114 protein-coding genes and 4 pseudogenes (2 of these 118 only partly in view) are annotated in these 111,320 nt (G+C 63.4%); 37 read left to right on the plus strand and 81 right to left on the minus strand.

The genetic code is table 11. The features are described 5' to 3' along the window. Positions 1–15, plus strand: partial view of an ATP-binding protein gene (locus PVA39_RS17125; RefSeq protein ID WP_274125097.1) — the 3' portion only. 1,053 nt of this gene lie to the left of the window's left edge; 15 of the gene's 1,068 nt are visible here — the last part of the coding sequence; the start codon falls outside the window, past its left edge; its stop codon occupies positions 13–15. Here PVA39_RS17125 and PVA39_RS17130 read toward each other — a convergent pair. After that, positions 12–1,232 carry an HD-GYP domain-containing protein gene (locus PVA39_RS17130; protein ID WP_274125098.1) on the minus strand — a complete coding sequence of 407 codons (1,221 nt, stop codon included), beginning with the start codon at positions 1,230–1,232 and terminating at the stop codon, positions 12–14. The two genes, PVA39_RS17125 and PVA39_RS17130, sit on opposite strands and share 4 nt — an antisense overlap. Before the next feature lie 137 nt (positions 1,233–1,369). Here PVA39_RS17130 and PVA39_RS17135 point away from each other — a divergent pair, with 137 nt between their 5' ends. After that, a complete protein-coding gene (locus tag PVA39_RS17135; RefSeq protein WP_093505302.1) occupies positions 1,370–1,594 on the plus strand; it encodes a hypothetical protein in 225 nt (74 codons plus the stop codon). Between the two features lie 262 nt (positions 1,595–1,856). On the opposite strand, the gene amn is transcribed toward PVA39_RS17135, so the two are convergent. Next, positions 1,857–3,332, minus strand: a complete 1,476-nt coding sequence (amn, locus tag PVA39_RS17140; protein ID WP_274125099.1) for an AMP nucleosidase — start codon at positions 3,330–3,332, stop codon at positions 1,857–1,859. Positions 3,333–3,402: 70 nt separating this feature from the next. Next, positions 3,403–4,743, minus strand: coding sequence for an aminotransferase-like domain-containing protein (locus PVA39_RS17145; protein WP_274125100.1), 1,341 nt, complete (start codon positions 4,741–4,743; stop codon positions 3,403–3,405). An 82-nt stretch (positions 4,744–4,825) separates the two neighbouring features. Between PVA39_RS17145 and PVA39_RS17150 the strand changes: the two genes are divergently transcribed. Next, a complete protein-coding gene (locus PVA39_RS17150; protein WP_274125101.1) occupies positions 4,826–5,776 on the plus strand; it encodes a threonine dehydratase in 951 nt (316 codons plus the stop codon). Between the two features lie 21 nt (positions 5,777–5,797). On the opposite strand, the gene PVA39_RS17155 is transcribed toward PVA39_RS17150, so the two are convergent. The 10 genes from PVA39_RS17155 to rplM form a co-directional block, all read right to left on the minus strand. Then, on the minus strand, positions 5,798–6,697 hold the full coding sequence (locus PVA39_RS17155; RefSeq protein WP_274125102.1) for a hypothetical protein: 900 nt from the start codon (positions 6,695–6,697) through the stop codon (positions 5,798–5,800). Between the two features lie 149 nt (positions 6,698–6,846). Then, entirely contained in the window at positions 6,847–7,044 is a 198-nt protein-coding gene (locus PVA39_RS17160) for a CsbD family protein (protein WP_093505313.1), read from the minus strand. A gap of 53 nt (positions 7,045–7,097) precedes the next feature. Then, positions 7,098–7,463 carry a BON domain-containing protein gene (locus tag PVA39_RS17165; protein WP_147176890.1) on the minus strand — a complete coding sequence of 122 codons (366 nt, stop codon included), beginning with the start codon at positions 7,461–7,463 and terminating at the stop codon, positions 7,098–7,100. 296 nt (positions 7,464–7,759) lie between these two features. Further along, positions 7,760–8,173: a ClpXP protease specificity-enhancing factor gene (locus PVA39_RS17170; protein WP_274125103.1), complete on the minus strand. Its 414-nt coding sequence runs from the start codon at positions 8,171–8,173 to the stop codon at positions 7,760–7,762. A 48-nt stretch (positions 8,174–8,221) separates the two neighbouring features. Then, the gene (locus PVA39_RS17175; protein WP_093505317.1) at positions 8,222–8,839 is read right to left on the minus strand and encodes a glutathione S-transferase N-terminal domain-containing protein; all 618 of its coding nucleotides are present in this window, start codon (positions 8,837–8,839) and stop codon (positions 8,222–8,224) included. Between the two features lie 190 nt (positions 8,840–9,029). Further along, complete coding sequence (locus PVA39_RS17180) at positions 9,030–9,812, minus strand: cytochrome c1 (protein WP_093505319.1); 783 nt, start codon at positions 9,810–9,812, stop codon at positions 9,030–9,032. Then, a complete protein-coding gene (locus PVA39_RS17185; protein WP_013789892.1) occupies positions 9,812–11,038 on the minus strand; it encodes a cytochrome b in 1,227 nt (408 codons plus the stop codon). The genes PVA39_RS17180 and PVA39_RS17185 overlap by 1 nt, the downstream gene beginning before the upstream one ends. Further along, complete coding sequence (gene petA, locus PVA39_RS17190) at positions 11,038–11,631, minus strand: ubiquinol-cytochrome c reductase iron-sulfur subunit (RefSeq protein ID WP_274125104.1); 594 nt, start codon at positions 11,629–11,631, stop codon at positions 11,038–11,040. Before petA ends, PVA39_RS17185 begins: the two co-directional genes overlap by 1 nt. A 477-nt stretch (positions 11,632–12,108) precedes the next feature. Further along, the gene (gene rpsI, locus PVA39_RS17195; protein ID WP_013789890.1) at positions 12,109–12,501 is read right to left on the minus strand and encodes a 30S ribosomal protein S9; all 393 of its coding nucleotides are present in this window, start codon (positions 12,499–12,501) and stop codon (positions 12,109–12,111) included. Between the two features lie 14 nt (positions 12,502–12,515). Next, on the minus strand, positions 12,516–12,944 hold the full coding sequence (gene rplM / locus PVA39_RS17200; RefSeq protein WP_013789889.1) for a 50S ribosomal protein L13: 429 nt from the start codon (positions 12,942–12,944) through the stop codon (positions 12,516–12,518). 246 nt (positions 12,945–13,190) lie between these two features. Between rplM and PVA39_RS17205 the strand changes: the two genes are divergently transcribed. Beyond that, the gene (locus PVA39_RS17205) at positions 13,191–14,228 is read left to right on the plus strand and encodes an NADP(H)-dependent aldo-keto reductase (RefSeq protein ID WP_274125105.1); all 1,038 of its coding nucleotides are present in this window, start codon (positions 13,191–13,193) and stop codon (positions 14,226–14,228) included. 205 nt (positions 14,229–14,433) lie between these two features. Here PVA39_RS17205 and nfi read toward each other — a convergent pair whose 3' ends face one another. After that, complete coding sequence (gene nfi / locus PVA39_RS17210; RefSeq protein WP_274125106.1) at positions 14,434–15,141, minus strand: deoxyribonuclease V; 708 nt, start codon at positions 15,139–15,141, stop codon at positions 14,434–14,436. A 221-nt stretch (positions 15,142–15,362) separates the two neighbouring features. Between nfi and PVA39_RS17215 the strand changes: the two genes are divergently transcribed. After that, positions 15,363–16,274 carry a GlxA family transcriptional regulator gene (locus PVA39_RS17215; protein WP_274125181.1) on the plus strand — a complete coding sequence of 304 codons (912 nt, stop codon included), beginning with the start codon at positions 15,363–15,365 and terminating at the stop codon, positions 16,272–16,274. 72 nt (positions 16,275–16,346) lie between these two features. On the opposite strand, the gene zapE is transcribed toward PVA39_RS17215, so the two are convergent. The 3 genes from zapE to PVA39_RS17230 all read right to left on the minus strand — a co-directional run bounded on the left by zapE (position 16,347) and on the right by PVA39_RS17230 (position 19,659). Beyond that, a complete protein-coding gene (zapE, locus tag PVA39_RS17220) occupies positions 16,347–17,441 on the minus strand; it encodes a cell division protein ZapE (RefSeq protein ID WP_274125107.1) in 1,095 nt (364 codons plus the stop codon). A gap of 175 nt (positions 17,442–17,616) precedes the next feature. Beyond that, positions 17,617–18,966 carry a tryptophan--tRNA ligase gene (locus PVA39_RS17225; protein WP_274125108.1) on the minus strand — a complete coding sequence of 450 codons (1,350 nt, stop codon included), beginning with the start codon at positions 18,964–18,966 and terminating at the stop codon, positions 17,617–17,619. A 63-nt stretch (positions 18,967–19,029) separates the two neighbouring features. Beyond that, positions 19,030–19,659, minus strand: coding sequence for an alpha/beta hydrolase (locus PVA39_RS17230; protein WP_274125109.1), 630 nt, complete (start codon positions 19,657–19,659; stop codon positions 19,030–19,032). Between the two features lie 173 nt (positions 19,660–19,832). Here PVA39_RS17230 and PVA39_RS17235 point away from each other — a divergent pair, with 173 nt between their 5' ends. Together PVA39_RS17235 and PVA39_RS17240 are read left to right on the plus strand one after the other, a co-directional pair. Next, positions 19,833–20,273, plus strand: coding sequence for a YhcB family protein (locus tag PVA39_RS17235; protein ID WP_147176898.1), 441 nt, complete (start codon positions 19,833–19,835; stop codon positions 20,271–20,273). An 86-nt stretch (positions 20,274–20,359) separates the two neighbouring features. Further along, a complete protein-coding gene (locus PVA39_RS17240; RefSeq protein WP_093505339.1) occupies positions 20,360–20,995 on the plus strand; it encodes a TetR family transcriptional regulator in 636 nt (211 codons plus the stop codon). A 525-nt stretch (positions 20,996–21,520) separates the two neighbouring features. Here PVA39_RS17240 and azu read toward each other — a convergent pair. The 7 genes from azu to PVA39_RS17275 all read right to left on the minus strand — a co-directional run bounded on the left by azu (position 21,521) and on the right by PVA39_RS17275 (position 28,779). Continuing rightward, positions 21,521–21,970, minus strand: coding sequence for an azurin (gene azu, locus PVA39_RS17245; protein ID WP_274125110.1), 450 nt, complete (start codon positions 21,968–21,970; stop codon positions 21,521–21,523). A 354-nt stretch (positions 21,971–22,324) separates the two neighbouring features. Continuing rightward, positions 22,325–23,053, minus strand: a complete 729-nt coding sequence (locus tag PVA39_RS17250; protein WP_013789879.1) for an ABC transporter ATP-binding protein — start codon at positions 23,051–23,053, stop codon at positions 22,325–22,327. Next, positions 23,050–23,922 (minus strand): ABC transporter ATP-binding protein, encoded by an 873-nt coding sequence (locus PVA39_RS17255; protein WP_093505343.1) that lies wholly within the window; start codon positions 23,920–23,922, stop codon positions 23,050–23,052. The genes PVA39_RS17250 and PVA39_RS17255 overlap by 4 nt, the downstream gene beginning before the upstream one ends. Further along, positions 23,919–25,193, minus strand: coding sequence for a high-affinity branched-chain amino acid ABC transporter permease LivM (gene livM, locus PVA39_RS17260; protein ID WP_274125111.1), 1,275 nt, complete (start codon positions 25,191–25,193; stop codon positions 23,919–23,921). Before livM ends, PVA39_RS17255 begins: the two co-directional genes overlap by 4 nt. A 4-nt stretch (positions 25,194–25,197) precedes the next feature. Beyond that, the gene (locus PVA39_RS17265; protein ID WP_070887221.1) at positions 25,198–26,112 is read right to left on the minus strand and encodes an ABC transporter permease subunit; all 915 of its coding nucleotides are present in this window, start codon (positions 26,110–26,112) and stop codon (positions 25,198–25,200) included. 236 nt (positions 26,113–26,348) lie between these two features. Further along, positions 26,349–27,470, minus strand: a complete 1,122-nt coding sequence (locus PVA39_RS17270) for a branched-chain amino acid ABC transporter substrate-binding protein (protein ID WP_192294582.1) — start codon at positions 27,468–27,470, stop codon at positions 26,349–26,351. Between the two features lie 418 nt (positions 27,471–27,888). Then, positions 27,889–28,779, minus strand: coding sequence for an MBL fold metallo-hydrolase (locus PVA39_RS17275; RefSeq protein ID WP_274125112.1), 891 nt, complete (start codon positions 28,777–28,779; stop codon positions 27,889–27,891). 214 nt (positions 28,780–28,993) lie between these two features. Here PVA39_RS17275 and PVA39_RS17280 point away from each other — a divergent pair. The 4 genes and pseudogenes from PVA39_RS17280 to PVA39_RS17295 all read left to right on the plus strand — a co-directional run. Then, a pseudogene (locus PVA39_RS17280) lies at positions 28,994–29,134 on the plus strand (NYN domain-containing protein); the annotation flags it as partial. A gap of 148 nt (positions 29,135–29,282) precedes the next feature. Beyond that, positions 29,283–29,867, plus strand: a complete 585-nt coding sequence (locus PVA39_RS17285) for a hypothetical protein (protein ID WP_274125113.1) — start codon at positions 29,283–29,285, stop codon at positions 29,865–29,867. Positions 29,868–29,878: 11 nt separating this feature from the next. After that, positions 29,879–30,949: a DUF262 domain-containing protein gene (locus tag PVA39_RS17290; protein WP_274125114.1), complete on the plus strand. Its 1,071-nt coding sequence runs from the start codon at positions 29,879–29,881 to the stop codon at positions 30,947–30,949. Positions 30,950–31,507: 558 nt separating this feature from the next. Next, positions 31,508–32,041 carry an REP-associated tyrosine transposase gene (locus PVA39_RS17295; protein ID WP_274125115.1) on the plus strand — a complete coding sequence of 178 codons (534 nt, stop codon included), beginning with the start codon at positions 31,508–31,510 and terminating at the stop codon, positions 32,039–32,041. Between the two features lie 163 nt (positions 32,042–32,204). On the opposite strand, the gene PVA39_RS17300 is transcribed toward PVA39_RS17295, so the two are convergent. The 3 genes from PVA39_RS17300 to PVA39_RS17310 all read right to left on the minus strand — a co-directional run bounded on the left by PVA39_RS17300 (position 32,205) and on the right by PVA39_RS17310 (position 35,406). After that, positions 32,205–33,704 carry a CoA-acylating methylmalonate-semialdehyde dehydrogenase gene (locus PVA39_RS17300; protein ID WP_274125116.1) on the minus strand — a complete coding sequence of 500 codons (1,500 nt, stop codon included), beginning with the start codon at positions 33,702–33,704 and terminating at the stop codon, positions 32,205–32,207. 68 nt (positions 33,705–33,772) lie between these two features. Next, a complete protein-coding gene (locus PVA39_RS17305; protein WP_274125117.1) occupies positions 33,773–34,060 on the minus strand; it encodes a cupin domain-containing protein in 288 nt (95 codons plus the stop codon). Further along, positions 34,060–35,406, minus strand: a complete 1,347-nt coding sequence (locus tag PVA39_RS17310; protein ID WP_274125118.1) for an aspartate aminotransferase family protein — start codon at positions 35,404–35,406, stop codon at positions 34,060–34,062. The genes PVA39_RS17305 and PVA39_RS17310 overlap by 1 nt, the downstream gene beginning before the upstream one ends. 188 nt (positions 35,407–35,594) lie before the next feature. Between PVA39_RS17310 and PVA39_RS17315 the strand changes: the two genes are divergently transcribed. Beyond that, positions 35,595–36,515, plus strand: coding sequence for a LysR family transcriptional regulator (locus PVA39_RS17315; protein WP_147176908.1), 921 nt, complete (start codon positions 35,595–35,597; stop codon positions 36,513–36,515). Between the two features lie 179 nt (positions 36,516–36,694). Here the strand turns inward: PVA39_RS17315 and PVA39_RS17320 are convergent, their stop codons facing one another. Further along, the gene (locus tag PVA39_RS17320) at positions 36,695–37,054 is read right to left on the minus strand and encodes a hypothetical protein (RefSeq protein WP_274125120.1); all 360 of its coding nucleotides are present in this window, start codon (positions 37,052–37,054) and stop codon (positions 36,695–36,697) included. Positions 37,055–37,282: 228 nt separating this feature from the next. Between PVA39_RS17320 and PVA39_RS17325 the strand changes: the two genes are divergently transcribed. The 4 genes from PVA39_RS17325 to PVA39_RS17340 all read left to right on the plus strand — a co-directional run bounded on the left by PVA39_RS17325 (position 37,283) and on the right by PVA39_RS17340 (position 40,521). Next, entirely contained in the window at positions 37,283–38,206 is a 924-nt protein-coding gene (locus PVA39_RS17325; RefSeq protein ID WP_274125121.1) for an aldo/keto reductase, read from the plus strand. A 108-nt stretch (positions 38,207–38,314) separates the two neighbouring features. Then, positions 38,315–38,974: a TetR/AcrR family transcriptional regulator gene (locus tag PVA39_RS17330; RefSeq protein WP_274125122.1), complete on the plus strand. Its 660-nt coding sequence runs from the start codon at positions 38,315–38,317 to the stop codon at positions 38,972–38,974. Continuing rightward, entirely contained in the window at positions 38,974–39,561 is a 588-nt protein-coding gene (locus PVA39_RS17335; RefSeq protein ID WP_274125123.1) for an IMPACT family protein, read from the plus strand. Before PVA39_RS17330 ends, PVA39_RS17335 begins: the two co-directional genes overlap by 1 nt. 27 nt (positions 39,562–39,588) lie before the next feature. Beyond that, a complete protein-coding gene (locus tag PVA39_RS17340; protein WP_274125124.1) occupies positions 39,589–40,521 on the plus strand; it encodes a 2-hydroxyacid dehydrogenase in 933 nt (310 codons plus the stop codon). A gap of 218 nt (positions 40,522–40,739) precedes the next feature. On the opposite strand, the gene PVA39_RS17345 is transcribed toward PVA39_RS17340, so the two are convergent. From PVA39_RS17345 to mpl, 4 genes are read right to left on the minus strand one after another with little or no spacing between them, the layout of a single operon-like run. Next, positions 40,740–41,033, minus strand: coding sequence for a YceK/YidQ family lipoprotein (locus PVA39_RS17345; protein ID WP_274125125.1), 294 nt, complete (start codon positions 41,031–41,033; stop codon positions 40,740–40,742). Then, a complete protein-coding gene (gene ubiX, locus PVA39_RS17350; RefSeq protein ID WP_274125126.1) occupies positions 41,026–41,658 on the minus strand; it encodes a flavin prenyltransferase UbiX in 633 nt (210 codons plus the stop codon). The genes PVA39_RS17345 and ubiX overlap by 8 nt, the downstream gene beginning before the upstream one ends. Beyond that, the gene (locus PVA39_RS17355; RefSeq protein ID WP_274125127.1) at positions 41,645–42,094 is read right to left on the minus strand and encodes a hypothetical protein; all 450 of its coding nucleotides are present in this window, start codon (positions 42,092–42,094) and stop codon (positions 41,645–41,647) included. The genes ubiX and PVA39_RS17355 overlap by 14 nt, the downstream gene beginning before the upstream one ends. A 5-nt stretch (positions 42,095–42,099) precedes the next feature. Next, entirely contained in the window at positions 42,100–43,461 is a 1,362-nt protein-coding gene (mpl, locus tag PVA39_RS17360; RefSeq protein ID WP_274125128.1) for a UDP-N-acetylmuramate:L-alanyl-gamma-D-glutamyl-meso-diaminopimelate ligase, read from the minus strand. Between the two features lie 229 nt (positions 43,462–43,690). Between mpl and PVA39_RS17365 the strand changes: the two genes are divergently transcribed. The 3 genes from PVA39_RS17365 to ppa all read left to right on the plus strand — a co-directional run bounded on the left by PVA39_RS17365 (position 43,691) and on the right by ppa (position 45,648). After that, on the plus strand, positions 43,691–44,146 hold the full coding sequence (locus PVA39_RS17365) for a GNAT family N-acetyltransferase (protein ID WP_075931613.1): 456 nt from the start codon (positions 43,691–43,693) through the stop codon (positions 44,144–44,146). Between the two features lie 66 nt (positions 44,147–44,212). Continuing rightward, positions 44,213–45,082 (plus strand): zinc-dependent peptidase, encoded by an 870-nt coding sequence (locus PVA39_RS17370; protein ID WP_274125129.1) that lies wholly within the window; start codon positions 44,213–44,215, stop codon positions 45,080–45,082. Positions 45,083–45,120: 38 nt separating this feature from the next. Further along, positions 45,121–45,648, plus strand: a complete 528-nt coding sequence (gene ppa / locus PVA39_RS17375) for an inorganic diphosphatase (RefSeq protein ID WP_070887203.1) — start codon at positions 45,121–45,123, stop codon at positions 45,646–45,648. Between the two features lie 61 nt (positions 45,649–45,709). On the opposite strand, the gene PVA39_RS17380 is transcribed toward ppa, so the two are convergent. The 8 genes from PVA39_RS17380 to murJ all read right to left on the minus strand — a co-directional run bounded on the left by PVA39_RS17380 (position 45,710) and on the right by murJ (position 55,074). Continuing rightward, a complete protein-coding gene (locus PVA39_RS17380; protein WP_274125130.1) occupies positions 45,710–46,471 on the minus strand; it encodes an SDR family NAD(P)-dependent oxidoreductase in 762 nt (253 codons plus the stop codon). A gap of 250 nt (positions 46,472–46,721) precedes the next feature. After that, positions 46,722–47,468: a dienelactone hydrolase family protein gene (locus tag PVA39_RS17385; protein WP_147176916.1), complete on the minus strand. Its 747-nt coding sequence runs from the start codon at positions 47,466–47,468 to the stop codon at positions 46,722–46,724. Positions 47,469–47,617: 149 nt separating this feature from the next. Continuing rightward, on the minus strand, positions 47,618–48,562 hold the full coding sequence (gene ispH, locus PVA39_RS17390) for a 4-hydroxy-3-methylbut-2-enyl diphosphate reductase (protein WP_274125131.1): 945 nt from the start codon (positions 48,560–48,562) through the stop codon (positions 47,618–47,620). A 111-nt stretch (positions 48,563–48,673) separates the two neighbouring features. After that, positions 48,674–49,111: an FKBP-type peptidyl-prolyl cis-trans isomerase gene (locus PVA39_RS17395; RefSeq protein ID WP_093505438.1), complete on the minus strand. Its 438-nt coding sequence runs from the start codon at positions 49,109–49,111 to the stop codon at positions 48,674–48,676. Next, a complete protein-coding gene (gene lspA, locus PVA39_RS17400) occupies positions 49,104–49,610 on the minus strand; it encodes a signal peptidase II (RefSeq protein WP_093505440.1) in 507 nt (168 codons plus the stop codon). The genes PVA39_RS17395 and lspA overlap by 8 nt, the downstream gene beginning before the upstream one ends. A gap of 30 nt (positions 49,611–49,640) precedes the next feature. After that, on the minus strand, positions 49,641–52,475 hold the full coding sequence (gene ileS, locus PVA39_RS17405; RefSeq protein ID WP_274125132.1) for an isoleucine--tRNA ligase: 2,835 nt from the start codon (positions 52,473–52,475) through the stop codon (positions 49,641–49,643). Beyond that, entirely contained in the window at positions 52,472–53,422 is a 951-nt protein-coding gene (gene ribF, locus PVA39_RS17410; protein ID WP_274125133.1) for a bifunctional riboflavin kinase/FAD synthetase, read from the minus strand. The genes ileS and ribF overlap by 4 nt, the downstream gene beginning before the upstream one ends. Positions 53,423–53,529: 107 nt before the next feature. Next, positions 53,530–55,074, minus strand: coding sequence for a murein biosynthesis integral membrane protein MurJ (murJ, locus tag PVA39_RS17415; RefSeq protein WP_274125134.1), 1,545 nt, complete (start codon positions 55,072–55,074; stop codon positions 53,530–53,532). Positions 55,075–55,333: 259 nt separating this feature from the next. On the opposite strand from murJ, the gene rpsT reads away from it, so the two are divergent. The 3 genes and pseudogenes from rpsT to PVA39_RS23520 all read left to right on the plus strand — a co-directional run bounded on the left by rpsT (position 55,334) and on the right by PVA39_RS23520 (position 57,409). Beyond that, the gene (gene rpsT, locus PVA39_RS17420; protein ID WP_070882692.1) at positions 55,334–55,612 is read left to right on the plus strand and encodes a 30S ribosomal protein S20; all 279 of its coding nucleotides are present in this window, start codon (positions 55,334–55,336) and stop codon (positions 55,610–55,612) included. Between the two features lie 171 nt (positions 55,613–55,783). Beyond that, positions 55,784–56,323, plus strand: a pseudogene (locus tag PVA39_RS23515) (MCP four helix bundle domain-containing protein); the annotation flags it as partial. Positions 56,324–56,353: 30 nt separating this feature from the next. Further along, positions 56,354–57,409: a methyl-accepting chemotaxis protein gene (locus tag PVA39_RS23520; RefSeq protein WP_443200978.1), complete on the plus strand. Its 1,056-nt coding sequence runs from the start codon at positions 56,354–56,356 to the stop codon at positions 57,407–57,409. Positions 57,410–57,433: 24 nt separating this feature from the next. On the opposite strand, the gene PVA39_RS17430 is transcribed toward PVA39_RS23520, so the two are convergent. From PVA39_RS17430 to rplU, 5 genes are all read right to left on the minus strand, one after another. Then, entirely contained in the window at positions 57,434–57,898 is a 465-nt protein-coding gene (locus tag PVA39_RS17430) for a CreA family protein (protein ID WP_147176936.1), read from the minus strand. A 17-nt stretch (positions 57,899–57,915) separates the two neighbouring features. Continuing rightward, positions 57,916–59,034 carry a glutamate 5-kinase gene (gene proB / locus PVA39_RS17435; protein WP_027909435.1) on the minus strand — a complete coding sequence of 373 codons (1,119 nt, stop codon included), beginning with the start codon at positions 59,032–59,034 and terminating at the stop codon, positions 57,916–57,918. A 99-nt stretch (positions 59,035–59,133) separates the two neighbouring features. After that, entirely contained in the window at positions 59,134–60,357 is a 1,224-nt protein-coding gene (gene cgtA, locus PVA39_RS17440; protein WP_274125136.1) for an Obg family GTPase CgtA, read from the minus strand. Positions 60,358–60,582: 225 nt separating this feature from the next. Continuing rightward, complete coding sequence (gene rpmA / locus PVA39_RS17445; protein ID WP_013789841.1) at positions 60,583–60,840, minus strand: 50S ribosomal protein L27; 258 nt, start codon at positions 60,838–60,840, stop codon at positions 60,583–60,585. Positions 60,841–60,878: 38 nt separating this feature from the next. Then, positions 60,879–61,190: a 50S ribosomal protein L21 gene (gene rplU, locus PVA39_RS17450; protein ID WP_013789840.1), complete on the minus strand. Its 312-nt coding sequence runs from the start codon at positions 61,188–61,190 to the stop codon at positions 60,879–60,881. A 273-nt stretch (positions 61,191–61,463) separates the two neighbouring features. Between rplU and PVA39_RS17455 the strand changes: the two genes are divergently transcribed. Together PVA39_RS17455 and PVA39_RS17460 are read left to right on the plus strand one after the other, a co-directional pair. Further along, entirely contained in the window at positions 61,464–62,432 is a 969-nt protein-coding gene (locus PVA39_RS17455) for a polyprenyl synthetase family protein (protein WP_093505583.1), read from the plus strand. Between the two features lie 166 nt (positions 62,433–62,598). After that, the gene (locus PVA39_RS17460) at positions 62,599–62,826 is read left to right on the plus strand and encodes a PA4570 family protein (protein WP_274125137.1); all 228 of its coding nucleotides are present in this window, start codon (positions 62,599–62,601) and stop codon (positions 62,824–62,826) included. 165 nt (positions 62,827–62,991) lie between these two features. Here the strand turns inward: PVA39_RS17460 and PVA39_RS17465 are convergent, their stop codons facing one another. The 9 genes and pseudogenes from PVA39_RS17465 to PVA39_RS17500 form a co-directional block, all read right to left on the minus strand. Then, entirely contained in the window at positions 62,992–63,609 is a 618-nt protein-coding gene (locus PVA39_RS17465; RefSeq protein ID WP_274125138.1) for an FKBP-type peptidyl-prolyl cis-trans isomerase, read from the minus strand. Between the two features lie 66 nt (positions 63,610–63,675). After that, the gene (locus PVA39_RS17470) at positions 63,676–63,981 is read right to left on the minus strand and encodes a DUF6482 family protein (RefSeq protein ID WP_274125139.1); all 306 of its coding nucleotides are present in this window, start codon (positions 63,979–63,981) and stop codon (positions 63,676–63,678) included. A gap of 105 nt (positions 63,982–64,086) precedes the next feature. After that, positions 64,087–64,575, minus strand: a complete 489-nt coding sequence (locus PVA39_RS17475; RefSeq protein ID WP_013789835.1) for a TIGR00645 family protein — start codon at positions 64,573–64,575, stop codon at positions 64,087–64,089. 182 nt (positions 64,576–64,757) lie between these two features. Next, positions 64,758–65,099: a PA4575 family protein gene (locus tag PVA39_RS17480; protein ID WP_093505456.1), complete on the minus strand. Its 342-nt coding sequence runs from the start codon at positions 65,097–65,099 to the stop codon at positions 64,758–64,760. 179 nt (positions 65,100–65,278) lie between these two features. Continuing rightward, positions 65,279–67,747, minus strand: coding sequence for a Lon protease family protein (locus tag PVA39_RS17485; protein ID WP_274125141.1), 2,469 nt, complete (start codon positions 67,745–67,747; stop codon positions 65,279–65,281). 133 nt (positions 67,748–67,880) lie between these two features. Continuing rightward, positions 67,881–69,044, minus strand: coding sequence for a type III PLP-dependent enzyme (locus PVA39_RS17490; RefSeq protein ID WP_093505460.1), 1,164 nt, complete (start codon positions 69,042–69,044; stop codon positions 67,881–67,883). Between the two features lie 522 nt (positions 69,045–69,566). Continuing rightward, positions 69,567–70,427 (minus strand): methyl-accepting chemotaxis protein, encoded by an 861-nt coding sequence (locus PVA39_RS23525; protein ID WP_443200979.1) that lies wholly within the window; start codon positions 70,425–70,427, stop codon positions 69,567–69,569. After that, positions 70,422–71,543, minus strand: a pseudogene (locus PVA39_RS23530) (Cache 3/Cache 2 fusion domain-containing protein); the annotation flags it as partial. The pseudogene PVA39_RS23530 and the gene PVA39_RS23525, both read right to left, overlap by 6 nt. A gap of 184 nt (positions 71,544–71,727) precedes the next feature. Beyond that, the gene (locus PVA39_RS17500; RefSeq protein WP_274125143.1) at positions 71,728–72,648 is read right to left on the minus strand and encodes a LysR substrate-binding domain-containing protein; all 921 of its coding nucleotides are present in this window, start codon (positions 72,646–72,648) and stop codon (positions 71,728–71,730) included. A 139-nt stretch (positions 72,649–72,787) separates the two neighbouring features. Between PVA39_RS17500 and PVA39_RS17505 the strand changes: the two genes are divergently transcribed. Then, complete coding sequence (locus tag PVA39_RS17505; protein ID WP_274125144.1) at positions 72,788–74,164, plus strand: NorM family multidrug efflux MATE transporter; 1,377 nt, start codon at positions 72,788–72,790, stop codon at positions 74,162–74,164. 18 nt (positions 74,165–74,182) lie between these two features. Here the strand turns inward: PVA39_RS17505 and PVA39_RS17510 are convergent, their stop codons facing one another. After that, on the minus strand, positions 74,183–75,853 hold the full coding sequence (locus PVA39_RS17510) for a putative bifunctional diguanylate cyclase/phosphodiesterase (RefSeq protein WP_274125145.1): 1,671 nt from the start codon (positions 75,851–75,853) through the stop codon (positions 74,183–74,185). Positions 75,854–76,109: 256 nt separating this feature from the next. Here PVA39_RS17510 and rep point away from each other — a divergent pair, with 256 nt between their 5' ends. From rep to PVA39_RS17525, 3 genes are all read left to right on the plus strand, one after another. Continuing rightward, positions 76,110–78,119 carry a DNA helicase Rep gene (gene rep, locus PVA39_RS17515; protein ID WP_274125146.1) on the plus strand — a complete coding sequence of 670 codons (2,010 nt, stop codon included), beginning with the start codon at positions 76,110–76,112 and terminating at the stop codon, positions 78,117–78,119. Positions 78,120–78,319: 200 nt separating this feature from the next. After that, entirely contained in the window at positions 78,320–78,802 is a 483-nt protein-coding gene (locus tag PVA39_RS17520) for a UPF0158 family protein (protein WP_274125147.1), read from the plus strand. 117 nt (positions 78,803–78,919) lie between these two features. Next, positions 78,920–79,492, plus strand: a complete 573-nt coding sequence (locus PVA39_RS17525) for a xanthine phosphoribosyltransferase (RefSeq protein ID WP_274125148.1) — start codon at positions 78,920–78,922, stop codon at positions 79,490–79,492. Here PVA39_RS17525 and PVA39_RS17530 read toward each other — a convergent pair. The 6 genes from PVA39_RS17530 to dadA all read right to left on the minus strand — a co-directional run bounded on the left by PVA39_RS17530 (position 79,476) and on the right by dadA (position 85,776). After that, the gene (locus tag PVA39_RS17530) at positions 79,476–81,608 is read right to left on the minus strand and encodes an acetyl-CoA hydrolase/transferase C-terminal domain-containing protein (protein ID WP_274125149.1); all 2,133 of its coding nucleotides are present in this window, start codon (positions 81,606–81,608) and stop codon (positions 79,476–79,478) included. The genes PVA39_RS17525 and PVA39_RS17530 overlap by 17 nt on opposite strands. Before the next feature lie 130 nt (positions 81,609–81,738). Then, positions 81,739–82,161, minus strand: coding sequence for a c-type cytochrome (locus PVA39_RS17535; protein WP_147176942.1), 423 nt, complete (start codon positions 82,159–82,161; stop codon positions 81,739–81,741). Positions 82,162–82,298: 137 nt separating this feature from the next. Next, entirely contained in the window at positions 82,299–82,847 is a 549-nt protein-coding gene (locus tag PVA39_RS17540; RefSeq protein ID WP_013789822.1) for a cupin domain-containing protein, read from the minus strand. A gap of 97 nt (positions 82,848–82,944) precedes the next feature. Then, positions 82,945–84,018 (minus strand): alanine racemase, encoded by a 1,074-nt coding sequence (gene alr, locus PVA39_RS17545; protein WP_274125150.1) that lies wholly within the window; start codon positions 84,016–84,018, stop codon positions 82,945–82,947. Positions 84,019–84,152: 134 nt separating this feature from the next. Then, complete coding sequence (locus PVA39_RS17550; RefSeq protein WP_075931558.1) at positions 84,153–84,503, minus strand: RidA family protein; 351 nt, start codon at positions 84,501–84,503, stop codon at positions 84,153–84,155. Beyond that, complete coding sequence (gene dadA / locus PVA39_RS17555) at positions 84,478–85,776, minus strand: D-amino acid dehydrogenase (protein WP_274125151.1); 1,299 nt, start codon at positions 85,774–85,776, stop codon at positions 84,478–84,480. Before dadA ends, PVA39_RS17550 begins: the two co-directional genes overlap by 26 nt. Positions 85,777–85,932: 156 nt before the next feature. Here dadA and dadR point away from each other — a divergent pair, with 156 nt between their 5' ends. Then, complete coding sequence (gene dadR, locus PVA39_RS17560) at positions 85,933–86,421, plus strand: transcriptional regulator DadR (RefSeq protein WP_013789818.1); 489 nt, start codon at positions 85,933–85,935, stop codon at positions 86,419–86,421. Between the two features lies 1 nt (position 86,422). Here the strand turns inward: dadR and PVA39_RS17565 are convergent, their stop codons facing one another. After that, positions 86,423–86,776: a YkgJ family cysteine cluster protein gene (locus tag PVA39_RS17565; protein ID WP_093505486.1), complete on the minus strand. Its 354-nt coding sequence runs from the start codon at positions 86,774–86,776 to the stop codon at positions 86,423–86,425. A 143-nt stretch (positions 86,777–86,919) separates the two neighbouring features. Between PVA39_RS17565 and PVA39_RS17570 the strand changes: the two genes are divergently transcribed. Next, complete coding sequence (locus PVA39_RS17570; protein WP_274125152.1) at positions 86,920–88,233, plus strand: NAD(P)/FAD-dependent oxidoreductase; 1,314 nt, start codon at positions 86,920–86,922, stop codon at positions 88,231–88,233. 99 nt (positions 88,234–88,332) lie between these two features. Here PVA39_RS17570 and PVA39_RS17575 read toward each other — a convergent pair whose 3' ends face one another. Next, positions 88,333–88,572, minus strand: a complete 240-nt coding sequence (locus PVA39_RS17575; RefSeq protein WP_147176946.1) for a DUF1127 domain-containing protein — start codon at positions 88,570–88,572, stop codon at positions 88,333–88,335. Between the two features lie 178 nt (positions 88,573–88,750). On the opposite strand from PVA39_RS17575, the gene PVA39_RS17580 reads away from it, so the two are divergent. Next, complete coding sequence (locus PVA39_RS17580; protein ID WP_274125153.1) at positions 88,751–90,184, plus strand: aminotransferase-like domain-containing protein; 1,434 nt, start codon at positions 88,751–88,753, stop codon at positions 90,182–90,184. Between the two features lie 47 nt (positions 90,185–90,231). Further along, positions 90,232–91,800: a phospholipase D family protein gene (locus PVA39_RS17585; protein ID WP_425272692.1), complete on the plus strand. Its 1,569-nt coding sequence runs from the start codon at positions 90,232–90,234 to the stop codon at positions 91,798–91,800. Here the strand turns inward: PVA39_RS17585 and PVA39_RS17590 are convergent. Together PVA39_RS17590 and PVA39_RS17595 are read right to left on the minus strand one after the other, a co-directional pair. Then, complete coding sequence (locus tag PVA39_RS17590) at positions 91,795–92,937, minus strand: MFS transporter (protein WP_274125154.1); 1,143 nt, start codon at positions 92,935–92,937, stop codon at positions 91,795–91,797. The two genes, PVA39_RS17585 and PVA39_RS17590, sit on opposite strands and share 6 nt — an antisense overlap. Before the next feature lie 93 nt (positions 92,938–93,030). Further along, positions 93,031–94,524, minus strand: a complete 1,494-nt coding sequence (locus PVA39_RS17595) for an aldehyde dehydrogenase (RefSeq protein ID WP_274125156.1) — start codon at positions 94,522–94,524, stop codon at positions 93,031–93,033. 248 nt (positions 94,525–94,772) lie between these two features. Between PVA39_RS17595 and PVA39_RS17600 the strand changes: the two are divergent. After that, positions 94,773–95,133 (plus strand): annotated as a pseudogene (locus tag PVA39_RS17600) (cupin domain-containing protein). A 45-nt stretch (positions 95,134–95,178) separates the two neighbouring features. On the opposite strand, the gene PVA39_RS17605 reads toward PVA39_RS17600, so the two are convergent. From PVA39_RS17605 to PVA39_RS17620, 4 genes are read right to left on the minus strand one after another with little or no spacing between them, the layout of a single operon-like run. Next, positions 95,179–96,333, minus strand: a complete 1,155-nt coding sequence (locus PVA39_RS17605; RefSeq protein WP_274125157.1) for an ABC transporter ATP-binding protein — start codon at positions 96,331–96,333, stop codon at positions 95,179–95,181. A 10-nt stretch (positions 96,334–96,343) separates the two neighbouring features. Next, the gene (locus PVA39_RS17610) at positions 96,344–97,003 is read right to left on the minus strand and encodes an ABC transporter permease (RefSeq protein WP_093505504.1); all 660 of its coding nucleotides are present in this window, start codon (positions 97,001–97,003) and stop codon (positions 96,344–96,346) included. Position 97,004: 1 nt separating this feature from the next. Next, entirely contained in the window at positions 97,005–97,895 is an 891-nt protein-coding gene (locus PVA39_RS17615) for a glycine betaine ABC transporter substrate-binding protein (protein ID WP_274125158.1), read from the minus strand. A gap of 11 nt (positions 97,896–97,906) precedes the next feature. Continuing rightward, positions 97,907–98,620 (minus strand): ABC transporter permease, encoded by a 714-nt coding sequence (locus PVA39_RS17620; protein ID WP_274125159.1) that lies wholly within the window; start codon positions 98,618–98,620, stop codon positions 97,907–97,909. A 307-nt stretch (positions 98,621–98,927) separates the two neighbouring features. Here PVA39_RS17620 and PVA39_RS17625 point away from each other — a divergent pair, with 307 nt between their 5' ends. Then, positions 98,928–100,202: a cation:proton antiporter gene (locus tag PVA39_RS17625; RefSeq protein WP_274125160.1), complete on the plus strand. Its 1,275-nt coding sequence runs from the start codon at positions 98,928–98,930 to the stop codon at positions 100,200–100,202. A 31-nt stretch (positions 100,203–100,233) separates the two neighbouring features. On the opposite strand, the gene PVA39_RS17630 is transcribed toward PVA39_RS17625, so the two are convergent. From PVA39_RS17630 to nrdR, 11 genes are all read right to left on the minus strand, one after another. After that, positions 100,234–100,878 (minus strand): retropepsin-like aspartic protease family protein, encoded by a 645-nt coding sequence (locus PVA39_RS17630; RefSeq protein ID WP_274125161.1) that lies wholly within the window; start codon positions 100,876–100,878, stop codon positions 100,234–100,236. Positions 100,879–100,893: 15 nt separating this feature from the next. After that, a complete protein-coding gene (locus PVA39_RS17635) occupies positions 100,894–101,616 on the minus strand; it encodes a substrate-binding periplasmic protein (RefSeq protein WP_274125182.1) in 723 nt (240 codons plus the stop codon). Between the two features lie 15 nt (positions 101,617–101,631). Next, positions 101,632–102,165, minus strand: coding sequence for a phosphatidylglycerophosphatase A family protein (locus PVA39_RS17640; RefSeq protein ID WP_274125162.1), 534 nt, complete (start codon positions 102,163–102,165; stop codon positions 101,632–101,634). Beyond that, complete coding sequence (gene thiL, locus PVA39_RS17645; protein ID WP_274125164.1) at positions 102,158–103,123, minus strand: thiamine-phosphate kinase; 966 nt, start codon at positions 103,121–103,123, stop codon at positions 102,158–102,160. Before thiL ends, PVA39_RS17640 begins: the two co-directional genes overlap by 8 nt. Before the next feature lie 5 nt (positions 103,124–103,128). Next, positions 103,129–103,608 carry a transcription antitermination factor NusB gene (gene nusB, locus PVA39_RS17650; protein ID WP_013789800.1) on the minus strand — a complete coding sequence of 160 codons (480 nt, stop codon included), beginning with the start codon at positions 103,606–103,608 and terminating at the stop codon, positions 103,129–103,131. Beyond that, the gene (gene ribH / locus PVA39_RS17655; protein WP_013789799.1) at positions 103,605–104,081 is read right to left on the minus strand and encodes a 6,7-dimethyl-8-ribityllumazine synthase; all 477 of its coding nucleotides are present in this window, start codon (positions 104,079–104,081) and stop codon (positions 103,605–103,607) included. Before ribH ends, nusB begins: the two co-directional genes overlap by 4 nt. A 98-nt stretch (positions 104,082–104,179) precedes the next feature. Continuing rightward, on the minus strand, positions 104,180–105,271 hold the full coding sequence (gene ribBA, locus PVA39_RS17660; RefSeq protein WP_274125165.1) for a bifunctional 3,4-dihydroxy-2-butanone-4-phosphate synthase/GTP cyclohydrolase II: 1,092 nt from the start codon (positions 105,269–105,271) through the stop codon (positions 104,180–104,182). A gap of 13 nt (positions 105,272–105,284) precedes the next feature. Then, positions 105,285–105,947 (minus strand): riboflavin synthase, encoded by a 663-nt coding sequence (locus tag PVA39_RS17665; protein ID WP_147176954.1) that lies wholly within the window; start codon positions 105,945–105,947, stop codon positions 105,285–105,287. A 12-nt stretch (positions 105,948–105,959) separates the two neighbouring features. After that, positions 105,960–106,421, minus strand: a complete 462-nt coding sequence (locus PVA39_RS17670; RefSeq protein WP_027909461.1) for a 6,7-dimethyl-8-ribityllumazine synthase — start codon at positions 106,419–106,421, stop codon at positions 105,960–105,962. Between the two features lie 667 nt (positions 106,422–107,088). Continuing rightward, entirely contained in the window at positions 107,089–108,207 is a 1,119-nt protein-coding gene (gene ribD / locus PVA39_RS17675) for a bifunctional diaminohydroxyphosphoribosylaminopyrimidine deaminase/5-amino-6-(5-phosphoribosylamino)uracil reductase RibD (protein ID WP_274125166.1), read from the minus strand. A gap of 1 nt (position 108,208) precedes the next feature. Continuing rightward, positions 108,209–108,673 carry a transcriptional regulator NrdR gene (gene nrdR, locus PVA39_RS17680; RefSeq protein WP_013789794.1) on the minus strand — a complete coding sequence of 155 codons (465 nt, stop codon included), beginning with the start codon at positions 108,671–108,673 and terminating at the stop codon, positions 108,209–108,211. Positions 108,674–108,821: 148 nt separating this feature from the next. On the opposite strand from nrdR, the gene PVA39_RS17685 reads away from it, so the two are divergent. The 3 genes from PVA39_RS17685 to trxA are packed head-to-tail and all read left to right on the plus strand — an operon-like array spanning position 108,822 to position 110,853. Next, complete coding sequence (locus PVA39_RS17685; protein ID WP_093505528.1) at positions 108,822–109,262, plus strand: YbaY family lipoprotein; 441 nt, start codon at positions 108,822–108,824, stop codon at positions 109,260–109,262. Beyond that, the gene (locus tag PVA39_RS17690) at positions 109,259–109,921 is read left to right on the plus strand and encodes a 50S ribosomal protein L11 methyltransferase (RefSeq protein ID WP_274125167.1); all 663 of its coding nucleotides are present in this window, start codon (positions 109,259–109,261) and stop codon (positions 109,919–109,921) included. The genes PVA39_RS17685 and PVA39_RS17690 overlap by 4 nt, the downstream gene beginning before the upstream one ends. Positions 109,922–109,980: 59 nt before the next feature. Continuing rightward, positions 109,981–110,853, plus strand: coding sequence for a thioredoxin (gene trxA, locus PVA39_RS17695; protein ID WP_274125168.1), 873 nt, complete (start codon positions 109,981–109,983; stop codon positions 110,851–110,853). Between the two features lie 203 nt (positions 110,854–111,056). Here the strand turns inward: trxA and PVA39_RS17700 are convergent, their stop codons facing one another. Next, on the minus strand, positions 111,057–111,320 hold the 3' portion of the coding sequence (locus PVA39_RS17700; RefSeq protein WP_274125169.1) for a hypothetical protein. The gene runs 90 nt beyond the window's last position; 264 of the gene's 354 nt are visible here — the last part of the coding sequence; its start codon lies beyond the right edge, outside the window; the stop codon is at positions 111,057–111,059.

Below are 111,320 nucleotides of genomic sequence, written 5' to 3' on the forward strand. Positions count from 1 at the left end.
GCTCAAGAGCGCTAACGCCAGAAGTCGTCGAGATTGCTGAATCCCCACTCGGCTGGATCTTCACGGCTGACGATGCGGTCGTTGGCGCCAGACCTCGACAGATCGACCTCCTGCTGGGTAATCGCCACCTTGCTCTTCGCCGAGAAGAACACCCGCACAACAGGCGTGGTCAGCTTGCCGGGCAGCAAGTCGACCACCACACCAAGTCGCCCGGACTCCAGGCGCACCAGCGAGCCCAGCGGATAGATGCCGACCGTGCGCACCAGAGCATGAAACACATGGGTATCGAAATGACCGGTCCACTGTGCCATCCGAGCCAGCGACTCGGCCGGGTTCCAGGCGTGCTTGTAAGGCCGGTTGGAGGTAATGGCGTCGTACACATCGCAGACCGCGCCCATGCGCGCCAGCAGGCTGATCGCCTCACCAGCCAGACGGCCGGGATAACCGCTGCCGTCATATTTCTCGTGGTGCCGCAGGCAAACGTCCAGCGCCGACTCGGGTAGCGAACCGGCCGCCTGCAGCATGGCGTGGCCGCGCTCCGGATGGCTGCGCATGATGGCGAACTCGACCTCCGTCAGGCTGCCGGGCTTGTTGAGTACTTCCAGCGGCATGGCCATCTTGCCGACATCGTGCAGCAGTCCGGCGAGACCGGCTTCCCGGGCACGCGCCTCGTCCAGACCCAGTTGCCGGGCCAGCGACAGCATCAGCGCGCACACAGCCACCGAGTGCATGTAAGTGTATTCATCCTTGCTCTTCAGGCGCGCCAGGCCGAGCAACGCCGAACTGTTGCGCGCCAGCGACTCGCCGATATCAGCGACCAGCGGCAGGCAGCTTTCGACATTGATGGCATTGCCCAGGCGCGCCTCCTGGAACAGCTCGGTGACGGCTTTCTTGGAACGATTGATCAGCTTGGCGGCGCGTTGCAGTTCGTCACGCACACTGCAGCTGGGCACGGTCGCAGGTGGCGAGACAGCTGGGGCGATGATCTCGGCGGGTACGACAATTTGAGCGGTCGAAGGCGCAGGCGCCTGAGCGGCCTGGACGGCGACATCCAGCCCCTTGCTGGTGTCGATCCACACACCGGACACACCGCTCTGGCGCACTCGGGCCAGGTCTTCGGCATCCTCGATGACGAAACGACTTTTCCAGAATGGATGCGACAGCCAGTTGCCATCGAAGCCCTGGATGAACATGCCGATACGCACGGCCTGGGTGGGGATTTTTTTCAGCATGGGCGCCTCGATAGAACTCAGCGAACGCGTTGATGCCTGCTCACTAATCTAGCGCGTTTCAAGGCGATAAGGTGGCTGGCGCCGTCACCAATTACGGGTTAGTTTGACGCCCCTTTTTTCCCGGACGATGTGCTGCCATGCTGCCACGCAAGCTTCACCGCCTGACCATCCTCGGCCTGGTGTTTTTCATCCTCGGTCTGATCGGCGTCGTGTATGCCCTGTACCAGATCTACACCGGCCCGCGCCCGGCCAACCCGGACCTGACCCGCAGCCTGGTGATAGCCGCCGGCATGCAGTTGACCGGCTACGTACTGCTCAACCGCAACCGCTGGAAGATGATGACAGGTAAGAACGGCAAATAAACGCCGCGCCGGATTGCCCGGCGCGGTTATCTCTTCGAGCCTGTTCACGATCTTTGTGCGCATGAAACGGCAGCTGCAGCTACAAAGCAGAAGCGGTCGGTGAGCATGTAGGAGGGGCTTTAGCCCCGAGCTTTACTAGGCTGCAAAAAGCTCGGGGCTAAAGCCCCTCCCACCAGATCGCGAAAGGCCGCTCCCACCACTTAGCTGCCAAAATCGACGAACCTGGCTGAAACATCATGAGCAGGTTCGTAGCGTAATTACCTCAGCGGAACGGCGGCTCGTCGAAGCTGCGCAGCTTGCGCGAGTGCAGCGAGTTGAGCTGGCCGCGCAAAAGATCCAGCGCGGCAATGCCGATATGCAGGTGCTGAGTCACCGCCCGCTCGTAGAACGCACCGGCCGCGCCCGGCAGCTTGATCTCGCTGTGCAGCGGTTTGTCCGACACGCACAGCAAGGTGCCGTACGGCACGCGCAGGCGATAGCCCTGGGCTGCGATGGTGCCGCTTTCCATGTCCACCGCCACGGCCCGCGACAGGTTGATCAGCGGCCGTTCCTGAGCCCAACGCAGCTCCCAGTTGCGGTCGTCGTAGGTCAGCACGGTGCCGGTACGCAGTCGGCGCTTGAGGTCGTCACCGCGCTCGCCGGTCACTTGTGCGGCGGCGTCCTGCAGCGCCTGCTGCACCTCGGCCAGGGCCGGCAGCGGAATGTGTGGCGGCAGCACGCGGTCGAGAATGCCGTCGCGGCGCATGTAGGCGTGGGCCAGCACGTAGTCGCCGATGGTTTGCGACTGCCGCAGGCCGCCGCAGTGGCCGATCATCAGCCAGCAGTGCGGGCGCAGCACGGCCAGGTGGTCGGTGATGTTCTTGGCGTTAGACGGGCCGACGCCGATGTTGACCAGGGTGATGCCGTCGCCATCGGTGGCCTGCAGGTGGTAAGCCGGCATCTGGTAACGGTGCCAGACCACGCTCTCGATGATTGCCTGCATCTCGCCTTCGGCCATGCCACGTTCGACCACCACGTTGCCCGGCAGCACCATGCGGGTGAAGCGCGAGTCGCTCTGCAGCATGTCCAGGCCATGGCGGATGAACTGATCGACGTAGCGGTGGTAGTTGGTCAGCAGGATCCATGGCTGCACATGGCGCCAGTCACTGCCGGTGTAATGCTGGATGCGCTTGAGCGAGAAGTCGGTGCGCGCCGCGTCGAACAGCGCCAGGGGCAGCGGGTCGATGTTCTCCCAGTCGTACAGGCCGTCGGCGGTGCCATCGGTGGCGGCAGAGAGGTCGGTGCTGGGGAACACCCGCGCCAGCTCGGCGGCGGTCACGCCACTGCCGGCCAACTCGTCACCGCCCTCGACCACGTAAGGGTAAGGAATGTATTGCTCGCTGACCCCGACTTCGACGGTCAGGGTGAAGTCGGCCATCAACGGCTGCAGTTGCTCAAGCAGGTACTTACGAAAGGCCGCAGGGTGGGTGATGGTCACGCTGTAGGTGCCGGGCACCTGCACCTTGGCGTAGGCGCGCACGGTGGTCGGCACTTCGCCCTGGCAATCGTAGGTCAGGCGCAGCTCGGGGTAGCGGAACAGCTCCTGCTCGTCGGCATCGGGCCGCACGCGATCCTTGAGGTAGCGCTTAAGTGCCTGGCTCAGGCCTTCGGTGGCGCGCTGGTGCAGCGCGGCCAGGCGGTCAACGGCTTCTTCGGCAGTGTTGACGACGATAAAAGCGCCGTCTGTAGGAAGGGACATGCACGGTTCCTTATCGTGGATTCATGGTTCATAGCTGACACGCATTACAACGCCGGTGCAAGTGGCTCGATCAAACAGGCCAGGCGGCGACGATGTGCTCCAGCGCCTGCTTGAGTTCGGCGCGGCTGCGCGCCGCGGCCAGGCTGATACGAACAGCACTGGCCTGGGCCGGGCCGACGGCGAACACGTCCGCCGGCACCACCTCGACGCCCGCGGCGCGACAGGCCGCCACCAATGCGGCGCTGTCCGGCGGCTGCAGCCACAGATGCGGCGCCACCTCACGTCCCGGCGGCATGCGCGAGCCCAATACGCGGCTCGCCAGGCGCCAACGCTGCTGCAGCTCTTCACGCTGCCAGGCCAGCTTGCGGGCGGCGGTGCCGTCCTCGATCCATTCGCAGGCCAGTGCCAGGCACAACGGCGACACCGCCCAGCTGGTAGCGTGGCCTTGCGGGTCGATGCGTTTGAGCAGCGCCTGGGACCCGTGCATGAAGCCCAGGCGCAGGCCCGGCGCCACGGTCTTCGACAGGCTGCTGACCAGCAGGCTGCGCGCCGGCACCGCCGCGGCCAATGGCGCCTGGCTGCCAAGGGCGCCATAGACGTCATCCTCGATCAGCCACAGGCCATGGCGCTCCACCAGCTCGGCGATGCGCTGGCGCCGCTCGCCATCCATGCTGCTGCCGGTGGGGTTCTGCAGACATGGCGTGAGCACCAGCACCCGCGCGCCGGTGGCGCGTATCTGACGGTCGAGGTCCTGAGGAAGAATGCCGCGCTCGTCCATGGCCACGCCGTGCAGCGGCAGCCGCAACTGGCGGGCAGCGGCCTTGATGCCAGGCGCGGTGAAGGCTTCGGCGAGCACCGGGTCACCCGCCTCACACAGCGCCAGCAACGCCGCCGACACGCCCTGCTGGGCACCCGCGCACAGCGCCACCTGAGACGGCGGTGTATGCACGCCGCGCTGCTGCAGCCACAGGCTGACGGCCACCCGCCCGCGCTGCTCGAGCTCGGCCGGCGCGTAAGCCTGCAGGGCATCCAGGCGGCCCTCGGCGATCAGCCGCTGCAGGGTGCGCGACAGATCGTCACTGCCGCCATCGTGCACCGGCACGTTGGTCGACAGGTCGATGCCATCGGCCGGCAGCCGTGGCTGCTTGAGGTGAAACAGGCTGGCTTCGTGGCTATCGGCCAACACGTAGGTACCGCGGCCGACCTCCCCGGACACCAGATGACGACGCGCCGCCTCGCGGTACGCCTGCATCACAGTGCTCGGGTTGATGCCCAGCGTCCAGGCCAGTCGCCGCTGGGGCGGCAGCCGTTCGCCGGGCTTGAGTTCACCCTTGCCGATGGCCACGGAGATCGCTTCGACCAGCGCCAGGTAAGTGGGCAGCGTGCTGCCCTGAAGGTCAGGTAACCACATTGCTTGCCATGCAATATAAAGATTTACCCATACAATGCCCGAGCCGTAGCATCTGGTCAAAGCCCGCCCGGAGCACTACCCGATGTTCGACCTCGCCGCCCTGCGCCAAGCCGTTACCCTGATCCGCCCGAGCATTCCGGCGACGCCGCAGTTCGCCTGGCCGCTGCTGGCCGAGCGCCTGGGTTGCGAAGTGTGGGTCAAGCACGAGAACCACACCCCGACTGGCGCCTTCAAGGTGCGCGGCGGGCTGGTCTATGTGGACCAGCTGTTGCGCCGCGAGCCGGGCATCAGCGGGCTGATCTCGGCGACCCGCGGCAACCATGGGCAAAGCATGGCGCTGGCCGCCCGCAAGGCCGGATTACCCATCGTCATCGTGGTGCCTGAAGGCAATGCACGGGAGAAGAATGCCGCCATGGCCGCGCTGGGCGCCGAGGTGATCGAGCATGGTCGCGACTTCGATGCCGCCCGCGCCCGGGCAGCCGAGCTGGCGGGGCAACGCGGCCTGCATTTCGTGCCGTCGCTGCACCCGGACCTGATCCGCGGCGTGGCCACCTACGCCCTGGAGCTGTTCGAGGCCGCGCCGCCGCTCAAGCGCATCTATGTGCCCATCGGCCTGGGCTCAGGCATCTGCGGGGTAATCCGTACCCGCGACCTGCTCGACCTGGATACCGAGGTGATCGGTGTGGTCAGCGCCGCCGCCGATGGTTATGCGCAGAGCTTCGCCGCCGGGCGGATCATCTGCACCGACAGCGCCGACACCATCGCCGACGGCATGGCCTGCCGCATGCCGCAGCCCGAAGCGCTGGAGATCATTCGCGCCGGCGCGGCGCGCATCGTGCGGGTCGACGACGACGAGATCCGCCAGGCCATGCGCATCTACCACGAAGACACCCACAACCTGGCCGAAGGCGCCGGCGCGGCAGCCCTGGCGGCATTGATTCAGGAGCGAGAGATAAACCGTGGCGAGCGCGCCGCCGTGGTGCTAAGCGGCGCCAACGTCGACCGCGCGGCGCTGGCGGCGATCCTCGCCTGAGCCGCCGTCCACCCGAGCCGGCTAAACGCTGATCGACAGCGTCGCGCCGACCGAAATGGACAGGGACAAACCGCCGCCAGCCATTTCGCCTGCGGCCTTCTCGACCTCGGCGAGCTGCTTGTCGATGCCTTCGATGAGTTTCTTGTTCTCTTCGTCCGGCTTGCCGCTGATCTGCGAGCGCACCATGGCCAGCAGCTGCTTGAGCTGGGCGGCGACCTTCTTCAGTTCTTCGGCGTCGGCACGGCGCTGACGCTCGTTGCGCTCCTGGCGGGCTTGGCTGATCGCGGCCTGGGCCTGCTCTTCGGCGCCCTGCTCCGGTTCGTCTTCCTGCTCGGCCTCTTCACCGGCTGCCAGCTCTGCGGTCTCGGTATTGACCTCGGAGCTTTCAGCTGCTGCCTCAGGCTCGACCACCACCTCGGCAGTCGGCTCTGCCTCGCTCACCGCCTCGGCCGTGACCGTCTCCTGCGCCGCCGTACTTTCGCCCTCGCCGGCCTTGGCGCCCATACCGACCGATGAGGCTGTGCCACCAGAGGGTTCCTTGAGCACCGCTGCAGCCTGCCCCAGTTCCTGTGCCAGTTGCTTGATCTGCCGCAGCGCGCCTTTGGCAGCAGAGGGCCCGAGCGCCACGACCAGCTGCTTGAGCATTTCAATACGGCGCTTGATGTCTTCCAGGCGCTGGCGCGCGGCATCCTTGCGAGACTCGTCCTGCCTGGCCTGCATCTCGCGCAGCTTGCCAAAGGCATCGCGCATGCTCTTCGCACGCTTCTGGGCGTATTCGCTGAGGGTGACGGTTACCGAGGGCTGCTGCTCCGGCTCGCTGGCCGCCTTCCGGGCTTCGCCTTTGCCTGGCTCCGCAGTGGTTGCAGCTGTGGTTCTAACCGGTGGCGCGGAGCTTGCGCCAGAGGGGGTGATAGTCGACATGCTACGTCCTGTGCCTGGCGAATGTGCACAGAGTATCGGCTCGCCAGACGACATCTTGAACCCCTGCTGCCGAGCGGCAGGCAGAAAGCACGAAGCCCCGGCATGGGCCGGGGCTTCGCGTATCACGCTGGTAGCTACCAGCAGCGAGGTCAGTACTTGCTACGAAAATCGCGCAGTTCTTCCTCGGCCTTTTCCTTGGTCCAGCCATAGCGCTCCTGCAGTTTACCCGCCAGGTATTCACTATGGCCCTCGGCGACATCCACGTCGTCGTTGGTCAGCTTGCCCCAGCGCGCCTTCATGTCGCCACTGAGTTGCTTCCACTTACCTTTGATGATGTCGGAATTCATGATGATTCTCCAAGGAGAGCGGCAGGCCGCAATGGCCTGCCGGTTAGGCATGATTAGTCGGCAGCTTTCAGGCCGTCAGCGGAAACCGCTTGAACGCCTTTGATTTCCTTGGCCTTGGCAACAGCCAGATCACGCTCGGCTTCGGTCTTCACTACGCCGGACAGGGAAACCACGCCTTTGTTGGTCTCGACCTTGATGTCCAGAGCGCTGAGGCCGTCGTCAGCCAGGAAGGACGATTTGACCTTGCTGGTGATCCAGGTATCGGAAACAGCTTCTTCAGCCTTGTCCATGGAATTGGCAGCCAGCATGGTCGGCTGGGTGCTGTTGTAGGTGTCAGCGAAAGCGGTACCCGCAACGGACAAGCTCAGAGCGGTCGCAGTGATAGCGGCAAAAGCGAACTTATTGACTGGCAGTTTCATGGGCAACACTCCTGTTTCGTTCAAGTTCGCCACATCCAACTTCAGGATTGTGGCTTCCCCATGAATATCGCAAGCGCTGTGCCAGGTTTTTAAAATAAAAATAATTCTTAAATATCAATAACTTATTTAATACTTACGTTCTCTGACTCCGTGCAAACTGCAAAACCAAGCGCAACGGCTCAGGCAGATTGCACGAAGTGACTTAATGCCATCATGCAAGCGGCTTTTTGATCGCCCGAAACGCAAAATGCCGGTCAGAAGACCGGCATTTTTGGTTGGCGACGCAGCGCAGGGCCTTATTTGACGACCTTCAGGCTCGGTCGTCCACTGGGCCGCGGCGGCTCGTCATCGGGCGGGGTCGACTCGTCCTCAACCTCCTCGATTTCGTTCTCCACCGGAGGCGGCTCCTGATCGAAGACCATGCCCTGGCCATTCTCGCGTGCATAGATCGCCAGCACCGCGGCAGAAGGCACGAACAGGCTGTGGGCGACGCCACCGAAGCGACCTTCGAAGCTGACCGCATCGAGCCCCAACGATAGTTCGCGCACAGCGGTGGGCGATACATTGAGTACGATCTGCCCGTCGCTGACGAACTTGCTCGGTACCTGAACGCCCGGATACTCGGCATTGACCAGCAGATGCGGGGTGCAATCGTTGTCGACGATCCACTCGTAGAGCGCGCGAATCAGATAAGGACGACTGGAGTTCATCAAACCTCCTGAACGTGGCGCGCAACGGCGGCGCACCGGAAAAATGGATCAGCGCATGGCTCGTTCGACGGACGACAGGCTCTGGCGAAAACTTTCGCGCGCGAACTGCCGGTCCATGTAATCGAGCAGCGGTTTAGCCGGCCTTGGCAGTTCGATCCCCAGCAGCGGCAGGCGCCAGAGGATCGGCAACAGGCAGCAGTCTACCAAGCTCAGCTCGTCGCTGAGAAAAAATGGTTTCTCAGCAAACAGCGGCGACACCCCCGTGAGGCTTTCGCGCAATTCCTTGCGCGCCTGCACCCGGGCCGGCTCCTTGCTGCGCGGGTCGAGAATCAGGTCGACCAGCGAGCACCAGTCGCGCTGGATGCGGTGCATCAGCAGGCGGGTGTTGCCGCGCGCTACCGGATACACCGGCATCAGAGGCGGATGGGGGTAGCGCTCCTCCAAGTACTCCATGATCACCGTTGGCTCGTAGAGCGCCAGGTCACGGTCGACCAGGGTCGGCAAGGTGCCGTAGGGGTTGGCTTCCAGCAGCTTGTTGGGGAAGCGGCCCTGCTCCACATCGATGATTTCCACAACGACGCTCTTTTCGGCGAGCACGATGCGGACGCGGTGAGAGTAGTGGTCGGCAGCGTCGGAATAACAGGCCAACCGGTTGGTCGCAGCCAAGGCGATCCTCCAGATTCGTGAAACGTGAACGCACCGGGAAGCGCTATTGTTAGCGACGGTTCCCGGCAGTCCCTGAGATGAATGTTCAGGGCATAAAAAAGCCCGCGGGATACGCGGGCTGAGCATGATACCGGAACCGGCCTTCGCTGGCCGTTGAAAAACGCTGGCGAAGCTGCAGGCTCGGATCGTTCTAGTGCACATCCTTCCAGTATTCGCGCTTGAGCAGGTACGCAAAGACGAAGAAGAACGCCAGGTAGATCAGCACGTAGGTACCGATGCGCTGCATGTGCAGCTTGTTCGGATCCGCCGAGTAGGCCAGGAAGGTCACCAGGTTGCGCACCTTGTCATCGAACGCCTGTGGACTGAGCTGGCCGCTGTTGGGCTCGAGCACCAGCTGGTCGCAAGCTTCGTGGGTCAGCGGCGTACCGGTCAGCGGGTCGTACTGCTTCTTGCCGCCATCGACCACCTGCACCTGCTTGCAACCCATGTACTGACGACCCTGCAGGCGGCCCAGCACGTTGGGCATGCCGACGTTAGGGAACACCAGGTTGTTGGCGCCCAGGGGCCGCGCCGGGTCGTCGTAGAAAGTGCGCAGGTAGGTGTACAGCCAGTCGTTACCACGCACCCTGGCGACCAGGGTAAGGTCCGGTGGCGCGGCGCCGAACCAGCGCTTGGCGTCCTCGGGCTTCATGCCGATGTTCATGTGATCGCCGATCTTGGCGTCGGTGAACACCAGGTTCGCCATCATCTGTTCCTCGGATACGCCGATGTCCGCGGCGACGCGCTCATAGCGCTGGAACTTGGCGCTGTGGCAGCCCATGCAGTAGTTGGCGAAGGTGCGCGCGCCGTCCTGCAGCGCGGCCTTGTCGGTCAGGTCGATATCGGCCTTGTCCAGGGCCACGCCGTGGCCACCGGCGGCCAGGGCGAAGGCAGGCAACAGCGCGACCACACATGCAGCGAATAGCTTTCTCATCAGCCTGTCACCCTTTCAGGAACGGGTTTGGTCTTTTCCATCCTGGTGTAGAAAGGCATCAGGATGAAGTACGCGAAATACAGCGCCGTGCACAGTTGCGACAGCAGCGTACGGCCCGGCGTGGGCGGCAGTACGCCGAGCACGCCGAGGATGACGAAGGACACGCAGAACACCAGCAGCCACAGCTTGCTCAGCCAGCCCTTGTAGCGCATCGAGCGCACCGGGCTGCGGTCCAGCCAGGGCAGCACGAACAGCACGGCGATGGCGGCGCCCATGGCGATCACGCCCATCAGCTTGTCGGGGATGGCGCGCAAGATCGCGTAGAACGGCGTGAAGTACCACACCGGGGCGATGTGCTCGGGGGTCTTGAACGGGTTGGCCTGCTCGAAGTTGGGCTTCTCGAGGAAATAGCCGCCCATCTCCGGGAAGAAGAACACCACGAAGCAGAACACGAACAGGAACACCACCACGCCGACGATATCCTTGACCGTGTAGTACGGGTGGAAGGGAATGCCGTCGAGGGGGATGCCGTTCTCGTCCTTGTACTTCTTGATGTCGATGCCGTCCGGGTTGTTCGAGCCCACCTCGTGCAGCGCCAGGATGTGCAGCACCACCAGGCCGAGGATGACGATCGGCAGCGCCACCACGTGCAGGGCGAAGAATCGGTTGAGGGTGATGCCGGAGATCAGGTAGTCGCCACGGATCCACTCGGTCAACGCATCGCCGATATAGGGAATGGCGCCGAACAGCGAGATGATCACCTGGGCGCCCCAATAGGACATCTGTCCCCACGGCAACAGATAGCCCATGAAGGCTTCGGCCATCAGCATCAGGTAGATCAGCATGCCGAAGATCCACACCAGCTCGCGGGGCTTCTGGTACGAGCCGTAGAGCAGGCCGCGGAACATGTGCAGGTAGACGACGATGAAGAACGCCGAAGCGCCGGTCGAGTGCATGTAGCGCAGGATCGCGCCGTGGGGCGTATCGCCGGTGCGCACATCGCGCATCAGCCCTTCGACCGAGGCGAAGGCACCTTCGGCAGTCGGGTTGTAGCTCATGGTCAGCCATACGCCGGTGAGCAGCTGGTTGACCAGCACCAGCAGGGCCAGGGAGCCGAAGAAGTACAGGAAGTTGAAGTTCTTCGGCGCGTAGTACTTGGCGAGGTGGTCGTTCCACATCTTGGTGGCGGGAAAGCGCGCGTCCACCCAGTCCATGAATTTGCTCATCATGCTTGCTCCTGATCCACGCCGATGATGATCACCTCAGCCGACTCGTAGCGGTGCGGCGGCACCGGCAGATTCAGCGGCGCCGGCTGCGACTTGTACACGCGCCCGGCGAGGTCGTAGCGCGAGCCGTGGCAGGGGCAGAAGTAGCCGCCTACCCAGTTCTCGCCAAGATCTGCCGGCGCCACCTCGGGGCGGAACGACGGCGAGCAACCCAGGTGCGTGCACAGCCCGACCAGGAGGAGGATTTCCGGCTTGATCGAGCGGGTCTTCGGGTCGACGTAACCCGGCTGCACCGAGTGCTGGGAGTCGGCATCAGCCAGCTGCCCTTCGATCTTCGTGAGGTTCGCGAGGATCGTTTCGGTACGCCGCATGATGAACACCGGCTGGCCCCGCCATTCGGCCACCATCTGCTGGCCCGGCTCGATCTTGGCGACGTTCACCTTGACCGGCGCGCCGGCGGCCTTGGCCTTGGCACTCGGGTACCACGACCCTACAAACGGAACTGCAGCCCCCACCGCCCCGGCGGCACCAACCACCGAAGTGGCTGCCACCAGAAAGCGACGCCGGCCCGCATTCACGCCGTCATTGCTCATTCAGTCGTCTCCCATCGGCTTTCCGGCCTGTTGTGCAGGCCTCTAATTAGTACGTGTTGGTCAGCGCGCAGCAGCGGCCGGCGCAGGCGCGGCGCCTACCCTGCTCGTTCGGCCGGAGGCGCATCCATTCGACGTTCATCGGCGACTTTAATCCATTGCCCCGGCCATACGGCCCAGCCGTTTGATCGACGGCATGCACAGGTAGAAGGTCGTGGCCGTGCGTCTAAAGCGGCGCGACTGCAATCCGGCGCGAGATTCGCACAGGCCAGCCGGGCGACTCATGACGCGCATCAACGAAGCGGTGGGTAGCCGGCGCACGCCAGCGCTCGGGCAGAGCAGACAGGTAACGATGTAGCCTGGAGCAGCCATGAAAAACATCACGGGCGAAATGCCCAGAGGCTGGCCAGCAAAAATGACCGGCCATAAAAAACGCCCAGCTCCGTGAGGAAACTGGGCGTTTTCGAGTACAGCAGCGAATTAACGCTTGGAGTACTGAGGACGCTTACGCGCTTTACGCAAACCGACTTTCTTACGCTCGACTTCACGAGCATCGCGGGTCACGTAGCCTGCTTTACGCAGAGCCGGACGCAGAGTCTCGTCGTAGTCCATCAGAGCGCGGGTGATGCCGTGGCGGATCGCACCAGCTTGACCGCTCACACCACCGCCGATGACGGTAACGTAGATGTCGAATTTCTCGACAGTCTCGGTCAGCTCCAGCGGCTGGCGAACTACCATGCGGGCAGTTTCACGACCGAAGAAGGTGTCCAGGGTGCGGTTGTTGATGGAGATCTTGCCAGTGCCCGGACGCAGGAAAACGCGTGCGGTTGCAGTCTTGCGACGGCCAGTGCCGTAATTTTGAGTCGCCGACATAATGAACTATTCCGTTAAATCTTCAGTTCTTGAGGCTGCTGAGCAGTGTGAGGGTGAGCAGCGCCCGCATACACTTTCAGCTTACGGTACATGTCGCGGCCCAGCGGGTTCTTCGGCAGCATGCCTTTAACCGCGGTCTCGATCACGCGCTCAGGGGCCTTGGCGATCAGCTTCTCGAAGTTGATCGACTTGATGCCGCCCGGGAAACCGGAGTGGGAGTAGTACATTTTGTCGCTGGTTTTAGCGCCAGTTACACGTACCTGCTCGGCATTGATAACGACGATGTAGTCGCCGGTGTCAACGTGAGGGGTGTACTCAGGCTTGTGCTTGCCACGCAGACGGCTCGCGATTTCTGTAGCCAGACGACCCAGGGTCTGACCAGCAGCGTCAACGACGAACCAGTCGCGTTTTACTGTTTCCGGTTTAGCGGTAAAAGTTTTCATTCTTTATAGCCTCAGGGGCCGCCCAGCAAAAATAGACGGCGGATCTTACTGAATAGTGCGTACTTTGACAAGTCAAAGGCAGCCGGATGCGGGCGCTATCGGGGGCTCGGGTCAGCGCGTCCGCGTACGGCAAGATTCTTCGGCAGGCGGCGCATCACTTCCACCGCAGAAAGAGGACGCGGATTATCCTGATTGCGAAAAAAATTTCAACCTGCTTGTATGGGCCTTTTGTCAGAGGAGGCTCCCATGCAATACCGCCAGCTCGGCCGCACCGATCTCAATGTCAGCGCCCTGTGCCTGGGCACCATGACCTGGGGTGAGCAGAACACTGCCGCCGAAGCTTTCGCGCAGATCGACCGCGCCAAGGCCTACGGCATCAACTTCATGGACACCGCCGAAATGTACCCGGTGCCGCCGCGCGCCGAGACCTACAGCAAGACCGAACAGATCATCGGCGAGTACTTCAAGCAGCGCGGCGACCGCGACGACTGGATCCTGGCCAGCAAGGTCGCCGGCCCCGGCAACGGCATCACCCATATTCGCGACGGCCAGCTCAAGCACAACCGCCAGCACATCGTCGCCGCCCTGGATGCCAGCCTCAAACGCCTGCAAACCGACTGGATCGACCTCTACCAGCTGCACTGGCCGGAGCGCCCGACCAACTTCTTCGGCCAGCTCGGCTACCAGCATCAGGACAGCGACTCCACGCCCATCGAGGAAATCCTCGAAGCGCTGGACGAGCAGGTCAAGGCTGGCAAGATCCGCCACATCGGCCTCTCCAACGAAACGCCGTGGGGCACCATGAAATTCCTGCAACTGGCCGAAGCCCACGGCATGTCCCGCGTGGTGTCGGTGCAGAACCCCTACAACCTGCTTAACCGCAGCTACGAAGTGGGCATGGCCGAAGTCTCGATCCGTGAGCAATGCGGCCTGCTGGCCTACTCGCCCATGGCCTTCGGCATGCTCTCGGGCAAGTACGAGAACGGCGCCCGCCCGGCGAACGCGCGCCTGAGCTTGTTCGAGCGCTTCCAGCGTTACAACGCTCCGGAAACCGTGGCCGCCTGCTCCCGCTACGTGGCCCTGGCCCGCGAACATGGCCTGGATCCGGCACAGATGGCCCTGGCCTTCGTGACGAGCCGTCCGTTCGTGACCAGCAACATCATCGGCGCCACCTCGCTGGAGCAACTGGAGGGCAACCTGACCAGCAGCGAGCTGACCCTCAGCGATGACGTGCTCAAAGGCATCGAGGCGATCCACAAGGCGCAGCCCAACCCGGCGCCCTGATCTTTCAGGATTAGGGATGGTGGTGGGTTGGCACCCACCCTACGGGATGCCGACTGCAGGATGAGTGATAACCCATCAGATCTGCGTGCGGGGGGCACGCCGTGCGCACGAATCGCGGGCATGGCCCGCTCCCACAAGAGCAGACCGTAGGATGGGTCGTGCCGCGTAGGCGACAACCCATCACCTCGCCACGCCCTCCTCCTACCTAAAGCAACTTCGGCCCCTTGGCGTCACGCCGTGACGCCAGCCGATCCGCCAGCCGAGTCGGCTCCGGCAGCCGATAGCCCCGATCCCAACTCAACACCAACTCCGCCGCCTTGTGCATGCTCACGCGGTTCCCCGGCGAGACGATCAGCGGCCGTACCTTGCGCTTGCTGCGCAGCACCCAGCCGATCTGCCGGTTCTGGCGGTCGAGCAACTCCACCTTGTCACCGCGCTCCTCGCCCAGCTCGCAGTGATGGCCGGTGAGGATCTTCTTCGCCACGCCGATAGTCGGCCGGCCGGTGACCACGCCCAAGTGCGCGGCAATGCCCAGCCCACGGGGATGGGCGATGCCATGGCCGTCGACGACGATCAGGTCCGGCTCCTGGGGCAGCCCCGCCAACGCCGACAGCAGCGCCGGCAACTCGCGAAACGACAACAGGCCCGGCACGTACGGCATGCTGGTGGGGATACGCGCCACGCATTCGGCGACCGGCTGCAAGGTTTCGGCATCCAGCAGGATGGCGGCGGCGCGGGTGATTTCGCCGCCCTCTTCGAAGCCCACGTCCACGCCGGCCAACAGGCGCAGCGGCGGGAAATCGTCCTCCAGGCGCACCTGCTCGGCCAACTCCTTCTGCAGGATTCTCGCGGCGGCGGGTGTGCCGTCCCACTCGGCGAATGGCGACGCGGCCAACTCGGCAAAACTCAGCATGACAACCTCTCTCCCAGCACAGACTTGCAAGACCGGGCTGGACGCAGCCCATATAAAAGAAGACGATTCAGCCGGAACCTGACGGCTTTACCCTCAGGCCGATAATCACTCGAACAAGAACAACAGCCATGCCCAGCTCGTCCCCGCTCACGCGCGTGAGCATCCTCGCCACGCCCGGCGTATTCGCTTCGACCCTCATGCAGGCCAGAGATTTCTTCCATATGGCCGGCCTGCGCCATGGCAAGCAGCAGGGCCTCGGCCTGGTGCCGACCTTCGAAGTGCGCCTGGTCAGCCCGGACGGCCTGCCCGTCACCAGCTTCAGCGGCGTACAGCTACCGGTCGACGGCCCCCTCGATGACCAAGCCCAGCTGATCATCCTGCCGGCCTTCTGGGACGACTACGACGCCCTGTGCAGTCGCTACCCGCAGGTGTTCGACTGGCTGCGCGCACGCCACGCCGCTGGCGCCAGCCTGTGCGGCGAGGCCAATGGGGTGTACTGGCTGGCCGCCGCCGGCCTGCTCGATGGCAAGGAGGCGACCACCTGCTGGCGCTTCTTCAGCGAATTCGCCACGCGCTTTCCGCAGGTGGTGCTGAATCAGGACAAGCACCTGACCGACGCCGACAACCTCTACTGCGTGGCCGGCCCGACCTCGGCATGCGATCTGTACATCTACCTGATCGAGCGTTTCTGCGGCACCAGCGTGGCGCAGAGCGTGGCCCGCGACATACTCTACGAAGTGCGCCGCAGCTACACGCCGGGGCGTATCGGTTTCGGCGGCCAGAAGCAGCATCAGGACACCAAGATCCTGCAGATCCAGCAGTGGCTCGAGGAGCACTTCGCCGAACGTTTTCGCTTCGAGGACGTGGCCCGCGACCACGGCATGAGCATCCGCAACTTCATGCGCCGTTTCCACGCCGCCACCGGCGACAAGCCGCTGTACTACCTGCAGCGCCTGCGCATCGAAACCGCCAAGGGGCTGCTGTCGTCATCGGCGAAAAGCATCAAGGCGGTCAGCTATGAAATCGGCTACGACGACGCCAGCTTCTTCGCCCGCCTGTTCCGCCAGCACACGGGACTGTCGCCCAACCACTACCGCCAGCAGTTCCAACAGCAGGTGCAGCCCGCCGGCTGAAACGAAAAAGGCCGCACGCCGTGCTTCCGGCCTGGAAGCGGGCATGCGGCCTTTGCCGTCGCGGCGTACCGGTCAGGGCTTGTGCGGGCGCGAAAGGAACTCGTGGGACTGCATTTCCAGCAAGCGGCTCAGGGTACGCTGGAACTCGAAGCTCAGGCGCCCGCCGGTGTACAGATCCTTGAGCTCCACTTCGGCGGAGATGATCAGCTTGACGTTGCGGTCGTAGAACTCGTCCACCAGGTTGATGAAGCGCCGCGCCATGTCTTCCTTGGCCACGCTCATCTGCTCGACATTGGCGAGAATCACCGAGTGGAAGATCTTGCCCAGCTCGATGTAATCGTTCTGGCTGCGCGGGCCGTCGCACAGCTCGCGGAAATCGAACCAGCCCACGTCACCGCCGACCTTGCGCGCGACGATGGCACGGTTCTCGATCATCAGCGATTCGTTTTCCTGCACGGTGGTGTTCTCGTGCAGCAGGCTCTTGAAGCTCTTTTCCAGGCTCTGCTCGGCCGCGTCCCCAAGCGGAAAGTGGAACAGTTCGGCCTGCTCCAGCGCTCGCAGGCGGTAGTCGATGCCGCTGTCGACGTTGACGATCTCGGTGTGCACCTTCAAGAGCTCGATCGCCGGCAGGAAGCGCGCGCGCTGCAGGCCATCCTTGTAGAGGCCGTCGGGCACGATGTTGGAGGTGGCCACCAGGGTCACGCCGTTCTTGAACAGCTCTTCGAGCAGGGTCGCCAGGATCATCGCGTCGGTGATGTCGGAGACGAAGAACTCGTCGAAGCAGATCACCCGGAACTGCTCGGAGAAGCGCTTGCCGATCACCGTCAGCGGGTTCTTGACGTCCTTGAGCGAACGCATTTCCTCGTGCACACGCTTCATGAAGCGGTGAAAGTGCGTGCGTTCCTTTTCCTTGAACGGCAGGGCATCGAAGAAGGTGTCGACCAGGTAGGTCTTGCCACGGCCGACGCCGCCCCAGAAATACAGGCCCTTGACCGGGGTGACGGATTTCTTGCCGAACAGCTTGCCGAGCACGCCGGGCTTGTTGCGCTCGTCGGCGATCAACTCGTCATACAGGCGCTGCAGGTGGCGCACGGCCTTTTCCTGGGCAGCATCGTGAAAGAAGTCCGGACGTTTGAGGTCGGCCTGGTAGCGTTCGAGCGGAGTCATAGTGCGAAAACCGGGCAAGTGAAGCGGGGGCGACACTTTAACGACGCCCCCGGGGATTGGCAAATAGGCCCTATGGCTGGCGAGGTTTTAGCCTCGCCCCCAGGGCAGCGCAGGCGCCGGGCGGATTCGACATCCGCCGGCGCGCAGGCTCAGACCGCGGCGCGCGCCAATGGTCTCAGGCTTCTTCCGGCGCCAGTGCGTCACGCAGCCGGGCGATGGCAGCCTCGAGAGCCGCGGTGTCGGCGAAGGCCGGGCTTTCGCCGACCAGTTGGTCGTCCAGCCACACGCCAAAGACCTCGCCCTGGACGCGGATGTCCAGCGGCTCGCCGCTTTGCAGGCGCTTGCTCGCCTGCCCGGCTGCCTTGCCGTCGGCGAAGGCTGGCGACAGCAGCAGCTGCTCGCCGTCGGCATCGAGCAGGCGGAAACGGAAGCTGCCGTCCTCGTCGCGGAAGCTGACGAAGCGGGCGCGCTTGGCAGCCTTCTTCCTGGTATCGGCGGCTACCTGCACCTGCTCGCGGAACGAGCGCAGGCCCACCGCTTCGCGCAGCTCACCGAGGAACGGCGTGGCGATCTTGCGCGCCTTGGCGGCGCCGGCCAGCAGGATGTCTTCCAGATCGGCCGGGCGGGCGATCAGGGCGTGGTAGCGCTCGCGCGCCTCGCCCAGTTCGGCTTCCAGCAGTTCATAGAGCGCCTGCTTGGCTTCGCCCCAGGCCAGACCGCCGAGCAGCGCGGCGCGGAAATCTGCCTGCTGGGTCGGCGCGGCAAAGGCCTGGTAGATGGTGAACAGGTGCGAGTTGTCCGGATCCTTCGCCTCGCCCGGCTGGCGGGAGTCGGTGACGATGCGCGCCACGGCGTCCTTGAGCTGCTTGGAGCTGCCGAACAGCGGGATGGTGTTGTCGTAGCTCTTCGACATCTTGCGACCGTCGAGACCCGGCAGGGTGGCGACGTCTTCCTCGATCACCACTTCGGGCAGCTTGAACAGGTCCTTGCCCTGACCGAACAGGTGGTTGAAGCGCTGGCCGATATCGCGGGCCATTTCCACATGCTGAATCTGGTCGCGGCCAACCGGCACTTTCTGGGCGTTGAACATCAGGATGTCCGCAGCCATCAGCACCGGGTAGCTGAATAGGCCCATGGTCACGCCGGCGTCCGGGTCTTCACCGGCTTCCACGTTCTTGTCCACCGAGGCCTTGTAGGCGTGGGCGCGGTTGAGCAGGCCCTTGCCGGCCACGCAGGTCAGCAGCCAGCACAGCTCGGGGATTTCCGGGATGTCGGACTGGCGATAGAAGGTCGCCTTGTCGGTGTCCAGGCCCAGCGCCAGCCAGGTGGCGGCGATCTCCAGGCGCGAGCGCTGGATACGTGCCGGGTCATCGCACTTGATCAGCGCGTGGTAGTCGGCCAGGAAGTAGAAGGAATCCATGTCGGCGCGGCGGCTGGCGACGATGGCTGGGCGAATCGCGCCGGCATAGTTGCCCAGGTGCGGCGTGCCGGTGGTGGTGATACCGGTGAGAATACGAGTGGTCATGTTCAGGTTCGCTTTACGTGGACCATCTTGGGGATATGCCCTGCCGCAGTGGCACGCGGCAGATCAGAGGCGAGGCAGCAGCAGATCCTTGAGATCGGTCAGCTTGCCGTGAAAAAAGTGGCCGCATTCTGCCACTTTCAGCAGTTCGTGGGCACGCCCGAGGTTGGCAGACCAGTCGTAGACGCGCTGCGGCTCGATCACCTCATCGGCGTCCGGCTGAATCACCACCAACGGGCAGCGCTCGGCCGGCGGTGTTTCGGCGGTCAGGCGGGTAACGGCCGGGGCGATCATGAACAGCTTCGCCGGCTCGACGCCCTGTTGTTCCAGGCGACCGCCCAGGGCGGCAGCTACGAAGCCGCCGAAGGAAAAGCCCATCAGGGTGATCGGCAGATCCGGGTAGCGCTCGCGCAGCCAGTTGGCGATGGCTTCGGCGTCGTCGACTTCACCGGTGCCCATGTCGTGACTGCCGGTACTGGCGCCCACGCCGCGGTAGTTGAAACGCAGGGTGTGATAGCCGGCATCGCGGGCGGTGCGCTGCAGGGTCGACACCACCTTGTTGAGCATGGTGCCGCCCTGTACCGGGTTGGGGTGGCAGATCAGCGCGACGCCGCGCGCGTCAGTAACTTCCAGGCAAAGGGCTTCCAGCTGGCCGCTGGGGCCGTCGATCATCGTGGGGGTTTCGCGGATCAGCAACAGTGAACTCCGTGACCTTCAATCGGGTCGACTCGTCGAACGATGTACCCGCACCGCGTCTGCGCGTTGCCGGGTCAACACCTTAAAACACCTTCGCCTACACGCACTTAGCGGTGTACAGCGCAGGTTCCAGCCGTTAACGTAAAGCAAAGCCGTTTAGAGAGGAAGGACTCGTGGAACAGACGCTCACCGCCTGGTTGCTACCGGCACTTACCCTGGTCGCTGGCATCGCCATCGGTTTCCTGATCGCCCGTCTCGCGCCCAATGCCGCCCCCGGCCGCACGCAGCGCCAGCTGGACGAGATGCAGGAACGTTTCGAGGCCTATCAAAACGAAGTGGTCACCCACTTCAACACCACCGCCAATCTGGTCAAGAAACTGACCCAGAGCTATCACGACGTTCAGGAGCACCTGTCTCATGGTGCCGACCGCCTGGCGCTCGACGAAGTGACTCGCCAGCGCCTGCTCGCCACCCTGCACGCCGAGCCGAGCAGCGAAAAGCGCGAACGCCTGACGCCGCCGCGCGACATGGAAATCCCCAAGGACTATGCACCCAAGACCGGCGACGTACCGGGCATGCTCGACGAGAGCTACGGCCTGAAAAACCGCTACTGAGCCGTTAGCCTGCGATACCCGAACCCCGCCCCTTGGCGGGGTTTTTTGTTTAGGATGGGGCATCGACACCGACAAGGACGTGATTCATGCCAGCACGCCAGTCCCACCACCCCACCCGCCAGGCGCTGATGGACGCCGCGCGTGAGCTGCTGGACAGCGGCCGGGCCTTCAGCAGCCTGAGCCTACGTGAAGTGGCGCGGGCCGCCGGTATCGTGCCCACCGGTTTCTATCGTCACTTCAAGGACATGGACACCCTGGGCCTGGCTCTGGTGGCCGAAGTCGGCGAAACCTTCCGCACCACCCTGCGCCAGGTACGTCGCAACGAGTTCGAGCTGGGCGGCATCATCGATGCTTCGGTACAGATTTTCCTGCGTGCAGTAGAGCAGCACCGCGGCCAGTTCCTGTTTCTCGCTCGCGAGCAGTACGGTGGCTCGCTGCCGGTGCGCCAGGCCCTGGCAACCTTTCGCGATGATATCGCCGCCGACCTGACCAGTGACCTGAGCCTGATGCCCAAGCTGCAGCACCTCGACGAGGCGGCGCGCAGCATGCTGGCGGACCTGGTGGTGAAAACCGTGTTCGCTACCCTGCCCGAGCTGATCGACCCAGAGGCCACTGCCCTACCCGCCCACCGCCGGCCGGAAACCAAGATGATCGAGCAGCTGCGCTTCATCCTGATCGGCGCCAAGCGCTGGCGCGGCCTGAGTGCCGGCGACAAGCGCTGAACCGCGCTGAGCAGAAAATAACCAGGTCGCGCCAGCGCCCACGGCTCGTGGCCTGGAAGACAATGCGCGCACCTTATCCACAGCGTGCTCCACACCTTCCGTGGAAAAGCTTGCTACAAGTCGCGCTCAACGCACTGAAATCGTTGAAGTAATTGTTGACGCGACAGTGTTTTTCCGCACCCGGAAAGACTGATCAAATAACGATCAATCGTCTGTAAGCCTCACACCCAGAGGCCTGCAGCCGGACATGCTCACATTATCCACAGCACTGTACACAGCAACCGGGGAAAAGTTGATAACCGCGTTCTTCGCTCAGCTAACACCTTGTTTGCAAAGCGTTATCAGCGCTGATCAAAAATAGCGCTATGCGCGGCAGGCCACGTCGCCAGAGCGCTTCAGGGCCTTTTGCACATGATCGATACAGGCTTACCAACAAGCCCTGTGGGTAACCCGCACAACTCGCTGATTTTCATGCACAAATAAAAAGACCGCTGACTGGCAGCGGCCTTGAGATGAAGGCGGGAATCAGTCGACCAGGGTCAGCGCACCCTTCATCAGTGCGGCATGGCCGGGGAAGGAGCAGAAGAACTGGTAAGCGTCGGCAGCGTCCAGCTTGCTCACATCGAAGGTGACCGAGTCGGACTCGCCACCGCCGATCAATTTGGTGTGGGCGATCACCCGGGTATCGTCGGGCTTCAGGTAATCCTTGTCGACTCCAGCCCCGATGCCGTCGGCGCTGATCGCCTGCACGTCGGCGGTCTTGGCCACTACCAGGTTGTGGCCCATCACGTTCTTAGGCAGGTTGCCGACGTGCTTGAGTTCGATGGTGAAGGTCTTGCAGCTCTTGCTGACCTTGATCTCCTTGGTATCGAAGGTCATCTGGTCGGTGGAATGCACCTCCACCGAGCACTCGGCAGCCAACAGCGGCGTACTGAGCAGAGCCAGCACGGAGGCGACGGCAAACTTGCGAATCATGGGAGTCTCCTTGGCAGTGAAAACGTTCACAGCCTGCAGGGTGCCCTATCGGGCGAGCATTTCCCATGACCTGAGGCAACGGGCCGCAGTGATTCGTATCGACCATCCAGATAAGCCATCCATCGGCCATCCAGAAAAACTATCGAAACGATCCAGACAAGCAAGCAGCCGAATGATGAGACGGGGCGTAGGCTAAGCCCATATCGCAAGGAGAACGATCATGACCGCCATCGAGAGCCTGCAGCACTGGTTCGCCGCTTACGCACAGGCTGCCAGCGGCAGCGCCAGTTAAGCCGACCGGAAACACAACGGCCGCTGCAGAGCATTGCCCTGCAGCGGCCGCCGCATCATGCCCTAGTGTCCGCCCAGGTAGGCGTTGCGCACATCCTGATTGCCCAGCAGCTCCTGGCCGGTGCCGGTCATGCGGATTTCCCCGGTGACCATCACGTAGGCCCGATCACTCAGGCGCAGCGCGTGGTTGGCGTTCTGCTCGACCAGAAAGATGGTCATGCCGGTCTGCGCCAGCTCACGCAGAGTGGCGAAGATCTGCTTGACCACGATGGGCGCCAGGCCCAACGACGGCTCGTCGAGCAGCAGCAGCTTGGGGCGGCTCATCAACGCCCGGGCGATGGCCAGCATCTGCTGCTCACCGCCGGACATGGTCATCGCCCGCTGGTTGCGTCGCTCCTTGAGCCGCGGGAACAGGTCGAACATGCGCTGCATGTCCTCGTCGGCATGCTTGGCGCCGATGGGGATGGTGCCCATCAGCAGGTTCTCCTCCACACTCATGTCCGGGAACACCCGGCGCCCTTCCGGGGACTGAGCGATGCCGTTGGACGCCACGAAGTGGGTGCTCTTGCGGGTGATGTCCTCGCCGCGGTAGAGAATCTGTCCGCCGCTGGCCCGCGGCTGGCCGAAGATCGACATCAGCAGCGTGGACTTGCCCGCGCCGTTGGCGCCGATCAGGCTCACCGTTTCACCGGGGTTGATGTGCAGGTTGACCTTCTTCAGCGCCTGAATCTGCCCGTAATGCACGTCGACGTCCTTGAACGCCAGCAGCGGTGCCGTATTCACGTCGCTCATGCCACTTCCTCCTCTTCCGCGCCGAGGTAGGCAGCGATCACTTTCGGGTCGTTCTTGATGGCGTCCGGGCCGCCCTGGGCGATGACCAGCCCGTGGTCGAGGACGATGATGTGGTCGCTGATGCTCATCACCATGCCCATGTCGTGCTCGATCAGCAGCACGGTCATGCCGTGCTCGTCGCGCAGCAGGCGGATGATCTTGCTCAGCGCGTGAGTCTCCGAGGGGTTGAGGCCGGCGGCGGGTTCATCCAGGCAGATCAGCTCCGGGCCGGTGCACATGGCGCGGGCGATTTCCAGGCGGCGCTGCTGGCCGTAGGAAAGCTCGCCGGCCAGGTGGTTGGCCTGCTCGACCAGGTCGACCACTTCCAGCCAGTAGAAGGCGGTGTCCAACAGCTTGTTCTCGGCGCGCCGGTAGCCGGGCGTGTTGAGAATGCCCTTGATCATGCTGCGCTCGGCGAGCATGTGCTGGGCCACCAGGAGGTTTTCCAGCACGGTCATTTCCTTGAACAGACGAATGTTCTGGAAGGTGCGCGCCAGGCCTGCCCGGTTCACCAGGTGGGTACCACCGAACATCTTGTACCAGAGCCGCGAGCCGAACTGCGCCGGCTTCACGAAATCGTCAGCCTTGAACGGCTCGCCGAGAATCTGGATGACGTCGGTCTGCCGGCCCTGGGCGTTGAGCATGATCTTGCCGCCAGTGGCCGAGTAGAAGCCGGTCAGGCAGTTGAACACCGTGGTCTTGCCGGCGCCGTTGGGGCCGATCAGCGCGGAGATGGAATGGCGCTTGATCGAGAAATTGACGTCGCTGAGCGCCTTGATGCCGCCGAAGTGCATCATCAGGCCGTCGACCGAGAGGATGTTGTCACTCATGGCGCGACTCCTTTACGCGGGGCGATACCGATGCGGTTGATGCGAATCAGCCCGCGTGGTCGCCAGATCATCATCAGTACCATCAGCATGCCGAACAGCAGCACGCGGTAGTCGGCGAAGCTGCGCAGCAGCTCCGGGGCGATGGTCAGCACGAACGCGGCGATCACCACGCCCACGGTCGAGCCCATGCCGCCGAGCACCACGATGGCGAGGATCAGCGCCGACTCGAAGAAGGTGAACGAGGTCGGGTTGACGAAGCCCTGGTAGGTGGCGAAGAACACCCCGGCGATGCCCGCCGTGGAGGCGCCGAGCATGAAGGCCGAGAGCTTGACCAGCACGTGGTTCAGGCCCATGGAGCGGCAGGCGATTTCATCTTCGCGCAGCGCTTCCCAGGCGCGGCCGACCGGCATGCGGGTCAGGCGATGCTTGACGTACAGCACCAGCAGCACCACCAACACCAGCACGGCGTAGATGAACAGGAACTTCATGTTGGGGTTGTAGGCGATACCGAAGAACTCGTGGTACGGCACGCCACCATCCTTGGCACGGCGGGCGAACTCCAGGCCGAAGAAGGTCGGCGACGGCGCGCTCATGCCATTCGGGCCGCCGGTGACTTCCAACCAGTTGGTCAGCACCAGGCGGATGATCTCGCCGAAACCCAGGGTGACGATGGCCAGGTAGTCGCCGTGCATCCTCAGTACCGGAAAGCCCAGGATCATCCCGGCGAAGGCCGCCATGATCGCGGCCAGCGGCAGCAGGCTCCAGAAGCCCAGGCCCAGGTATTCGTAACCCATGGTCAGGCCGTAGGCGCCGATGGCGTAGAAGCCCACGAACCCCAGGTCGAGTAACCCGGCCAGGCCGACCACGATGTTCAGGCCGAGGCCGAGCAGCACGTAGATCAGGCCGAGGATGATCACCGTCAGCAGGTACTTGTTGGCGAAGAACGGGAAGATCAGCGCCAGCAGGATCAGCCCCGGAATGATCCAGCGCATGCGCGACACGTAGCCCGGCGGCTGCACGCCAACGCCGCCACCGGAGCGCTCGAAGCCCTCCAGCACCACACGGCCTTTCGGGGTTTGCAAGAACAGGCTAAGCACGAAGCGGCCCACCATCACCACGCCGACCATCCAGGCCACGCGGTCGAATTGCGGGGTGAAGTCGTAACCCTTGAGCACCACGCCCACCACCGGGCCGAACACGATCAGGGCGATCAACCCGGCCATCAGCGCATCGACCAGGCTCTTTTTCACATCGATAGAAGTCGTACTCACGGCATCACACCTTGGTTACCTGAGGACGGCCCAGCAGGCCCTGGGGACGGAAGATCAGAATCAGCACCAAGAGCGAAAAACTGAACACGTCCTTGTAGTCGGAATTGACCATTCCGGAGAACTGCGCCTCGGCCACGCCGAGGATCAGTCCGCCGAGCATCGCGCCGGGCAGCGAACCGATGCCGCCGAGCACCGCCGCGGTGAAGGCCTTGATGCCGATGATGAAGCCGGCATAGAAATCGAAGGTGCCGTAGTTCAGGGTGATCAGCACCCCGGCCAGCGCGCCCATGGAGGCGCCGATGACGAACACGTAGGAGATCACCCGGTCGGTATTGATGCCGAGGATCTGCGCCATCTTGCGATCCTGCTGGGTGGCGCGGCACATGCGCCCCAGGCGGGTCTTCTGGATGATGAAGGTCAGCGCCAGCATGCCGATGATGGCCGCGGCGATGATGAACAGCTTGGTGTAGGTGATCATCACGTAGCCATCGCCCACGTGCAGGCGCAGCGCGCCTTCGAGCATGGTCGGGATGCCCTGCTGCCGCGCACCCTGGCTGAGCTGCACATAGTTCTGCAGGATCAGCGACATGCCGATCGCACTGATCAGCGGCGCCAGGCGCGTGGAGTTGCGCAGCGGTTTATAGGCGATGCGCTCGATGGCGAAGCCGTACACCCCGGTGACGACGATGGTGAACACCAGCGTGCCGAGGATGACCAGCGGAAAGGAATGCACACCGAAGAAGGCCAGAACGGCGATGGCGATGGCGGCGAGGTAAGCCGAGACCATGTACACCTCGCCGTGGGCGAAGTTGATCATGCCGATGATGCCGTAAACCATGGTGTAGCCGATGGCGATCAGACCGTAGACCGAACCTAGGGTCAGGCCGTTGACCAGTTGCTGCAGGAAGATACCGTCCATTGAAAAATCTCTGAGTCCGTGACGGAAAGAAGCGCGAGGTCGCCAGGCGACCCCAGCAGCCCCGGCAGGTCATGGCCCGCCGGGTTTGGAGGTTCGTTCACGAGAGGCAGGGCAAATGAAGATGGAGCAATCATTTGTAGGAGGGGCCGGGCGGCGATCCGCTTTAGCCACGAGCTTTAACCACTCGTGGCTAAAGCCACTCCCACGCGCGCCCTGCCCCTTTGAAACCCCTTCTCTTAAAGCTGCTTGTACTTGCCGTCAGCGCCCCACTGGTACATCACGTAGTCGGAGACTTTCAGGTCGCCCTTCTCGTCGAACTCCTTCTTGCCCATCACCGTCTGCACCGGATGCTCCTTCAGCCAGGCAGCCGCCTTGGCGCCGTCGGTACCCTTGATGGCGCCAAACGCGGCCGCCACCACCTGCATCGAGGCGTAGGAGTACAGGGTGTAGCCTTCCGGCTCGTAGCCATTGGCGCGGAATTTCTCGATCACCGCCTTGCCGTCCGGGATCAGGCGCGGGTCGGCGCCAAAGGTCATCAGCACGCCATCGACGTATTGCGGGCCGCCGGCGGTGCCGACCATCTCGTCGGTGACGATGCCGTCGCCGGAGATGAACTTGGCGGTCACGCCCTGCTCGCGCATCTGGCGAACCAGCGGGCCGGCCTCGGCATGCAGACCACCGAAATAGACCACCTCGGCGCCGCTGGCGCGGATCTTGGTGACCAGGGCGTTGAAGTCCTTCTCGCCGCGGGTCAGGCCTTCGTACATCACTTCCTTCACGCCGCGCTTGTTGAGCTGCGCACGGGTGGCGTCAGCCAGGCCCTGGCCGTAGGTGTCCTTGTCGTGCACCACGGCGACCTTCTTGGCCTTTAGCACGTCGACGATGTAATCGCCGGCCACGATGCCTTGCTGGTCGTCACGGCCGCACATGCGGAACATCGCGGTCAGGCCGCGCTCGGTAACCTGCGGGTTGGTGGACGCCGGGGTAATCGCCAGAATGCCCGCCTCGTCATACACCTCGGACGCCGGCATGGTCGACGACGAGCAGAAATGCCCGATCACCGCCACCACCTTGTCCGCATCGACCATGCGGTTGGCCACAGAAACAGCCTGCTTCGGCTCACAGGCGTCATCGCCCTTCACCAGCTTGATCTTCTCGCCATTGATACCGCCCGCCGCGTTGATATCCGCCGCAGCCTGCTCGGCGCCGCGCCACAGCTGGTCACCGAACGCCGCGTTGCCGCCGGTCATCGGCGCGCCGACACCAATGGTGATGTCCGCGTGAGTCAGCGAGGAAAAACCCAGTGCGCCAGTGATCGCGAGCGCCAAGAAACCTTTCTTGAAAGACGTGTGAGGCATGGACGTGCTCCTGAGGAGTTTTAGGATTGGCCCGCCTGCAGGAGCAAGCGCTATGCCATTCGCACGACCGTTTGAAACTTCTAGACGAAAGTCGAGGTTGACGGCGATGTAACCGCAGGTGTCATGGCCCAATGCGTCACTTTCGATAGAAAAGGCGCCACGATCACGCCAAATCGCCGCTACAGACGCACCGCGACCGAGCAGAGCATCGTCCATGCTGGTGCAACCGAGGGAAACACTGCACAACCTTGGACAAGCTGCTTGCAGGCTTGTGAATGGCCGCTTTTTTGCCGCCCAAAGCTTATTCCAGAGCGGTCTATTCACCTTTCGGATTGGCCTAACAGCTGATTGCCGGTGTTGTAACCGGTAACAACATCGCCCTGGCATCAGCGATGACAGGGCGATGCCTTTTGCGGCCTTATTGCGGCCACTTCACCTCGCCCTTGATCACCTGGGCACTGAGCTCCAGGGACGACTCATCGGCCAGGTTCGGGTAGCGCTTGCGCATGGCGGCGATCAGCTGCGCCGAATCCTTGGCCTTGCCGGCCTCATCCTCGAAGGCCTGCAGGTACTCGCGAGTGGCGGCGACGGTCTGCGGTGAGTCTGGCAGGCTGCCATCGGCGTTGGCCAGGTAGTGACCGGGCACCACGCGGCTCGGCTTCAGCGCATCGATGGCCGCCAGGGTAGCCAGCCAGTCGCGGCGCGATTGCACGGTCTGGGTATCGGCCATCCACACATGGATATTCGCCGACACCGGGATGCCGCCGACGACGGTCTTCAGCGATGGAATCCACACGAAAGTACGCGCCGGCTCCTGCCCACGAATCTCCAGCACCTGACCATCCACGGTCAGCTTCGGTGTCTCCAGCGCCTCAGGCACCACCAGCGCCGCGGGCGCATTACCCTCCATGATCGGCCCCCAGTGGGCCAACTTGCCGTCCTTGCTCGCCTTGATGGCGGCCACCGTTTCGGCAGTGGCGACGATCTTCGCGTCCGGGAAGGCGCGGTGGATCACATCCAGCCCGAAGTAATAATCCGGGTCGCTGTGACTGATATACACGGCGGTCAACTTCTTGCCGGTGGCGCGCACCTTCTCGACCAGCGCCTGGGCATCGTCACGCTGGAATTGCGCATCGATCAGCACAGCCTCGGTAGGCCCGAACACGATCTGCGCCGACACCGGAAAAATCGACTTCGCACCCGGGTTGTAAACCTCCAGCTGCAGCGGCTCAGCCGCCATCACCTGACCGGCCACAGCCAGCACGGCACTGCCTAACAACAAAGGACGCAACAGACGAAGAGCTTTCATGGCATGGCCTCGCAAGGAAAAGTACGAGCCATCATAGAGAGACGGATAGGTTCGAAATACGGCCTAACGCGCAATGCTTTGTTGCGCGTTTTAGTACAAATAGCTGCTCATCCCATGCAGCCACCGCGCCCATGCGACTAAAAGCCATCCACACCTGGTGGCGCACCGCCAGTATTTCGCAGTAAGGTCGGCCATCGCCTTTCAAGGAAGAACCATGGCCAGCAAGAACGCGCCTGCCGCCCACCAGAAGCACCTCGCCGTCCTCATCGACGCCGACAACGCTCCCGCCGCTATCGTCGAAGGCCTCTTCGAAGAAATCGCCAAATACGGCGTCGCCAGCGTCAAACGCATATATATATAACTTGATGCAGCTAAAAAGCATTGACGAGCTGAACCATTCGTCACTGCCAACAGTGCTTCACAATGAAACCCTTAAAAACTAACTCGCTTTCATAGCCAAAAGCGACCAAAAGCAAATAAAACTTAAAAAAGAAAGTGAATACATGGATAAATACCAGCTAACTGCACTTCTAAAATCTCATGGAGGGAATCATGTCTACAACAACTTCCTCCTAACCGAAGACACTTGGATATTTAAAAAAAACTTCCCCAAAGATCCACTAGAAAAATACCATGAGTTCAAAATAAAAATCTCACAGGAATTAAACGTTTCGGTAAAAAACATTGCAATTTTTGGAAGTGCAAAATTCGGATTCAGCCTAAACCCCGCCAACGGCTTTAGAGAATTTAATGAAAAATCAGACATTGATTTAGTGGTAGTATCAAGAGATGCCTACGCTGAACTCTGGAACGCTTACTACGAGTGGACAAGAACCATTATAGGATCTGGAAAAGTCTCATATAACGAAATAGCCAAAAGCGTATTCAAGCATCACGTTTCTGTCAAAAGTGATGAACTTACCGGAGACCAGCTAAAATATTTCCACACCTGGGTACAGAAAGTAGACAAATTAAAACTTAGTCTACAGACAAAATTCCTTCTTCCAGAGGAAATAAACTATAGAGTCTATGATGACTGGAAGTATGTAGAGCACTATTACTCAGACGGCCTCGACAAACTAATTTAAAAGGATAAAAAATGAACATTAACAAAAGTATGGATACAGAGTCGCGCCCAATCAAATGGATCATAGATGAATTCAAGAATTCCAACCTTTACGTAGACGAAACTTTTCAAAGAAAGTCAGTATGGATAAGAAAAGAAAAAATATCTTTAATTGAAACCATAATCCTTGGCTACCCGATTCCTGAAATATATCTATGGGAGACTGGAACGGACCCTAACACAGGAAATACCAAATATAGCATCATTGATGGCCAGCAGAGAATCAGGACAGTATCTGAATTTATAGAAAACAACCTAAAGCTGACAGACTCAGGGCTAGAGTTTCCGAGCGCAAATTATAAAGGAATGACTTTCAACGAACTTGAACCCAACCAAAAAAGCGACATCTGGTCTTATAAAATATCTGTACGCTTTGTCAAGGATCACGTCACAAGAGAAGAAATAGTAAAGATGTTTCTTCGTTTAAATAAATCATCTACAACACTCAATCCTCAAGAACTGCGCAACGCAGAGTTCAATGGGCTATTCCTTAAAACCGCAGAGCATGTAGCATCTCTTGACTTTTGGAAAAACCATAATATTTTCTCGGACGGTGAGATTCGAAGGATGCTCGACATCCAACTTTCAAGCACGCTAATAATCTTCGTAAGAAGCGGCTTCGAAGACGAAACCACTCAATCCGCAATAAACAAAATGTACGATCTCTTGAACGAGGACTATCCCGACAGAGATAAGAACATCAATGAAATATCTGCAACACTTGAAAAAATTGATCAACTTATTAAGTACAACCCAGAACTAGAAACCCCAATCAAAAAGAAAACTCACCTGTACACAATATTCACACTTACTCATACGCACGATCTTAATAACGATATCGAAATAAAAAGCTTCTCATCCAAACTATCACAATGGTTCACTTGGCTAAGTGAAATTGAATCGGGCATTGACATGGGTGGGTGGCATGAAAAAATATCGGAATATCGCAGACTTAGCCAAGAAGGAGTGCAAAAGAAAGCAAACCGCCTCCAACGCTATCTGCTGCTTAAAGATTTTATGGATACATCTTCAGAGAATACATAGAGCGAATAATACGAAGCCTTTGCATTTTGATGTTCAAGGTAATACCTCAGACATACGCCAATCGCCCCTTCAGAAGGCCGAACGGAATCGTTGTGTAGAGGGTTGAGCGGCATGGATGCCGCGAGAGCCGCGATGGGCCAGGGATGGCCCTTCGCGGCGGGCCCTCGGAGCAATGATGGAGTGAGGGAAGTCGAGCGCAGCGAGACCCGGATGATGGGGCACAGCGTTTTTGCTTACTTTTTTGGCGTTTGAAAAAAGTGAGTCGCCGTAAGGGCGAAACCGGTTTTTCAGGCGATAGATGGGCGGCGTCGAAGTGCGATCCGAAGGAAGTGGATGCAACTCCAAGAAATGTGCCGATGCCAATATCGATTCGCGGGCATGGCCCGCTCCCACAGTTGGAGCGCCCACAATTGCCGCTTTCACCCTCTCCCGTCGCCACAGCCATAGTTCGTAGCCTGGGTTGAGCGCAGCGATACCCAGGGCACCGATTCCCAGGTATCGCTCTGCTCAACCCGGGCTACATTTGAGCGGTATTTCTTCTGCAAGAGACTGCAGGCAATGGTGCTGTATCGCCGCGACAAAACCCCGGGCGCCACTTGGTTCTTCACACTCAATCTGGCAGATCGCCGCCGCGACTTGCTGACCGCACATATTGATGTGTTGCGTGGCAGCTTCCGGCATGTGATGCGCCTTCGTCCGTGGCGCATCGACGCTATCGTCATCCTTCCCGATCACCTGCACGCCCTGTGTACCCTGCCACCTGGCGATGCGGATTTCGCCTTACGTTGGCGGCTTATCAAGAGTGGTTTTTCCAGAGCCCTGCCGAGCAGCGAACGGATATCCGCCAGCCGTCAGCGCAAGGGCAAGCGAGGCATATGGCAGCAGCGTTTCTGGGAACACCGGATTCGTGACGACGAGGACTTCGCCCGGCATGTCGATTACATCCACCACAACCCGCGCAAGCATGGGCATGTCGAGCGGGTGGTTGATTGGCCGTGGTCGTCGTTTCATCGTTATGTGGCGGTGGGGTTGCTGCCGGCGGACTGGGCGGGCAGCGGGGACGATGAGATGTTTACGGGTGAGAGGTTGTAGGTGCTTTGAAAATCATCCCCGGGTGTCGCTTCGCTCGACGCCGGGCTACGAGTCGCGCGTAGCCTGCGGTTGAGCGTAGCGATACCCAGGAATGCCGACGCAATTATCACCACCAATGAAAAGGCCGATCAACCGATCGGCCTTTTCGCACCCTCACCCCACCTCAACTATTGCTGGGAAACGCAAACTGCGCCGCCTCGTGGGTCTTGCGCTGCGGCCAGCGCTGGGTGATCGACTTGCGGCGAGTGTAGAAGCGCACGCCGTCCGGGCCGTAGGCGTGCAGGTCACCGAACAGCGAGCGCTTCCAGCCGCCGAAGCTGTGGTAGGCCACCGGCACCGGCAGCGGCACGTTGACGCCGACCATGCCCACTTCGATCTCGTCGCAGAACAGCCGCGCCGCTTCGCCGTCGCGGGTGAAGATGCAGGTGCCGTTGCCGTACTCGTGGTCGTTGATCAGCTTCATGGCGGTTTCCAGGCTGTCCACGCGGACGATGCACAGCACCGGGCCGAAGATCTCGTCGGTGTAGATGCTCATGTCCGCGGTCACCCGGTCGAACAGGCTGCCGCCAAGGAAGAAGCCGCTTTCATTGCCGGATACGCTCAGGCCGCGGCCGTCGACCACCAGTTGGGCGCCAGCAGCCACACCGGCATCGATATAACCGGTGACCTTGTCCTTCGCCGCCGCGGTGACCAGCGGGCCCATGTCCAGGCCGCACTGGGTGCCGGCGCCGATCTTCAGGGCATTGATCTGCGGAACGATGCGCTCGACCAGGGCGTCGGCGATCTGGTCGCCCACGCACACGGCCACCGAGATGGCCATACAGCGCTCGCCGCAGGAGCCGTAGGCGGCGCCCATCAGCGCGCTGACGGCGTTGTCGAGGTCGGCATCGGGCATCAGCACCGCGTGGTTCTTGGCGCCGCCCAGGGCCTGCACGCGCTTGCCGTGCTTGCTGCCTTCGGCATAGATGTATTCGGCGATCGGCGTGGAGCCGACGAAGCTCAGAGCCTTGACTTCCGGCGCCTGAATCAACGCATCCACGGCGCTCTTGTCGCCGTGCACCACGTTGAGCACGCCATTGGGCAGGCCGGCTTCGTGGAGCAGTTGGGCGATGTACAGAGTGGAGCTCGGGTCGCGCTCGGACGGCTTGAGGATGAAGCAGTTGCCGCAGACGATGGCCAGCGGGTACATCCACAGCGGCACCATGGCCGGGAAGTTGAACGGGGTGATGCCGGCGACCACGCCAACCGGCTGGAAGTCGCTCCAGGCGTCGATGTTGGGGCCGACGTTGCGGGTGTATTCGCCCTTGAGGATTTCCGGCGCTGAGCAAGCGTATTCGACGTTCTCGATACCGCGCTTGAGCTCGCCGGCAGCGTCTTCGAGGGTCTTGCCGTGTTCTTCGGCGATCAGCTTGGCGATGGTGTCTTCGTGCTGCTCGAGCAGCTGCTTGAAGCGGAACATCACCTGGGCGCGCTTGGCCGGTGGCGTGTTGCGCCAGGCCGGAAAGGCCTCTTTGGCCGAGTCGATGGCTTGCTGCACGGTGGCCACGTCGGCCAGGGCAACGCGACGAATCGCTTCGCCGGTGGCCGGGTTGAACACGTCGGCGCTGCGGCCGCCCTGGCCGTCGGTGAGTTGGCCATGGATCAGGTGCTGGATGGTGGTCATTGATTCCTCCGAATGCTGTTCGCTTGGGCGGCAGCGATGCAGGCCGCCGCCGCAGGAAATGGGGGTTGTCACTTGAGTTCGGTTTCGACGAAGACCACTTCGTGGTCGCTGGCGTTGACCACGTTGTGCTCGACGCCCGCCTTGCGGAAGTAGCTCTGCCCGGCGACCAGCGTCGCGTGCTTGTCACCGTCCGCGGTTTCCAGCAGCAGCGTGCCGTCGGTCATCGGCACCACCACATAGTCGTAGCCATGGCGGTGGCGGCCGGTTTCGGCGCCCGGTGCGAAGCGCCACTCGGTGACGATCACCTCGTCGTTATCCACCTGCACGGTAGCTACTGCCTGCTGCCGGCCTGCCATCAGGCGATACCCTGCAGAGCGTCGCCGACGGCGCTGAACACGCGGTCGAGGTCTTCGATCTTGGCGTTGAACATCGGCCCGAACTGCAGGCCGTCGCCGCCGAAGCGTACGTAGAAACCGGCCTTCCACAGGGCGATACCGGCCTCGTACGGGCGGATGGTCGGATCGCCGTCACGGGGCGCCAGCTGGATCGCCCCGGCCAGGCCGCAGTTGCGGATGTCGACCACGTGCTTGGCGCCCTTGAGGCCATGGATGGCGTTCTCGAACTTGAGCGCCAGCTCGGCGGCCTGCTGGATCAGGTTCTCGCGCTTGAGCAGCTCCAGCGAAGCCAGGCCGGCGGCGCAGGCTACCGGGTGGGCGGAATAGGTGTAACCGTGGGTGAATTCGATCATGTGCTCGGGCGTCGGCTGGCCCATGAAGGTCTGGTAGATCTCGCGGCTGGCGATCACCGCGCCCAAGGGAATGGCGCCGTTGGTGATCTGCTTGGCGACGTTGAGGATGTCCGGCGTCACGCCGAAGTACTCGGCGCCGGTCCACTTGCCCATGCGGCCGAAGGCGGTAATCACTTCATCGAAGATCAGCAGGATGTTGTGCTGGGTGCAGATCTCGCGCAGGCGCTGCAGGTAGCCTGCCGGCGGCACGATGACACCGGCCGAGCCGGACATCGGCTCGACGATCACCGCGGCGATGTTCGAGGCGTCGTGCAGCTCGATCAGTTTGAGCAGCTCGTTGGCCAGCTCGACGCCGCCGGTCTCGGCCATGCCCTTGGTGAAGGCCATGCCCGGCTGCAAGGTGTGCGGCAGGTGGTCGACGTCCATCAGCTGGCCGTACATCTTGCGGTTACCGGCTATGCCGCCAAGGCTGGTGCCGGCGATGTTGACGCCGTGGTAGCCGCGGGCGCGACCGATGAACTTGGTCTTGCTGGCCTGGCCCTTGAGGCGCCAGTAGGCCTTGGCCATCTTCACCGCGGTGTCGGCGCACTCGGAGCCCGAGCCGGTGAAGAACACATGGTTGAGTTCGCCCGGCATCAGGTCGGCCATCTGCTCGGCCAGCTTGAACGACAGCGGGTGGGCGTACTGGAAGCCCGGCGAATAGTCGAGGGTGCCGAGCTGCTTGGCGACCGCTTCCTGGATCTCCTTGCGGCAATGGCCAGCGCCGCAGGTCCACAGGCCGGACAGGCTGTCGTAGACCTTGCGACCGGAATCGTCGGTTAGCCAACTGCCTTCGCCGGCGACGATGATCCGCGGGTCGCGCTGGAAGCTACGGTTGGCGGAAAACGGCATCCAGTGGGCGTCCAGCTTCAGCTGGCTGGCCAGGGGCGGCGTGGCGGTCTGCGGCATGTTCATGGCGATGGCCTCGGCAGTGGCGGCGTGATCAGGGACAACGTGGGAGCGGCTTTAGCCGCGAGAATCAGCAGCAATCGCGGCTGAAGCCGCTCCCACGAGTATGTGCATCAGTTGTCAGCCAAGGTGCCACAGGCATAAAGTCACTCAAACCTGACTCTTCGAATCCTCAGTTCACTGGTGACTAAACAATGAGCGCCCGACGCCCAGAGCCCCTCGCCCAGGTCAGCGACTTCGATATCCGCCTGCTCAAGCTGTTTCGCAGCGTGGTCGAATGCGGCGGCTTCTCTGCCGCGGAGAGCGTGCTGGGCATTGGCCGCTCGGCGATCAGCCAGCAGATGAGCGACCTGGAACAGCGCCTCGGCCTGCGCCTGTGCCAGCGTGGTCGCGCCGGCTTCGCACTGACCGAGGAAGGCCGCGAGGTGTACCAGTCGACCCAGCAACTACTGGCGGCGCTGGAGAGCTTCCGCACCGAGGTCAACGGCTTGCACCAGCACCTGCGTGGCGAGCTGAACATCGGCCTGACCGACAACCTGGTGACGGTGCCGCACATGCGCATCACTGGCGCCCTCGCCCGCCTCAAGGCGCTGGGGCCGGACGTGCGGGTGAACATCCGCATGACGCCGCCCAGCGAGGTCGAGCAAGGCGTGCTCGACGGGCGCCTGCATGTCGGCGTGGTGCCGGTGGTCGGCGGGCTTTCCGGTCTGGATTACCAGCCGCTGTACGATGAGCGTTCGCTGCTCTACTGCGCGGTCGGCCACCCGCTGTTCTACGTCGATGATCGCGAATTGCCGGACGAGCGCCTCAACGCCCAGGACGCCATCGCCCCAACCTTCCGCCTGCCGCCGGAGATCCAGAACCACTACGGCGTGCTCAATTGCACGGCCAGCGCGTCGGACCGCGAAGGCATGGCGTTTCTGATCCTCACTGGGCGCTACATCGGCTACCTGCCGGATCACTATGCCGAGGCATGGATCAAGGAAGGCCGCCTGCGCGCACTCAAAGCCAGTACGCGCTTCTACGACATCAGCCTGGCCTCGGTGACCCGCAAGGGCCGCCGGCCCCATCTGGTGCTGGAGAGCTTCCTGCAAGAATTGGCGGCCAGCGCCTGAGTGGTCGCTTTCTGATCAACTGGCTGTGCGCTTGAGGGGGCGGCATAAAGGCAGAAGCGGACGATGGCTGGCGCTTTTGTGGGAACGGGCCATGCCCGTGATTGCTTCGCGGGCATGGCCCGCTCCCACAGGTAATGCACAAACGGCCGCTACCGCCATCTTTCAACCATTCAGGCGCCCTACTCGACCTTTTCGTAATGCCCGCCACAGTCGACGAAGCAACTCTTGTAGACCTCGGAGCAGATTCGGTAGTCAGGCCCGTCGATTGCCGTGGGCTGCGGGCACAGCGACTGGAGGTTTGGGTCGCGGGTGCTGTTGTGCAGGCAATTCTGGTAGGTCTGATTCTGGGCATCGTAGATGACTTTGAGGCCTTGGTAGGACTCATCCTCACGGCGCTCACAAGCACTCTTCGTTTCGTGGCACTGCTGGACGCAGGCCTGACCTTCGGCCGTTTGCGGGGGCACTTCGCGGTACTGGGTGCAGCCGCCGAGCAGGGTCAATGCGGCAAGCAGGGTCACGGGCAGAAAACGATAGGGCACGGTTGCAAATCCTTGTGAGGTTTGAGCAGGCCACCTGAGCGCAGCGGCAGGAAGCCTCTTTCTGAGAACAGGTGCCCTGGATGGTTCCCCGCTGAGCAGGTTTTCAACGAGCGTGACGCCAGGCCTGAGCGACATAACAGGTAACAAGTCATCCTGGCGATGCAACCGATTGGCCAGAGTGGACGACTAACCTCATCTGCCTATCCCTTTTCGCAGCGGAGCACGCCAATGCCCAGCCGTCGCCATTTCCTGCAGGGCAGTGCCGCCCTGATGACCCTCGCCGCCAGCAGCCAGTTGCTGCCCGGTTTCGCCTTCGCCGCCAATCCGGTCGCAGTCCTGAAACGCAAGATCCCGTCCAGCGGCGAGAGCCTGCCGGTGATAGGCCTGGGCACTTCGCAAACCTTCAACGTGGGCCTCGACGAGGCCAGCCTGGAGGATCTCGATGAAGTGATGCGCGCCTTCATCAATGGCGGCGGCACGCTGATCGACACCGCGCCCAGCTATGGCCGGGCAGAGGCGGTGACCGGCGAGCTGCTCAAGCGCACCAAGACCCAGGGCAAGGCGTTTCTCGCTTCCAAGCTGTCGAGCACCGGCCGCGAGCGCGGCCTGGCGCAGTTCGAGGCCAGCCTCAAGGCGCTGCAGACCGACAAGCTGGACCTCTTGCAGGTGCACAACCTGCAGGACACCACCACCCAGTTGGCCCTGGCCCGCGAGCTGCGTGAACAGGGCAAGGTGCGCTACATCGGCATCACCCATTACATCGAGTCGGCCCATGACGATCTGCTCGCCGTGCTGGCCAAGGAGAAGGTCGACTTCGTGCAGCTCAATTATTCGGTGGGCGAGCGCAATGCCGAGAAACGCCTGTTGCCCTACTGCCGCGACAACGGCATCGCCACGCTTATCAACCGGCCGTTCCAGCGCGCGCAGCTGCTCGGCAAGGTCAAGGGCAAACCGCTGCCGGAATGGGCCACGGAGATCGACGCGACCTCCTGGGCGCAGTTGCTGCTCAAGTTCATCCTCGCCGACGAGGCCGTGACGGCGGTGATTCCGGCCACCTCCAACCCGCGCTACATGGTCGACAACCTCAAGGCCGGCCAGGGTCGCCTGCCCAATGCCGAGCAGCGCGAGCGCATCGTCCAGGCGTTCAGCTGATCGGCAGGGTTTGCGCGGACATACACTGGGTTTCCACGGCGCTTGTCACACCCGCTACGGTGGAGTATTTCTCACCCGCTGAGTCCTCGATACCACGGAAGCCCTTTGATGCCCCCCGACGTCACCGCTCCACGCGCCACCACTGGCAAACCAACTGGCCGCATCCGGCAGAAGAACGAAGAAGCGATCATCGCCGCCGCCGTGGACCAGTTTGCCCGCCACGGCTTCAAGGGCACGAGCATGAATACCATCGCCCAGGCGGTAGGCCTGCCCAAGGCCAACCTGCATTACTACTTCAGCAGCAAGCAGGGTCTGTACCTGGCCGTGCTAAGCAACATCCTGGAGATGTGGGACAGCGCCTTCGACAGCATGAGCGTCGATGACGACCCGGCCGAGGCGCTGGAGCGCTATATTCGCGCCAAACTGGAATTCTCGCGCCGTTACCCGAAAGCCTCGCGGGTGTTCGCCATGGAAGTGATCAGCGGCGGCGCCTTCCTGTCCCAGCATCTCGTCGAGGATCAGCAGAACTGGTTCCGCGACCGCGCGGCGATCTTCGAGCAGTGGATCGCGGCCGGCAAGATGGACGCCGTCGACCCTACCAACCTGATCTTCATGATCTGGAGCAGCACCCAGTACCACGCCGATTTCGCCTCGGAGATCTGCCGGGTCACCGGCCGTTCGCGCCTGACCAAGCCCGACTACCAGGCCGCGGCGGACAATATGGTGCGCATCATCCTCAAGGGTTGCGGGCTGAAGCCGAGCGTCTGATGCCTTATCTGCTACTCGCCCCTTGTGACTACCGCGAGGAGATCCGCAAGAGCCGCTTTCTCGCCCAGGCCCGCGCCATCAGCAGCGCGGCCGATGCCCAAGCGTTCATCGACGAAGTCAGCGACCCGGCCGCCTCGCACAATTGCTGGGCCTGGAAGCTCGGCCAGCAATACCGTTTCAGCGACGACGGCGAGCCCGGCGGCACCGCCGGCCGGCCGATTCTCGCCGCCATCGAGGGCCAGGGCTTCGACGCTGTGGCCGTGGTGGTGACGCGCTGGTACGGCGGCATCCAGCTCGGCACCGGCGGCCTGGCCCGCGCCTATGGCGGCAGCGCCAACAAATGCCTGCAGAACGCCGAGCGCCAGGAACAGGTGCCGCGCACCGCCTGCGTCTGCCATTGCGGCTTTGCCGAACTGGCCCTGCTCAAGTCGCGCCTGGCCGAATTCGACGCCGTGCTGGAGCAGGAAAGTTTCGATGGGGAAGGTGCCGAACTAGAGCTGGCCGTGCCACAAGCGCAGATCGAAGGCCTGCAACGTCTGCTTGCCGACATCAGCCGCGGGCGCAGTAGACTGCGCATTATCGAGTGACAATCGACCACTTGCCATGGAGCCGTCATGAAGCCGCATCTGCTGATTCTCAACCCGCTTAGTGACGCCAGCCTGGCGCGTATCGCCGAGCAGTATCAGGTCACCCACGCCCCAAATGCCGAGGCCCGCGAGGCGGCCATCGCCGAGCACGGCGCGAGCATCGCAGCGGTGCTGACCATCGGCACCATCGGCCTAACCGGCGAGGAAATCGCCCGCCTGCCCAAACTCGGTTTTGTCGGTACGCTCGGTGTGGGTTACGAGAAGGTCGATATAAAATCCGCCCGCGCTCGTGGCATCGCCCTGAGCAATGGCGCCGGCAGCAACGCGGTGTGCGTCGCCGACCACGCCATGGCCCTGCTGCTGGCGGCGATTCGTGACGTACGCCGGCTGGATAACGCCTGCCGCGCCGGCATCTGGCGCGACGCCCTGCCGATGACCGACGGCGTCAGTGGCAAACGCCTGGGCATCCTTGGCCTCGGCGCCATCGGCGAACAGCTCGCCCGCCGCGCCGCGGCATTCGATATGCCGGTGGGTTACCACAATCGCTCACCAAAAGCGGACAGCCCGCACCGCTACTTCGCCAGCGTGCGGGAATTGGCCGAGTGGTGCGACTGTCTGGTGGTTGCCATTCCCGGCGGCGCCGCGACTCATCACCTGGTGAATGCCGAAGTGCTGGATGCGCTGGGGTCGCAGGGTTATCTGGTCAACGTGGCGCGCGGCAGCGTGGTGGACACCGCTGCATTGGGCACCGCACTGCGCGAAAAACGCATCCGCGCCGCGGCGCTGGACGTGTACGAAAGCGAGCCGCTGCCGCCCACTGAACTACTCGACCTCGATAACCTGACCATCACCCCGCACGTCGGCGGCAACTCACCCCAGGCGCTGGAGCAGTCACTGTCGCAGTTTCTCGACAATATTGGTCGGCATTTTCGGGGAGAGGCGTTGCTGACGCCGATCTAAGCTGGGCATGGATTGGCTGCAGGCGGGTGAACTAATCCCCTCACCCGTTAAAAAATTGGTGGGCTATCGCCCACCCTACGATTGAACAATGTGGGCTCCCACTGGGTAATAGACCGTAGGATGGGTGCAACCCATCGCCTAAAATGCCCAGCCCGTAGGGTAGCCCGGGCCGTGAAGTTGCAACCCATCAAAAACCACCCGCGCCCGATCAAAGCACCCTACCCGCCCCCAGTTACCTGCAACCCAATCCCCAGCGCCTTGGCAAGCGACAGCGGCAACAGCAAGGTATCGAGCAAGGCGCTGGCCGGCAGATCGACGCCGGCGTAGCGCGGCGCCTCGGCACCGAAGCGCTCCACTGGGCAGCAGCCGCCCTGCAGCGCGTACCAGTCCAGCCGAGTGCCGGCATATACCACCGGCGCGCCCGGTTTGTTGGCATCCAGCGTGCGCGCGGTGGCGCAGCCGCCGAGTTGTAGGCAGGCGAGCAGCAGGAGCCAGCCGGCGTACTTATTCATCGCCACTGTTGAGATGATGCTCGCCCCAGCGCGGCAGCATATCCTGGGGGATATTCAGGCAGTTGAGGATGCGCGCGACGATGAAGTCGACCAGGTCATCCACAGTTTGCGGCTGGTGATAGAAGCCCGGCGAGGCCGGCAGGATGGTCACGCCCAGGTTGGAGAGCTTGAGCATGTGCTCCAGATGAATGCTCGAATAGGGCGCCTCGCGCGGCACCACAATCAGTTGGCGGCGCTCCTTGAGGGCCACATCGGCGGCGCGCTCGATCAGGTTGTTGCAGGCACCGGTGGCAATGGCCGACAGGGTGCCGGTGCTGCACGGCACCACCACCATGGCCGACGGCGCGCCGGAGCCGGAAGCCACCGGCGCCATCCAGTCCTCTTTTCCGTACACGCGAATCTGCCCGTCGGTGGCGCCGGTGTATTCGGTCAGAAAGGCCTGCATGGCCTGGGGCTTGGCTGGCAGGCTGACGTCCGTCTCGGTGGCCATCACCAGTTGCGCAGCTTTGGAGATCAGAAAGTGCACTTCCCGATCCTCGCGTACCAGGCAATCGAGCAGGCGCAGCCCGTACTGGGCGCCCGAGGCGCCGGTCATAGCAAGGGTGATACATTCAGGGCCGCTCATCTATAAGCTCCTTGGGAAGGGATCGGGCTCTGGCTTGCAGCAGGCCGCCAAACAAAGCAAACAGGTTGATGCCCAGGTAGATACTCCCCCCGAGTACGTCTTCACTATGGTCCCGCAGGCTGTCGATCAGCAGGTAGATGCCCCATAACACCACGCCACCTTGCAGCCACAAGCAAAGGCGCACCAACCGAGGCGTGCCCCAGCGCACCAGCAAGAAACACAATATGGGGGCATAAATGATAAGCAAGGCGGGAATCGCGATCGCCTCCAGGAACATATCCGGTTTCATGATCACAAGGCCGAACGTGCTCACCACGACAAAACCGGTATAGAGCAGATTGGGCAGCTGATAAAACCACCGCAGACCGCGAGTCCCGGGCATTGCCTCTGCAACAGTCGAACTGCTGGGCGGGCGATAGGGATTGAAGTCGCTCATGTCCACTAGCTCGGCGCAGCCTCCAGCGCATTGGCCAGCTTGCCGTGCAAGCCGCCAAAACCACCGTTGCTCATGATCACCACCTGGGTGCCGGGGCGTACCCGCGCCTTCACGCCATCGATGATGGCCTCCAGGGAATCGCACACCTGGGTGGGGTTAGTGGCACCGGCAACCGTGGCCGCCAGATCCCAGCCCAGGTTCGGCGGCGCGTACCAGAACACCGCATCGGCCTGCACGGCTGACTCGGCCAGGCCATCACGGTGGGCGCCGAGCTTCATGGAGTTGGAGCGCGGCTCGATGATCGCAATGACCTGTTCGTCACCAACCCGCTTGCGCAGGCCGTCAAGGGTGGTGGCGATGGCGGTCGGGTGATGGGCGAAGTCGTCATAGACTGTCACGCCCTTCACCTCGGCGACCTTTTCCATGCGCCGCTTGGCATTGATGAATTTGCCCAGCGCCTCGATGCCCAGCGCCGGCACCACGCCGACATGGCGCGCCGCCGCCAGCACGGCCAGGGCGTTGGCGACGTTGTGCTGGCCGGTCAGTTGCCAGTCCACCACGCCTTCGACCTTGCCGTCGAAGCTCACCTCGAAGCGCGAGCCATCGGCGCTGAGCAGGCGCGCCTGCCATTGCCCGCCTTCACCCGTGGTCTGCACGGGCGTCCAGCAGCCCATCTGGATCACCCGTGCCAGAGCGGTTTCGCTGGCCGGATGGATGACCAGGCCTTCGCTGGGGATGATCCGCACCAGGTGATGGAACTGCCGTTCGATGGCGGCCAGGTCCGGGAAGATGTCCGCGTGGTCGAACTCCAGGTTGTTGAGGATCGCGGTGCGCGGGCGGTAGTGCACGAACTTGCTGCGCTTGTCGAAGAAGGCGCTGTCGTACTCGTCGGCCTCGACCACGAAGAACGGCGTGTCGCCCAGGCGTGCGGAAATCCCGAAGTTCTGCGGCACGCCGCCGATCAGGAAGCCCGGCGCCATGCCGGCATGCTCGAGCACCCAGGCCAGCATGCTCGAGCTGCTGGTCTTGCCATGGGTGCCGGCCACCGCCATCACCCAGCGGCCCTGCAGCACGTGGTCGGCCAGCCACTGCGGGCCGGACACATAGGGCAGGCCCTTGTTGAGCACGTATTCCACCGCCGGATTGCCACGGCTCATGGCGTTGCCGACCACCACCAGATCGGGCGCCGGCTGCAGGTGCGCCGGGTCGTAGCCCTGCATCAGCTCGATACCCTGGGCTTCGAGCTGGGTGCTCATCGGCGGGTAGACGTTGGCATCGGAGCCGGTGACGCGATGGCCCAGCTCCTTGGCCAGCACCGCAAGCGAGCCCATGAAGGTGCCGCAGATGCCGAGAATGTGGATATGCATGAAAACCTCGAGAACAGGCGCGCCTGGAGGCGGCGAGCCGCGTGAAAACATGGCCGCAGATTAGCACAGCGGCGCCTTTCGCCGTGCCTGCCCGGTAGGGCGAAACGAGCGCTGCGAATGGCACCCCGCCGCACGGTAAAGGCTCTGCCCCGCTGGCTTTAGGGCGAAAACTGCACTTTAATCGAAACGCCTGCCGTCTCCACCCGACAGCCAAACGAGGCCCTCGCCCATGCGCATCGTGCAAGCCACCCTGGAGCACTTGGATCTACTCACCCCGCTGTTCGTTCGCTACCGCGAGTTCTATGGCGAAAGGCCGTTCCCCGACTCCTCACGCAAGTTCCTGGAAACCCGCCTAAAGCGCGACGAATCGGTGATCTACCTGGCCCTGGCCGACGACGATGACAAGCTGCTGGGCTTCTGCCAGCTGTACCCGAGCTATTCGTCGCTGTCGCTCAAGCGCGTGTGGATCCTCAACGACATCTTCGTCGCCGAGGACGCGCGCCGCCAGCTGGTCGCCGATCGCCTGCTGCAGACCGCCAAGAAGATGGCCAAGCAGACTCAGGCCGTGCGCATGCGCGTGGCCACCAGCCGCGATAACGAGGTGGCGCAGAAGGTCTACGAGTCGATCGGCTTCGTCGAGGACGAGCAGTTCAAGAACTACGTGCTGCCCATCAACAGCGAGTAACGCCTGGGCGCTTGCGGTCGGCGGACGGGCTGTTAAGGTGACGCGTCTTTCAATCGAGCCGTTTTCATGTGGTCGTTTAGCGCCTGGCGCCGTCGTCGCCTCCTCTCCCGTAATCCTATCAGCGCCAGCAGCTGGGCCACGGTGCGCCAGCGCCTACCGATTCTCGACGGCCTCAGTGCAGAAGAAGAGCAGCTGCTGCGCGAGCGCGCCGTGCTGTTTCTGCATGCCAAGCATCTGACCACCCTGCCCGGCCTCGAGCTGGACGCCGAGGATCGCCTGGCCCTGGCGACACTCGCCGAACTGCCGCTGCTGGGCCTGGCCGACCTGAACTGGTACCAGGGCTTCCACGAGGTGATCCTCTACCCGGACGACTTCGTCAGCCCGCAGCGCCACCGCGACTCCGGTGGCATCGAACACGAATGGGACGGCGAACACAGTGGTGAAGCCTGGCAGCAGGGCCCGGTGATTCTCGCCTGGCCGGGCGTGCAGGCCAGTGGCGGCTGGGAAGGCTACAACCTGGTGATCCACGAGCTGGCCCACAAACTGGACATGCTCGGCGGCGATGCCAACGGCCTGCCGCCGCTGCACAGCAACATGGACGTGAAGCAGTGGGCCAGCGCCATGCAAACGGCCTTCGACAGCCTGAATGCCGAGCTGGATGCCGACGAGGACGCGCAAACCGTCATCGACCCCTATGCCGCGGAAAACCCTGCCGAGTTCTTCGCGGTGACCAGCGAATACTTCTTCAACGCGCCGGATCTTCTCGACGAGGCCTTTCCCGCGGTCTACGAGCAATTGCGCTTGTTCTACCGGCAAGACCCTTTGGCACGTTTGCGCCGTCTGCAGGTCGAACACCCGGACTATCAGCAACCCACGCCCGCGGCTGCCGATACGACAGATGGCTGTAATGGCAACGACGCGGGAATCCACCTATAATCGCGCCACTTTTTTTGGCGCACATCAGGGAGTCACCCATGAGCTACAGCAAGGTTCCGGCCGGTAAAGACCTGCCGAACGATATCTACGTCGCTATCGAGATCCCGGCCAACCACGCGCCGATCAAATACGAAATCGATCACGACACCGACTGCCTGTTCGTCGACCGTTTCATGGCCACCCCGATGTTCTACCCGGCCAACTACGGCTTCATCCCGCACACCCTGGCCGACGACGGTGACCCCCTCGACGTGCTGGTCGTGACCCCGTACCCGGTCGCTCCAGGCTCGGTGATCCGCGCCCGTCCGGTCGGCGTGCTGCACATGACCGACGAAGCCGGTGGCGACGCCAAGCTGATCGCCGTCCCGCACGACAAGCTGACCACCATCTACAAAGACGTTCAGGAATACACCGACCTGCCTCCGCTGCTGATCGAGCAGATCAAGCACTTCTTCGAGAACTACAAGGATCTCGAGAAGGGCAAGTGGGTCAAGGTCGAAGGCTGGGGCAACGCTGACGCGGCCCGCGCCGAGATCACCAAGGCGGCTGCTGCTTATCAAAAGTAAGCACAACCTGCCTAAGGAAAGCCGGCCACAAGCCGGCTTTTTTATTGCCTGTAGAAAAGCCTCAGCCCAGTTCTCGGGCTTCGTTGAGCATGATGGCGTCGGAGGCGGTGTAGGCTCCGTCCACCGCGATGCTGGTGCCGGACACGAAACTGGCGCGGTCCGACAACAGGAAGGCGACCACGCCGGCCACTTCCTCAGGCTTGCCATCGCGCCCCAGGGGCGTGACTGCCGCTGAGCCGGACGACGCGCCGGTGGTCATGTCGGTCTGGATCCAGCCCGGCGCCACGGCGTTGGCGCGGATGTTACGCGGGCCGAAGTTGCACGCCAGGCTCTTCGCCAGGTTGACCATCGCCGCCTTGGAGGCGGCATAGGCCATGCTCGCATAGGCGCCGGAGAAGGCGTCGGTCGAGGAGATCAGCACAATGGAGCCGCCAGACTCGATCTGCGCTTGCAGGGCCAGGGTCAGGCGCAGGGTCGAGGTGACGTTGACTTCCAGGGTGCGATCCCAGGTGCTCATCTCGTAAGCGGCGAAGTTCTCGAACTCGATCATCCCGGCGTTGTGCACGATGCCGTGCAGACGAACGCCCTGCAGCTCCTCGGCCAGCCGCGTCTGATCGTCGCGCGAGCCGGCATCGTAGCGGTGCAGGGTCACGCGGCGGCCGAGCTGTTCGGCAAAGCCGAGCAGGCCCTCTGCAGCTTTTGCATCACTGGCGTAGGTGGCGTGCAGATCGTAGCCATCGCGCAGCAGCAGTTCGGCAATGGCCCGGCCAATGCCGCGTGAAGCACCGGTTACCAGCACGACGGGGGCAGATTGTGTGGGCATGGTTATTTCCTGGGTCTGTGATTTGACTGAGATAGTCTTTCAACCTAATTAACCCAGTGAACTTCATGCCATGGCGCTTTGCAAGCGAATAACCAAATTTGTGATTTAAATGTGATTTAAAAACTGATCTACTTGTAAACGAGTGATTGCCAGCAAGCGAAATCAGAAAAAATGGACGTGGCGCCAATAGGTGCTAAAGGCAGGCGTTCACCACCGCCGCCAAGGCGATGGTGAACGTGAGTGCAGCAGGTCAGGCGTTCTTGTCGCCCAGGGTACGGCCGAAGAACGCCAGCATTTGCTTCCAGCCGTGCTCGGCGGCTTGTTCGTCGTAAACCGGAAAGTCCGGCTTCATCCAGCCGTGCTTGGCCGGGTAGGTTTCCGAGCTGAAGGGCACGCCGGCATCACCGAGCGCTTTCTCGAAACGCTCGGCCATTTCCGGCGGGTAGCTGCCGTCGTTCTCGGCCGCGGCGATATACACCTCGGCCTGCAATACCGGCGCCGCGCGGTGCGGACTGTCGGCGGCGTCGGTGGCCAGGTTGCCGCCGTGGTAGCTGGCGATGGCCGCGAAACGCTCGGGGCGTGCGCCCGCCGCGGCGATGGCCATGCCGCCGCCCATGCAGAAACCCACCGCGCCGATGCGCTTGCCCTGCACATCGCCACGACTATCGAGGTAGCCGATGTAGGCATCGATGTCGGCCGCAGCCTTGGCGTTGCCGGTGGTGGCCATCAGCGGCCCGACGACGGTACGGAAGTCTCCCTTGAACACTTCCTTGGGATCGAACGGCCCGTAGGCGCCATAGCGGTAATACATATCCGGCAGCAGCACCACGTAGCCGGCGTTGGCCAGGCGCTCGGCCATGCCCAGCACACCCGGACGGATGCCGACAGCATCCATGTAGAAGATGACCGCCGGGCCGCCCTGCCCGCTGGCGGGGGTGAACACGTGGGCCGGGCACTGGCCGTCCGGCGTGGTGATGACGATTTGCTCGTGAGCCATATTGATCCTCCGGTTGGATGCTTGCCGCCAGCACTAGGCGCTGGCGGCATGACTAGATATTGGTCAACAGAATGGCCATCGAGTGCCGCACTCGACAGCGCCCACAAAAAAGCCAGGGTATCTGCCCTGGCTTCTCTGCACCGCCTGCTTCACACCGCCTTGAGCCGCAGCTCCTTGGGCATGGAGAACGTCACGTTCTCCGGGCGGCCGTCCAGTTCCTGGACGTTGCTGGCGCCCCACTCGCCCAGTTTGTCGATTACGCCACGCACCAGCACTTCCGGTGCCGAGGCGCCGGCGGTGATGCCGATGCCATTGGCGCCGTCGAACCACTCGCGCTTGAGATCCTCGGCGCCGTCGATCAGATAGGCCGGGGTGCCCATACGCTCGGCAAGCTCGCGCAGGCGATTGGAGTTGGAGCTGTTCGGGCTGCCGACCACCAGCAGGACGTCGCACTCGTCGGCCAGTTGCTTGACCGCATCCTGGCGGTTCTGGGTGGCGTAGCAGATGTCGTCCTTGCGCGGCCCGCCGATGCTGGGGAAGCGCGCGCGCAGAGCGTCGATGACCTTGCTGGTGTCATCCATCGACAGCGTGGTCTGGGTGACGAAGGCGAGATTTTCCGGATCGCGCACCTGCAGCTTGGCGACGTCGTCCTCGTCCTCGACCAGATAGATGGCACCACCATTGCTGGCGTCGTACTGGCCCATGGTGCCTTCGACTTCCGGGTGGCCTTCATGGCCGATCAGGATGCATTCGCGGCCGTCGCGGCTGTAGCGCACCACTTCCAGGTGTACCTTGGTGACCAGGGGGCAGGTGGCGTCGAACACTTTCAGGCCACGATTGGCGGCTTCGTTGCGCACCGCCTGGGACACGCCGTGGGCGCTGAAGATGACGATCACGTCATCGGGCACCTGATCCAGCTCTTCGACGAATACCGCGCCACGGTTGCGCAGGTCCTCGACCACGAATTTGTTGTGCACCACTTCATGACGCACGTAGATCGGTGGGCCGAACACCTCGAGGGCGCGGTTGACGATCTCGATAGCGCGGTCGACACCTGCGCAGAAACCGCGGGGATTGGCGAGTTTGATTTGCATGGCACGCTCGGCACGGAAAGCTTGAGTGGAGAGTCTATCCCGTGAGCCGCGATGGGCTCATGGGATAGACAGCGCGTTCACGAGTAATGTCCGCCTGCGACTGACGCCCGGTCAGATCGCCTGCACGTCGATGATCTCGACGTCGAAGGTCAGCGTCTTGCCGGCCAGCGGGTGGTTGAAGTCGATGGTCACCTGGGCGTCGTCGAACACCTTGACCACGCCTGGCAGCTCGGTGTTGGCGGCGTCGTTGAAGATCACCAGCAGGCCTTCGGACAGTTCCATGTCCTGGAACTGCGAGCGCGGCATCACCTGCACGTTCTGCGGGTTGTGCTGGCCGAAGCCCTGCTCGGGCTCGACGGTCAGGCTGCGCTTGTCGCCCGCCTTGAAACCGTAGAGCGCGGCTTCGAAGCCCGGCAGCAGGTTGCCATCTCCGACCTTGAAGGTGGCCGGCTGCTTGTCGAAAGTGCTGTCGACCACATCGCCGTTATCCAGCTTCAGCGCGAAGTGCAGGGTCACCTGCCGATCCGGGCCGATACGTACATCAGTCACGTGCCACCTCTTCTTCAGGCTTCTTGCTCTTGAACATATCCAGCGCCAGCAGGACAGCGCCTACTGTGATGGCGCTGTCGGCGATGTTGAACGCCGGGAAGTACCAGCTGCTCTGCCAGTGCACCAGAATGAAGTCGACCACGTGGCCGAAGATCACCCGATCAACCAGATTGCCCAGCGCACCACCGAGCACCAGGGCCAGGCCGACGGCCAGCCAGGTTTCATCGGCCTTGAGGCGTTTCATCCATACCACCAGTACCACGCTGACCGCTACGGCGATCAGGGTGAACAGCCAGCGCTGCCAGCCGGACGCACCGGCCAGGAAGCTGAAAGCTGCACCGGTGTTGTAGGCCAGGGTCCAGTCCAGCACATTGGGGATCACGGTGATGCGTTCCCACATCTGCAGGTTGTTGTCGAACCAGAACTTGGTGACCTGGTCGATCACGAACACCACGACGCTGAGCCACACCCAGCCGAGCTTGCCGAAACGGGCGCTCATTGATTCATCTCCGCGATGCGGGCCAGGGCGTTACGCATGGTGGCGCACCTCACCCGAACCTTCGATGTTGCTGATGCAACGGCCGCACAGCTCCGGATGCTCGGCGTGAGTACCGACATCAGCGCGCAGGTGCCAGCAACGACCGCACTTGGCGTGGGCGGATTTGACGATTTTCAGCTTCAGGCCTTCGACTTCGGTGACCACCGCATCGGCCGGCGCATCGCTCAGCGGTGCGGTGGCGGCAGCGGAGGTGATCAGCGCGAAGCGCAGTTCGTCGCCGAGCTTGGCCAGGTCATCACGCAGGGCGTCGTCACCGAACAGGGTGACTTCCGCCTGCAGGCTGGCGCCGATGGCCTTGCTCGCGCGCAGGTTCTCCAGCTCCTTGTTGACCGCGCCCTTGACCGCCATGACGCGCTCCCAATAGGCGTTGTCCAGTTCGAAGCCTTCCGGCAGACGGGCCAGGTTCTCGTACCAGGTGGCCAGCATCACCGACTCGGCGCGCTCGCCCGGCAGGAACTGCCAGATTTCCTCGGCAGTGAACGACAGAATCGGCGCGATCCAGCGCACCAGCGCTTCGCAGATGTGGAACAGCGCGCTCTGGCAGGAACGGCGGGCGACGCTGTCCGGCGCGGTGGTGTACTGGCGGTCCTTGATGATGTCCAGATAGAAGCCGCCCAGCTCCTGCACGCAGAAGTTGTGCACCTTGGAGTAGACGTTCCAGAAGCGGTATTCGCCGTAGGCTTCGGTCAGCTCGTCCTGCAGACGCGCGGTGGCGTCGACGGCCCAGCGGTCGAGATCGAGCATCTGCTCGACCGGCAGCAGGTCGGTAGCCGGGTTGAAACCATTGAGGTTGGCCAGCATGAAACGCGCAGTATTGCGGATGCGCCGGTAGGCGTCGGCGCTGCGCTGCAGGATCTGGTCGGAAACCGCCATCTCGCCGGAGTAGTCGGTGGAAGCCACCCACAGGCGCAGGATGTCGGCGCCCATGCTGTCGATCACCTTCTGCGGCGCGACCACGTTGCCGAGGGACTTGGACTGCTTGCGGCCCTGCTCGTCGACGGTGAAGCCGTGGGTCAGCAGTTCCTTGTACGGCGCGTGGCCGTCGATGGCGCAGCCGGTCAGCAGGGACGAGTGGAACCAACCGCGGTGCTGGTCGGAGCCTTCCAGGTACAAATCGGCAACCGGGCCGCTGCTGTGCGCCAGCTCGGCGTGGGAGCCGCGCAGCACGTGCCAGTGGGTGGTACCGGAATCGAACCAAACGTCCAGGGTGTCGCGGCTCTTGTCGTATTGATCGGCCTCGGCACCGAGCAGCTCGGCGGCGTCCAGCTTGAACCAGGCTTCGATGCCCTCCTGCTCGACGCGCTTGGCGACTTCTTCCATCAGCTCGACGGTGCGCGGGTGCAGCTCGCCGCTCTCCTTGTGGGTGAAGAACGGGATCGGCACGCCCCAGTTGCGCTGACGCGAGATGCACCAGTCCGGACGCCCGGCGATCATGCTGTGCAGGCGGGCCTGGCCCCAGGCCGGCACGAACTTGGTGTCTTCGATGGCCGCCAGAGAGCGCTCACGCAAAGTGCCGCCCTCCTTCGGCTTGCTGTCCATGCCGACGAACCACTGCGCGGTGGCGCGGTAGATCAGCGGCGTCTTGTGGCGCCAGCAGTGCATGTAGCTGTGGCTGATGGTGGCGTGTTTGAGCAGCGCGCCAACTTCTTCGAGCTTGGCAACGATCGCCGGCGTGGCTTTCCAGATGAACTGGCCGCCGAAGAACGGCAGCGAGTCCACGTACACACCGTTGCTCTGCACCGGGTTGAGAATCTCGTCATTGCTCATGCCGTAGCGCTTGCAGCTCTGGAAGTCGTCCTCGCCATAGGCTGGCGCGGAGTGGACGACACCGGTGCCGGCACCCAGCTCGACGTACTCGGCCAGGTACAACGGCGACAGGCGGTCATAGAACGGATGACGGAAGTTGATCAGCTCCAGCGCCGAGCCCTGGGCGGTGGCGACCACCTGGCCTTCGAGGCCGAAGCGCTGCAGGCAGCTCTCGACCATTTCCTCGGCAAGCAGCAGCAGGCGGTCGCCGACGTCCACCAGCGCGTAGGTGAATTCCGGGTGCACGTTCAGCGCCTGGTTGGCCGGGATGGTCCAGGGCGTGGTGGTCCAGATAACGATGGCGGTCGGCTTGCTCAGGCTGGCCAGGCCAAAAGCGACGGCCAGCTTGTCGGCATCTTCGACCGGGAAGGCCACGTCGATGGCTTCGGATTTCTTGTCCTGGTACTCGACCTCGGCCTCGGCCAGCGCCGAGCCGCAGTCGAAGCAGAAGTTGACCGGTTTGAGGCCCTTGAACACGAAGCCGTTCTTGACCATTTCCGCCAGGGCGCGGATCTCGCCGGCCTCGTTGGCGAAGTTCATCGTCAGGTACGGGTTGTTCCAGTCACCCAGCACACCGAGGCGGATGAAGTTGGCCTTCTGCTCCTCGACCTGCTCGGCCGCATAGGTGCGGCAACGCTCGCGGGTCAGGTCGGCCGGCTGGTTCTTGCCGAAGGTGGTCTCGACCTTGTGCTCGATCGGCAGGCCATGGCAGTCCCAGCCCGGCACATACGGCGCGTCATAGCCGGCCAGGGTCTTGGAACGGGTGATGATGTCCTTGAGGATCTTGTTCAGCGCGTGACCGATGTGGATGCTGCCGTTGGCATAGGGCGGGCCGTCGTGCAGCACGAATTTCGGGCGGCCTTCGCCAGCCTTGCGCAGCTTTTCGTAGAGACCAATATCAATCCAGCGCTGCAGGGTCTGCGGCTCGCGTTGCGGCAGGCCAGCCTTCATCGGGAAGGGAGTGTCGGGCAGGTTCAGCGTGGCTTTGTAATCGGTCATGTCGGGCTCTTCATCAGCGGTTGGCGCTGCCAGTGGTCGCGGGCAGCGGCAATGTCGGCCGCAATGGCCGTCTTCAATGCCTCGAGCGAGGCGAAACGCTGCTCATCGCGCAGCTTGTGGTGGAAAGCCACCGTCAAACGCCGGCCATACAGGTCACCGGCAAAATCCAGCAGGTGCACCTCGAGGTGGGCGCTGCCGTCACCGGCCACGCTGGGGCGCACACCGATATTGGCAACGCCCGGCCATGGCTGGCCGTCTATCTCGACACTGACCAGGTACACCCCGGTCAGCGGTACACGTTTGCGCTTGAGCTGCACGTTGGCGGTCGGCGCATTGAGCTGACGACCGAGCTTCTGGCCGTGCAGCACCCGCCCGACGATGCGGAACGGGCGGCCCAGCATGCGCTCGGCAACGGCGAAGTCGCCGCTGGCCAGGGCTGCACGCACCCGCGTGCTGCTGACGCGCTGCCCATCGATCTCCACGGTCTTGGCCGCTTCGACAGTGAAGCCTTCACGCTGCGCGGCCTCGGCCAGAAAAGCGAAGTCACCGGCGCGGTCGCAGCCGAAGCGGAAATCGTCGCCTACTTCCAAGTGCAACACACCGAGCCCATCGATCAGCGCACGCTGCACGAACTCCGCAGCGCTGAGCTCACGCAGGCGCGGGTTGAAGGTCAGGCACAGCACCCGATCAACACCTTCGGCGGCCAGCAGGGCGAGCTTGTCGCGCAGCCGGCTCAGACGTGCCGGCGCGCCTTCGGGGTCGAAGTATTCACGCGGCTGCGGCTCGAACAGCACTACGCAGCTCGGCACGCCCAGCTCTGACGCGCGCTCACGCAAACGCGCCAGAATCGCCTGGTGGCCACGGTGAACGCCGTCGAAATTACCGATAGTGGCGACACAGCCCCGATGCTGGGGCCGCAGATTATGAAGGCCTCGAACCAGCTGCATAACGCGCTTCTTGCTCACAAAGTGGCCAATTATACGCACAGCGGCCGGCGCCGGGTAGCGGATACGCCGCGCTCATTTGGCGCTGCCAGTCAGCGCCGTACCGCCCATCAGGCAATCGAACGGCGGGAGAAGTCGCGCAGACGGAATCCCAGGATACCCAGCACCGCGAAATAGCTCAGCGCACCGGCTGCGACCAGTGCACCAAGGCGCAGCAAGCGGGCCAGCATGTTGCCCTGACTCCAGTCCGGCATAAGCCAGAGCATGCCGACCAGCACCACAACCATCACCAGCACCGCAGCCAGCAGCTTGCTGGCGAACATCGCCCAACCCGGTTGTGGCTGGTAGAAGCCGCGGACGCGTAGCTTCCAGAACAGCAGGCCGGCGTTGATGCAGGCCGCCAGGCCAATGGCCAGCGCCAGGCCGGCATGGGCCAGGGGGATGACGAAGATGAACAGCACATTCATCACCTGGGTCATCAGCAGGGTGAACATGGCGATGCGCACCGGCGTGCGAATGTCCTGGCGCGCATAGAAGGCCGGCGCCAGCACCTTGACCAGCAGCATGCCCAACAGGCCCAGCGAGTACGCCAGCAGAGCACGCTGGGTCATCTCGGCGTCGGTGGCAGTGAAGTTGCCGTACTGGAACAGCGACACCACCAGCGGCTCGGACAGCAGCGCCAGCGCCAGGGCACAGGGCAGCGCCAGCAGGATACACAGGCGCAGGCCCCAATCGAGCAGTTTCGAGTAGGCGGCCGGGTCCTCGGCGGCGTGGGTCTTGGCCAGCGAAGGCAGCAGAATGGTACCCAGAGCGACGCCTAGCACCCCGGACGGCAGCTCCATCAGGCGGTCGGCGTAGTACATCCACGACACGGAGCCGGCGACCAGAAAGGAGGCGAAGATGGTGTTGATGATCAGCGAGATCTGCGCCACCGACACACCGAGGATCGCCGGGCCCATCTGCCGCAGCACGCGCCACACGCCACTGTCGCGAAGATTCAGGCGCGGCAGCACCAAGAGGCCGATCTTGCGCAGGTGAGGCAGTTGATAGAGCAGCTGCAACAGGCCGCCGACCAGCACGGCCCAGCCCATGGCCATGATCGGCGGGTCGAAATACGGGGTCAGGAACAGCGCGAAAATGATCATGCTGACGTTCAGCAGGGTCGGCACGAAAGCCGGCACGGCGAAACGGTTCCAGGTATTGAGCAGCGCGCTGGCGAACGACGACAGGGAGATCAGCAGAATATAAGGAAAGGTCACCCGCAGCAGATCGCTGGTCAGCTCAAAGCGCTCGGGGTTGTCGCTGAAACCGGGTGCCGAGGCCCAGACGATCCAGGGCGCGGCCAGCACGCCGAGCAGGGTCACCAGGGCGAGAATCAGCGTCAACTGACCGGCGACATAAGCCACGAAGGTGCGGGTTGCTTCTTCACCCTTCTGCGTCTTGTATTCCGCCAGAATCGGTACGAATGCCTGGGAAAAGGCGCCCTCGGCGAAAATGCGGCGCAGCAGGTTGGGCAGCTTGAAGGCCACCACGAAGGCATCCGAGGCGATCCCCGCACCGAAGATCCGGGCCATGATGGTGTCGCGCACGAAACCCAGAACCCGCGACAACATGGTGATGGAACTGACGGCGGCCAGCGACTTGAGAAGATTCATTCGGCAGGGATGCTCAATCGGCAATTACGGGATCGAATTCGGCGCGCGCAGCACACGCCAGCAACAGACCGCGCCGACACACGAAGGTGCGACGACGCCAGTGCGGCCGGGAGTGTAGAATCGCCGACGCGATAAAGCATCCTTCGCGTCGCATGCCCGACGACGACTGACGCAGTATCGACCTTGACAAGTGCCGCGCTCGCCTGCATGATTCGCGGCCTTATTTGTCAGTAACCCCTAGTTTTCGAGGAGCTTGACGGTGGCCAATACACCTTCTGCCAAAAAACGCGCAAAACAGGCTGAGAAGCGTCGTAGCCATAACGCCAGCCTGCGCTCCATGGTTCGTACCTACATCAAGAACGTAGTCAAGGCTATCGACGCCAAAGACCACGAGAAAGCACAAGCTGCTTACGTTCTGGCTGTGCCTGTTATCGACCGTATGGCCGACAAAGGCATCATCCACAAGAACAAAGCCGCTCGTCACAAGAGCCGCCTGAACGGTCACGTCAAAGCACTGAGCCAAGCTGCAGCTGCCTAAGCGTACCGCTTCATGAGAAACCGGCCTCAGGGCCGGTTTTTTATTGCCTGCAGAAAAGCACCTCCACGCCCAAACCGCCCAACCCACCAGAGCCATTCAAGCCACAAGCGAAGCGGCCGATATCCAGACCGATAGCGCAAACACCTGCGCGCGACCGGAAGGAAACGAGTCATGTGGTTGAGAGGTTTGGACATTGGCAAACGTGCCAGCCTGGCGTTCGCACTGCTTGCAGCAATCGTGCTGGGGCTCGGAATTTTCTCGCTGTCGCAGATGAATCGTATGGACGATGCCGCGGACGAGCTGCGCGACAACTGGCTGCCCTCGCTGATGGCCGGCGAGGGAATCAGCAACGGCATCAGCCGCCTGCGCGCCCTCACGCTACGAGTGACAATACTGAGCAATGAAGGCGACCGGCAGAGCACACTCACCCTCCTCGACGAGCTCGCCAAAACCATACCGGGCCAGTTCGATGCTTACATCCCACTGATCAGCGGCCCCAACGAGCAACAACTGTACGACCAGCTGCGTAGCGCCTACGAAAGCTACGCCAATGTGCAACAACAGGTTGTGAATGCCGTGCGCAACGACCGCCCAGGCGATGCCGTGAGCCTGATCAACGGGCCACTAGTGGGCCTCGCCGACGAACTGGCAGCGTCCATCACCCAACTCGCCAACTTCAACAACGCGGGCGCGAAGCAATCGACCGACACCAGCCAGAGCGCCTTCAACAGCGCAGTGGCGATGGTCATCGCCACCCTGGCTGCCAGTCTTGTCGTCACTATCATTCTGGCCCTGGTACTCACCCGGAGCATCGTGCAGCCACTGGGCGAGGCCCTCAATGTTGCCGACGTTATCGCCTCTGGCGACCTGACCCAACGTATCCAGATCCGCGGCAGCGACGAGCCGGCACGCCTGATGGGCGCCCTGCAGACCATGCAGAAGAATCTGCGCGGGGCGATCCAGAGCATCGCCGACTCCTCCAACCAGTTGGCCTCTGCTTCCGAGGAACTGCACGCGGTAACCGAAGACTCCACGCGCGGCCTGCACCAGCAGAGCACCGAAATCGATCAGGCCGCCACAGCGGTCAATGAGATGACTGCCGCCGTGGAGGAAGTGGCGCGCAATGCGGTGAGCACCTCGGAAGCCTCGAAGGAGTCCAACACCACCGCACTACGCGGCCGCGAGCAGGTGCGCGAAACCGTCGACTCGATCAGCCAGCTGACCCGCGACGTCACTGACACGTCCGGGGAAGTGGAACGCCTGGCCGAACAGATTCGCGAAATCAGCAAGGTGCTCGACGTGATCCGCTCGATTGCCGAGCAGACCAATCTGCTGGCCCTCAACGCAGCCATCGAAGCAGCACGCGCCGGGGAAGCCGGCCGTGGCTTTGCGGTGGTTGCCGATGAAGTACGCGCCCTCGCCCACCGCACGCAGCAGTCGACCCAGGAAATCGAAGGCATGATCGGTGGCATTCAGAGCGGCACCGAGAAAACCGTGACTGCCATGCAGCACAGTAATCAGCGCGCCCATTCGACCCTTGAGGTCGCCAAGGCCGCCGGCAGCGCCCTGGAGCAGATCACCAAAGCCATCGCCATGATCAACGAGCGCAACCTGGTGATCGCCAGCGCCTCGGAAGAGCAGGCTCAGGTGGCGCGGGAGGTCGACCGCAATCTGGTGAACATACGCGACCTGTCGCTACAGACCTCGGCCGGCGCCAACCAGACCAGCGCCTCCAGCCAGGAGCTGTCGCGCCTGGCCGTGGACCTCAATGCACTGGTGACGCGCTTCAAGATCTGATGATCGGCGGCGAAGACCCTCGACTCAGCTACCTTTCGGCCAAGGCAGGATCGGAATAGCAGTTACTGCGTTCTGCGGACTGCCTTCAATGATGCGGTCGCTATAGACCAGATACACCAGAGTGTTGCGCTTCTGATCGAAGAAGCGTACGACCTGCATCGTCTTGAACACCAGCGAGGTACGCTCACGAAAGACCTCATCGCCATCCTTGAGCTCACCAGCAAAGCTGATCGGGCCGACCTGACGGCAGGCGATCGAAGCTTCGGCGCGATCCTCGGCCAAGCCGAGACCACCCTTCACGCCACCGGTCTTGGCCCGCGACAGGTAGCAGGTAACCCCTGAAACCTTGGGATCATCGAAGGCCTCGACGACGATCTTGTCATTGGGGCCCAGCCACTTGAATACCGTGGAAACCTGGCCGATCTCCTCGGCCATGGCACCCAGCGGCAGTGCTATCAGCGTCACAGCAACCAACAGAAGCTTACGCATCGCCACCTCCCAGAAGATCAGACCAGAATCAGATTGTCGCGGTGTACCAACTCTGGTTCGTCGACATAGCCGAGCAGGCGCTCGATCTCGTCCGACGGGCGACCGATGATCTTCTGCGCCTCCAGGGCACTGTAGTTGACCAGACCACGCGCCACCTCACGACCATCCGGCGCCACGCAAATCACCATCTCGCCGCGGCGGAAGCTTCCCTGCACGGCCTTCACGCCAACCGGCAGCAGGCTCTTGCGGTCGGAGACCAGCGCCTTGACCGCGCCATCGTCCAGCACCAGGGTGCCGCGGGTCTGCAGATGCCCGGCCAGCCACTGCTTGCGCGCCGCCAGCATGCCGCGCTCGGGCACCAGCAGAGTACCGAGCAGCTCGCCCGCCTTGAGGCGTGCCAGCACCTGCTCGATGGCGCCACCAACGATCACCGTGTGAGCACCGGAACGAGCAGCCAGGCGCGCCGCGCGCAGCTTGGTCTGCATGCCGCCACGCCCCAGGGCACCACCCACGCCACCGGCCACGGCGTCGAGCGTCGGGTCGTCGGCACGGGCTTCGTGGATCAGCTGGGCATCGGGGTTGTTACGCGGGTCGGCATCGAACATGCCGTCGCGGTCGGTAAGAATCACCAGCAGATCGGCTTCCACCAGGTTGGCCACCAATGCGGCCAGGGTGTCGTTGTCACCGAAACGGATGCCCTCGGTGACCACGGTGTCGTTCTCGTTGATCACCGGCACCACGTCGAGGTCGATCAGGGTTCGCAGGGTGCTGCGCGCATTGAGGTAGCGCTTGCGGTCGGACAGGTCATCGTGGGTCAGGAGGATCTGCGCGGTGCGCCGACCATGCTCGCCGAAGCTCGACTCCCAGGCCTGCACCAGGCCCATCTGACCAATGGCGGCAGCCGCCTGCAGCTCGTGAACGGCACTCGGGCGCGCCGTCCAGCCCAGACGGCTCATGCCCGCCGCCACGGCACCGGAGGAAACCAGCACCAGCTCGACGCCCTGCGCCCGCAGCGCAACCATCTGCTCGACCCACACCGCCATGGCGCCACGGTCGAGCCCCTTGCCATCGGCGGTCAGCAAGGCACTACCAATCTTCACGACCCAGCGCTGCGCACCACTTACCTTGTCACGCATGTTTTCCAACCCCAGCCAGAAGCACATTTTCGCAAGCCGTCACCGGCGGCAACGGCCAAACCTACAAAAACGCCGCTAAAAAGCGGCGTCTGTCGTCCATCAATCCCGGACGTAAATGATTTCCGGGCCGTCCTCGTCGTCTTCCTCATCCCAAAAGCTGTCGTCCTCGTCGACGTCGCCCACTGCCCGCACACCGGAGCGGCGCAGCGCACGCTTGTCGTCCAGCGCCTGCAGCTGGGCACGCGCCTCATCTTCGATGCGCTGGTCGAGCTCGGCAAGCTCGGCGGCGTATTCGGGGTTCTCCTGAATACGCTCGGCGCGCGCTTCGAGGAAATCCATGATGTCGTAGCACAGCTGCTCGGTGCCTTCTCGCGCCAGAGAGGAAACCACGTAGACCGGGCCTTCCCACTCCAGCCGCGCAACGATCTCGGCGATGCGCTGCTCCTTCTCCTCATCGAGGATCTGGTCGGCCTTATTGAGCACCAGCCAGCGCTCGCGATCGGCCAGCGCCGGGCTGAACTTGGTCAGCTCGGCGACGATAGTGGCCGCGGCCTCGGCCGGATCGGTCTGATCCAGCGGCGCCATATCCACGAGATGCAGCAGCAGGCGGGTACGCGCCAAGTGCTTGAGGAAGCGAATACCCAGGCCAGCACCTTCGGAAGCACCTTCGATCAGCCCCGGAATGTCGGCGACCACGAAACTCTTGTAGCGGTCGACGCTGACCACACCCAGGTTCGGCACCAGGGTGGTGAACGGGTAGTCGGCGACCTTCGGCTTGGCAGCCGACACCGCACGAATGAAGGTGCTCTTGCCAGCGTTCGGCAGACCGAGCAGACCGACGTCGGCCAGTACCTTCAGCTCCAGCTTGAGATCACGAGCCTCGCCCGGCTTGCCGGGCGTGGTCTGGCGTGGCGCACGGTTGGTGCTGGACTTGAAGCGGGTGTTGCCCAGACCGTGCCAGCCGCCCTGGGCGACCATCAGGCGCTGACCGGCCTGGGTCAGGTCGCCAATCACTTCCTGGGTACCGGCATCGATGACCGTGGTGCCGATCGGCACCGGCAGGATCAGGTCTTCACCCTTGGCGCCGGTGCAGTCGGTGCTGCCGCCCTTCTCGCCATTGGGCGCCTGGAAACGGCGGGTATAGCGGTAATCCACCAGGGTATTGAGGTTGGCCATGGCCTCGATGTAGATCGAGCCGCCATCGCCACCATCACCGCCGTTAGGGCCGCCGTTCTCGATGAACTTCTCACGACGGAAGCTCATCATGCCGTTGCCACCATCGCCGGCCTTTACAGAAATCGATACTTCATCGACGAATTTCATGGGGTACACCTCCCGCCATAATCGCGGGTCACTGAAACAGAAAACACCGGGTGCTTGCGAAATTGCCCTGAAACCACCCGCGTCAACCCAGGACAGTTTGGCAAGAACCCACAACCCTGCACGCCTGCCACAAGCCGAATCGGACGAAGCGGCAAACCGGGCGCAACAGGATACAGAAACAAAAAAGCCCCGTCGCAGGACGGGGCTTTTCCAGCAACTTCGCGATTAGGCCGCGACGACGCTTACGTAACGGCGACCGAAGGCACCTTTTACTTCAAACTTGATCACGCCTTCGATTTTCGCGAACAGGGTGTGATCCTTGCCCATGCCAACGCCGTAGCCAGCGTGGAACTGGGTGCCGCGCTGACGCACGATGATGTTGCCAGGAACGATTTTCTGGCCGCCATACATCTTCACGCCAAGGCGTTTGGCTTCTGAGTCGCGACCGTTGCGGGTACTACCGCCAGCTTTTTTGTGTGCCATGAGTTCAATACTCCTATAAAGGGCTCAAGCGAAATGAATCAGGCCTGAATACCGGTGATTTTGATCTCAGTGAACCACTGACGGTGGCCCTGACGCTTCATGTGGTGCTTGCGGCGACGGAACTTGATGATGGTCACTTTATCGTGACGGCCTTGGGAAACGACTTCAGCCGAAACCTTGGCACCTTCGACGACAGGAGCGCCGATGGTGACGTCATCACCGTTGCCAACCAGCAACACGCGATCGAAAGTCAGAGCTTCGCCAGCGGCCAGCTCCAGTTTCTCGACCTTGAGGAATTCGCCTTCGGTGACTTTGTATTGCTTGCCACCAGTAACAATTACTGCGTACATGGTAAATCTCCGTTGATCCTGCTCACCCAGCGCTTTATAGGAATAACTGTTGGCTGGCATGGCTGCTCGGGGCCGGATGGACACCCGTGCAATTGCGTAAGGCAGGGAAATACCCAGGGGGAAGTTCAGGGTGCGCGATTGTACGCAAGCCTCTTCAGCAGCGCAAGCGCCGCCTGCCATCGCCTTGACAGCCCCCACCCTGCCCCCTAGCATGCCGCGCAAACTAGGGCCTATTAAGGCCGATAGTGCCTGTCCAAGGAGCTTATGTCGCTGATGCAACCCCAGACTTTCTACAGTGTGGTAGCGGATGATTTCGCCGCTGTTGACGGCATTATCCGTCAGCAAGTGGTGTCCCGCGTCCCGCTGGTCGAGAAGATCGGCGACTACATCATATCCGCTGGCGGCAAGCGCCTGCGCCCGCTGCTGGTACTGCTCAGTGGCAAGGCGCTGGGCCTGAACGACGAGCGCCTGCGCCTGCTGGCTGCCACCATCGAATTCCTGCACACCGCCACCCTGCTGCACGACGACGTGGTCGACATGTCCGACATGCGCCGTGGCCGTAGCACCGCCAATGCCCAGTGGGGCAACGCACCGAGCGTGCTGGTCGGCGACTTCCTCTATTCGCGCTCGTTCGAAATGATGGTCGAACTCGACTCGATGCCGGTGATGCGGATTCTCTCCAAGGCCACCCGGGTGATCGCCGAAGGCGAAGTGCTGCAGCTATCAAAGATTCGCGACGCCAGCACGACCGAAGAAACCTACATGGAAGTCATCCGCGCCAAGACCGCCATGCTGTTCGAAGCTTCGACCCAGAGCGCCGCGGCACTGGCCGAAGCGAGCGCCGAGCAGAACGAAGCGCTGCGCCTGTTCGGTGATCACCTGGGTGTGGCCTTCCAGCTGGTCGACGACCTGCTCGACTACAAGGGCGATGCCGCCACTCTGGGCAAGAACGTCGGCGACGATTTGGCCGAAGGCAAACCCACCCTGCCGCTGATCTACACCATGCGCGAAGGCAACGCCGAGCAGGCTGCCCTGGTGCGCAAGGCGATTCAGAAAGGTGGCCTGGAAGACCTGGAAAGCATCCGCGAAGCCGTGCAAGCCGCCGGCGCTCTGGACTACACCGCCAATCAGGCACGCCAGTACGCCGAGCGTGCCATCGCCTGCCTGGAAGTGCTGCCGGCCAGCGTCTACCGCGACGCCCTGGTCGAGCTGAGCCACTTCGCCGTGGCCCGCACGCACTGACCACTCAGGCATCGCATCACAAGAAGCCCGTCCCCACGACGGGCTTTTTTATGCCCCCCCTTTCCACTCCGTCAGCCACGCTATCGACGAGCGGTACGATTAAACCTTGCCATTAACGTAATAAGAATTATTCTCACATCTACCAATCACTCAGGGAGATGCGAGCATGACCTATCTAATCGACGCCTGGCTGGACCGCCCTCATCCCTACCTGCGCATCCTGCACCGCGAGACCGGCGAAGTCTGCGCCTTACTCGAAGAGGAGGCTCTGGACGAATTGCGTAAGCAGGGTGATTTGGATCTGCACGAGCTGAGCTCGAGCGAGCCGCTGATCCTCAAGGAACTGGTGCGCAGCCTGTTCCTGTATTGCTATGCCCGGGCCTTGCGCCCGTGATGCTTATCCGAAGGCTCGCGAGCTAGAGCCCTGCAATGCCTATTCGTCCCCACAAAAAATAGGCGAAGAAGCGGCCGGGGTCGCGACCGACTGTACTGTCGCACATGAGCTTCTCGCCTATTTTTTAACGCCGCAGGGCCGACGCGCAGCAGACTTCGCAGGTGCTTACAGGATGTCGAGCAGCTCGACATCAAAAACCAGCACGCTGTGCGGCGGGATGCTGCCAACGCCCTGGGCGCCATAGGCAAGCTCGCTCGGCACGTACAGGCGCCATTTGCTGCCAGTACCCATCAGTTGCAGGGCCTCAGTCCAGCCGGCGATCACGCCGCCGACCGGGAATTCCGCCGGCTGGCCACGTTCGTAGGAGCTGTCGAATACGCTGCCGTCGATCAGGGTGCCGTGATAGTGGGTGCGCACGCTGTCATCACGTGATGGTTTGGCGCCTTCGCCCGCGGTCAGCACTTCGTACTGCAGGCCGGAGGCCAGCACGGTGACGCCTTCGCGCTTGGCATTCTCGGCCAGGAAGGCCAGGCCGGCGCCGGCAGCCGCGTCGGCCTTGGCCTTGGCTTCGGCCTGCATGACGTCGCGGATTACCTTGAAGCTGGCCGACAGTTCGGCCTCGCCGACGCGGCTCTCCTGGCCGGCGAAAGCATCGCGCAGACCAGCCAGAATGGCATCCAGGCTCACGCCCGGCGGCGGGTTGTCGCGCAGCTGGCCACCAAGTTGACGGCCAATGCCGTAGCTGACGCGTGCTTCGTCAGTGGAAAGATCGAGTTCGGACATATCGCCGCTCCGCTAGCAGGAAAAAAGGCCGGCTAGCCTATCACGGTTCAAGCCGTCGCCCGCGCGTTACCAGCGGCTACGCAGGCCGACCGGTACACGCAGGGCGTCGCGGGCGCCGGTCGGCAGGCCGCACATCTCGTCGTAGGCCGAGGCATGCACCAGAAACAGCGGCACGTCCGGCAGCTCTTCGAGCAGGTCACGAGCATGTTCCACCGAGCGCAGGTGCAGGTTGCGCCCCGCCTCGTCGCGCAGGTAGGCGCGTTGCTCGACGCCGAGAATCTGCAGCAGGTAGATGCCGCCTTCCAGGGAAATCAATTCGAGTTCGCTCACCGCACCATCGCGAGCCGCTCGCAGCAATTCGGGCAGAGTCATGGCATGTCTCCCAGGCAAGAAGTACCACTATACGATTGTCACCACGCCGATAACAAAACGCCCGGTAGTCCTCACGGAAAACCGGGCGTTCGGATGAGGCCGTGATCAGTGCTTGGTCAGCTTGTCCAGGTAACCCATGGCAAAGGCCGAGACCACGAAGGTCATGTGGATGATCACGTACCACTTCAGGTGCTCGGGATCATGGTTGCGCGCGTCCATGAACACCCGCAACAGGTGGATCGAGGAAATCGCCACGATGGACGCCGCCACCTTCATCTTCAGCGAGCTGGAATCCATCTTGCCGAGCCAGGCGAGCTTTTCCTTGCTGTCGTCGATATCCAGCTGCGAAACGAAGTTTTCGTAGCCGGACATCATCACCATCACCAGCAGGCCGCCGACCAAGGCCATGTCGACCAGCGACAGCAGCACCAGGATCAGATCGGCCTCGGCCATGCTGAAGATGCCGGGCAGGATGTGGAAGATTTCCTGGAAGAACTTCAGGGCCAGCGCCAGCAGGCCCAGTGACAGACCGAAATAGATGGGGGCCAGCAGCCAGCGCGATGCGTACATCGCGTTCTCGATAAAGCGTTCCATGGGCTCTCACAGGTGGTGAACAGGCGAGCGAGTATACCCAGCGCTCAAGTACAGGCAAGCCGCGGCGCATGGGCTGAATACGGCCAAGCTCGAGGCCTATTGGTGATTGTGGATAAGATTATCTGCCGTGCGTTGCCGGGCTGACCAGCCGGTCGCCCTACGAACGGTTCCACACTGCCGCTTCAGCTCTCGGGCCAGGACAGCGATACGGGCCGGGACGCGCCGTGAGCACCATTCAAACGGCGCAACTGGGCCTGGGCGTGCAGGCGCCAGATCAGCGGTTCGTGGCAGGGGCCATAACCCTGGGCGGCGAGGCTTTCGGCAATGTCATCGAGCAGGCGCTCGACCACCAGAGGCCCGTGGAATGGGCCTTGCGCCTTGACAGCGGAGGGTTGTCGGGCAGTCAGGCCGGCGACGCAGATCAGCGTCCACAGCCCTTGATCGCCCGCCAGGGGCAGCGCCACGCACTCGATGCGAGTGGTCACGCCGAGGCAATCACGGGTCAGGCAGAGGCTACGCGACATGGCGGCGATCCTCGCAGAGACAGACCTGCAGCCTACACCTGTAGCGCCCGCTGGCAAAGACAGGTTTATACACACAAACTGTGGATAACCTTGTGCATGACAGGTGTGCAAACAACCCATGCCGCCGACTGAAGGGTGGCGGGCGAGCCGATCAGCGAGTGATCAGCCCGCCAACCGCCCTACTCCGCGGTCGGCTTTTTCGCCCGGGGCTTCTTGGGCTTCTCCGGCAGCGCCGCGGTTAGCGCTTCCTTGGCCTGTTCAGGCTTTTCTTCCTCACCCATGCCGATCTCGGCGATCTCGCGCAAGCGCTCGACCACCCGCGCGTTCACGCTGCCCTTGGGAAAATGGCCCTTGTCGTCTGGCGTGCCGGCATCCTCACCGACAAGCAGGCTCAGCGCCTCATCCACATGGCGCACGGCGTAGATATGGAACTGCCCGGCGCGCACGGCCTGCAAAACACGCTCGTCGAGCATCAGGGTGGAGACGTTGGAGTGCGGGATGATCGCGCCCTGCTCGCCGGTCAGCCCGCGGGCCTCGCAGAGGCGGAAGAAGCCTTCGATCTTCTCGTTGACGCCACCGACCGCCTGCACCTCACCGAACTGGTTGATCGACCCGGTGATGGCGAAGCACTGCTTGAGCGGCGTGCGCGACAGCGCCGAGATCAGCGTGCACACCTCACCGAGCGAGGCGCTGTCGCCATCGACGTAACCGTAGGACTGCTCCAGGGCAATGCTCGCCGAAATCTCCAGCGGGAATTCCTGGGCGTAGCGGCTGCCGAGAAAACCGGTAAGGATCATCACGCCCTTGGAGTGGATCGGCTGGCCGAGGTTGACCTCACGCTCGATGTCGACGATGCCCGAACCGCCCGGATAAACGGTGGCGGAGATGCGCGCCGGCACGCCAAAGGCCGAGTCGCCGACTTCCAGCACGGTCAGACCGTTGCACTTGCCGATGGCCGCGCCGACGGTGTCGATGAGGATGATGCCGGCGAGCATGTCGTCGATGATCCGCGCCGAGACGCGCCCGGTGCGGGTGGCCTTGGCCTTGAGCGCACGCTCGATATGGTCGGCGTCGGTGACCGCTTCGCCGGCCAGATTGCGAATGAAGTCCGCCTCGCTGACCAGCTGGAACAGGTCGCCGATGCGCGCCGACAACCGCCCCTGGTGTTCGGCCAGGCGCGCGCTGTAGGTGGCCAGGCGAGCCACCGCAGCAGCGGTGAGCGGCGCCATGCCCTCTTCAGTGGTGCGGGTCTTCATCAGCTGGGCGAACTGCTCCAGGCTGTCGTCGGCCAGCGGGATGTCCTCGTCGAAGTCGACCAGCACCCGGAACATCTCCTGGAAGTCCGGATCGGCGTCCTGTAACGCGTAGTACAGCTGGCGCGAACCGATGATCACTACCTTGAGCTGCAGCGGTACGGTTTCCGGATTCAGGGTCACGGTGGCGATGCGACCGAGGTCGGCCAGCGGTGATTCCATCTTCAGCTTGCGCGACTGCAGGGCGCGCTTGAGCGCCTCCCAGACGAACGGCTCGCTGAGGAATTTCTCAGCCTCAAGGATCAGGAAACCGCCATTGGCGCGATGAAGCGCACCGGGACGCAGCTGCCGATAGCTGGTGTAGAGCGCACCCTGGTCGGTGTTGTACTCGATGCGGCCGAACAGGTTGTCGTAGGTCGGGTGCGGCTCGAACACCACCGGCGCGCCGCCATCGACGTGGTGACCGACGATCAGGCTCGGGCAGTACAGCTCTTCGAGCAGCTTGCGGGTCTGGGCATCGGGCTTTTCCACCTCGATCAGCAGGTCGATCACGCTTTTCAGCAGATCCACCTGCATGGCCTGCAGGTAGGCGCACACACCGGCGTTCTCGGCGTACTTCTCCGACAGCGGCGCCAAAAGCGGCTGCAGCGCCACGGTGATGGTTTCCTCGTTGAGCTGGCGCAACTGGTTGCTCGACTCGCGCTTCCACTGCGGCAGGCTGGCCAGCTCCTCGTTGAGGCGCTCTTCCAGGGCAGCGATATCAGCGTGGAAGCGCTCGCGCTCGGTTTCCGGCAGTTGGGCGAATTCGGCCTCGTCCAGGGCCTTGCCGTCGAGCATCGGCGTGAAGGCGATGTTGGTGCTGTCGCGGTACAGAGCGATGCCGCGCTCCAGGGACAAACGCTCGATGACGTCCAGCGCCTGGTCGTAGCGCTTGTTGAAGGCGCGGTCGATGGCGCTCTTCTTCTGCTGGAACGACGGATGCTCGAAGACCGCCGGAAAGGTGGCCAGCAGGTTGTCGATCAATGCGTTGATGTCGGCGATGAACTCGCTGGCGGTGCCGGGCGCCAGCTCCACCGCGCGGGGTTCGCGGGGCTCGTCGAAGTGGTTGACGTAAACCCGATCCGGCGGCGTTTCCAGGCGTTTGCCCTCGGCCTGCAGGTAACGTTTGACGAAAGAGAAGCGGCCGGTGCCCGGCTCACCCATGACGAATACGTTGTAGCCGGGGCGCGGCATGGCCACGCCGAACTGCAGCGCCTGCACGGCGCGCTCCTGGCCGAGTACGCCACGGAAGGGTTCCAGGTCATCGGTGGTAGTGAAGGCGAACTGCTTGGGCGAGAAGGGACGGGTGAGTGCATCGGGCGCCAGGCGCAGGCCGGCTGCAACGGGATCGGGCATCGGGGATCCTTAAATACCGCGGAGAGTTGCCTGCATTCTCGCGCCGCCCACTTCCCGCTGGCAAGGCGCAATACCGACAGGCGCAAAGCAAAACGCCCGCAACGGGTGCGGGCGCTTGGCGGTGCAGCGAGGCTTACAGGTAGAAGGCTTTCAACGGCGGGAAGCCATTGAATTCCACGGCGCTGTAGCTGGTGGTGTAGGCACCAGTGGAGAACCAGTAGAGGCGGTCACCGCTAGCCAGGTTCAGGGGCAGGCCGTACTTGTAGTGCTCGTACATGATGTCGGCGCTGTCGCAGGTCGGGCCGGCGATCACCACCTCTTCCATCTCGCCCTTCTTCTCGGTCCAGATCGGGAACTTGATGGACTCGTCCATGGTTTCGATCAGGCCGCTGAACTTGCCCACGTCGGTGTACACCCAGCGCTCGACGGCGGTACGCGACTTGCGCGCCACCAGCACCACTTCACTGACCAGCACGCCGGCGTTGGCAATCAGCGAACGGCCCGGCTCGAGGATGATTTCCGGCAGCTCGTCGCCGAAATCTTCCTTGAGGAAGCGGATGATTTCCTCGGCGTAGGTTTCCAGGCTGTTGGTGCGGGTGATGTAGTTGGCCGGGAAGCCGCCGCCCATGTTGATCATCTGCAGCTCGATGCCGTCTTCTTCTTTCAGACGCTCGAAGATCACCTTGACCTTGGCGATGGCCGCGTCCCACACATCGATGTCGCGCTGCTGGCTGCCTACGTGGAAGGAAATGCCGTAGGGCACCAGGCCGAGCTGTTTGGCAAGAATCAGCAGATCCAGCGCCATGTCCGGCTGGCAGCCGAACTTGCGGCTTAGCGGCCAGTCGGCCGAGGTCGAGCCTTCGGTGAGGATGCGCACGTAGATCTTCGAGCCCGGCGCGGCCTTGGCGATGTTGCGCAGGTCGGCTTCGGAGTCAGTGGCGAACAGGCGCACACCCTTCTCGTAGAAGTACCGGACGTCGCGGGCCTTCTTGATGGTGTTGCCGTAGCTGATGCGCTCCGGGCCCACGCCGGCGGACATCACCTTGTCGAGCTCGTAGATCGAGGCGATGTCGAAGCTCGAACCCTTGTCGCGCAGCAACTCGATGATTTCGATGGCCGGGTTGGCCTTGACGGCGTAGTACACCTTGGCGAATTCGAAACCGGCGCGCAGGTCGTCGTAGGCCTGACTGATGATCGCGGTGTCGATCACCACGAACGGGGTTTCCTGCTGGTCGGCGAAGGCCTTCATTTTGTTGAAGGTTTCGCGTGGGTAGTAGTCTTCGACCTTGATCGACATGCGGGTCTCCAAATGGCTAAACCATGAACACTAGGATTCGGGCAGTTGAACCGGGCACAGGTTCAACGTCGGGGGCGACCGATTCTGCAATCGGCCGGAAAGCCTGTTGCCAGGCCAGGAACGTCTGATCAGTTTCCCCACTTTGGTTCGCCTACTTCCCAAGGCATGTCGCCGAGAATTGCCTGACCTGAAAACAGGTCGAACAACCTCTCGTCGTCAGTACTTGAGCCGAATGGATCGTTGCCAGCATGGACGTTCGGGCGCGGACTTTAAGACCATGACTCGCTCAGATCAATCAAAAATTGCCCGTGACGGAAACTGATTTTCCAGGCGTTTCGGATTCCACACGAATCGCGGCGAAATGCTGCACAGCCGCGGGCTGCACGAGCACTCAGCACACCGGGGCGACAGCCTGGCACCGAGGCTTTTCAGGATGATGACTTCAAGCGTAGACGAGCCCCGGAATCGGGGCTCGCAAGACGGCTGGCGCCAGTAGGCAGCGCCAGCCTATGGAGGGCGGGCTTAGCGGAAGCGCTCGACTTCGCGGTGCAGGTCGCTGGCCAGGGTTTCCAGCTCTTTGGAAGTGTGCGCCAGATTGGCGATCACTTCGCGCTGCTCGCCGTTGGCCAGGGCGATGCTCTGCAGGTTGCTGCTCAGCACCGTGGCAGTGCTGCTCTGCTCAGCGGTGGCGGTGGTGATGGCGGCGAACTGCTCGCCGGCTGCGCTGGTCTGCTCGGCGATATGGGTCAGCGCCGCGGCGACCTTGGCATTAAGTTCCAGGCCGTTCTGCATCAGCTGGCGGCCCTGCTCCATGGTGCTGATCGCACTGCTGGTCTCGCCCTGGATGCTGCTGATCATGCTGGAAATTTCGGTGGTCGCCTCGCGGGTCCGACCGGCCAGGCTGCGCACCTCGTCGGCGACCACGGCGAAACCGCGGCCCTGCTCGCCGGCACGCGCTGCCTCGATGGCCGCATTGAGCGCCAGCAGGTTGGTCTGGTCGGCAATCGAGGTGATCACGCTGAGAATGCCGCCGATTTCCTGGGAACGCTGGCCCAGGCTGTCGATGACCTTGGCGGCGCTGTTGACCGACTGGGAAATCTGCTCCAAGGCAGCCGACGCTTCTTCCATCGAGGTGCGGCCAATGCGAGTCTGGCTGGCGTTCTCACTGGCCATGCGCTCGGTACTGCGCATGTTGTCGGCGATGTTCAGCGAAGTGGCGCTGAATTCCTCTACCGCGCCGGCCATGCTGCTGATCTCGCCGGACTGCTGCTCGATGCCTTCATAGGCACCACGCGACAGGCCGGACAGCGCTTCGGCGCGCTGGCTGACGTTGCCGGCGGCGCCGCGGATGCGCGCGACCATGGTCGACAGCGCCTCGCTCATCTGGTTGAAGCTGCGCGACAGCTCGCCGATCTCGTCGTGACTCTTGACCTGCAGGCGCACGCTCAGATCACCGGCGCCGAGGGCCTGGGCCTGCTCGACCAGATCACCCAGCGGGCGCAGCTTGCGGCGCAGCAGCCAGATCACCGCCAGCACGGCCAGAACCAGGGTCACCAGGCTGCCGATGGCCAACTGGCTGCCGACGCTCCAGGTCACCGCCTGGATCTCTTGTTCTGGCATGCTAGCCACCACGGTCCACGGGCCGCCGGCGAAGGGCACAGCAACGCTGTAGAACTGCTGCTCGCCATCGCTCCAGAAACCGCCCTTGCCCGGAGTACCAAGCACCTTGGTCATGTTGCCCGTCAGTTGCTCGGGATTCTTGGCGCTGAAGGGCGCCACCAGCCATTTGTTCTGATCGTCGAGCAGCGCCAGGGAGCCGGTGCTGCCGATACGGAAGCGCTGCAGGTTGGCGAACTGGGCGTTCTGCGCGTCGGTGTAATCGAAGCCGACGAACAACACGGCGATCACCCGGCCCGCGCTGTCGCGTACCGGCGTGTACTGGGTCATGTAGAAGCGCTCGAACAGCAGCGCGCGGCCGACGTAGTTGTCGCCGGCCAGCAGGCGGGCGTAGGCCGGATGGTTGCGGTCGAGCACGGTGCCGATGGCGCGGCCACCGTCCTGCTTGGTCAGCGAGGTGGTCACGCGCACGAAGTCGTCGCCATCACGCACGAAGATGGTCGCCACACCGGCGGTCAGGCGGCGAAATTCATCGACTTCGCTGAAATCGTTGTTCAGCTGGGTGTTGCCCAAGTACAGGGCAGGCGCCTGCAGAGCGCCGACGGTCACGCGTTCGTCCGGGCTGACGCGCAGGCCGCCACTGAAGCGGCGCTCGAACAGGCCGGCCAGGCGCTGGGTGCTTTCACGCAGGCTTTCGTGGAAGGTGCTCAGCTGGTCGGCCAGCAGGCGCGCTTCGCTGCCCAGGTGCTCTTCGCGGGTCACCAGGTTGGCGCTGCTCAGCGAGCGCAGGGCGAATACGGTACTGACACTGATCAGCAGCACCAGCATGGCAGCGAGGGCCGTCGCCAATTGCCAGGCGATACGGGAACGGGGTTGGTTCATGAAAATCTCCGAGCTCCATCGTCCCTGTATGGAGAAATTGAATAAATAATGATCAGCCTGTAATTCGGCGAGCGCGGAGAATACTTGAGAGTTTTAGTGCGTCAATGGCCATCATGACGCTATCACCACATTTTTTACGTGGGGTAATGAAAAAGTCTCGTTTCTGAGATTTTTTATTGCTTTTCTAGCGGCGTAGCTCGACCTTGGGCAATTGCATGGCGGCGACCTCCGCGAGCAGGAACTCGGCCAGCCGCTCGAAACGCTCCTGGCCACGGCGCGCCTTGGGCCAAACCAGGTAATAGCTTTCGCCGCTGAACACGGCGGTCGGCCAGGGCAACGCCAGGCGGTCCAACAACACGTCCTCGGCGACCATGGCCAGGTCGCCGATCGACACGCCGTACCCACGGGCGGCGGCGACGATGCCCAGCTCCAGGGTGTCGAACACCTGGCCGCCCTTGAGCGACACCTGGTCGCTCAAGCCCATGGCCTGCAGCCAGCGGCGCCAGTCACGACGGTCAGGCGTGGGGTGCACCAGCTCGGCCTGTTGCAGGCGTCCCACATCCCAAGGCTTTTCGCCCAGGGCACCAGGCGCACAGACGGGAATCAGCCATTCCTCGAACAGCCGCACGCTGTGCCATTCGTTGCTGAAGGTGCCGGTGCCGAGCAACACAGCACAATCGAAAGGCTCATGGAGAAAATCCACCCGATCGAGATCCATCCAGGCGCTGGTGAGCTGCACCTCGAGATCGGCGTGCCGGGCGCGAAACAGCGACAGACGCGCCAGCAACCAGCGCATGGTCAAGGTCGAGGGCGCCTTGAGGCGCAGGGTGCCCTCCTCCACCCGCAAGGGCGCGCAGGCCCGCTCCAGGGACTCGAAGCCCTCGCGCACGCCCGGCAGCAACAGACTCGCCGGCTCGGTCAGGTGCAGCGCGCGACCACGGCGCTCGAACAGCCGGCAGGCAAAGTGTTCTTCGAGGGTACGAATGTGCCGGCTGACCGCACTCTGAGTGATCGCTAGCTCATCGGCAGCGCGGGTAAAGGACAAATGCCGCGCCGCAGCCTCGAAGGCGCGCAACGCATATAAAGGCGGCAAGTACCGGTTCAACGACCTTCACCATGAGTTTTAATCATGCCTGGCATCGCTATTTTCCTTTTGTGGGCTTTAGCTATAAACCCGAGAATAGCCGGCAATGCTTATCTCCCGACAGCCCGGGAGTAATTATCCAGCCGAAGTTTTACTCATCATGAAAAGTCCCCTTGGTCACGAACTGAGCGCCCTGCTGCGCCTCGCCGGCCCGCTGATCTCCGCACAGTTGGCCCATGCGCTGATGATCTTCACTGACACGCTGATGATGGCCATGCTCGGTCCAGGGCAACTGGCCGGCGGCGCTCTGGGCGCGACCTGCTACTTCATCTTCTCGATCTTCTGCGCCGGGGTGATCGCCGCCGTCGGCAGCATGATCGCCATCCGCCACGGCGCCGGCGACCCGCAGGGCGTCACCCGCCTGCTGCGCAACGGCCTGTGGCTGGCCATCCTGCTGGGCATCATCAGTGCGCTGTGCCTAAATGGCCTCGGCCCGCTACTACCGCACCTGGGTCAGGACCCGGCAGCATCCAGCCAGGCCATGCACTTCCTGCGACCTCTATCACTGGGCCTGCCCGCCTACCTGTGCTTCATGGCGCTGCGCGGCTTCACCAGCGCCATCGGCCATCCCGGCCCGGTGATGACCATCAGCATCGTCGGCACCATCGCCAATTTCATTATCAACTACGCGCTGATCAAGGGCTGGTTCGGCGTAGACCTCGGCCTGAGCGGGATCGGCCTGACCACCGCACTGGTCAGCAGCGCCATGGCGCTGGCACTGGGGCTGTACATCCTGATCTCGCCGACCTATCAGCGCTACAAGCTACGCGGCGGCCTGGGTCGCCCGCAGCGCGCCGAACTCCGCGCCCTGCTGCGCCTCGGTCTGCCGATTGGCGGCACCTACGCCGCCGAGCAAGGGCTTTTCACCTTCGCCACCCTGTGCATGGGCGCCCTGGGCAGCGTGCAATTGGCGGCGCACCAGATCGCCATGCAATCGGTCGCCCTGGCCTTTATCGTTCCCCACGGCCTGTCCTACGCGGTGACTTTCCGGGTCGGTATGCATTACGGCGCAGGCCAGCTGCACCTGTCGCGCCTGGCTGGCCACCTGGGCATGGCCATGGGCGCCGCGCTTATGCTGCTGTTCGCCCTGGCGTTCTGGCTGCTGCCGGAATGGATCATCGGCCTGTTCCTCGACCGCCACGATCCGGCGTTCGCCAATATCGTCACCCTGGCGGTAAGCCTGCTGGCGATTGCCGCCTGGTTCGAGCTGTTCGATGGCCTGCAGAGCATCGCCATGGGTGCGATTCGTGGCCTCAACGACGGTCGCCTGACCCTGGTGATCGGTCTGACCGGTTACTGGTGCATTGGCGCACCGCTGGCCTGGCTGCTGGCCTTCCCGTTCGGTTGGGGCGCCCATGGCGTGTGGTGGGGCCTGGCTGCCGGCCTGGCGGTAACGGCAAGTGGCCTGGTGCTGGGTTTTCAGTGGAAGACCGCGCGCCTGCAAAAGCCCAAGGCGATGCAGACTTGCCTGTCCTGATCGGCTAACTAGCAGCGTTTAACAGCGACCACCAAGCAGCGGCTCCCGCACACCAGCCGACAGAAAGTGCCCCAGCTCGGTCAACGGCATGGCTCTGCTGATCAGGTAGCCCTGGGCCTGATCACAGCCGAATTCACGCAGTAGCTGCAGCTGCTCCTCGGTTTCCACACCTTCGGCGACCACCTGCAGATCCAGGTTGTGGGCCAGGCTGATCATCGCCTGCACCAGTTGCTGGCTCTGCGGACGCGTTTCCATGCCGGTGACGAAGCTGCGGTCGATCTTCAGCAGGGCGATGGGCAGGTTGCTCAGGTGCTCGAAGGACGAGAAGCCGGTGCCGAAGTCGTCCAGAGAGAAGCGCACCCCCAGATGCCCCAAGCGGCGCATGGTCTGCAGCACGTAGTCGCTGCGACGCATCACTGCGGTTTCGGTGAGTTCGAACTCCAGCCAATGACTGTCGATGCCACAGCTGTCGATCAGCCGCTCCAGAGTCGGTAGCAACTGGCTGTCCTGGAACTGGCGGAACGACAGGTTGACCGCCATGTGCAGCGCCGGGTGGCCGCGCTCGCGCAACAACTGCATGTCACGCATCGCCCGGTCGATCACCCAGTAGCCCAACGGTACGATCAGCCCACACTCTTCAGCCAGCGGCACGAATTCGCCCGGCAGCAACAGACCATGGGTTTCGTGCTGCCAACGCACCAGCGCTTCCAGGCCGACGATACGCCCGCTCTGCAGGCACAACCTGGGCTGGTAATGCAGTTGCAGTTCGCTCTTGCGCAACGCCCGGCGCAGCTCGCGCTGCAGGTCGATCTGGCAGCGCATGCCCTGATCGAGGCGCTCGTCATACAGATGAAAGGTGCAGCCCTGGCGGCCTTTGGCCTGTTGCATGGCGATATGCGCGTGCCACATCAGCGTGTCCGCGGTGCTTGCCGGCTTGGCCAGCGCCACACCGATGCTGCAGCCAAGCAGCAGGCTCTCGCCTTCGACCCAGTACGGTTCACCCAGCGCCTCGAGCAGGTGTTGCACCCAGGTGAGCAGCCGCGCAGGTTCGTCCTGACTGTCGACCAGCAGGGCGAATTCGTCGCCGCCCAGGCGCGCCAGTTGATCGCCTCGCACCAGATATTGTTTGAGACGCGCCACCACTTGCTGGATCAGCAGGTCGCCGGCGTGGTCGCCCAGGGCATCGTTGGCCTGGCGAAAGTTGTCCAGATCCAGCTGCACCAGCGCCAGACCGCCGCGGCTCGGCTTATCCAGCCGTGCGGCCAAAAGCGTGTGAAAGCCCTGACGGTTGGCGATGCCGGTCAGTGCGTCCCGCTCGGTAAGGCGCTGCAAGGTGAGGCGCAGACGGCCCTGCTCACGTACATAGCGCAGGCTACGGCGCAGGACATCGGCGCTGAGCTGATCGCGCACCAGCCAGTCGCAGACCTGGGGTGGCGTATCGTCCGGTTCCTGTTCCAGCAAAAGGATGATCGGCGCCGTACAGCGTCGCGAGTCGGGCAGGTGCGCGGGGGTGGTGAGCAGCACCGCGTCGTCGGCGTCGTCGAGCAGTTGCCGGGCGTCCGGCCAACTGGAGGCGCAGCTTAACGGCAGTGGAGCGTCCGCGGCGTCCAGACGCTCACGCAACAGCTCGCTCCACTGCGGCGTCTCGGCCAGCAATACCAGGCGCAACGGCTCGACGAATGCGCTCAAGAAAAATCCCCCGATGCACGAAAAAGATGAGCGCCTGCGGCGCTGCTGAATGCGCCGGTTCCGGCGTCAAATCAATCACTTCCGTGTAAGTCGCCGGACATCCTGCGATAAAACCCGGGCAATCGACAAGCCCGCCCGCGCAACGAGTGCGCAGAACATGCCCCATTGCACGGTTGTCGGCTGGCACCGCAAAGCCACGAAATGGCCGGCGACTTTCGGCTAAAATGCGCGGCCATTTTCCTCTGCGATAGACACGATGTCCCGACTCAACCCCCGGCAACAGGAAGCCGTGAACTACGTCGGCGGCCCTCTTTTGGTGCTCGCCGGTGCAGGCTCCGGCAAGACCAGCGTAATTACCCGCAAGATCGCCCACCTGGTGCAGAACTGCGGCATCCGCGCCCAGCACATCGTCGCCATGACCTTCACCAACAAGGCCGCGCGCGAAATGAAAGAGCGCGTCGGCACCCTGCTCAAAGGCTCCGAAGCCCGCGGTTTGACGGTGTCGACCTTCCACAACCTGGGCATGAACATCATCCGCAAGGAGTACGCACGCCTGGGCTACAAGCCTGGCTTCTCGATCTTCGATGACGGCGACATCAAGGCGCTGCTCACCGACATCATGCAGAAGGAGTACGCCGGCGACGACGGCGCCGATGAGGTCAAGAACTACATCGACAGCTGGAAGAACGACCTCATCCTGCCCGACGAGGCCCTGGCGGGCGCGCGCAACCCCAAGGAGCAGACCGCCGCCATCGTCTACCTGCATTACCAGCGCACGCTCAAGGCTTACAACGCGGTGGATTTCAACGACCTGATCCTGCTGCCGGTCAAGCTGTTCCAAGAGCACCAGGACATTCTGGAGAAGTGGCAGAACCGCATCCGCTACCTGCTCGTCGACGAATACCAGGACACCAACTCCAGCCAGTACCTGCTGGTGAAGCTCTTGGTAGGCATGCGCAACCAGATCACCGTGGTCGGCGACGACGACCAGTCGATCTACGCCTGGCGCGGCGCGCGGCCAGAGAACCTCAATCTACTCAAGGAAGACTACCCGTCGCTCAAGGTGGTGATGCTCGAGCAGAACTACCGCTCCACCAGCCGCATTCTCAAATGCGCCAACGTGCTGATCGCCAACAACCCCCACGCCTTTGAGAAGCAGCTGTGGAGCGAGATGGGCATGGGCGACGAGATCCGTGTGATCCGCACCCGCAACGAAGACGCCGAGTGCGAGCGGGTGGCGCTGGAGATTCTCACCGAACACCTGCGTACCCAGCGCCCGTACAGCGATTTCGCCATCCTCTACCGCGGCAACTACCAGGCCAAGCTGATGGAGCTGAAGCTGCAGCACCACCAGATCCCCTATCGCCTGTCCGGGGGCACCAGCTTCTTCGCCCGCCAGGAAGTGAAGGACCTGATGAGTTACTTCCGCCTGCTGGTCAACCCGGACGACGACAACGCCTTCCTGCGGGTGATCAACGTGCCACGCCGGGAGATCGGTTCCACGACCCTGGAAAAGCTCGGCAACTACGCCAACGAGCGCAAGATCAGCATGTACGCGGCCAGCGACGAGATTGGCCTGGGCGAGCACTTGGACAGCCGCTACACCGAGCGCCTGGCGCGGTTCAAGCGCTGGATGGACGGCGTGCGCGAGCAGTGCGTGGTCAACGAGCCGATCGCCGCGATCCGCAGCATGGTCATGGACATCGACTACGAGAACTGGCTGCGCCAGAACGCCTCCAGCGACAAGGTCGCCGAGGCGCGCATGGGCAACGTGTGGTTCCTGGTCGACGCCTTGAAGAACACCCTCGACAAGGACGAGGAAGGCGATATGACCATTGAGGATGCCATCGGCAAACTGGTACTGCGCGACATGCTCGAACGCCAGCAGGAAGAGGAAGAAGGTGCCGACGGCGTGCAGATGATGACCATGCACGCCTCCAAGGGTCTGGAGTTTCCGTCGGTTTACATCATCGGTTTCGAGGAGGAGATCCTGCCGCACCGCTCCAGCATCGAGGCCGACACCATCGAGGAAGAACGTCGCCTGGCCTACGTGGGCATCACCCGCGCCAAGCGCAACCTGGCGCTGACCTTCGCCGCCAAGCGCAAGCAGTACGGCGAAATCGTCGAATGCTCGCCAAGCCGCTTCCTCGACGAGCTGCCTCCGGAGGATCTGGTCTGGGAAGGTCAGGAAGAAGCCCCGGTCGAGGTCAAGGCCGCTCGCGGCAACGACGCCCTGGCCAGCATGCGGGCGATGCTCAAGCGCTAACTGCGCAGCACCGTAGCCCGGGTCGAGCGCAGCGACACCCGGGAAATTTTGCTGGGTATCGCACTGTTCAACCCAGGCTACGTTTTCACCAAGCCCAGTGTCTCCATGGGCACCAGTGCAACATTTCGTAGTCAGAGTGAAAGGCCGGCTCCAGCAGTCGGCTCCGTTATCGTCAGCTCCCCTTGCAGAGGCCCGGCACCATGCGCACGCTCACTCTCGACCTCGACACCCTGACCCAGTTGATCAACGGCCGTGAAACCCTCGAACACTGGCTCGACATGGAAGCCGGCACGGTGCTGAGCCTGTCGCCGGAAGACCAGGGCAGCGATGAGCGCCAGCAGGTACAGCTCAACCCCGACCGCTACGCCCGGGTGCCGAATCTCGACATGGCCCAGCGCGTGGCGATGCGCGAATCCTTTCTGTTCACCCTCAACGACCTCAATGCCCACCCGCTGCTCAGCGCCGCACTGACCGGCCGCAAGCCGCTCAAGGCCTTCGATTACGAGATCGACTATTTCCCTGCCCTGCGCCAGCAATGGCAGGAGTACGAGCAGAAGCAACTGCGCGAATACGCCCTCAACTGGCTGTTCGAGCTGGGCCTGGAGCCGGCACCGGACAAGCTGCCGCTGGACCCGCGCGGCATTCCGCGGGACATTCTGCGCCGGCTGACGCGCAGCGCCTGAGCGCTCGGCTGGGCCAGGCCACTGACGAGCGGAGCGGGCGCGCTGCGTTTTCGCTACAAATGATCAGCGTTTTGAGCGAAAATCCGCCGCTTTGCTCGTGAGCACAGAGGATCGATCGTGGAGTTGTTGAAACAGAAGATATGCAGTGAAGGTACCGTCCTCTCCGAGCAGGTGCTCAAGGTCGATGCCTTTCTCAACCACCAGATCGATCCCAAGCTGATGCAGGAGATCGGCCACGAGTTCGCCGAGCGCTTCAAGGGTCTGGGCATCACCAAGATCGTCACCATCGAAGCCTCGGGCATCGCACCGGCCGTGATGGCCGGCCTGGAACTGGGCGTGCCGGTGATCTTCGCCCGCAAGTACCAGTCGCTGACGCTGAAGGACAACCTGTACATTTCCAAGGTGTTCTCCTTCACCAAGCAGACCGAGAGCACCCTGGCGATTTCTTCCAAGCACCTCAATGCCAATGATCACGTGCTGCTGGTCGACGACTTCCTGGCCAACGGCCACGCCGCCAAGGCGCTGATCGACCTGGTCGGCCAGGCCGGCGCCAGCATCGCCGGCATTGGCGTGGTGATCGAGAAGTCCTTCCAGAGCGGTCGCAGCACCCTGGATGCCCAGGGTTACCGGATCGAATCCCTGGCGCGCATCAAGTCTCTGGAAGGCGGCAAGGTCACCTTTCTCGAGTAGCCTGCAGCCCAGCCAGCACCAGACGCTGGTACAGCTCCTCGCGCAAACCCTCGGGCCGCTCCAGGCCCATGCGCTGCAGGGCTTCTGGAAACGCCTCGGCAGGCGGCGCATCGAACGCCGCCTTGCCCAGCTCCAGCACTTCGCTCAGGCGAAACTTGCCCTTCAGCCAGGTCAGCGCCCGCAACAGCGCTTGCTCTTCATCGCTGAAATCGCTGCCCAGCGGGTACTCGGCGAACACCGGCCGATGGCCTGCAGCGATCCGTTCGAGACGCTCAGGCGTGTTGTCGGCGTAGCGCGCGTCGAGGCGGAAATCCTTCGGCAGCTTGCCGGCGTCGATCGCCTGCTCCATAAGCTCGCTCTGAAAGCGTGAGTCGGTGACCGCCAGCAGCGCCTCGATCACCTGGGAGTCGGTCTTGCCGCGCAGATCGGCAATGCCGTATTCGGTGATCACCACGTCACGCAGGTGGCGCGGAATGGTCACGTGGCCATATTCCCAGACGATGTTGGAGCGGACCTCGCCGGCCGACTCGCGCCAACTGCGCAGCAGCAGGATCGAGCGAGCGCCGGGCAGCGCGTGGCCCTGGGCGACGAAGTTGTACTGCCCGCCGACGCCGCTGAGCACACGGCCATCCTCCAGCTGATCGGCCACCGCCGCGCCGAGCAGGGTGACGGTGAAGGCACTGTTGATGAAGCGGGCATCCACGCGCTGCAGCCGCTTGAGTTCTTCCTGCCCGTACAGCTCGTTGATGAAGCCGATACCGGTCATGCCGAAACGGCTGCGCTGCTCCGTTGTCATGGCATTGAGGCGCTGGTAGAAAGATTGCGGCCCGAGAAAGAAGCCTCCGTGCACCACCACGCCATGCCGAGCGGGCGCCAGGTAATCACGCAGGGCTGCCTGGCTGAGGGGATCGGCCAGGTCAGTCGAGCATTGCTGATCGGTGGGCAGCAGCAGGTTTTCCCCCTGCATCTTGAGGTTGGCGTCCAACAGCCCGCCCTCCTGCATCCAGGCCAGCGCGGCGTCATCCAGGCGCGTGGGCAGGCCGGCATCGAGCAACGCTTGAATACTGCGCGGCTGGCCACTGGCATCCAGCGCACCGGCACTGGCCAGCCGCTGCACGCGTACGTCCGGGTAGACGACACGGCGGATCACCCCGGCCTCGGCCAGATCCAGCAGACCGTTGACGAACATTTCGCTGCAGCCGTACAGCCCGGTTTGAAACGGCCCGAGATCGCCCAGTTTGCTACTTAGCGGATGCAACTGATCGCCCTGCAGCTCATCGAGCGCCGCGCGGTACGCCGGGTTATCGGCATGACGCTGCAGCAACGCGGCGCAGACCGCATCGCCCATAGCGCCGATACCGATCTGCAGGCTGCCGCCGTCGCGCACCAGGGTGCTGGCGTACAAGCCGATGCAGTGATCCTGCACCGTGACCGGCATGTTCGGCGTGGAAAACAGCGTGCTGGCTTCGCTCTCCTGCAGCTGAATGTCGAAGACCTCACGGGATAGCTCGGCATCGCCCGCCATGTACGGCAGTTGCTCGTGAACCTGGGCCACGCAAAGGATGGTTTCGCCGCGGGCGCGCCGCTCCTGCAGCATCGGCAGCAGGTCGAGGGTGATGTCCGGGTTGCAGCTGAGGCTGAAGTGCTGGGGGCGCGCGGCGTCGACTGCGACCAGCTGGGCCACCACGTTGACGCCCTTGGCGTTCAGGTCGCGGGCGGCGTGGCTGTAGTTGCTGCTGGTGTAGTCCTGCTGGGTCGGTGCGCTGTCCAGCAGGCTGCCGGGCTGCAGGAAGAACTGTTCGATACGCACGTTGGGCGGCAGCCTGTCGGCCTGCAGGTCGGCGAGAAAATCCAGCTCCAGGTAATCGCCGTAGACCCGCTCGACGAAGGGGTCGAGAAAGCGCTGCTGCAGTTCCTGCTCGGCCCGCGGGCGCCCCAGGCACAGCGCCGTGTAGATGGTCAGCTCCCGTTCGGGCATCTCGAGCAGCCGCGCATACAGCGCGTTGACCCAGCGGTTGGGCTTGCCCAGGCCGAGGGGCAGACCGAGATGAATCGGCCCGTCGATGGTGCTCAGCACATGGTCGACAGCTTGCTCGAGGGTACGGGATTGGGGCATGCGGTTCTCCAGGCCAACGGTCGGGATCGTCGTCTTTGGACTCCCCCGTTGCGCCTTTTGCTGCATGTCGTCATCAGTCTGAAACAACAAAGCCGCCTGGCGGCGGCTTTGTGGGGGGATGATGCAGAGCTTAGAGGCCGGACATCTTCTGGATGGCCGCACGCAATTCGTCGTCCGAGCAGTCGCCACAGGTGCCCTTCGGCGGCATGGCGTTGATGCCGTTGATGGCCGCGGCAAGAATGCCGTCCAGCCCGCCCTGGTGGTCGGCACGGTCTTTCCAGGCTGCCGTGTCGCCGATCTTCGGTGCGCCGAGCAGGCCGCTGGTGTGGCAGGCCGTGCAGTGTTTGGCAATGATGTCATCGGCGCTGCGCGTGGCACCGGCGGCGGCAGTCGCCACGGTTTCAACGCCTTTGCATTCCTGACCGGCGATGCACACTTGCCCGACGGGTTTGATCCGCTCGGCGATCGCCTCGTCGGTGTTCGCCTGAGCCGTCACGGCCCACAGCGCCAGGGCGATGGCCGGCGCTACCAGCATGCTGCTAATTGGGTTCACTCAGATGCCCTCATGGATGACTAATCACGCTCGCGGCCAGGGTTTGGCAAGCCGGCAAAGTATACCGACTGGCCCGAGTGGCAGGATGCGTGACCCCATGACGCAGATCAACGACGGCGCAGATTGCTCGCGCCGGTTTAGAAGTTAGCGGGCGTGGTGGCGCTGATCAGCCGCGCCGGCTGATCGAAGGGATTGCGGAAACGGTGCGGCCGGCTGCTCTCGAAGTAGTAGCTGTCGCCGCTCTCGAGGATGAACACCTCGTCACCGACGGTCAGCTCCAGGCGCCCTTCCACCAGCATGCCGGTCTCCTCGCCCTCGTGGGCGTACATCTCCAGGCCGGTGTCGCTGTGCGGCGGGTAGGTTTCGTCGAGAAAGGAAATGGCGCGGCTGGGGTGGGCTTTGCCAATCAGCTTCATGGTGATCGCGCCGCTGTGAATATCGGTCAGCTCACTGGCGCGGTAGACCACCTGCACCTGGCTGTCCTGCTCGGCCTCCAGGGAGAAGAACTCCACCAGCGACATCGGGATGCCGGCCAGAACCTTCTTGAGCGAGCTGATCGAGGGGCTCACGCTGTTCTTCTCGATCATCGAAATGGTGCTGTTGGTAACCCCCGCCCGCTTGGCGAGTTCGCGCTGGGAAAGCCCCTTTTGCTTGCGAATAGATTGCAGGCGAAGACCGACGTCCAATGTTGGATACCCCCAGGTGAAGCCATGAAAAGTGGTCTTATCATGGCGACAGTGTTCAGTATTTACAACAGCCCGAACACCCGGGGTTCCATCGCGCCTAGGCTTCGCTGTAGATCAGCGGCACCCGCCGCACATTGCAGAACAGCTGATAGGGAATGGTGCCGGCGGCCAGGGCGACGTCGCTGGCCAGCACGCCGCGCCCCCAGAACTCGACGCGGCTGCCCAGACCAGCGCCCGGCAGGTCACTGAGGTCGACGGTGAGCATGTCCATGGAAACACGACCGATGATCCGCGAGGGCTGGCCGTCGATCAGCACCGGGGTGCCGGTCGGCGCGTGACGCGGATAACCGTCGGCGTAACCCATGGCGACCACGCCGACACGGGTGGCACGCTCGCTGACGAAACGCGCGCCGTAGCCGACCGGCTCGCCGGCCGGCAGGTCACGCACGCTGATGACGCGCGACTCCAGGGTCATCACCGGCTGCAGCCGGGCGGCGACGTCCTGGGCCCGCTCGAACGGCGTGGCGCCGTAGAGCATGATGCCGGGCCGCGACCAGTCACTGGGGATACTCGGCCAGCCCAGCAGGGCCGGCGAATTGCGCAGGCTGACCTCGGCGGCCAGGCCTTCGCGGGCCTGCTGAAACACCGCCAGTTGTTCATTACTGCGCGGGCAGTCGAGCTCGTCGGCGCGGGAGAAGTGGCTCATCAGCACGATCTTCACCACCTTGCCGCTGGCCAGCAGGCGCCGGTAGGCGGCCTGATAGTCGGCCGGGTGGAAACCGACGCGATGCATGCCGCTGTCCAGCTTAAGCCAGACGTTCAGCGGGCGCTTCAGGTCCGCCTGCTCGATGGCTTCCAACTGCCACCCGGCGTGCACCACGCACCACAGGTCATGCTCGTCGATCAGCGCCAGCTCGCTGGCCTCGAAGAACCCTTCGAGCAACAGGATCGGCGCGCTGATGCCCGCGGCGCGCAGTTGCAGTGCTTCTTCGATACATGCTACGGCGAAGCCGTCGGCATCCGCCTGCAGCGCCTGGGCACAACGTACCGCGCCATGCCCATAGGCATCGGCCTTGACCACTGCCAGCGCGCGGGCGCCAGCCAGTTCACGGGCCAGTTGGTAGTTGTGACGCAGGGCTTGCAGGTCGATCAGGGCACGGGCGGGACGCATGGTTATCTCGAAGGGCGGAAAATCACGGAGCAAGGTGAACGGTCAGTGGAGTGCTTTCGTGGGAGCGGGTAAGGACGAAGCGCCCTCCGGCTCCCACAAATCGGCCAGTTCTCAGGCCAGACGTGCTGCGAGCCTCAGGGCAGCGCAGCAATCACCGTCATTTCCACCAGCACATCAGGCGAATACAGCTTGGCCTCGACGCAGGCGCGGGCGGGCGAGTGGCCGGCAGGTACCCAGGCGTCCCAGACCTTGTTCATGCCATCGCGGTCGTCGATGTCTTTGAGGAAGATGGTGATCGACAGGATGCGCGTCTTGTCGGTGCCAGCCTCGGCCAGGAAGGCATCGATGCTGTCCAGGGTCGCCTTGGTCTGCGCTTCGATGCCGTCGCTGTGGTTTTCATCCAGCTGGCCAGCCAGGTAGACGGTACCGTTGTGAATGACGATTTCGCTCAGACGCGGCTCAGTTCGCAGGCGCTGTATGGACATGCTTGTTCAACTCCTTGGGGCTACCGTAACGGGAAATATCCAGGCCTTCGCTACTGATCTGCGGACGCTTCTTGGCGATCAGGTCGGCCAGCAGGCGACCGGAGCCGCAGGCCATGGTCCAGCCTAGGGTACCGTGTCCGGTGTTCAGAAACAGGTTTCGATAGGGGGTGGCGCCAACGATGGGCGTGCCATCAGGGGTCGCCGGGCGCAAACCGGTCCAGAAATCCGCCTGGCTCAGGTCACCGCCCTGGGGATACAGATCACCGACGATCATTTCCAAAGTTTCGCGACGACGCGGGTTGAGGCTCAGGTCGAAGCCGGCGATTTCGGCCATGCCGCCCACGCGGATGCGCTGGTCGAAGCGGGTGATGGCGACCTTGTAGGTTTCGTCGAGGATGGTCGACGTCGGCGCCATGTCCGGGTTGGTGATCGGCACCGTCAGCGAGTACCCCTTGAGCGGATAGACCGGCGCGCGAATGCCCAGCGGCTTGAGCAGTTGCGGGCTGTAGCTGCCCAGGGCGAGTACGTAGCGGTCGGCGGTTTCCAGCTTGCCGTCAATCCACACGCCGTTGATACGGTCACCGGCGACATCCAGGCGCTGGATGTTCTTGCCGAAACGAAATTGCACGCCCAGTGCGGCGGCCATCTCGGCCAGCTTGCGGGTGAACAACTGGCAGTCACCGGTCTGGTCATTGGGCAGACGCAGGGCGCCAGCGAGTTTGTCGGTGACGCTGGCCAGGGCCGGTTCGACCTTGGCGATGCCGGCGCGATCGAGCAGCTCGTAGGGCACGCCGGATTGCTCGAGCACCGAGATATCCTTGGCGGCGTTGTCCAGCTGCGCCTGGGTGCGGAACAGCTGGGTGGTACCAAGCTGGCGTGCTTCGTAGCCAATGCCGGTTTCCGCGCGCAACTCGTCGAGGCAATCACGGCTGTACTCGGACAGGCGCACCATGCGTTCCTTGTTCACCGCATAGCGGGCGGCGGTGCAGTTGCGCAGCATCTGCGCCATCCACAGATACTGATCGACGTCGCCAGTCAGCTTGATGGCCAGCGGCGCGTGCTTTTGCAGCAGCCACTTCATCGCCTTCAACGGGATACCCGGCGCCGCCCAGGGCGAGGCATAACCCGGCGATACCTGGCCGGCGTTGGCGAAGCTGGTTTCCATGGCCGGGCCGTCCTGGCGATCAACGACCACCACCTCGAAGCCCTGGCGGGCCAGGTAATACGCACTGGCCGTACCGATCACACCGCTACCAAGCACCAGAACCCGCATGTTGTTCTCCTCGCCGCGACGATGCACTGGCGTATTACGATTTGAGAAGTCGATGCGTACAGTATAGAAAGTGAATGGCAGTGCTTTTCACTGTATACAACCGTATATTCGAAGGGAATTCTGGCTTTATCAGCCTTTCACGGAGAGGTGCCGAGCATGCGTACGCAACACCAGAGCCGCCGCGAGCTGGACAAGATCGACCGCAACATCCTGCGCATCCTCCAAGAGGACGGGCGCATCTCCTTCACCGAGCTGGGCGAACGGGTCGGCCTGTCGACCACGCCCTGCACCGAGCGGGTCCGCCGCCTGGAGCGCGAAGGCATCATCATGGGCTACCACGCCCGCCTCAACCCGCAGAACCTCAAGGCCAGCCTGCTGGTGTTCGTGGAGATCAGCCTGGACTACAAGTCCGGCGATACCTTCGAGGATTTCCGCCGCGCCGTGCTCAAGCTGCCCCACGTGCTGGAATGCCACCTGGTGTCCGGCGACTTCGACTATCTGGTGAAGGCGCGCATCAACGAGATGGCCAGCTACCGCAAATTGCTCGGTGACATCCTGCTCAAGCTGCCCCACGTGCGCGAGTCAAAGAGCTATATCGTCATGGAAGAGGTGAAGGAGAGTTTGGCGCTGCCCGTGCCGGAGTGACCTAGACGAGCACCTGCCGCGTCGAGGCGATCAGCTGGTGCACCTGCTGTTCGACACGCGCCTCGATGGGCTGCTCGGGCCCGCGACCATGGGGGCACGGCAGGTTCGGCGTGGTGCCGAACAGCCGGCAGATCAGCGGGCGCTGGTCGTACACCTGGCAGCCATTCGGCCCCAGGTGCACGCAGTTGTACTCGGCCAGGGCGGCGTCCTGCTCGGCGCGGGTCTTGCGCGGCAGGCGCGCCATTTCCTCGGAGGAAGCCGTGACCGGGCCACAGCAATCGTGACAGCCAGGCACGCAATCGAAGCGCGGAATCTGGCGGCGCAACAGGTCGATCTTGCGGCTGGTGCAACTCATGGTCGGGGGCTCTGGAACGGCAGGCGGGCATGGTACAGGCCGCCTCAGGCCAGGCAAAGCTCGGCAATCGGCGGTTGGCTCGCAGCGGATTGCGCGCTTATGCTTCGTCAATTTTTACCCACACCGAAATCAGGATTTCGCACATGACCGCCCGTGCCCACCCGCCGGTTCATAGCGCCGAGCATGCGCCCTCCTACTACGCCGCCAGCGTCAACCAGCAGCTCGACCTGCCGGTTCTGCAAGGCGAGCAGCGCGCCGACGTGTGCATCGTCGGCGGCGGGTTCTCGGGCCTGAACACGGCCATCGAGCTGGCCCAGAAAGGCCTCTCGGTGGTGCTGGTCGAAGCGCATCGCATCGGTTGGGGCGCCAGCGGGCGCAACGGTGGGCAACTGATTCGCGGCGTCGGCCATGGCGTCGAGCAGTTCGAATCGGTGATCGGCAAGGACGGTGTGCGCGAGCTGAAACTGATGGGCCTGGAAGCGGTGGAGTTGGTGCGCCGGCGAGTCGCCCAGTTCGAGATCGCCTGCGACCTGACCTGGGGCTACTGCGACCTGGCCAACAAGCCGCGCGATCTGGCCGGCTTCGCCGAGGATGCCGCCGAACTGCAGGGCCTCGGCTATCGCCACGAGCTGCGCCTGCTGCAACCGGAACAGATGCACGAGGTGGTCGGCTCACAGCGCTATGTCGGCGGCATGATCGACATGGGCTCCGGGCATCTGCACCCCCTCAACCTGGCACTCGGCGAAGCCGCTGCTGCGCGCAGCCTGGGCGTGCGCCTGTTCGAGCATTCGCCGGCCATGCGCATCGACTATGGCAGCGAGATCCGCGTGCACACCGCCCAGGGCGTGGTACGCGCCCCTCAACTGGTGCTGGCCTGCAACGCCTACATCCGCGACCTGAACCCGACACTGGGCGGCAAGGTGCTGCCCGCCGGCAGCTACATCATCGCCACCGAGCCGCTGAGCGAGGAGCAGGCCAACGCGCTGATCCCGCAGAACATGGCGCTTTGCGACCAGCGGGTGGCCGTTGACTATTATCGGCTTTCAGCCGACCGCCGCCTGCTGTTTGGCGGTGCCTGCCGCTACTCCGGCACCGATCCATCCGATATCGCCGCCTATATGCGGCCGAAGATGCTCGCCGTATTCCCGCAGTTGCAGAACGTGCGTATCGACTACCAGTGGGGCGGGATGATCGGCATCGGCGCCAACCGCCTGCCGCAGATCGGCCAACTCAAGGATCAACCCAATGTGTTCTACGCCCAGGCCTATGCGGGCCACGGCGTGAATGCCACCCACCTGGCCGGCAAGCTGCTCGCCGAAGCCATCGCCAGGCAGGCCGGCGGCGGCTTCGAGCTGTTCGCCAAGGTGCCGCACATGACCTTTCCCGGCGGTCGCCATCTGCGCTCGCCGCTGCTGGCACTGGGCATGCTCTGGCACCGACTCAAGGAACTGGCCTGATAGCGCCAATGCTCTCCGTAGCCTGTGGTTGAGCGCAGCGATACCCAGGAAAAGAAGTCCCAGGTATCGCTGCACTCAACGCCGGGCTACAGCGCCGGCTCAGAGCTTCCAGAACGGCAGGTTGGCTTCGCACTCGGCCTGCTCGCGGCTCAAACCGATGTCCTCAAGCTGAGCCTCGTTGAGCCTGAGCAGTGCGCGCCGGGTGGTCAGGCGGCGAATGAAACGCTGCCAGCGATCGGTCAGCGCCGCATGCGCCGGCACTTCGGTCAGTCGCAGGCCGTTACCGCTTTCCAGCTCGCGGCCCTTCAAAGTCAATCGCACATCGCTCAGCCCGTTCATGTCGCTCTCCTGCGCCTGGTGGGTCATGGGAGATCATGATGGCGGGCGGCGAAAAAGCATGACAGATGCAAAGAAAGGGAATTAAATCCATACAGATTAACCATCGAGTGAACTGAATGGTTCCGCGAAGAGCCATCTGTATGGTTCAACTGGCTCCCTTGCATACAGGTGCGTGAACATGACCCTCTATACCAACCTGGCCGACCTGATTGGCGAACGCATCGAGCAGGGCCTTTACCGGCCGGGCGACCGCCTGCCCTCGGTGCGCGCCCTGAGCCAGGAACACGGAGTCAGCCTGAGCACCGTGCAGCAGGCCTACCGCCACCTGGAAGACCGCGGCCTGGCGCTACCGAAACCGAAATCCGGCTACTTCGTGCCGCAAGGCCGCGACAAGCCGGCACTGCCGAAGATCAGCCGGGCGCCGCAACGCCCCGTGGACGTCTCGCAGTGGGATCAGGTGCTGGAACAGATCGCCCCTTCGCCACGCAATGATTTCGTCCAGCTGGGCCGCGGCCGCCCGGACATCGACAGCCCGACGCTCAAGCCCCTGTTGCGTGCGTTGTCGCGGCTGAGCCGCAAGCAGGACCTGCACACCCTGACCTACGGCAGCATCTACGGCGACGTGCGCCTGCGCGAACAGGTCGCCCGCCTGACCCTGGACTCCGGCTGCCAGCTGACCTATGAGGACATCGTCATCACTACCGGATGCCACGAGGCGCTGTCGGCGGCAATCCGGGCGATCTGCGTGCCGGGCGATATCGTCGCCGTCGATTCGCCGAGCTTCCACGGCGTGATGCAGGCACTCAAAGGCTTCGGCATGAAGGCCTTGGAGTTGCCCACCGACCCGCTCACCGGCATCAGCCTCGAGGCGCTGGAGCTGGCCCTGGAACAATGGCCGATCAAAGCCATTCAGCTCACCCCCAACTGCAACAACCCGCTGGGCTACATCATGCCCGAGGCCAACAAGCGCGCTCTGCTGGCCCTCGCCCAGCGCCACGACGTGGCGATCATCGAGGACGACGTGTACGGCGAGCTGGCCTTTCACTACCCGCGCCCACGCACCATCAAATCCTACGATGACGACGGCCGCGTGCTGTTGTGCAGCTCGTTTTCCAAGACCCTGGCGCCCGGCTTCCGTGTCGGCTGGATCGCGCCAGGCCGCTACCTCGACCAGGTGCTGCACATGAAGTACCTGGGCACCGGCGCCACCGCGCAATTGCCCCAGCTGGCCCTGGCCGAGTATCTCGAGGCCGGCCATTACGAGCCGCACCTGCGCCGTATGCGCGGGCAATACGCGCGCAATCTGGAGCAGATGAGCGACTGGGTGAGCCGCTACTTTCCGCCTTCGGTGCGGGTCAGCCGGCCCCAGGGCAGCTTCATGCTGTGGGTGGAGATGCCCGAGGGTTTCGACAGCCAGCGCCTGAACCGCGAACTGGCAGCGCACAAGATCCAGGTCGCACCGGGCAGCATCTTTTCCGCCGCCGGCAAGTACCGCAATTGCCTGCGCATGAACTACGCCACGCGCCCCAGCCCGATCATCGAGGCAGCGGTGCGCAAGGTGGGCGAAACCGTCGCGACCATGCTGGAAGAGTCACCACCGCCGAGAGACTGAATCTTTCCCGGCGCAGCAGCGTCCTATCAGCACATCCGGACAGCCGATTGGAGGCTGCAACTGTGCCCTTGCGCGTGCTCTTTATCGCCCTGCTGATTCTCGGCGGCTGTACCAACCAGGTGCCCATCGTGCCCAGCCAGGCCATTCCCGCGGCCGAGTCGTCATTCGGCGCCGGGCTCGAAGCGCGCGCCGCCGAGCATCAGGGGCACTCCGGCTTTCGCCTGCTGCCGGCCAGCAACGAAGCCTTCGCCGCCCGCGCCGAGCTGATCCGCGCGGCGCAGCACAGCCTCGACCTGCAGTACTACATCGTACATGACGGCCTGAGCACCCGCGCGCTGGTCAAGGAGCTGCTGCAAGCCGCCGACCGTGGCGTGCGCATTCGCATCCTGCTCGACGACACTACCAGCGACGGCGAGGACTACAAGATCGCCCTGTTGGCAGCCCACCCAAATATCGAAATCCGCGTGTTCAACCCGCTGCACCTGGGGCGCCTGACCGGCGTGACGCGAGTGATCGGCCGCGGCCTGAATCTCTCCCAGCAGCACCGGCGCATGCACAACAAGCTGTGGCTGGCCGACAGCGCGGCGGCCATCGTCGGCGGGCGCAACCTGGGCGATGAGTATTTCGATGCCGAGCCGAACATGAACTTCACCGACATCGACATGCTCGCCGTCGGCCCGGTGGCCCACGACCTGGCGCAGAGTTTCGACCAGTACTGGAACAGCCGGCTGAGCCAGCCTATCGAGGAATTCGTCTGGCGCCAGCCCTCGCTGAAAACCCTCGACAAGGCACGCAAGGGCCTGCGCGAATACCTCGACACCGCCCGCGTCGAGCAGCCCGAACTCTACGAGCGCCTGCTCGCCTATCAGCACACGCCGAAGCTGAACGTCTGGCTCGACGAGCTGATCTGGGCACCCGGCATCGCCCTGTGGGACGCACCGAGCAAAGTGCTGGCCAGCGGCGAACCAGACCCGCATCTGCTGCTCACCACGCAGCTCGCGCCGCACATCCAGGCGGCCAAGAGCGATCTGGTGATGGTCTCCGCCTACTTCGTGCCAGCGCCGGCCGGCCTGGAGTATCTGATCGGCCTGGCCGATAACGGCGTGGAGATCCGCCTGCTGACCAATGCCCTGGAAGCCACCGACGTGCCGGCGGTACACGGCGGTTACGCGCCCTATCGCCAGGAAATGCTCGAACATGGCATGCGTCTGTACGAGTTACGCAGCGAACCAGGCGCTGATTCGCCGCCGGCCTACAGCCTCAGTGGCAGCTCCAATTCCAGCCTGCACAGCAAGGCCATCGTTATCGACAAGCAGAAATCCTTCGTCGGCTCCTTCAACGTCGACCCGCGCTCGGTGCTGTGGAATACCGAGGTCGGCGTACTGGTCGACAGCCCGAAGCTGGCCGCCTATCTGCGCGAGCTGGCCCTGCAGGGCATGAAACCGTCGGTGAGCTACGAAGTGCGCCTGCAGCACGACGCCAACGGCGCGACGCGGATGGTCTGGATCGGCGAGGACGACGGCAAGGAATTCGTCCTCACCGAGGAACCCGGCAGCCGCTGGCGGCGCTTCAATGCCTGGTTCGCACGGGCCATCGGCCTGGAGAAAATGCTATAGCGCGACGCGCTCGTCGAAGGCGTGGGGCCGCCAGGCCAACCAGATAAAGGCTGCCGCGCCGACCGCCATCAGCATCGGTAATGCATGTCCGCTGATCCATTGGCTGACCGCGCCGGTAGCCAGCGGTCCGACCAGGCAGCCAATGCCCCACAGCTGCGCCACATGGGCATTGGCGCGCACCAGCTGATCGTCACGAAAGCGTTCGCCGATCAGGATCAGCGACAGGGTGAACAGACCACCCGCACTGGCGCCGAATAGCACCAACACCGGCCAGATCACCGGCGTATGCAACAGCAGCGGAATGCCCAGACTGGAGAACAGCAGCACCACGCCGCACAGGCGGAATAGCGTCACCCGCGAGATGCGGTCGGCAAGCAGGCCGATGGGCAGCTGCAGCACCGCATCACCCACCACCACCACGCTGGCCATGAACAGCGCCACTTCCTGGGTAAAGCCCTGGCGCAGCCCGTAGATCGGCAACAGGGTGAGCATCATCGCCTCGAAGGCGGCGAACAGCATCACCGCCCAGGCGATGGCCGGCATGCGCTGGCAGAACACCAAGAGGCCACGCCCGGACGCGCTGTGGGCATCGACCACCGGTGCGCCGGTGCGGCCGATCAGCAGCAGCGAGCCGCCGACCAACAGCGACACGCCAAACCAGAAGCCCAGATCGGTATCGGTGCCCAGCACGCTAAGCAGCAGCGGCCCGCACAGCTGGCTCAGGGCGTAGCCGGTGCCATACAGCGCCACCAGCCGGCCGCGCCACTTCTCCACCGCCAGTTGGTTGATCCAGCTCTCGCCGAGAATGAACACCACGGTCAGGGTCACGCCCAACAATAGGCGCAGCACAATCCAGACGGGATAGCTCTGCAGCAGCGCCAGGCCAGTGACCGACAGCGCGCCGGCCAGCAGACAGAATTGCATCAGCCGTGGCGTCGGGCAGCGCGCGGCCAGCCCGCCAGCCAGCGAGGCGCCCAGCAGCACGCCGATGGCCGGCGTGGCCGCCATGATGCCGATGGCGAACGAGCCGTAGCCCCAACTCTCCAGGCGCAGCGACACCAGCGGCATGGTCACGCCCATGGCCAGACCGATACTGATCACCGCCAGGCAGACGGCGAAGTAGGTTCCCCAACGCATTACTGACTCCCTTGAAACACAGCGGCCGGGCTCTGGGAGCCCGGCCGCCGGCTTGCTCAGGCCCACCGGCTGGCGGGCCTCATCCGTGCAGGATCAGAGTTTGATCCAGGTGGCTTTCAGTTCGGTGTACTTATCGAAGGCATGCAGAGACTTGTCACGGCCGTTGCCCGACTGCTTGAAACCACCGAACGGCGCGGTCATGTCGCCGCCGTCGTACTGGTTGACCCACACGCTGCCGGCGCGCAGGGCGCGGGCAGTCAGGTGCGCCTTGGAGATATCCGCGGTCCACACCGCGGCGGCCAGGCCATACACGGTGTCGTTGGCGATCTGCACGGCTTGCTCGGCGCTGTCGAAGCCGATCACCGAGAGCACCGGCCCGAAGATTTCCTCGCGAGCGATGGTCATGGCATTGGTCACGCCGTCGAAGATGGTCGGCTCGACATAGGTGCCGCCGCTCTCCTCCAGGGTGCGCTTGCCGCCGATCAGCAGCTTGGCGCCATCCTTGTGGCCGGCCTCGATGTAACGCAGCACGGTGTCCATCTGCTGAGTATCGACCAGGGCGCCGACGTTGGTGTCCGGATCCAGCGGGTTGCCGGCCTTCCAGCCTTTCAGGGCCTCGACCACCATGGGCAGGAAGCGCTCCTTGATGGAGTTCTCCACCAGCAGGCGCGAACCTGCAGTGCACACTTCGCCCTGGTTGAAAGCGATGGCACTGGCAGCGGACTCGGCGGCGGCCTTGAGGTCCGGCGCATCGGCGAACACGATATTGGGGCTCTTGCCACCCGCCTCCAGCCACACGCGCTTCATATTCGATTCGCCGGCATAGATCATCAGCTGCTTGGCGATCTTGGTCGAACCGGTGAACACGATGGTGTCGACGCCCATGTGCAGCGCCAGGGCCTTGCCCACGGTGTGACCGTAGCCGGGCAGCACGTTGAACACACCGGCCGGGATTCCGGCTTCGATGGCCAGCTGGGCGACGCGGATGGCGGTCAGCGGCGACTTCTCGGACGGTTTGAGGATCACCGAGTTGCCGGTGGCCAAGGCCGGGCCGAGCTTCCAGCTGGACATCAGCAGCGGGAAGTTCCACGGCACGATGGCCGCCACCACGCCGACCGGCTCGCGGGTCACCAGACCGAGCTGGTCATGGGGCGTTGGCGCCACTTCGTCGTAGACCTTGTCGATCGCCTCAGCGCTCCAACGAATGGCATTGGCCGCCGCCGGGATGTCGATGCCCAGGGAATCGCTGATCGGCTTGCCCATGTCCAGGGTTTCCAGCAGCGCCAGCTCTTCGGCGTTGGCCATCAGCAGCTCGGCGAAGCGGATCATCTTGGCCTTGCGCTTGGCTGGGGCAATGCGTGACCACACGCCGGAGTCGAAGGCGGCGCGCGCCGACTTAACCGCTAGTTCGGCGTCCGCCAGGTCGCAACTGGCGACCTGGCCCAGCACCCGGCCATCGACCGGGCTGATGCATTCGAAGGTCTCACCGCTCTGCGCAGACTGGTACTCGCCCTGCACAAAGGCGCGGGTCTCGATTTTCAGATCCTTTGCACGCTGCTCCCAGTCGGTACGGGTCAAACGGGTCATCTGATCATCCTCTTTCGTCGGTGAAGGCGCTCGGGCGCCTGCGGTGGCCAACAAGGGCGTTGGAAACTGCGAGCCACACTAAACCAGCGCTCGCAGGATTTTCAATATTCTTGACAGTTGGTGGCCAAACGCCTTGCTGCGTTCATTTTTTTAAACATAGACTCAGCCCGTGCCTGCCGCGGTATTCAGCCCTATCGCCGCACGCGGCATGATCGCCAACGTCCTCTGAATAACCACGGAACGTGCAGATGAACATCCAGCAGATCGTCGATTTCGCCCACAGCGCTGGTAGCGCCGAAAGCTACTGCCCCGCCGCCGAGAAGATCCTCAAGGGCGACCCGCAGCAGCAGGTGCGCAACCATTACTCGAGCCCCCTGCGGGCAATTCAATACGGGGATCTGGGAGGGTGAGGTCGGCCAGTGGACGGTGAATTACACCGAGCACGAATACTGCGAGATCCTGCAGGGCGTGTCGGTGCTGCGTGATCACGACGGCAATGCCAAGACCGTGCGCGCCGGTGACCGCTTCGTGATACCGGCTGGCTTTACCGGCACCTGGGAAGTGCTGGAGACCTGCCGCAAGGTCTACGTGATCTTCGAACAGGCCTAAGGCCAGGCCCCGGGCCGGTTACGGTAACCGGCCCGGGGCGCCGCCTCAGCTGGCGACCTGCTCCGCCGGCGAGACGATGCTGCTCTTGCCCCGCGAGCGCCCGGAACTCAGGTAATCGGCGATGGATTCCTGGGTGACTTCACCAAGGAAGTCATTTTCCGCGCTGAGCACCGGCAGCCACGAGCGGTTGAACTCGTACATACGCGACAACAGGATGCGCAGGTGCTCGTCGTGGGCGGCGGTGGCGTTGAACGGCTGCACGAACGGCTGCACCGCACCGCCCTGACCACGCAGGTCACGGCGACGAATGAAGCCAAGGGCCTTCTTGGCGGCGTCGGTCACCACCAGGTGGCGACGGTCGTGTTCTTCCATCAGTTCCACTGCATCGGCGATGCTCGCCTCGGCCAATACCGACGGCGCATCGTCAGCGGCATCTTCGGCGCGGATAAGCAGCAGGCGCTTGAGGGTGCTGTCCTGGCCGACGAAACCGCTGACGAAATCATCGGCAGGGTGCGCCAGCAGGGTATCCGGGTGGTCGAACTGCAACAGCGTCCCATCCTTGAAGATGGCGATCTTGTCACCCAGCTTAATGGCTTCATCGATGTCGTGGCTGACCATGATCACGGTCTTGTTCAGCGCGCGTTGCATCTGGAAGAACTCATTCTGGATGGCGTCGCGGTTGACCGGGTCGACCGCACCGAAGGGTTCGTCCATCAGCAATACAGGAGCGTCGGCAGCCAGAGCGCGGATCACGCCGATCCGCTGCTGCTGGCCGCCGGACAGTTCGCGCGGGTAGCGCGACAGATACTGCTTGGGCTCCAGCTGCACCATGCTCATCAGCTCCACGGCGCGCTCGTGGCAGCGCTTCTTGTCCCAGCCGAGCAACTTGGGCACCACGGTGATGTTTTCCTCGATGGTCATGTTGGGGAACAGACCGATCTGCTGGATCACGTAGCCAATGTTGCGGCGCAGGGTCACCTCATCGATGCCGGTGGTGTCCTCACCGTTGATCAGTACACGCCCGGAGGTCGGCTCGATCAGCCGATTGATCATCTTCAGCGTGGTGCTCTTGCCGCAGCCCGATGGACCGAGAAACACGCAGATCTGGCCTTCGTCGACGGTCAGGCTGACTTCGTTGACGGCGACGACATCTTTGCCTTTCTGCTGGAATTTCTTGGTCAATTTGTCGAGTTGAATCATGTTCGAATCCTCAGTGGGCGGCTTTCAGGCCACGGGGAGTGAGCGTTTTCTGCAGCCACTGCAAAAACAGGTCGGCGACGATGGCGAGCAGGCTCACCAGCACGGCGCCAACGAACAGGGTCGCCATGTCGCTGCGGCTGATGGCGGTGAGAATCAGCACGCCGAGGCCGCCGGCGCCGATGGTGGCGGCAATGGTCATCACACCGATGTTCATCACCACGGCGGTGCGCACGCCCGCCAGGATCACTGGCACAGCAATCGGCAAGTCGACCATGCGCAGGCGCTGCCAGAAACTCATGCCAATGCCTTTACCCGCCTCGCGAATGCCCGGCTCGACGCTGGTCAGCGCCAGGTAGGTGTTACGCAGAATCGGCAGCAGCGAATAGAGGAACACCGCAGTCACCGCCGGCAGCGGGCCAAGGCCCTGGCCGAACTGCGAGTAGAACGGCAGCAACAGGCCGAATATGGCGATGGCCGGCAAGGTCAGTACCACGGTGGCCAGGCCCTGCAGCGGCCCGGCTAGCCATGGAAAGCGGGTCATCAGGATACCCAGCGGCACACCAATGAGGATCGCCAAGCCCACGGCGATACCAACCAGGGAGATGTGTTCGACGGTCAGGCTGGCCACCTCGGCCCAGTCGATATGCTGGAAAGCGGTCATGAAATCCATATCAGTTGCCCTCCCCGATCAGTTTTTCCTGACGCAGGAAATCGGCCGCCACTGCGGCAGGCGTCTCGCGATCCACGTCGACGCGAGCGTTGAGGCGACGCATGGTGGCGTCGTCCAGGCGCTCGGCCAGCGGCTTGAGCAACGCTTCGAGCTCCGGGTGCTGCTTGAGGTAGTCGGCATTGACCACCGGCGCGGCTGTGTAATCCGGGAAGTACTTGCGGTCATCCTCGAGCAGACGCAAGCCAAAGGAATCCAGGCGGCCGTCGGTGGTGTACACCAGGCCGACGAACACCTGGCCGTTGCGCAGCGCGGTGTAGACCAGCCCCGGGTCCATCTGGCGGATTTCGTCGCGCGTGAAGGTCAGGCCGTATTCTTGGACCAGGCCTTTCAGACCGTCGGAACGGTTGGCGAACTCGATGTCCAGCGCCAGCAGGCGGCTGCCCTTACCCGGTGTTTTCAGAGCGGCGGCCAGGTCGCTGATGGTGTGGATATCCGGGTGCTCCTCGGCGACCTTTTCCGGCAACGCCAGGGCATAGGTGTTGTTGAAGTTCGAGGGTGCCAGCCAGATCGCACCACTCTTGGCATCCAGCTCCTTGACACGCTGGTAGGCGGCGTCCTTGTCGAGGCGCTCGGTGACCTTGTTGAAGGCCACCAGCGAGGTGCCGGTGTATTCCCAGGTCAGGTCCAGCTGACCGCTCTTCATGCCGTTCCAGGCGATGGTGCTGCCCAGGTTGCCGACGATGCGCGGCTCATAGCCGTGGGGACGCAGGTACTGGGCGGTGAGTTCGGAGAGGATCACCTGCTCGGTGAACACCTTGGCACCGATACGAATTTCCGCAGCCTGGCTGGTCGCTGCCAGCAACAGGCCGAGGCAAAGAACGAGAGACTTCATTATCGTTTCCTTCAACGGACCACCCCCCGCTCGAACCAGAAGCGGCTGACGGCCGCCACCAGACCATCGAGCAGCAGCGCCAGCAAGGCGGTGGCGGCAGCGCCGAGAATCAGCAAAGGCTGGTCTTCGAGGGCAATGGCGGGAAAGATCAGGCTGCCCAGGCTGTTGGCGCCGATCAGGAACACCAGCGGCGCGGTGCCGACGTTCAGCGCCAGCGCCACGCGAATACCGCCGACGATGATCGGCACCGCATTGGGCAGCTCGACCTTCCACAGTGACTGGCGCGGCGTCATGCCGATGCCGGTGGCGGCTTCCGTCAGCGAGCTCGGCACGTTGCGCAGGCCTTCGTAGGTGTTGCGCACGATGGGCAGCAGCGAGGCCAGGAACAGCGCCAGGATCGCCGGGCCGTTACCGATGCCGACGATGGACAGGGCGATGGCCAGCACCGCCAGGGGCGGCACGGTGTTACCGACGTTGAAAACCTGCATGAAGCGCTCGGCACTGTGCTCGCGGCCGGGCCGACTGAGCAGGATGCCGGCGGGGATGCCGACCGCCAGGGCCGCCAGCATCGACACGAACACCAGGTACAGGTGTGCCTGCAGATAGAAAATGAGATCTTCACGGTGCTGCGCGAGCACCGCCGGGGTGATCCAGTGGACCAGCAAGGCCAGTACTGCGACCAGCGCAACAGCGCCCAGCAGCACCTTGCCGAAGCTTTTCAGCATATTGCGACTCCAGTTTACGACCGCCGTTGGCGTATCGACCCGACCGGACGCATTGCGCGTCGGTCTCTTCATGCCGGAGGCTGGGACATCGGTCGGCGATGTCCCGCATATCAAGGCTCAGGCGCCCTACAGCCCTCCGACCCACGCTTGATCGACCCGTGTTGCGCCGCTTCGGTTCCCCTCTTTTGCCATCGTTCTGCCATGGAACGGCATTCATCAGGCGCCACACATCTGGTTACAAGCCAGGTATGATCGGGCTTCCAGGGTGTCGCCGGGATGGCGAACACCAACGCTCAAAGGAGACCCCGTGCTCGACCTCGTCGCCGCCTTTATCGTCCTCACCACGCTGCTCACCTACGTTAATTACCGCTTTATCCGCCTGCCGCCGACCATCGGCGTGATGGCCACCGCGCTGATCTTCTCGCTGATCGCCCAGGGTCTGAGCCAGCTCGGTTACCCGCTGATCGAAATCGAGGCGCAGCAGATCATCCGCCGCATCGACTTCTCCGACATCCTGATGACCTGGTTCCTGCCGGCCCTGCTGTTCGCCGGCGCCTTGCACGTCGACCTGAGCGATCTGCGCAGCTACAAATGGCCCATAGGCCTGCTGGCCACCGTCGGTGTGCTGATCGCCACCAGTGTGATCGGTACCCTGGCGTTCTACATCTTCGCCCTGTTCGGCTGGCACGTGGACTTCATCTACTGCCTGCTGTTCGGCGCGCTGATCTCGCCCACCGACCCGATTGCGGTGATGGGCATCCTCAAGTCGGCCGGCGCACCCAAGCCGCTGGCCACCACCATCGTCGGCGAATCGCTGTTCAACGATGGCACCGCAGTGGTGGTGTTCACCATCCTGTTCGGCATCCTGCAACTGGGCAGCACGCCGACCCTGGGTACGGTGAGCTGGCTGTTCGTTCACGAGGCGGTGGGCGGTGTGCTGGTCGGCGCCGCGCTGGGCTATGGCGTGCTGCTGATGCTGCGCAGCATCGACCAGTACCAGGTCGAGGTGATGCTGACCCTGGCGCTGGTATTCGGCGGCGCGGCACTGGCGGCGCGGCTGCACGTCTCCGGGCCGATCGCCATGGTGGTGGCCGGCCTGATCATCGGCAACCTGGGGCGCAAGCACGCCATGTCGGACGAATCACGCCGCTACGTGGACGGTTTCTGGGAACTGATCGACGAGATTCTCAACGCCCTGCTATTCGCCCTGATCGGCCTGGAACTGCTGCTCCTGCCGTTCTCCTGGCTGCACATCATCGCCGCCTTCGTGCTAGGTGGCGCGGTGCTGGTAGCGCGCCTGCTGACCGTGGCGCCAGCGGTGTTCGTGATGCGCCGGCGTGCCGGCGGGCGCCGCCAGGTATCCCACGGGGCGATCCGCATCCTCACCTGGGGCGGGCTGCGCGGTGGTGTGTCGGTGGCCCTGGCGCTGTCACTGCCGCTGGGCGAGGAGCGCGACCTGCTGCTGAGCCTGACCTACATCGTCGTGCTCACCTCGATCCTGCTGCAGGGTTTGTCCATCGGCCCACTGGTCAGCCGGCTGTACCGTGACCAGCCCAAGGCAGCAGTCACGGATCACCACTGACGCAATCGGGGCGCGCAGATACGCGCCTCGTTCAGATACGTGACTCGAGCACCAGCAGGTTGTTTTCCACCCGCCAGCCGACGCGATTGAGAAAGCTCATGCCCAGCAGCGCCTCGCTCGGCGAGGCGCCTTCGAGCACCACCGCCTCGACACCCAGCACCTGCAGCGAGCCGACGCTGACCTTGTCGAGGGTCACCCGCCAGCCCTTGGCCGTGCCGCTGGCGGTGTTGACCTGAATCGGCTGGCCGCGGGTGCGATAGTCGATGCCCAGGCGGCGGGCATGATTTTCATTGAGGGCCACGGAGGTGGCGCCGGTATCGACCAGAAACTGCTGGGCGCGGCCATTGATCGCGCCTTCGGCCCAGTAGTGGCCGCCGTTGCTGCGAGCGATGCTGAGGGTCTGTTTCTGCGGCGCGGCGACGCCTGAGGTGTTGTATTCGCGGCTCAGGCCGTAACTGCGCTCCACACCGTCGACGCGCAGCACGGCGCTGCGGCTGTCGACACTGACCACCTGCACGCCGCCTGGGCCGGCCTGGCCGACGCGCACCAGCTTGCGCTGGCCGTCCACCGACAGCACCGCCGCACCGGGGAACAACCCGACCACCTGAACCGGCGTAGCAGCCAGCAGTAGCGGCGCGACCAACAGGCCTGCCATGACCATCATCACTCGACGCATCCGTGCCTCTCCCGGCTATTCGAAGGGGTAATGCTGGCCCCAACGCTCGAAAATCGCGCGCAGCTCGTCTTTCTCGACCAGCTCGGCCATGCGCTGATCGAACAGCTGGGCCAGCGCGCGGCCACGTGGTGTATCGGAAAAGCCGATATACAGCGGCAGGCGCAGCAGGTCGGTGGCACGGTATTTACCGGGCTGCTCGGCGCCGGCAAGCACCTGTTCGACCTCGGGGCGGGCGTCGATGTAGTAGTCGGCGTGGCCCTGATCGAGCATCGACAGGATACCGCTGCGCCGCTGCAATTCGTTGTAGTGGGTGAGGCCGGGAATATAGCGCTGATACTCGTAGCCGCGCATCCACACCAGGCGCGAGCGGCCGAGCTGGGCCTGATCGGGCTCAGGCTTGCTGGCAAGGCTCAGGGCGCTGATCAGGTCCGAGTCGTAATGCCAGGTCGGGTACACCACGCCGCCGCTGACTTCGTTCTGGTACGACGCTACCCAAGCGTCGGCTTCGCCGCGCTTCACCAGACCGATGGAACGGGTGTAGGGCACGATCTGCATGTCCAGCCTTACTCCGGCAGGCTCGAAGACCTTGCGCAGTACGTCCCAGGATAGGCCGGTGCCATCCGGGTTGATGCGGTCGATCCACACGTCGCTGGCCATGCGGATGCTGGCCGGCACCTGGTTGTCAGCCTGCGCGCAGAGGCTGAGCGACATCATCAGGGCCAACCACAGTCCGCGCATCATACCGTCTCCGGATCAGGCCAGGCCGATGCTGGCAGCCAGGCCATTGGCCCAGCCCCAGACCAGCAATTGCATGGCCAGCCAGGCGAACACCCCGGCCAGTACGTCGTCGAGCATGATGCCGAAGCCGCCGTGCACGTGGCGGTCGATCCAGCGAATTGGCCAGGGCTTGATGATGTCGAAGAAGCGGAACATCAGGAACCCCACCAGAATCCAGCCCCAGCCGTCGGGCACCAGCCACAGGGTGATCCACATGCCGACCATTTCGTCCCAAACGATGCCTTCGTGGTCGTGCACGCGCAGGTCGTCGGCCACCTTGCCGCACAACCAGGTACCGAACAGCATGGTGATGCCGAGCATCAGCCAATAGCCCCAGTCCGGCAGCATCTGCCACAAGGGAATGAATGGCACGGCCGCCAGCGAGCCCCAGGTACCAGGCGCCTTGGGCAGGGTGCCGGTACCGAAGCCAAAGGCCAGGAAATGCCAGGGGTTGCGCCACACGGAAGGTGGTACGAATTCGGCGGGGACTTGCTTGGGATGATCAGTCACGGTTCGATCCGAAATGTTGGTAGCCACTGTACCGTGGCTTGATGACGCGGCCTTCGGCGTCCAGAAGATGCACGCCCTGTCCGGCCTCGACGCGACCGATCACCCATACAGGCTGGCCCATGGCGCGCAGCACGTCCAGTTTCTCGGCAGGCAGGGTAAAGGCAAGCACATAGTCGTCGCCACCACCGAGCGCCAACTGGCGAGCCGCTTCGTCGCCCACGCAGGCTACCAGAGCCTTGCCCAGCGGTAGCTGCGCCTCTTCGATGAACAGAGCCACGCCGGACGCCTGGGCGATATGCCCGCAGTCGGCGAGCAGGCCGTCCGAGATATCCAGCGCCGCGGTAGCGAGGCCGCGCAGGGCCTGGCCGAGCTGTAGCTGCGGCGCCGGCGACCAGTAGTGGGCCAGCAGCTCGGCACTCTGCACCTGCTCGGCCCGCTCGCCGAGCACGAACGGCAGCGCGCCGGCGCCATTGCCAAGGGTACCGCCCACACAGAGCAGATCACCCGGGCGCGCGCCGGCGCGGGTCAGCGCCAGGCCGACGGGCACACGGCCGAATACGGTAAGGGTCAGGCTCAGCGGCCCTCGGGTGGTGTCGCCACCAACCAGGCTCACGCCACATTGACGCGCCATGCGCTCCAGCCCAGCCGTGAAGTCGGCCAGCCAGTCGGGGGAAACCTCGGGAAGGGTCAGTGCCAGCGTAAAGGCCAGGGGCGTTGCGCCCATGGCGGCCAGGTCACTGACCGAAACGGCCAGGGCACGCTGGCCAAGCAGCTCACTTGGCGCGTCGGCCGGAAAATGCACACCAGCTACCAGGGTGTCGGTGGACACTGCCAGCTGCTCGTCGGCCGGCATCTCGAGCAGGGCGCAGTCATCGCCGATTCCCAGCACCACACCATCGGCCGCCTGCGCACAGGCGGCTGCGGCGAAGTAGTGACGAATCAGCTCGAACTCGCCCAAGACACTCAGCGCTTGTTGAAGTCGCGGACTTCGTCGGCGCGCAGCGTCGGCGCCAGCTTGTCGAGCACGCCGTTGACGAACTTGTGACCGTCGGTGGCGCCGAACACCTTGGCGAGTTCGATGCCTTCGTTGATCACCACGCGGTACGGCACGTCGATGCGGTTACGCAGCTCGTAGGTGGACAGGCGCAGGATGGACAGCTCGACCGGGTCGATCTCGTCCAGCGGGCGGTCGAGCAGCGGCTCGAACAGGGCGTCGATCTCGCTCTTCTGGCGCGGCACGCCGTGCAGGATCTCGTGGAAATAGGCGCCGTCGACCGCACTGAAATCGTTGTCGACGCGAAACTGCGCTTCGATCTCGTTGAGCGCCTGGCCGGCGATATGCCAGGAGTACAGGGCCTGCATGGCCAGGGTGCGCGCCTGACGGCGAGCCAGCAGCTTGGGGCTTGGGCCTTTCTTGGCTGGCTTGTTGTCGTTCTGGCTCACTTGGCCTCCAACTGCGCCAGCAGGCTGACCATTTCCAGAGCGGAAAGCGCGGCTTCGGCGCCCTTGTTGCCGGCCTTGGTGCCGGAACGCTCGATGGCCTGCTCGATGGAATCGACGGTCAGCACGCCGAAGGCAACCGGTACGCCGAACTCCATGGACACCTGGGACAGACCCTTGGTGCACTCACCGGCCACATATTCGAAGTGCGGGGTGCCGCCGCGGATCACCGCGCCGAGGGCGATGATGGCGTTGAACTCGCCACGCTGGGCGACTTTCTGGGCAACCAGGGGGATTTCGAAGGCACCCGGTGCGCGGATGATGGTGATGTCGTCTTCGCTGATGCCGTGGCGAACCAGGGCGTCGACCGCGCCGCTGACCAGGCTTTCGACCACGAAGCTGTTGAAGCGGCCAACCACCAGGGCGAAGCGACCCTTGGGAGCGATGAAAGTACCTTCGATGGTCTTGAGTGTCATAGCGAGTTCTCGAGCTGTCTTTAAAGAGCCAGGGCCCGCCGCTGCAGGCCCCGAAAATATAGGCGATGGGGCGGAATCGGCCCATCGCGGTCGCCCCATTATTTGGGGGGCAGGTATTCTACAACTTCCAGGTCGAAACCGGATATCGCGTTGAACTTCATCGGTGCGCTCATCAGGCGCATCTTGCGCACGCCCAGATCACGCAGAATCTGCGAACCTGCGCCCACGGTGCTATAGGTACTCGGCGCCTTGGCCGTGGTGTTGCCGCCCGCTTCGCGGATATGCGCCAGCACTTCGTCGCCGCCCAGGGAATGGCCGAGCAACAGCACCACGCCGCTGCCGGCCTCGGCCACTTCGGTCATCGCCGCACGCAGGCTCCAGCGGCCCGGCTGACGAACCATCAGAAGGTCGCGCATCGGGTCCATGTTGTGCACGCGCACCAGGGTCGGCTCTTCGGCGCAGATGGTGCCCAGGGTCACGGCCATGTGCACGTCGCCTTCCACCGAGTCGCGGTAGGTCACCAGGTTGAAGTGGCCGACCTCGCTGTCCAGCGGCTGTTCGGCGATGCGCTGCACGGTGCGCTCATGGAGCATGCGGTAGTGGATCAGGTCGGCGATGGTGCCGATCTTGATGCCGTGCTTGGCGGCGAACTCTTCCAGTTCCGGACGGCGGGCCATGGTGCCGTCGTCGTTCATGATCTCGCAGATCACCCCGCTCGGCTCATAACCGCCCATGCGCGCCAGATCGCAGGCCGCTTCGGTGTGGCCGGCACGAGCCAGCACGCCGCCGGGCTGGGCCATCAGCGGGAAGATGTGGCCGGGGCTGACGATGTCTTCGGCCACCGCGTTCTTGGCCGCCGCGGCCTGCACGGTGCGCGCGCGGTCGGCGGCGGAAATGCCGGTGGTCACACCCTCGGCCGCTTCAATGGACACGGTGAATTTGGTGCCGAAGCCGGAGCCGTTGCGCGGCGCCATCAGCGGCAGCTTGAGGGTTTCGCAGCGCTCGCGGGTCATCGGCATGCAGATCAGGCCACGGGCGAAGCGGGCCATGAAGTTGATGTGCTCGGCGGTCACGCATTCGGAGGCGATGATCAGGTCGCCTTCGTTCTCGCGATCTTCGTCATCCATGAGGATGACCATCTTGCCGGCGCGGATGTCTTCGACCAGCTCTTCGATACTGTTGAGTGCCATGGTGGCGGTGTCCTTAATGCTTCAGGTAGCCGTGTTCGGCGAGAAAACCTTCGGTCAGCCCGGAGCTGCTCGGCTCGGCAGCCTTGTCACCGAGCAGCAGACGCTCCAGGTAACGGGCCAGCAGATCGACCTCCAGATTGACCCGACGCCCGGCGTGGTAGTCGGCCATGATGGTTTCAGCCAGGGTGTGCGGCACGATGGTCAGCTCGAACTCGGCGCCATCGACGGCGTTGACCGTCAGGCTGGTGCCATCGACGGTGATCGAGCCCTTGTGAGCGATGTACTTGGCCAGCTCGCGCGGCGCGCGCACCTTGAACTGGATGGCGCGGGCGTTCTCCTCACGGGAGACGATCTCGCCAACGCCGTCGACGTGCCCGCTGACCAGGTGGCCACCCAGGCGCGTGGTCGGTGTCAGGGCCTTTTCCAGGTTGACCCGGCTGCCGGTCTTCAGGTCGACGAAGGCGGTACGCGCCAGGGTTTCGCGGCTGACATCGGCCCAGAAGCCGTCGCCCGGCAGCTCGACGGCGGTCAGGCACACGCCGTTGACCGCGATGCTGTCGCCCAGGACGACGTCACCCAGATCCAGCTTGCCGGTCTTCACGTATACGCGTACGTCACCGCCCTTGGGGGTGATGGCGGCAATGCTGCCGATGGATGCGATGATTCCGGTGAACATAAAGGCTCCTCGTCAGACCGGCAATTCTTTGAGTTTGCGCAGCGTGTCGGCGCAAGTGCGCGCCGCTTCGGCGCCCTTGACCAGAAAATGCTCGCGGAAGAACGTCTGATGCTCTTCGCCGGCATGGAAATGATGAGGCGTGAGCACCGCCGAGAACACCGGCACGTCGGTGTCCAGTTGCACCTGCATCAGGCCCTCGATCACCGCCTGGGCGACGAACTCGTGGCGGTAGATACCACCGTCGACCACCAACCCGGCAGCGACGATACCGGCGTAGCGGCCGCTTTTGGCCAGGCGCTTGGCGTGCAGAGGGATTTCGAAGGCGCCGCCGACTTCGAAGCAATCGATTTCGCTGGCCGCGTAACCCTGGCGCTGCATTTCTTCGATGAAAGCGTGCCGCGACTGATCGACGATTTCGCGGTGCCAGCAGGCCTGCACGAAGGCGACCCGGCGTACGCTGTTAGAGGTGGACATGTTCGACTCCTGTTTATGGTTAAAACAGGGCAGCTTGGATCGATAGGGATGGTACGGACATGCAGCAGCCGGAAGGCCACCTGACCAGGCAATCCCGCTCTCTCTTCATCCGGACTATACCGTCGGCTCCGGAATCGCACCGGATCTGCTCGTCCCCGGGCGGCTGGTGCCGTACCGGGCGCTCGCGGGCTAGGTAGAACCTGAGTTTAGATCTCGTGAGCTAGCGCCAGACAAGGCGAAATTGGGCGAGGGCACGGAGTTTACAGGCTGTAAATGAGCAGCCCGAGCCCAATTTCAACGCCGTATGGCCGACGCGCAGCAGATCTAAAACAGGTTCTTGGCACCATTACCGCCGGTGGGGAATTACACCCCGCCCTGAGAACGTGTGGCTGCGTGTCGCAGCCGACAGGCGTTTTACCACAGATGCTGCGCTAGCGCACGGCGGCCATGCCCAAGAGGCTGTTCACGACCTTCGCGCCGGGCTTTATCTATTTGACGGCAATGCGGCGGAACGGGCGCTCCCCGATCCACTGTGGGAGCGCGCCATGCGTGCGAAAAGTCGCGGGCATGGCCCGCTCCCACAGATACTGCGCCGATGGCCGCTTTTGCCTCGTAGCCGCCCGTACGTATGCCCAGAAAGATCGCGAACAGGCTACAAGCTGTGCGTTCAGCTCGCGCGATCAGGCACGGCGATGATGCGCCAGTCGTCGCCCACGGCACGCATGTTGACGATCTTCAGGGCTGGCGCTTCGGCCATACGCGCCAGCGGCAGGTCGAGCAGCGGCCGCGCGCTGGAGCCGAGGAACTTGGGCGCAACGAACAGTTGGTACTCGTCGACCAGCCCCAGCCGGGCAAAGGCGCCCGCCAGTTTCGGCCCGGCCTCGACCAGCACTTCGTTGGCGCCACGCGCGGCCAGCTCCAGCAGCAACTTACGCAGATCGACATGACCGTTGCTGCCGGGCATGGCCAGCAGCTCGTGGCCGTCATCCAAATAACGGCAGCGCGAGGTGGCCGCTGCGCAGGTGGCGACCAGCGCCGGGCCTGCCTGGAAGAACGGCGCGCTGAGCGGCACCCGCAGGCGCCCATCGACCAGCACGCGCAGCGGCGGCCGCGCCTGGGCCAGTGCAGTCAGCTCGGCGCCCAGGCCCAGTTCGTCCGGGCGTACGGTCAGCCGCGCGCCATCGGCCAGCAGGGTATCGGCGCCGCTGAGCACCACGCTGGAACGCGCACGCAGGCGCTGCACCGCGGCACGCGCCGCCGGCCCGGTGATCCATTGGCTTTCGCCACTGGCCATGGCGGTGCGCCCGTCCAGGCTCATCGCCAATTTCACACGCACCAGCGGCAGGCCGGTTTCCATACGCTTGATAAAGCCCGCATTCAGCGCCCGCGCCTCGGCCTCCAGCACGCCGCCCTGCACGGCGATGCCGGCATTCATCAAGCGCAGCAGGCCGCGCCCGGCGACTTCCGGATTAGGGTCCTGCATGGCGGCGACCACGCGGGTGATGCCGGCGGCGATCAGTGCATCGGCGCACGGCGGCGTACGCCCGTGGTGGCTGCACGGCTCCAAGGTCACGTAGGCGGTAGCACCACGGGCCTTGTCACCGGCCTGGCGCAGCGCATGAACCTCGGCATGGGGCTCGCCGGCCTTGGCGTGCCAGCCTTCGCCGACGATCTTGCCGTCGCGCACGATCACGCAGCCGACACGGGGATTGGGGTGGGTGGAATACAGACCCTTGCGCGCCAGTTCGAGGGCGCGCGCCATGTAGGCGTGATCGCTGTTGCTCATCTCAATCCTGATTCGGCTCGCGGGAAAGACGGTCGATTTCCTCGCGGAATTCGTTGAGGTCCTGGAAGCGGCGGTACACCGAGGCGAAGCGGATATAGGCCACTTCATCAAGCTTCTGCAGTTCGGTCATCACCAGCTCGCCGAGCACCAGTGACTTGACTTCGCGCTCGCCGGTGGCGCGCAACCGATGCTTGATATGGGCGATGGCCGCTTCCAGCCGCTCGACGCTCACCGGGCGTTTTTCCAGTGCACGCTGCATGCCGGCACGCAGCTTGTCTTCGTCGAAGGGCTGGCGGCTGCCGTCCTGCTTGATCAGGCGCGGCATCACCAGCTCGGCGGTTTCGAAGGTGGTGAAGCGCTCGCCGCAGGCCAGGCATTCGCGGCGGCGACGCACCTGATCACCCTCGGCGACCAGACGCGAATCGATGACTTTGGTGTCGTTGGCGGAGCAGAACGGGCAGTGCATGGCGGGAAACGGTCACTGGCAGGAAAGCCCGCATGGTAGCGCATCAACACCTTCTGGCGCCAAGCGCACCAGAGCGGGCGCTTTCCTTTGCATTCACCGCCGGCTCTAGCGAGAATCCGGGGCATTGCCCGCCCTTCAGGATCATCCGATGCCACTGCGCCCGCTCGCCCCGCTCTGCCTTGCCGCCCTGCTCGCCGCCTGCGCAGGCGAAGCACCACCGCCTGCTCCTGCCCCGGTACCGCCAGTGGTGAAGAAGGAAGAGCCCGCGCCACTGCCGGCCCATCTGCGCGAACTCACCGGCACCCTGCTGGACGTGCCCGCCGGCGCCGAGGTGGAACTAGCGCTGCTGACCATCAACGATCGCGGCCTGCCCCACAAGCTGCTCGGCAATATCCAGCTGCGTGGCACCGGCGCGCCGCTGCCGTTCAGCCTGCCGTTCAACCCGGAGAACTTCAATCAGGGCATCCGCGTGGAGCTGCGTGGGCGCGTGCATCAATCCGCCAAGCTGGTGCTGCACATGCCCAACCAGCTGATCCGTGAGCCGCAAAGCCAGTCGCTCGGCGAGATCCGCGTGACGCCGGCGCTGTGACCCCACCACCACACCTGCAGGCCGCGCTGGGTGAACTGCTCGGCGATGCCCGGCTGACTACCACCACGCTGCCGGGCAGCGATGTGCGCCTATGGCTGATCGACCCGGCCAATATGGACCGCTGCTTCAGTCCCGAGGAAACCCGGCGCATTCTCGAAGAACCGCCGTACTGGTGCTTCTGCTGGGCCAGTGGCCTGGTGCTGGTCGACTGGCTGGCGCGCCACCCCGAGTGGGTGCGCGGCAAGCGGGTGCTGGACCTGGGCACAGGCTCGGGCGTCGCCGCGATCGCGGCCGCCCGCGCCGGCGCTGCCCAAGTGGTGGCCTGCGACCTGGACCCACTGGCGCTGGCGGCCTGCCGCGCCAACGCCGCGCTCAATGGCGTGGAACTGGCCTATTCCAGCGACCTGTTCAGCGAGCCGCGCGACTATGACCTGGCCATCGTCGCCGACGTGCTTTACGACCGCAGTAACCTGCCCCTGCTCGACCGCGTGCTGGAACATGCCCGCGAAGTGCTGGTAGCCGACTCCCGAGTGCGCGATTTCAATCATCCGCGCTATCGGCGCATCGCCGGGCTGGAGGGGTGTACCTGGCCCGACCTGGCCGAGCCGGAAACCTTCCGTCACGTCAGCCTGTATCACGCTGCCACAGCCCCCTTGTAGCCTTGCAGCGGCGCCCACATTTATAGTCACACCCATTTTCGCCCGGACAGAGACCGACCATGAGCGACTCCCCCTACATCTTCGATATCAATGGCGCCGCCCAATTTGAGCAACTGGTGATCGAGAACTCGTTCAACAAACCGGTGCTCGTCGATTTCTGGGCCGAGTGGTGCGCACCCTGCAAGGCGCTGATGCCGGTACTGGCGCAGATCACCGAGGGCTACGCGGGCGAGCTGCTGCTGGCCAAGGTCAACTGCGATATCGAGCAGGACATCGTCGCGCGCTTCGGCATTCGCAGCCTGCCGACCGTGGTGCTGTTCAAGAACGGCCAGCCGGTCGACGGCTTCCAGGGCGCTCAACCGGAGTCGGCGATTCGCGCCCTGCTGCAGCCCCACGTCGCTGAGCCACCGGCGCCCCAGGCCGACCTGCTGGAAGTGGCACAAAACGCTTTCGCCGACGGCCGCATCGGTGAAGCCGAAGCCGCGCTCAAGGAACTGCTGACGGAAAACAACGAGAACGCCGCCGCGCTGATTCTCTACGCCCGCTGCGTGGCCGAACGTGGCGAGCTGAACGAGGCCGAGCAGGTGCTGGGCGCCGTGAAAGGTGATGAGCACAAGCAGGCACTTGCCGGTGCCCGTGCGCAGATCACCTTCCTGCGCCAGGCCGCCGACCTGCCGGACGCCGCCACGCTGAAAAGCCGCCTGGCGCAGAACGGCGAGGACGACGAAGCGGCTTATCAGCTGGCCATCCAGCAACTCGCCCGCCAGCAATACGAGCCGGCGCTGGATGGCCTGCTGAAGCTGTTCGTGCGCAATCGCAATTACGCCGACGGCCTGCCACACAAGACCGTGCTGCAGGTATTCGACCTGCTCGGCAACGACAATCCGCTGGTCACCACCTACCGTCGTCGGGTGTATCAGGCGCTGTACTGAGGACACCTGTCCACGATCTTCTTGCCGGACTTTAGCTATTTTGACTGCAACGCGGGGGTAGCAGGCATCGGCGCAGTATCTGTGGGAGCGGGCCATGCCCGCGAAAAATCACGGGCATGGCCCGTTCCCACGGGTAAAACAACAATGTCTGCTTTCGCCTAGTAGTTGCCCGTACGCATGCTCAGATTACCCAGGCAGCTGACCTACACCTCTCCCACCCAACAATAAACCGGCGCATCGGCGCCGGTCTCCATGCGCACCTGATCACAATGGCGCAGGCGAACCAGCAGGCGCTTGCCCGCCACCTCCCCGCCGGCCAGCGCCGCCAGTTGCGCCATGAGCTGCGGCCCCTCGATACGCCCGGCGCGGCGCAGCAACTCCAGCACCGTCTGCCACTGAGCATCCTGATCGGCCTGCGCTGGGGCTGAGGTGGCTGTCGCCGGGCTCTGCGCAGACGCCACCGGCAC

The sequence above is a fragment of the Pseudomonas sp. CNPSo 3701 genome, from assembly GCF_028674975.1.
GTDB classification, from domain to species: Bacteria; Pseudomonadota; Gammaproteobacteria; order Pseudomonadales; family Pseudomonadaceae; genus Aquipseudomonas; species Aquipseudomonas straminea.

Excerpts from the sequence above, each read along its gene's own strand:
- dadA (WP_274125151.1), bottom strand. The coding sequence starts at position 85,776 with ATGCGGGTTCTGGTGCTTGGTAGCGGTGTGATCGGTACGGCCAGTGCG.
- rpmA (WP_013789841.1), bottom strand. The coding sequence starts at position 60,840 with ATGGCACACAAAAAAGCTGGCGGTAGTACCCGCAACGGTCGCGACTCA.
- PVA39_RS17205 (WP_274125105.1), top strand. The coding sequence starts at position 13,191 with ATGCAATACCGCCAGCTCGGCCGCACCGATCTCAATGTCAGCGCCCTG.
- PVA39_RS17170 (WP_274125103.1), bottom strand. The coding sequence starts at position 8,173 with ATGAACTCCAGTCGTCCTTATCTGATTCGCGCGCTCTACGAGTGGATC.
- PVA39_RS17300 (WP_274125116.1), bottom strand. The coding sequence starts at position 33,704 with ATGACCACCATCCAGCACCTGATCCATGGCCAACTCACCGACGGCCAG.
- azu (WP_274125110.1), bottom strand. The coding sequence starts at position 21,970 with ATGATTCGCAAGTTTGCCGTCGCCTCCGTGCTGGCTCTGCTCAGTACG.
- PVA39_RS17550 (WP_075931558.1), bottom strand. The coding sequence starts at position 84,503 with ATGTCCATACAGCGCCTGCGAACTGAGCCGCGTCTGAGCGAAATCGTC.
- ribD (WP_274125166.1), bottom strand. The coding sequence starts at position 108,207 with ATGAGCAACAGCGATCACGCCTACATGGCGCGCGCCCTCGAACTGGCG.
- ubiX (WP_274125126.1), bottom strand. The coding sequence starts at position 41,658 with ATGAGCGGCCCTGAATGTATCACCCTTGCTATGACCGGCGCCTCGGGC.
- PVA39_RS17130 (WP_274125098.1), bottom strand. The coding sequence starts at position 1,232 with ATGCTGAAAAAAATCCCCACCCAGGCCGTGCGTATCGGCATGTTCATC.
- PVA39_RS17460 (WP_274125137.1), top strand. The coding sequence starts at position 62,599 with ATGACCTATCTAATCGACGCCTGGCTGGACCGCCCTCATCCCTACCTG.
- PVA39_RS17335 (WP_274125123.1), top strand. The coding sequence starts at position 38,974 with ATGCCTTATCTGCTACTCGCCCCTTGTGACTACCGCGAGGAGATCCGC.
- petA (WP_274125104.1), bottom strand. The coding sequence starts at position 11,631 with ATGAGCAATGACGGCGTGAATGCGGGCCGGCGTCGCTTTCTGGTGGCA.
- nrdR (WP_013789794.1), bottom strand. The coding sequence starts at position 108,673 with ATGCACTGCCCGTTCTGCTCCGCCAACGACACCAAAGTCATCGATTCG.
- PVA39_RS17185 (WP_013789892.1), bottom strand. The coding sequence starts at position 11,038 with ATGAGCAAATTCATGGACTGGGTGGACGCGCGCTTTCCCGCCACCAAG.
- PVA39_RS17290 (WP_274125114.1), top strand. The coding sequence starts at position 29,879 with ATGAACATTAACAAAAGTATGGATACAGAGTCGCGCCCAATCAAATGG.
- PVA39_RS17225 (WP_274125108.1), bottom strand. The coding sequence starts at position 18,966 with ATGACCACTCGTATTCTCACCGGTATCACCACCACCGGCACGCCGCAC.
- PVA39_RS17285 (WP_274125113.1), top strand. The coding sequence starts at position 29,283 with ATGGATAAATACCAGCTAACTGCACTTCTAAAATCTCATGGAGGGAAT.
- PVA39_RS17265 (WP_070887221.1), bottom strand. The coding sequence starts at position 26,112 with ATGGACGGTATCTTCCTGCAGCAACTGGTCAACGGCCTGACCCTAGGT.
- lspA (WP_093505440.1), bottom strand. The coding sequence starts at position 49,610 with ATGAGCGCCCGTTTCGGCAAGCTCGGCTGGGTGTGGCTCAGCGTCGTG.
- PVA39_RS17595 (WP_274125156.1), bottom strand. The coding sequence starts at position 94,524 with ATGACCCGTTTGACCCGTACCGACTGGGAGCAGCGTGCAAAGGATCTG.
- PVA39_RS17275 (WP_274125112.1), bottom strand. The coding sequence starts at position 28,779 with ATGAAAGCTCTTCGTCTGTTGCGTCCTTTGTTGTTAGGCAGTGCCGTG.
- PVA39_RS17385 (WP_147176916.1), bottom strand. The coding sequence starts at position 47,468 with ATGGCTCACGAGCAAATCGTCATCACCACGCCGGACGGCCAGTGCCCG.
- PVA39_RS17250 (WP_013789879.1), bottom strand. The coding sequence starts at position 23,053 with ATGAGCGACGTGAATACGGCACCGCTGCTGGCGTTCAAGGACGTCGAC.
- PVA39_RS17155 (WP_274125102.1), bottom strand. The coding sequence starts at position 6,697 with ATGTCGACTATCACCCCCTCTGGCGCAAGCTCCGCGCCACCGGTTAGA.
- PVA39_RS23525 (WP_443200979.1), bottom strand. The coding sequence starts at position 70,427 with ATGAGCGAGGCGCTGTCGACCATGGTCGCGCGCATCCGCGGCGCCGCC.
- PVA39_RS17465 (WP_274125138.1), bottom strand. The coding sequence starts at position 63,609 with ATGTCCGAACTCGATCTTTCCACTGACGAAGCACGCGTCAGCTACGGC.
- PVA39_RS17180 (WP_093505319.1), bottom strand. The coding sequence starts at position 9,812 with ATGAGAAAGCTATTCGCTGCATGTGTGGTCGCGCTGTTGCCTGCCTTC.
- cgtA (WP_274125136.1), bottom strand. The coding sequence starts at position 60,357 with ATGAAATTCGTCGATGAAGTATCGATTTCTGTAAAGGCCGGCGATGGT.
- PVA39_RS17240 (WP_093505339.1), top strand. The coding sequence starts at position 20,360 with ATGCCAGCACGCCAGTCCCACCACCCCACCCGCCAGGCGCTGATGGAC.
- PVA39_RS17270 (WP_192294582.1), bottom strand. The coding sequence starts at position 27,470 with ATGCCTCACACGTCTTTCAAGAAAGGTTTCTTGGCGCTCGCGATCACT.
- PVA39_RS17365 (WP_075931613.1), top strand. The coding sequence starts at position 43,691 with ATGCGCATCGTGCAAGCCACCCTGGAGCACTTGGATCTACTCACCCCG.
- PVA39_RS17455 (WP_093505583.1), top strand. The coding sequence starts at position 61,464 with ATGCAACCCCAGACTTTCTACAGTGTGGTAGCGGATGATTTCGCCGCT.
- dadR (WP_013789818.1), top strand. The coding sequence starts at position 85,933 with ATGCGTACGCAACACCAGAGCCGCCGCGAGCTGGACAAGATCGACCGC.
- PVA39_RS17165 (WP_147176890.1), bottom strand. The coding sequence starts at position 7,463 with ATGAAACTGCCAGTCAATAAGTTCGCTTTTGCCGCTATCACTGCGACC.
- PVA39_RS17325 (WP_274125121.1), top strand. The coding sequence starts at position 37,283 with ATGCCCAGCCGTCGCCATTTCCTGCAGGGCAGTGCCGCCCTGATGACC.
- PVA39_RS17255 (WP_093505343.1), bottom strand. The coding sequence starts at position 23,922 with ATGAGTGACAACATCCTCTCGGTCGACGGCCTGATGATGCACTTCGGC.
- PVA39_RS17215 (WP_274125181.1), top strand. The coding sequence starts at position 15,363 with ATGGCCGGCCTGCGCCATGGCAAGCAGCAGGGCCTCGGCCTGGTGCCG.
- PVA39_RS17380 (WP_274125130.1), bottom strand. The coding sequence starts at position 46,471 with ATGCCCACACAATCTGCCCCCGTCGTGCTGGTAACCGGTGCTTCACGC.
- ppa (WP_070887203.1), top strand. The coding sequence starts at position 45,121 with ATGAGCTACAGCAAGGTTCCGGCCGGTAAAGACCTGCCGAACGATATC.
- alr (WP_274125150.1), bottom strand. The coding sequence starts at position 84,018 with ATGCGTCCCGCCCGTGCCCTGATCGACCTGCAAGCCCTGCGTCACAAC.
- PVA39_RS17620 (WP_274125159.1), bottom strand. The coding sequence starts at position 98,620 with ATGCTGAAAAGCTTCGGCAAGGTGCTGCTGGGCGCTGTTGCGCTGGTC.
- PVA39_RS17605 (WP_274125157.1), bottom strand. The coding sequence starts at position 96,333 with ATGATTCAACTCGACAAATTGACCAAGAAATTCCAGCAGAAAGGCAAA.
- PVA39_RS17570 (WP_274125152.1), top strand. The coding sequence starts at position 86,920 with ATGACCGCCCGTGCCCACCCGCCGGTTCATAGCGCCGAGCATGCGCCC.
- ribBA (WP_274125165.1), bottom strand. The coding sequence starts at position 105,271 with ATGGCACTCAACAGTATCGAAGAGCTGGTCGAAGACATCCGCGCCGGC.
- PVA39_RS17665 (WP_147176954.1), bottom strand. The coding sequence starts at position 105,947 with ATGTTCACCGGAATCATCGCATCCATCGGCAGCATTGCCGCCATCACC.
- PVA39_RS17615 (WP_274125158.1), bottom strand. The coding sequence starts at position 97,895 with ATGAAGTCTCTCGTTCTTTGCCTCGGCCTGTTGCTGGCAGCGACCAGC.
- PVA39_RS17610 (WP_093505504.1), bottom strand. The coding sequence starts at position 97,003 with ATGGATTTCATGACCGCTTTCCAGCATATCGACTGGGCCGAGGTGGCC.
- PVA39_RS17355 (WP_274125127.1), bottom strand. The coding sequence starts at position 42,094 with ATGAGCGACTTCAATCCCTATCGCCCGCCCAGCAGTTCGACTGTTGCA.
- PVA39_RS17475 (WP_013789835.1), bottom strand. The coding sequence starts at position 64,575 with ATGGAACGCTTTATCGAGAACGCGATGTACGCATCGCGCTGGCTGCTG.
- PVA39_RS17635 (WP_274125182.1), bottom strand. The coding sequence starts at position 101,616 with ATGCGCGGACTGTGGTTGGCCCTGATGATGTCGCTCAGCCTCTGCGCG.
- proB (WP_027909435.1), bottom strand. The coding sequence starts at position 59,034 with ATGCGTGACAAGGTAAGTGGTGCGCAGCGCTGGGTCGTGAAGATTGGT.
- PVA39_RS17575 (WP_147176946.1), bottom strand. The coding sequence starts at position 88,572 with ATGAACGGGCTGAGCGATGTGCGATTGACTTTGAAGGGCCGCGAGCTG.
- nfi (WP_274125106.1), bottom strand. The coding sequence starts at position 15,141 with ATGCTGAGTTTTGCCGAGTTGGCCGCGTCGCCATTCGCCGAGTGGGAC.
- PVA39_RS17520 (WP_274125147.1), top strand. The coding sequence starts at position 78,320 with ATGCGCACGCTCACTCTCGACCTCGACACCCTGACCCAGTTGATCAAC.
- mpl (WP_274125128.1), bottom strand. The coding sequence starts at position 43,461 with ATGCATATCCACATTCTCGGCATCTGCGGCACCTTCATGGGCTCGCTT.
- rplM (WP_013789889.1), bottom strand. The coding sequence starts at position 12,944 with ATGAAAACTTTTACCGCTAAACCGGAAACAGTAAAACGCGACTGGTTC.
- amn (WP_274125099.1), bottom strand. The coding sequence starts at position 3,332 with ATGTCCCTTCCTACAGACGGCGCTTTTATCGTCGTCAACACTGCCGAA.
- zapE (WP_274125107.1), bottom strand. The coding sequence starts at position 17,441 with ATGACTCCGCTCGAACGCTACCAGGCCGACCTCAAACGTCCGGACTTC.
- PVA39_RS17485 (WP_274125141.1), bottom strand. The coding sequence starts at position 67,747 with ATGCCCGATCCCGTTGCAGCCGGCCTGCGCCTGGCGCCCGATGCACTC.
- PVA39_RS17295 (WP_274125115.1), top strand. The coding sequence starts at position 31,508 with ATGGTGCTGTATCGCCGCGACAAAACCCCGGGCGCCACTTGGTTCTTC.
- PVA39_RS17480 (WP_093505456.1), bottom strand. The coding sequence starts at position 65,099 with ATGTCGCGTAGCCTCTGCCTGACCCGTGATTGCCTCGGCGTGACCACT.
- PVA39_RS17590 (WP_274125154.1), bottom strand. The coding sequence starts at position 92,937 with ATGCGTTGGGGAACCTACTTCGCCGTCTGCCTGGCGGTGATCAGTATC.
- PVA39_RS17670 (WP_027909461.1), bottom strand. The coding sequence starts at position 106,421 with ATGTCCACCTCTAACAGCGTACGCCGGGTCGCCTTCGTGCAGGCCTGC.
- PVA39_RS17315 (WP_147176908.1), top strand. The coding sequence starts at position 35,595 with ATGAGCGCCCGACGCCCAGAGCCCCTCGCCCAGGTCAGCGACTTCGAT.
- PVA39_RS17150 (WP_274125101.1), top strand. The coding sequence starts at position 4,826 with ATGTTCGACCTCGCCGCCCTGCGCCAAGCCGTTACCCTGATCCGCCCG.
- ispH (WP_274125131.1), bottom strand. The coding sequence starts at position 48,562 with ATGCAAATCAAACTCGCCAATCCCCGCGGTTTCTGCGCAGGTGTCGAC.
- PVA39_RS23520 (WP_443200978.1), top strand. The coding sequence starts at position 56,354 with ATGGTCATCGCCACCCTGGCTGCCAGTCTTGTCGTCACTATCATTCTG.
- PVA39_RS17305 (WP_274125117.1), bottom strand. The coding sequence starts at position 34,060 with ATGGCAGGCCGGCAGCAGGCAGTAGCTACCGTGCAGGTGGATAACGAC.
- PVA39_RS17490 (WP_093505460.1), bottom strand. The coding sequence starts at position 69,044 with ATGTCGATCAAGGTCGAAGACTACTACCCACGCGAAACCTTCAACAAA.
- rep (WP_274125146.1), top strand. The coding sequence starts at position 76,110 with ATGTCCCGACTCAACCCCCGGCAACAGGAAGCCGTGAACTACGTCGGC.
- PVA39_RS17580 (WP_274125153.1), top strand. The coding sequence starts at position 88,751 with ATGACCCTCTATACCAACCTGGCCGACCTGATTGGCGAACGCATCGAG.
- PVA39_RS17685 (WP_093505528.1), top strand. The coding sequence starts at position 108,822 with ATGCCACTGCGCCCGCTCGCCCCGCTCTGCCTTGCCGCCCTGCTCGCC.
- ribH (WP_013789799.1), bottom strand. The coding sequence starts at position 104,081 with ATGACACTCAAGACCATCGAAGGTACTTTCATCGCTCCCAAGGGTCGC.
- PVA39_RS17345 (WP_274125125.1), bottom strand. The coding sequence starts at position 41,033 with ATGAATAAGTACGCCGGCTGGCTCCTGCTGCTCGCCTGCCTACAACTC.
- PVA39_RS17160 (WP_093505313.1), bottom strand. The coding sequence starts at position 7,044 with ATGAATTCCGACATCATCAAAGGTAAGTGGAAGCAACTCAGTGGCGAC.
- PVA39_RS17430 (WP_147176936.1), bottom strand. The coding sequence starts at position 57,898 with ATGCGTAAGCTTCTGTTGGTTGCTGTGACGCTGATAGCACTGCCGCTG.
- rpsI (WP_013789890.1), bottom strand. The coding sequence starts at position 12,501 with ATGTCGGCGACTCAAAATTACGGCACTGGCCGTCGCAAGACTGCAACC.
- PVA39_RS17470 (WP_274125139.1), bottom strand. The coding sequence starts at position 63,981 with ATGACTCTGCCCGAATTGCTGCGAGCGGCTCGCGATGGTGCGGTGAGC.
- trxA (WP_274125168.1), top strand. The coding sequence starts at position 109,981 with ATGAGCGACTCCCCCTACATCTTCGATATCAATGGCGCCGCCCAATTT.
- PVA39_RS17505 (WP_274125144.1), top strand. The coding sequence starts at position 72,788 with ATGAAAAGTCCCCTTGGTCACGAACTGAGCGCCCTGCTGCGCCTCGCC.
- PVA39_RS17145 (WP_274125100.1), bottom strand. The coding sequence starts at position 4,743 with ATGTGGTTACCTGACCTTCAGGGCAGCACGCTGCCCACTTACCTGGCG.
- PVA39_RS17370 (WP_274125129.1), top strand. The coding sequence starts at position 44,213 with ATGTGGTCGTTTAGCGCCTGGCGCCGTCGTCGCCTCCTCTCCCGTAAT.
- murJ (WP_274125134.1), bottom strand. The coding sequence starts at position 55,074 with ATGAATCTTCTCAAGTCGCTGGCCGCCGTCAGTTCCATCACCATGTTG.
- PVA39_RS17310 (WP_274125118.1), bottom strand. The coding sequence starts at position 35,406 with ATGAACATGCCGCAGACCGCCACGCCGCCCCTGGCCAGCCAGCTGAAG.
- rplU (WP_013789840.1), bottom strand. The coding sequence starts at position 61,190 with ATGTACGCAGTAATTGTTACTGGTGGCAAGCAATACAAAGTCACCGAA.
- PVA39_RS17565 (WP_093505486.1), bottom strand. The coding sequence starts at position 86,776 with ATGAGTTGCACCAGCCGCAAGATCGACCTGTTGCGCCGCCAGATTCCG.
- PVA39_RS17135 (WP_093505302.1), top strand. The coding sequence starts at position 1,370 with ATGCTGCCACGCAAGCTTCACCGCCTGACCATCCTCGGCCTGGTGTTT.
- PVA39_RS17330 (WP_274125122.1), top strand. The coding sequence starts at position 38,315 with ATGCCCCCCGACGTCACCGCTCCACGCGCCACCACTGGCAAACCAACT.
- ileS (WP_274125132.1), bottom strand. The coding sequence starts at position 52,475 with ATGACCGATTACAAAGCCACGCTGAACCTGCCCGACACTCCCTTCCCG.
- PVA39_RS17340 (WP_274125124.1), top strand. The coding sequence starts at position 39,589 with ATGAAGCCGCATCTGCTGATTCTCAACCCGCTTAGTGACGCCAGCCTG.
- PVA39_RS17530 (WP_274125149.1), bottom strand. The coding sequence starts at position 81,608 with ATGCCCCAATCCCGTACCCTCGAGCAAGCTGTCGACCATGTGCTGAGC.
- ribF (WP_274125133.1), bottom strand. The coding sequence starts at position 53,422 with ATGCAGCTGGTTCGAGGCCTTCATAATCTGCGGCCCCAGCATCGGGGC.
- PVA39_RS17630 (WP_274125161.1), bottom strand. The coding sequence starts at position 100,878 with ATGCGTCGAGTGATGATGGTCATGGCAGGCCTGTTGGTCGCGCCGCTA.